Genomic DNA, 111323 nt, shown 5'->3' with positions numbered 1-111323 from the left:
ACCACGTCCTGGCCTTGCAGACGGTCGAGCAGGTCGCCGGTGCTGCCGATGATCAGTTGCAGGCTGCCCGCTGGCAGCAGGCCCGATTCGTCCATCAGGCGCACCACGGCCTCAGTCAGGTAACTGGTGGCGCTGGCCGGTTTGACGATGCACGGCATGCCGGCGAGGAAGCTCGGGGCAAACTTTTCCAGCATGCCCCAGATCGGGAAGTTGAACGCGTTGATGTGCACCGCCAGGCCGCCGCGAGGCACCAGGATGTGCGTACCGGCGAAGGTGCCCATTTTGCTCAGCTGCATGGCCGGGCCTTCGTGGACGATGTTGCCCGACGGCAACTCGCGGGAGCCGAGGCTGGCGTAGGTGAACAGCGTGCTGTTACCGCCTTCGATATCGATCCAGCCGTCGGCACGGGTCGCGCCGCTGTGATGGGAAATCGCGTAGAGCTGTTCCTTGCGCTCGCTCAGGTACAGGGCCAAAGCCTTGAGACGCTGGGCGCGCTGCTGGAAGTCCAGCGCCATCAAGCCGCTGATGCCCTGGCGACGGCCGTGTTCGATGGCCTCGGCAAAGTCCGGGCGTTCTTCATGAGTGTGCGCAATCTCGCGTCCGTCGATGGCGCTGCGCAGCACTTGTGCGCCCTGTTGGCCGATCCAGCGACCGGCGATGAAACTCTGCAGGGTAGGGGCATGCAGGGTAGGGGCGTGAGACATCACGATTGCTCCTGGTTATGAAGGGTTTTGGCGCGGTCGCGACCGCGCCTTTTCGGAATTACCAAAGCGCCAGGGTGTAACCGACGATCAGCCGGTTCTCATCGACGGCGGTAGTCAAGCCATTGCCGGAACGGAAGGTCACGTTGCGCCAGCGCAGGCTGACGTTCTTCAACACACCGCTCTGGATGACGTAGCTGATATCGGTGTCGCGCTCCCATTCGCTGCCGTTGCCGACGCTGCCGGCCTTGACATGGCTGCCGTCGGTGTAGCGGGTCATGAAGGTCAGGCCGGGAATGCCTTGCGCCGCGAAGTCATAGTCGTAACGCAGCTGCCAGGAATCCTCGTCGGCGCGGGTAAAGGTGTTGAAAGTCACCAGGTTGACCACGTACGGATCGCCGCCGTTGAGGAACGGAAAGGCGCTGTCGCCGGACAATTGCTGGTAGGCGGCACTGACCTTGTGGGCACCGTGGGACACCGTGAACATGCCGTTGAGGTTGCGGTTGTCGATGCGCCCGGCCCGTTCGGCGCCGTCGCCCCGGCTGTCGAAATAACGCAGGTCGCTGCGCAGGTTGAAGCCGTTGCCCAGCGGTTGCGTATGCACCAGTCCGGCGAATTGCTGGCGATAGATCTGGTCGAGCTTGCCGTAGTAGTAGCTCAGGTTCAGTTGCGGACTGAACGCGTAGCTGCCGCCACCGAAGTCGAAGTTATCGCTGCTGGCAGCGCCGAAGCCGATGTCATCGTTGCTGGAAGAGTCCCGCAGGTTAGCCTTGGTCAGGCGACCGGCATTCACCGTCAGGCCGTCGACTTCCTGGCTGGTCAGCAAGCCACCTTCAAAGGTCGAGCCCAGCAGGCGTGTGTCGTTGTAGGTCGCCACTGGCAACAAGGGTTGCAGGGTGCCGAGTTTCAACACGCTCTTGGAGACCCGCAATTTGCCGGTCAGGCCCAGTTCGCTGTAATCGTCGTCGGGCTCATGGCTCTGCGGGCCAAACGGCAGCAGCCCGGTGCCACGGCGGTCGGGACTGGAGTCGAGCTTGAGCCCCAACTCGCCCAGTGCGTCGAGACCGAAACCGAAGGTGCCGTCGGTGAACCCGGACTCGATGCGCGCAGTGAACCCCTGGGCCCATTCTTCGGCCTTGGATTGCGGCGCGTTGTCCTGACGGAAGTCGCGGTTGATGTAGTGGTTGCGCATATCAATACGGGCCTTGCTGTCGCCGATGAAGTCGGCCATGGCGCTGGGGGCGATCATGGGCAGACTCAATGCGGCGGCCATCGAAAACAGTGATGGGTAAGACGTGGTACGTGCGGGTGTCATTATTTTTATTCCCTGCCAACTGTTCGGTCGTCGTTTAGTGTTTGCTGGCGCCGGTGGCACCGATGCCGGTCATCGAGCGGATGAACTGCGCCAGATAACGGCCACGCTCAAGGGCTGCACGGGGCGAGGTGTCGGTGACGGAAAACAGCCATGCACTAAAGAACGCCAGGCTCATGGAAAACAGCGCCGGGTTGGAGTAAGGGAACAGCGCTTTGTCGTGATGCATCACGTTGACCCACACCGCCGGGCTCAGCACCAGCAACACAATCGCCGAGACCAGTCCGGACAGACTGCCGAGGACAGCGCCGCGGGTGGTCAGGCCTTTCCAGTACATCGAGAGGAACAGCACCGGGAAATTCACCGACGCCGCGATGGCCAGCACCAGGCCCGAGAGGAAGGCAATGTTCTGCGATTCGAACAGCAGGCCAAGGATGATCGCCAGCACACCGATGCACAGGGTGGCGATTCGCGACACGCGCATCTCTTGCTGTTCGCTGGCCTGGCCCTTGCGCATCACGCAGGCATACAGGTCATGGGACACCGCCGAGGCGCCGGACAGTGCCAGCCCGGCAACCACCGCCAGGATGGTGGCGAAGGCGACCGCCGAGATGAAGCCGAGGAACAGGTTGCCGCCTACTGCGTGGGCCAGGTGTACGGCGACCATGTTGCCGCCACCGATGATCGCGCCGCTGGCGTCGCGGAACGCCGGATCGGTGCCGACCATGACGATGGCGCCGAAGCCGACGATGATCAGCAGCAAGTAGAAGTAGCCGATGAAACCGGTGGCGTAGAACACGCTTTTACGCGCTTCCCTGGCATCGCTGACGGTGAAGAAGCGCATCAGAATGTGCGGCAGGCCGGCGGTGCCGAACATCATGCCCAGCCCCAGGGAAATCGCATCGATCGGGTTGGACAGCAAGCCGCCGGGGGCCATGATCGCGTTGCCCTTGGCATGCACGGCGGTGGCACCGGCAAACATCGCCTCAGTGCTGAAGCCGAAGTGCTTGAGCACCATGAACGCCATGAAGCTGGTGCCGAACAACAGCATCACCGCCTTGATGATCTGCACCCAGGTGGTGGCGAGCATGCCGCCGAAGGTCACGTAGAACACCATCAACACGCCGACCAGCATCACCGCGTAGAGGTAGTCGATGCCGAACAACAGTTCGATCAGCTTGCCGGCGCCGACCATCTGCGCCACCAGGTACATCAGGGCCACGGTCAGGGTGCCGAAGGCCGAGGTCAGGCGTACCGGGGTCTGTTCCAGGCGATAGGACACCACGTCGGCAAAGGTGTACTTGCCCAGGTTACGCAGGCGTTCGGCAATCAGGAACAGGATGATCGGCCAGCCGGCCAGCACGCCCAGGGCGTAGAGCAAACCGTCGTAGCCATTGAGGAACATCATCGCCGAGATGCCGAGGAACGAGGCTGCCGAGATCATGTCGCCGGCAATCGCCAGACCGTTCTGGAAACCGGTCATGCCGCCGCCAGCGGTGTAAAAGTCGCTGGTGGAGCGGGTGCGAAGTGCCGCCCAGCGTGTCACGCCAAGGGTGAACAGCACGAACACCAGGAACATGCCGATGGCGTTCCAGTTCAATGGGCGGGCTGTGCCGTCAGCAGCCATCGCAACATCAGTGACAGCCGCCAGCGGCAGCAGGAACAGCGCAAGAAGGCGGCTCATCGGGCGCACTCCTGCTTGAGTTTTTCATTCAGCGGGTCGATCACGTTGTTGGCGCGATAGACATAGAAACCGGTCAGCGCAAAGGCCAGCCCGACGATGATGACACCCACCAGCATGCCCACGGTGGTCACGCCGCCGCTCAGGGATTGGCCGAGGGTAGAAGGGGAGAAAGCCACCAGCAGCACGAAGCCGTAGTAAATCACCAGCATGGCCAGGCTCAGTGACCAGTACAGCTTCTGTTTACGGCGAACCAGCTGGATGAAATCCGGGTGCTGGCGAATGAGTTCTACTTCCTGGGGTGTCATGACGCGCGCTCCTTTGTTGTTTTTGTTTTGGGTGAAACGGTGTATTCGGGTCGATCACCGGATCCCTGTGGGAGCGAGCCTGCTCGCGAAGACTGCGAATCAGGCGCCATCAATGTCGGATCTGATGGCCTCTTCGCGAGCAGGCTCGCTCCCACAGGATTTGGTGTGAATCGGATATCAGAGCTGATCGAAATCCAGCACCACCTTGTCGCTGATCGGGAAGGCCTGGCACGACAGCACGTAGCCGGCGGCCACTTCGTAGTCTTCCAGGGCGTGGTTGCTGTCCATTTCCACTTCGCCTTCGATGACCTTGCACTTGCAGGTCGAGCACACCCCGGCCTTGCACGAGTAGGGCAGTTCCGCACCTTGCTCGTTACCCGCTTCGAGGATGCTCTGGCTGTTGCGCGGCAGGTCGAACGCCAGGGCGCGGCCGTCGCTGATCACGGTGATCTGGCTGACCGCCGCATCCACCTGACGGGCGGCTTCGCGAGCGGCGCGTTTTTGCTCGCTGCCGGCGGCGGCGAACAATTCGAAATGGATGCGCTCAGGTTGCATGCCCTTGGCCTTGAGGCTGTCGCGCACGGTCTCGGTCATCTCCTGCGGGCCGCAGATGAAGGCGGCGTCGAGGGCCTTGACGTCGAGCCAGCGGCTGAACAGTTGCTCGCACTTCTCGGCGTTGATCCGGCCGTTGTACAGGTCGACATCCTGCTGCTCGCGGCTGAACACGAAGATCAGGTTCAGGCGTTGCAGGTAGCGGTTTTTCAGGTCTTCGAGCTGCTCGCGGAACAGCGCGCCGGAGCTGGAGCGGTTGCCGTACAGCAGGGTGACGCGGCTGTGGGGCTCGGTTTGCAGGGTGGTCTTGATGATCGACAGGATCGGCGTGATGCCGCTGCCTGCGGCCACAGCGAGGTAATTGCCATGGCGCGCCGGATCGAGCTCAACGCAGAAGTGCCCGGCGGGCGGCATCACTTCCAGGGTGTGCCCGGCTTTCAGCTGTTCGTTGGCAAACGCCGAGAAGCGTCCGCCCGCCACACGCTTGACGGCGATGCGCAGTTCACCGTCGTTGACCCCGGTGCAGATCGAGTAGGAGCGGCGTACTTCTTCGCCGTCCAGTTGGGTGCGCATCACCAGGTGCTGGCCCTGGGTGTAGTGAAAGCTGTCTTGCAGTTCCTGCGGAATCTCGAAGGCGATGGACACCGCGTCACGGGTCTCGGCGCGCACGTCCTTGATGGTCAGGCTGTGAAATTTGCTCATTGTTGTTCTCCAGCTGGGACGGCCGATTCGCCGCTCAGATGCACTTGAAATAGTCGAACGGTTCCCGGCAATCGACGCAGCGGTACAGCGCCTTGCAGGCGGTGGAGCCGAACTGGCTGAGGACCTCGGTGTGGGCGCTGCCGCATTGCGGGCACACAACCTGCGGGCTTTCGCCGAGCAGGCTGCGCTTGCTGGTGCTGCCCTCGGGCGGTGCGATGCCGTAGGCGCGCAGGCGTTCGCGGCCGCTGTCGCTGATCCAGTCGGTGGTCCAGGCCGGGGTCAACTTGCGCTCCAATTGCGGCGCCTTGAATCCGGCGAGTTCCAGGGCCTCGCGGATATCGCTCTCGATCACTTCGGTGGCCGGGCAGCCGGAGTAGGTCGGCGTGACCACCACGTGAAGGTGGCCGGCCTGCCAGTCCAGATCGCGGACGATGCCCAGGTCAACCACGCTGACCACCGGCACTTCCGGGTCCATTACCTCTGCCAGAATCGCCCACGCGGCAGCCAGGTCGGTCGGTTGAGCCGGCCGGGCGCCGAGGTCGCTGGCGATCAGCTCACCAGGTTGCATCGGGATACGCTCGTGGCAGGAACTGCATTTCGGCCAGCAGGATGCCCAGGTGTTCGGTGTGCAGGCCCTTGCGTGCATTCAGGTAGAAGTAGCTCGGCTTGGCCGGCACGGGCAGGGTGGCGCTGGTGAAAATCTGCTCGACCTTGGCTTGCCACTGGGCGGCCACGCTGGCGATGTCCGGGGCGATGCCGGCTTCACACACACGCTGCTCGCTGTCATCGGCGGCGATCAGTTCCACGGTGAAGCGCCAGACTTCGGGGATGGCCGCGAGCAAGCGCTTGTGGCTTTCCTCGGTGCCGTCACCCATACGCTCGATCCATTCGCCGGAGCGGCGCAGGTGATAGGTCACTTCCTTCACCGCTTTGGCGGCAATCCCGGCAATGCGTTCGTCGCTGGACTGGCTCAGGCCCTGCAGTACCGGCAAATGCCAGGCGTCATAAAGGAACTGCTTGAGCATGGTCACCGCGAAGTCGCCGTTGGGTTGTTCCACCAGCAGCAGGTTGCGATAGGCGCGCTCGTCGCGACGGAACGCCAGGTGATCGGCATCGCGGCCGTCGTCCAGCAGTTCGGCGGCGTACTCCAGCCAGTTGCGTGCCTGGCCCACCAGGTCGAGGCCGACGTTCATCAGCGCCAGCTCTTCTTCCAGCGCCGGGGCCTTGCCGCACCACTGGCACAGGCGCTGGCCCTGGATCAGGGCGCTGTCGCCGAGGCGCAGCAGGTATTCGATCAGATCAGTCTTGTTGTCCATGGTCGACCTCACATGTGCCCGACTTCGGCCGGCAGCTCGTAGAAGCTGGCGTGGCGGTAGACCTTGTCGTCCGACGGATCGAACAGCGGGTCTTTTTCATCTGGCGACGAGGCGGTGATCAATGCCGAAGGCACCACCCACAGGCTCACGCCTTCGCTGCGACGGGTGTAGAGCTCGCGGGCGTTCTCGATGGCCATGGTGGTATCGGCGGCATGCACGCTGCCGACGTGCTTGTGGTTGAGGCCGTGCTTGCTGCGCACGAAGACTTCGAAGAGGGTCCACTCGGACATTTCAGTTACTCCACATCAGGTGGCCGGATCAGGCGGCGTGCTTGTTTTGTTTTTTGCGGGCGTGGGCGACGGCGGCTTCACGGACCCAGGCACCGTCTTCCATCGCCTTGCGGCGGGTGGCGACGCGTTCCTGGTTGCACGGGCCGTTGCCCTTGAGCACTTCGTAGAATTCGTTCCACTGGATTTCGCCGAAGTCGTAGTGGCCGCGTTCGGCGTTCCACTTCAGGTCCGGATCGGGGCAGGTGCAGCCCAGCAGTTCAAGCTGCGGGATGGTCTGGTCGATGAAGCGCTGGCGCAGTTCGTCGTTGCTCTGGCGCTTGATTTTCCACGCCATGGACTGGGCGCTGTTCGGCGAGTGTTCGTCGCTCGGGCCAAACATCATCAGCGACGGCCACCACAGGCGGTTGATCGCGTCCTGGACCATGTCTTTTTGCGCCTGATTGCCGTGGCGCATCATGGTCAGGAGGATTTCGTAGCCTTGGCGCTGGTGGAAGCTCTCTTCCTTGCAGATGCGGATCATCGCCCGGGAATACGGGCCGTAGGAGGTGCGCTGCAGCACCACCTGGTTGACGATCGCCGCACCATCGACCAGCCAGCCCACCGCGCCCATGTCGGCCCAGTTCAGCGTCGGGTAATTGAAGATGCTCGAGTACTTGGCCTTGCCGCTGTGCAGCTTGGCGACTTCTTCATCACGGTCGGCACCGAGGGTTTCCATGGCGCTGTACAGGTACAGGCCGTGGCCGGCTTCGTCCTGGATCTTGGCCATCAGTTGCAGTTTGCGTTTGAGCGACGGCGCGCGGGTGACCCAGTTGCCTTCGGGCAGCATGCCGACGATTTCGGAGTGGGCGTGTTGGGAGATCTGCCGGATCAGGGTCTGTCGGTAGGCATCTGGCATCCAGTTCTTGGCTTCGATCTTGATTTCTGAATCGATTTTTTCCTGGAATGCGCGTTCCTGGTCGGACATTTCCGAGAGGGCTTTGATGCGCTTTACGCCTGTTTCTACTAGCTGTGCGTACATTTTTGAGTTCCCGCCTTGAATCTGTTCTGGGGCATGGGGAACTTTATAAGCGATACAGGATTTAATATCAAACAAAAAATGACGTGTCATATTTGTTTTTGTATCGCTTTGGATGAGTGGTCGCTTTTTTGGGGTGGTGTACATATCTGTTTTTTTGGTAACGGCCACTTATGGTTTCGCCCTTACGGCCAGCCCTTTCAAGGTCTTCGTTTAGAATCCCCTAAAAACCAGTCAGGGTGACGAAAACGATGTGGGCAGAAGTTCTAGCGCGGTTTGAAAAAAAGACACCGGCCAGTGTCATGACGAAATTGATACTGGAGCAGGCTGTTCCTGCCGAATGGGTTGATCAGGTGTTTGAAGAACACCGTCAACGCCAGTACCCGCGTGAGCTTTTGTTTTCGACCATCGTTGAGCTGATGTCCCTTGTTTCATTAGGTTTGCGCCCTTCTTTGCATGCCGCTGCCCGGCAAATGGAGGGGCTGCCGGTTACGTTGGCGGCGCTCTATGACAAGGTCAGCCGCACAGAGCCCGCGTTGCTGCGGGCGTTGGTTACAGGAAGCGCCGAGCGCCTGGCTCCGACGATAAAAGAGTTGGGCTGCTCAGCCATTTTGCCCGGCTGGCAGCTGCGCATTGTCGACGGCAACCACCTGCCTTCTACTGAAAAACGCTTGGGGGCTTTGCGGCGTGAGCGAGGTGCGGCGCGACCAGGGTTTTCAGTAGTGGTCTACGACCCGGACCTCGATCAGATCGTCGACTTGCAGCCATGCGAGGATGCCTACGCCAGTGAGCGCGTCAGCGTGCTGCCGCTGTTGGCCCACGCCACTAAGGGCCAGCTATGGATGGCCGATCGGCTGTACTGCACGCTGCCCGTCATGCAAGCCTGCGAGGAAGCGGGGGCTTCGTTCATTATTCGCCAGCAAAGCAAACATCCACGGTTGATTGAGGAAGGCGGCTGGCAAGAATCTGTGGCCATCGAATCCGCAACGGTGCGCGAGCAAATCATCGAACTCAAAGGTGGTCACCGCTGGCGTCGAGTTGAACTGAACCTACAGACACCTACTGACTCAGGCGACACTGTGATGTGGTTCTGGAGCAACTTGCCAGACACCGTCAGCGCCGGGCAGATCGCCGAGTTATACCGTCGTCGCTGGAGTATCGAAGGGATGTTCCAGCGCCTGGAATCGGTGCTGGACAGTGAAATCGAAAGCCTTGGCGCTCCGCGGGCGGCGTTGCTGGGTTTTGCCTCGGCGATCCTGGCCTACAACGTCCTGGCAGTGCTCAAGCGCAGCGTGGAACAGGCTCATCGCGAGACATTGCCCGAAGGCTGGGAAGCTTCGATCTTCCACCTGACGGTACAAGTGCGTAGCGGATACGAGGGCATGCAGATCGCACTGCCCTCAGATTACCTGACACTTCAAACGACCTTAGAAACGCTGGCAACGCGACTGTTGGCGCTCGCCAGGAATATCAAGCCCAAGCAAGTGGCCAAAAGCATACGTGGTCCCAAAATCGCCAAACCCAAGGAGTGGCTGGACGGCAAAGCTGCGCACGCTCATGTGTCGACGGATCGGGTGCTTAAGGCCCATAAAGGGAAAACACCTTGAAAGGGCTGGCCCTTACGGCGACTTACTTTTTTTACAAGCGCCTAAAAAAAGTAAGCAAAAAAACGCTCGCCCCGAACGTACGGCCCCTCGCCTGGGCTCGGGGTTCCTTCGCTCCGGCATTCATCCGGGGGCATCGCCTCCGGTCGGCTTCGCTCGACCTCCTCTCGATGTGTTCGGCTGCGCCGAACGGCGCTGCGCGCCTACCCCCGGATGAACGCCTCCGCTCAGCCTTCCGAGGGGGCGGGTGGATCAAGATCAAGAGCTGCAGGCGAGCTAACGCTCGGCCTGATGAGTGGTGAAGAGCGACGCGGTGGTGTGGGCTGCTCTGCCTTTGCTCTTCTGTAGGAGCGACGGTGCGGCGATCCGACCTGCTCGCGAAGGCGGCCTGCCAGCCGACCAGTGTCTTTCAGATGTACTGAGTACCTGTGGGAGCGAGCTTGCTCGCGATGACGGCCTGCCAGCCGACTCAATTCTCACAGGCGAACGAACCCCGCGATCAGGCCGGCCGGCAGGCCGCCTCGCTTTTGCTTTGGCTTTAGCTCTTGATCTTCTTGCCCCCTCGTGAGGCCGAGAGGAGGTTCTGCGCAGTGGGCAACCCGGCATGGATGCCGGGTTAGCCGCCGCCGGCCCAGAGTGTGTAAAAACTAGTTCAAACATCGTCGGCGCGTAGCGCCGACGATGTTTGGCTGGCTAATTACACCTAAAGCGTTCTTCGTAGCTCCAGCCGGCTTTTAATGCCGCTAGTAACGCTTCTCAGCTCGTCCATCGGGCAAAAAAGGAGGCTTTTCAGGCCGCCAGCGCTTTCATCAGATTCTGCGCACCGAGGATTTTCATCACTCGCTTCAAGTTGTAGGCGAGCACATTCAAGCTCATTTCGGTGCTCACCCCGGCAAGCCGTCGGGTCAAAAAATGTGTCGCACCCATCCATTGTTTGAGCGTCCCGAAGGGATGTTCGACGGTCCGCTTGCGGATGCTCATCATCTGCGGCGCATTGTCTAAGCGGACCTGCATTTCCTCCAGCACCGCCTCATGTGCCCAGCGACGAACCTTTCGCTCTCTGGCCGGTGTGCATTGTGCTTTTATCGAGCAGGCCCGGCAGTTGGAGCTCCAGTAACTGTTCAGCGTCTTGCCATTGTCGACGTAAGAGTTTCGCCAGATCAGCACTTCCTTGACGGGGCAGACGTACACATCTTTGTCCGCGTCGTAAACAAACTCGTCATTGTTGAAGCGGCCATCGAATTTGGCGCGCGAGCTCAGCGTCTTCGGCACATAAGCGCTAATTCCGGCCTCGTAACAGGCAAGGATTTCCCCGCTTTTGAAGTACCCTCGGTCAGCCACCACCGACAAAGATTCGAGTTTCATCGCCTCACGGGCCTGCAGCGCCATCGAGCTGAGCTGATCACGGTCGTGACCCACATTGGTCACTTCGTGCGCGACAATCAGATGGTGCTTGGTATCGACCGCGGTCTGTACGTTGTAACCCACGATTCCTTTGCCGCTCGTCATCATCGAGCGGGCGTCCGGGTCGGTCAGTGAAACCTGCTTATCAGGCGATTCCTCAAGCTGAACTTCAATCGCCTGAAGCGCTTTCATTTGCTCCTTTAGTTTGGCGATTTTCTCTTCAAGGCCGCCACTTTTGGGACCCGAGGGCATGGGCTCTTCCCGATCAGCCGCATCCAGCGCCTTTAGATAACGGCCAATGCTCGATTCGATTTCTTCCATCCGCCGCTTCAGCTTGGCGCTGGTGAAATTGCGGTCGCGGTGGTTCACCGCCTTGAATTTGCTGCCGTCGATAGCAACCAGGTTTTCCGCGAAAAGCCCCAACTGCTGGCACAGCACAACAAACTGGCGGCAGACGCCTCGAATGGCTTTGCTGTTGTCTTTGCGGAAGTTGGCGATGGTCTTGAAGTCCGGCATCAAGCGACCGGTCAGCCACATCAGTTCGACGTTGCGCTGCGCCTCGCGTTCAAGGCGTCGGCTCGACTGGATGCGGTTTAGATAGCCGTAGATGTAGATCTTCAGCAGGACTGCCGGGTGGTAAGCCGGTCGGCCGGTTTCAGCGGGGACAGCGCTTTCAAAACCCAAGGTGATCAGATCGAGTTCATCAACGAAGACATCCACAACGCGCACCGGATTGGTGTCGCTGACGTAATCGTCCAGGCTCTCGGGGAGCAAGGTACTTTGACCTCGGTGTTCACCTTGAATAAAGCGTTTCATGGGCAACCCTTGCGATGAAATCCTGGGGAATCATAGCAAGGGTTGGCTTGGATGTTTTGACACACTCTGGGCCATGGATGGCCGATGGCGGCGGGCCCACGGAGCAGGACCGGAGCAGGACCGGAGCGAGGGCATGCCGAGCCTTGGCGAGGCACCGAACGTCAGGGGCAAGAGCCCTTGGTTACTTGGGGCTTTTCCAAGTAACCCGCTGTAAGAGCCAGCCCTTTCAAGGTCTTCGTTTAGAATCCCCTAAAAACCAGTCAGGGTGACGAAAACGATGTGGGCAGAAGTTCTAGCGCGGTTTGAAAAAAAGACACCGGCCAGTGTCATGACGAAATTGATACTGGAGCAGGCTGTTCCTGCCGAATGGGTTGATCAGGTGTTTGAAGAACACCGTCAACGCCAGTACCCGCGTGAGCTTTTGTTTTCGACCATCGTTGAGCTGATGTCCCTTGTTTCATTAGGTTTGCGCCCTTCTTTGCATGCCGCTGCCCGGCAAATGGAGGGGCTGCCGGTTACGTTGGCGGCGCTCTATGACAAGGTCAGCCGCACAGAGCCCGCGTTGCTGCGGGCGTTGGTTACAGGAAGCGCCGAGCGCCTGGCTCCGACGATAAAAGAGTTGGGCTGCTCAGCCATTTTGCCCGGCTGGCAGCTGCGCATTGTCGACGGCAACCACCTGCCTTCTACTGAAAAACGCTTGGGGGCTTTGCGGCGTGAGCGAGGTGCGGCGCGACCAGGGTTTTCAGTAGTGGTCTACGACCCGGACCTCGATCAGATCGTCGACTTGCAGCCATGCGAGGATGCCTACGCCAGTGAGCGCGTCAGCGTGCTGCCGCTGTTGGCCCACGCCACTAAGGGCCAGCTATGGATGGCCGATCGGCTGTACTGCACGCTGCCCGTCATGCAAGCCTGCGAGGAAGCGGGGGCTTCGTTCATTATTCGCCAGCAAAGCAAACATCCACGGTTGATTGAGGAAGGCGGCTGGCAAGAATCTGTGGCCATCGAATCCGCAACGGTGCGCGAGCAAATCATCGAACTCAAAGGTGGTCACCGCTGGCGTCGAGTTGAACTGAACCTACAGACACCTACTGACTCAGGCGACACTGTGATGTGGTTCTGGAGCAACTTGCCAGACACCGTCAGCGCCGGGCAGATCGCCGAGTTATACCGTCGTCGCTGGAGTATCGAAGGGATGTTCCAGCGCCTGGAATCGGTGCTGGACAGTGAAATCGAAAGCCTTGGCGCTCCGCGGGCGGCGTTGCTGGGTTTTACCTCGGCGATCCTGGCCTACAACGTCCTGGCAGTGCTCAAACGCAGCGTGGAACAGGCTCATCGCGAGACATTGCCCGAAGGCTGGGAAGCTTCGATCTTCCACCTGACGGTACAAGTGCGTAGCGGATACGAGGGCATGCAGATCGCACTGCCCTCAGATTACCTGACACTTCAAACGACCTTAGAAACGCTGGCAACGCGACTGTTGGCGCTCGCCAGGAATATCAAGCCCAAGCAAGTGGCCAAAAGCATACGTGGTCCCAAAATCGCCAAACCCAAGGAGTGGCTGGACGGCAAAGCTGCGCACGCTCATGTGTCGACGGATCGGGTGCTTAAGGCCCATAAAGGGAAAACACCTTGAAAGGGCTGGCTGTAAGAGCGGAACCATAAGTCGCCATAACCCGAGAAATGGATAAACACACAGAACCCGAAGCCAAAAAAAACCCCGCAAAAAGCGGGGCCAAAAAGGGTGCAGCAGTCATGCTTTAGGACGTTTATCCAACACGTGGCAAGCCTTGCCCTCAGAACGCTTGATCGAATGGAAAGGCTGCAAAACAATCCGCGAACTGATCCCGATATATGTCTTGATGTGTTTACTCAGCTCCCCGCAAACAGCCTTCTGCTGTTCATCGCTCAGGTGCTGGTGCTCAGCCTTGAGTTCGACATGCACATCAACGCTGTCCAGGTTGCCATTGCGATACAGATGGATCTCATAACACTCGGCAAGTTGTTTGACTTTCAGAACCTGCTCCTCGATCTGCGTCGGAAACACGTTGACCCCGCGGATGATCAGCATGTCATCGCTGCGCCCGGTGATCTTGTCGATACGCCGCATCGGCCGTGCGGTGCCCGGCAGCAGGCGCGTCAGGTCGCGGGTGCGGTAGCGGATCATCGGCAGGGCTTCTTTGCTCAGGGAAGTGAACACCAGTTCGCCCATCTGCCCGTCAGGCAGCACTTCGCCAGTGACCGGGTCGATGATTTCCGGGTAGAAATGGTCTTCCCAGATGGTCGGGCCGTCCTTGGTTTCGGCGCATTCCATGGCGACACCTGGCCCCATGATTTCCGAGAGGCCGTAGATGTCCAGTGCGGTGATGCCCAGGCGTTGCTCGATGGCGCTGCGCAGTTCGGCGGTCCACGGCTCGGCGCCGAAGATGCCCAGGCGCAGGGCCAGTTTGTGCGGGTCGATGCCCTGGCGCTCGATTTCGTCGGCGATGTTGAGCATGTAGGACGGCGTGACCATGATGATGTCCGGCTGGAAATCCTTGATCAGTTGCACCTGTTTTTCGGTCTGGCCACCGGACATCGGGATCACCGTGCAGCCCAGGCGTTCGGCGCCGTAGTGCGCGCCGAGGCCGCCGGTGAACAGGCCGTAGCCATAGGAAATGTGCACCTTGTCGCCACGGCGGCCACCGCCAGCGCGGATCGAGCGCGCCACCACGTTGGCCCAGGTGTCGATGTCGTTCTGGGTGTAGCCGACCACGGTCGGTTTGCCGGTGGTGCCGCTGGAGGCGTGCAGGCGCACGATGTCGTGCATCGGCACGGCAAACATGCCGTAGGGGTAGTTGTCCCGCAGGTCGGACTTGGTGGTGAAAGGGAATTTCGCCAGATCGTCCAGGGATTTGATGTCGTCCGGGTGCACGCCCAGCGCATCGAAACGCTGACGGTACAGCGGCACGTTGTTGTAGGCGTGGTTCAGGCTCCAGCGCAGGCGCTCCAGCTGATGCTGGCGCAGCTCGTCGATGCTGGCGGTTTCCAGCGGGTCAAGCACAGGATCCAGCACGGCTTTGGCTATTGGCATGTTCATGTGTTCACTCGAATTGTTTTTGTGTTCCAGCCCTTTTGCACAAGGGCTTTGAGTGCATGCCCCAAGGATACCTCTCGGCTCCTTGGGAATCGCGATTCTTTAGTGGGATAGACGCTCGATGATCAGCGCGATCCCCTGGCCGACACCGATGCACATGGTGCACAGGGCGTAGCGGCCATTCCGTTCCTCAAGCTCATGCAGGGCGGTGGTGACCAGACGGGCGCCGCTCATGCCCAGTGGATGACCCAGGGCGATGGCGCCGCCGTTGGGGTTGACCCGTGGATCGGTGTCGCTCAGGCCCAGTTCGCGCAGCACCGCCAGGCCTTGTGCGGCGAAGGCTTCGTTGAGTTCGATCACGTCCATATCGGCCAGGCTCAGGTTGGCCACCTCCAGCACCTTGCGCGTGGCCGGCACCGGGCCGATGCCCATGATCCGGGGTTCAACGCCAGCGGTGGCCATGGCCACGACCCGGCCACGGGCGGTCAGGCCGTGGCGTTTGGCGACTTCCGGGCTGGCCAGCAACAGCGCGCAGGCCCCGTCGTTGACCCCGGAGGCGTTGCCGGCGGTGATGCTGCCGCCTTCGCGGAACGGCGTCCCAAGTTTGGCTAGTTGCTCAAGGGTGGTGTCGCCGCGCGGGTGTTCGTCGTGCTCGACCACTTTGGCCGGGCCTTTGCGCTGGGGAATTTCCACCGCGACGATTTCCCTGGCCAGACGTCCGTTGGCCTGGGCGGCAGCGGCGCGTTGCTGGCTGCGCAGGGCGAAGGCGTCCTGGTCGGCCCGGGAGATGTTGAACTGTTCGGCGACGTTCTCCGCCGTTTCCGGCATGGAATCGATGCCATAGGCCTTTTTCATCAGTGGATTGACGAAGCGCCAGCCGATGGTGGTATCGAAGATCTCGGCCGACCGAGAAAACGCCTGCTCGGCCTTGCCCATCACCAGTGGCGCACGGGACATGGATTCAACGCCACCGACCAGCATCAGCCCGGTTTCGCCGCTGCGAATGGCCCGGGCGGCGGTGCCGATGGCATCCAGCCCGGAACCGCACAGGCGATTGAGGGTGGTGCCCGGCACGCTGACCGGCAACCCGGCCAGCAACGCCGACATGCGCGCGACGTTGCGATTGTCTTCGCCGGCCTGGTTGGCGCAGCCGTAGATCACGTCGTCGACGCTGTTCCAGTCCACTTGCGGGTGACGGCGCAGCAGTTCGCGCAACGGTACCGCGCCGAGGTCGTCGGCGCGCACGCTGCTCAGGACGCCGGCGTAACGGCCAATCGGGGTCCGGACTGCGTCGATGATCAGGGCGTCATTCATTGGGAGTCTCCTGCGCCAGCACCGGGCCGCGCACTTTGTAGGATTTACCATGGAACAGGGCGATCAACTGGCCCTGCTGGTTTTCGATGCGCACGTCGTAGTTGCCGGTGCGACCCGAACGGCTCTGCTCGATGCAGTCGGCGTTCAGCGTGTCGCCCAGGCGCGCCGGGGCGATGTAGTCGATGCTGCAGCCGATGGCCACGGTGGCTTCGTTGTAGCTGTTGCAGGCAAAGGCGAATGCCGAATCGGCCAGCGCGAACAGGTAGCCGCCGTGGCACGTGCCGTGGCTCTGGAGCATGTCGGCGCGCACGGTCATGCCGACCCGGGAGCAACCGGGGCCGGCCGAGAGCAGGCGCATGCCCAAGGCCTGGCTGGCGGCGTCGCGCTGGAACAGCGATTGCGCGCATTCACTGGCCAGGGTCATGGCTTCGTGGTTAGTCATGGAATGTTCTCCCTTCGGCGACGCGACGGCGCAGCAGTAGCGACGGCCGGTAGCGTTCTTCGCCATAACTGGCTTGCAGGTTTTCCAGCGTTTCAAGAATGTGCGCCAGGCCAATGGCATCGGCCCAGGCCAGCGGCCCTTGCGGATAATTGACCCCTGCGCGCATGGCCAGATCGATGTCGGCGGCCGAGGCCACGCCTTGCAGCAGGGCGTCGGCGGCTTCGTTGGCGAGCATCGCCACGGTGCGCAAGACGGCGAGGGCCGGGCTGTCGCTGAGCAGGCTGACCTTGAGGCCGGCCCGTTGCAGCAGGGCAACACCTTGTTCGAGCGCCAGCGGATCAATACCTGCCGCATGGCTGATAGCGATGCGTTTGGCATGACCGTAATCGAACGCCAGGTCCAGCAGGATCAGGTTGCGCAGCCCGTCTTCGCGAGCCCGGTGACAGGCCATGCGCCCGTCGCTCAAGGCCAGCACGGCATCACCAACCCGCAGCAAGCCTTGACCATCGCGCTGGATGATCTCGACGCCTTGTTCGCGTAAACGTGGAATCAAACCTTGGGCAATACCGAGGTCGCCTTCGACAGCGCACACCTCAACCTTCGCATCGCTGCTGATTTCAGTGGCGTGCGGGCGTTCCGCATCTTGGGCGTAGCTATAGAAACCCCGACCGCTCTTGCGTCCCAGGCGCCCGCCGTCCACCAGTTCTTTCTGGATCAGTGACGGCAGGAAGCGCGTGTCCTGGTAATAAGCGTCAAACACCGAACAGGTCACGGCGTAGTTGACGTCATGGCCGATCAGGTCGGTCAGCTCTAACGCGCCCATGGCAAAACCACCGGCTTCGCGCATCAACGCATCCAGGGTTGGGCAGTCGGCCGCGCCTTCCTGCAGCATCCGCAGGCTTTCGGCATAGAACGGCCGGGCCACGCGGTTGACGATAAAACCCGGTGTGGAGCGGGTGTGCACCGGTTTTTTGCCCCAGGCCTTGGCGGTGTCGTACAGGCACTCGGCGAGTGCCGGATCACTGGCCAGGCCGGAGACGACTTCCACCAGCGCCATCACTGGTGCCGGGTTGAAGAAGTGCAGGCCGAGCAAGCGTTCTGGGTGATCAAGCTGCGCGGCGATGCTGGTGATCGACAGCGATGAGGTATTGCTGGCGAGAATGCAATGCTCGCCGCAGATGCCTTCGAGCTGACGGAACAGCGCGCGCTTGACCTCGAGGTTTTCGACGATGGCTTCGATGATCAGATCGCAGTCGGCCAAGGCTTCGATGGCTTCCACCGCTTGCAGGCGGGCGACGGTAGCGCTGCGCGATTCGGCCGACAGCTTGCCGTTCTCGACTCGCTTGCCCAGTTGGCGGTCGATGCCTTCAATCGCTTGAGCGGCAGCGCCGGGACGATTGTCCAGCAGCAATACCGGATGGCCGGCCTGGGCCGCGACCTGGGCGATACCGGCACCCATAGCCCCGGCGCCGATCACGGCGATGCGTGCGTTGGTGTTCAGTGCGGTCATGGCTCAGCGTCCCTTGAAGCTTGGTGTGCGTTTTTCCATGAAAGCCCCGACGCCTTCGCGGTAGTCCTCGCTGCGCCCGGCCAGGCGCTGCAGGTCTTTTTCCAGCTCAAGCTGTTCGTCGAAGCTGTTGCTCAGGCTGGCGTTGAGGCTGCGCTTGATCAGCGCCAGACCGTAGGTCGGCTGGGTCGCCAGGTGGCGGGCCAGTTTCAGCGCTTCGTCGCGCAAATCGGCGTCGTCCACACACTGATAGATCAAGCCCCATTGCTCAGCCTGTTCGGCGCTCAGGCGGTTGCCCAGTAGTGCCAAAGCCTTGGCCCGAGCCATGCCCACAAGACGCGGCAGGGTCCAGGTGCCGCCGGAATCAGGGATCAGGCCAATCTTGCAGAACGCCTGGATGAAATTGGCCGAGCGCGCCGCCAGTACCAGGTCGCAGGCCAGCGGAATGTTGGCGCCAGCCCCGGCCGCCACACCGTTGACCGCGCAGATAACCGGCAAGGGCAGGTCGCGCAACTGGCGGATCAGCGGGTTGTAGAACTTCTCGATGGACTCGCCCAGGTCCGGCACGGCGCTGCCCGGCGCGACATTGCGGTCGCTCAGGTCCTGCCCGGCGCAGAAGCCGCGACCTTCACCGGTCAACAGTAAAACGCGCACGTCCGGGTTCTGCCGCACTTGCTTGAGCGCTTCCTTCACTTCGCCATGCATCTGGGTGTTGAAGCTGTTGAGCTGGTCCGGCCGATTGAGGCTGAGCAGGGCGACGCCGGCGTCGATGGAAAACAGGATGTGTTCGAAGTTCATGGTCTTGGCGTTCTCTTGGCAGTCGTTCGAATTCGGATGTCAGTGGCCGCTTTATTGCCCGGTGAAAGTCGGGCTGCGCTTTTCCTGGAAGGCTGCAATGCCTTCATCGCGGTCGCGGGTGCCGGCCAGCACGGTGAAGGCGTGGCGCTCGAAACGCAGGCCGCTGGCCAGGTCGGTGTCCATGGCCTTGAGCAGCGACTCTTTGGCCAGGCGCACCGCCAGCGGTGCCTTGGCCGCAATGCTGCGGGCGATGTGCAGGGCGCGCTCGACGGTGAATTCCGGCTGGGTCACTTCGCTGACCAGCCCGGCGCGCTGGGCCTGGCGGGCGTCGATCGGCTCGCCGGTCAGCACCATTTGCATGGCCATGGATTTGCCGACGGCGCGTAGCAGGCGTTGGGTGCCACCGGCACCAGGCATGATCCCGAGGTTGATTTCCGGCTGGCCGAAACGGGCGTCAAGGCCTGCAATGATGATGTCGGCGTGCATCGCCAGTTCGCAGCCACCGCCGAGGGCGAAGCCGTTGACGGCGGCGATCAGCGGTTTGCTGAAGCGGGTGATGGCTTGCCACGAGGCCTGGCGCGGGTCGTCGAGGATGCCGACCAGATTGCGATCGGCCATTTCCTTGATGTCGGCGCCAGCGGCGAAGGCCTTGCGACTGCCGGTGAGCACCACGGCCCGGGTGTCGGGGTCGGCTTGCGCAGTGTTCAGTTCAGCGGCCAGTTCGCCCAGCAACTCGGTGGTCAAGGCGTTCAGGGCTTGCGGGCGCTGCAGGGTAATCAGGCGGACGCCAGGCTCGATCAATTCGACGGCAAGGGTCAGAGGCATGGCGGATGCTCTCACGGTGCACGCTCGGCGTGGTGCCGGCTGGTTATTGGATCGGCCGCAGGGGCCGGTTTTGCCCAAGTATAGCTATAACGTGATACGTAAATGCAATACGAAAATAGATTTAATGTGTCTTATTGGTGTTGGTTTCGATTTTTTGGCTTTCTGATTAAGGGGCGCTGATAACGGATTTTTCCCAGAAAACATTGGGTTTTATGGCGATTTAAGAGGCGCGTTGACATTCGTCGGAAAGGTGTATTTCAAGTGATACGGTTTTTAGTCTTTGTGCTGTTAAAAGTGATGTGATACAAAATGAGTCATTATTTGCATCGCTTTGTGAAGGAAGCTTCCATGACCTGCTACAGCCTTGATGGCCTGACTCCGGTGGTTGACCCGAGCGCTTATGTGCATCCGTCCGCCGTATTGATCGGTGACGTGATCATCGGCCCGCATTGTTATGTCGGTCCGCTGGCCAGCCTGCGCGGCGATTTCGGGCGGATCGTGCTGGAGGAGGGCGCCAACCTGCAGGACACCTGCGTGATGCACGGTTTCCCCGACAGCGACACGGTGGTCGAGCGCAACGGCCACATCGGTCACGGCGCGGTGCTGCACGGTTGCCGGATCGGCGCCGATGCGCTGGTGGGCATGAATGCGGTGGTGATGGACAACGCCCGGATCGGCCCGCGTTCATTCGTGTCGGCGGCGGCGTTCGTCAAGGCCGGCTTCGAATGCCCGGAACAGTCGCTGGTCATGGGCGCACCGGCCAGCGTCAAGCGCAGCCTCAGCGATCAGGAAGTGGCGTGGAAACAGGCCGGCACCCGGGAATATCAGCAACTGGCCCAGCGTTGCCTTACGCAAATGCAGGTCTGCGAACCGCTGAGCGAACCAGAGCCGGATCGCCCGCGTATCAGTGACAGTGGGTTGCGGCCCAAGGGCAACAACCTGTGAACACCGAACCCCTGTAGGAGCCAGCTTGCTGGCGAAGGTGTGTCAGCTACCTTGGTGTCGACTGACACACCATCGCCAGCAAGCTGGCTCCTACAAGGGATTGGGCTTAACCAGTTGGCTTTCGGTATATTCCTTTTCTTTTTTCGCACGGAACGCCCATGTCGTCCCTGACTCCCTTGAACCATCTGATTACCCGCTTCCAGGAGCAGACGCCGATCCGCGCCAGTTCCTTGATCATCACGTTGTACGGGGATGCCATCGAACCCCATGGCGGCACCGTATGGCTGGGCAGCCTGATTCAGTTGCTCGAGCCCATCGGCATCAACGAACGGCTGATCCGCACTTCGATTTTTCGCCTGACCAAGGAAGGCTGGCTGACCGCCGAGAAGGTCGGTCGTCGCAGCTACTACAGCCTGACCGGCACCGGTCGCCGCCGTTTCGACAAGGCCTTCAAGCGGGTCTACAGCACCACGATGCCGGCCTGGGATGGTTCCTGGTGCCTGGTGATGCTCTCGCAACTGACCCAGGACAAACGCAAACAGGTGCGCGAAGAGCTGGAGTGGCAAGGCTTCGGCGCGATTTCGCCGGTCGTGCTGGCCTGTCCGCGCAGCGACCGTTCCGACGTCAACGCGACCCTGCTCGATCTCGGCGTCCAGGAAGACACCATCGTCTTCGAAACCACCGCCCAAGACGTACTGGCCTCCAAGGCGCTGCGCCTGCAAGTGCGCGAGAGCTGGAACATCGAGGAACTGGCCGCGCACTACAGCGAGTTCATCCAGCTGTTCCGGCCGCTGTGGCAAGCCCTGCGCGAGCAGGAAAACCTACAGCCGGCCGACTGCTTCCTGGCGCGGGTGCTGTTGATTCACGAGTACCGCAAGCTGCTGCTGCGCGACCCGCAACTGCCGGACGAGTTGCTGCCCGGCGATTGGGAAGGCCGCGCCGCCCGCCAGTTGTGCCGCAACATTTACCGTTTGATCTACGCCAAGGCCGAAGAATGGCTGAACGCCGCACTGGAAACGGCCGACGGCCCGTTGCCGGATGTGGGTGAAAGCTTCTATCGGCGTTTTGGCGGACTGAAATAGCACGTCATTGTTCAGGGAATGGTGCGGTTCAGGAGATTCGAAGCATCCGATGTCGTGTGGATTGACGTAGACAATAAAAATAAGCCTGCGTGAGGCCTGACATGATTTCTACAACAGCACAGCGCCATGATGGGTTCGACCAGTGGATCCATCAGATCAACCAGATCTGTGGCGCCTTCAACGCACAACCCCTGGGCAGCGAATTTGCCGGGCGTATCCGCGAATACCGGAGCGATGCGCTCAAGCTCAGCTTCGTCGACGCGTGCCAGGCGCGTTTGTACCGTACGCCCCAGGAAGTCGCGGCGGGCGAGGGCGGCAAGTATTTTGCGGTGTTCCAGCTCGACGGCACGGCGGGCATGGCCCAGGGCGACGACAAGGTCTTGCTGTCCCCCGGCGACATCACGCTGATCGATGCTGCGCGGCCCAGCGACTTCACCTACGGCGAAAGCTCCCGGCAGTTGTCGCTGATCCTGCCGTATCAACTGGTCGAGCAAACCCTGCGCTTCAATCAGGTCAAGTGCGGCCACCGGATTGCCGCGACCTCGCCCATTGCGATGCTCTCGCACCGGCTGATCCTCGATGCCACCCGCCAGCAGCACCTGACCCACCAGGAAAGCGAAGCGACCCTGGAGGCGATTGTCAGCCTGCTGCGCCCGGCGATCAGCCAGGCCAACGACAGCAGCGATGCCCACGAGCGGTTCTTCCGCAAGACGCTCGCCTGCATCGACGACAACATTCGCTCCGAAGACCTGTGCCCGGAATGGCTGGCGCGGGAAGTCGGCATGTCCACCCGCGGCCTGTACCGCATGTTTGCCAAGAAGGGGTTGGTGGTGGCGCGCTACATCAAGAACCGTCGCCTGGACCTGTGCGCCGAATCCCTGCGCCGCTCAGGCAAGGAGCAGAAGTTGTCGGTGCTGGGTTACTCGTGGGGGTTTTCCGATTCGAGCTACTTCTCCACCGCGTTCAAGTCGCGCTTTGGCATTGCGCCGGGGGAGTATCGCAAGCGGCATGCCTGAGGTTTTTTTGCTCTTGCTTCGGTGAAAAAATGCTACGGCTTGAGTAACTGGCTGAACGCCTCCAGCTCACTTTTCTCCAGATCGGACACCAGCACAAAGCGCATGTGGTTTTCTTGCCAGGACACCACATTGAAACCTCGGATCGTCAGGCTTTGCCGTGGCTTGTCCGTCTCAGGCGTGGGCAAGATAAAAACATTGATGATGTGCTTGGCCCGGCGGTAACTCAGGGCCGCCGTGGTCTGATGCTGCAGATAATCCAGCCGCCCGCCCAGCAGGGGAAATCCTTGCGCCGAGTAATCGAAGACCGGCGGCGAGAAGTCGAGTTTGCCGGTGAACCAGGGCTTCACGGTGTGGCGGTCGGACGACACCACATCGTTCAAATGCTCGCCCATCAGCGAACGCACATGGCTGGAGACCGCCTCGTCCATCAATGGCTGTTCGCTGCCTGGCGTCGCCACATACAGCACCACAGCCAAGGCCAGCGCCGTCGCTGAAAAAACCGGTGCGAACCATTTGCGCCAACGCTCGACGACGCCAACCGATGGGGGTTCAGGGGCGAACACCCGGGAAGTCAATGACGCCGGCGCTGCGTAATACGGCGCTCGTTGCTTCACACCGGCCATCAGCAGCTTCGTCTGATCATGCAATCGCGCGCACGCGACGCACTCGGCCAGATGCCCGGACACATTCGCAGCCGTCGCCGAATCGAGTTCCTTGTCCAGATAGCCATGTATCAGCGTCTGGCAAACCGTGCAGTCGAGTTCATTCATGATCGTGCAACTTCAGTAGTTCGAGCGTGAGCATGGCGCGAGCCCTGGCCAGCCTCGACATGACGGTACCGATGGGGATGTCGACCACCAGGGCGATGTCCTTGTAGGGCATGTCTTCGAGTTCCTTGAGCACGATCACCTCGCGAAACGCCGGCGGCAGGGCGCACAGGGCTTGCTGGATCAGCGCCGCATTTTCGCTGTGGATGGCCAGCAGTTCCGGGGTCTGGCTGTGGCTGAGCGCCTTGTCGTCTTCGGCGAGTTCATCGCCGATGGCGACCCAATGGCGTCCGGCTGAGGCCTTGAGCCAGGTGTAGCTTTCGTTGCGCACGATGGTCAGGAACCAGGCCTTGGCGTTGCCGTCGGTGAAGCGCTGCGAAAATCTGAACGCCCGCAGGGCGCTTTCCTGCACGACATCGCGCGCGGCGCTGTCGTTGCCGGTGAGCCAGCGCGCGAGGTTGTAGGCGGCGTCCAGGTGGGGCGCAAACAGTTCCTCAAATCGCGTCATAGTGGTTTCCGCACTGTCCCATCCCTATAACTGTGAAGCGTTGCGTTTTATTCCCGAGGAAAAAATATATTTTCGACAGGGAATAAAGACCTGTCCCGCCAGGTTTTTACCTCGTGCCAGCTACATCACTGTAGTTCTCCAGCGAGGGATTACCGATGGACATTCATTCAAAACACCAACGACGTACCGACGGCCCGTTGAACCCTGACCGCCGAACGCTGCTCAAGTGCTCTGCATGGGCCGGGGCTGGCGTGATCTGGGCCTTGAGTGGCGGTATTCCCCGGGCCTTCGCCCTGGATGAGACGGGTAACGTCGCCGACCCCAAGGCACTCGCCAGCACGTTCCAGTTTGTGCAGATTAGCGACTCGCACATCGGTTTCAACAAGGAGGCCAACCCGGAACCGCTGAAGACCTTGCAAGTGGCGATCGACAAGGTCATTGCGCTGCCAAAACGGCCCTCGCTGATCCTGCACACCGGCGATATCACCCACCTGTCCAAAGCCGACGAGTTCGACACCGCGGCCCAGTTGCTCAAAGGCTTGCCGTCCCCCGTGCACTACGTGCCGGGCGAGCACGACACCCTCGACGAAGGCGGCGGCAAGCTCTATCTGGAACGTTACGGCAAAGGCACCAAAGGCAATGGCTGGTACAGCTTCGATGACCACGGCGTGCATTTCATTGCGCTGGTGAATGTCTTCAACTTCCAGGCCGGCCATGAAGCAACCCTTGGTGCCGATCAACTGGCGTGGCTGGCCGATGACTTGCGAGCCGTGAGCAGCAGCACGCCCATCGTGGTGTTTACCCATATTCCGTTGTGGACGGTTTACCAGCCGTGGGGCTGGGGTACCGAGGATGGCGATCAGGCGATTGCCATGCTGCGCAAGTACGGTTCGGTAACGGTGTTGAACGGGCACATCCATCAGGTCATCCAGAAAGTCGAAGGCAATATCACCTTCCACACTGCTCGCGGCACGGCTTATCCACAACCCGCACCGGGCGCGGCGCCGACGCCGGGGCCGATGACCGTGGCGGCTGATCAACTGCGCAATTATTTAGGGATCACCGAAGTGCGAGCGACCCAGGGTGATCATCCGCTGGCGCTGATCGATTCGACACTGGTTTAACGGAGGGGACTTGGATGAAAGCGCGATTATTGGCCGCTGTCTGCCTGATGTTGTCGATGCCTGTATGGGCTAATGAGGTGAAAATCGATATCAAGGAATTCATGTTCGGGCCCAAGGATCTGACCGTGGCCGTGGGCACCAAAGTCACGTGGGTAAACGATGACGAGATCCCGCACACAGTGGCGCAAACCCACAAGATGTTTCGCTCCGGGGCGCTGGATACCGGAGACAGTTATTCCTGGGTGTTCAACACGCCGGGGGAGTTTGAGTATTTTTGTGCGCTGCATCCACAGATGATCGGGAAGATTGTGGTCAGCCAGTAAGCGATTGCGCAAAACACACGCAGCTCCCCTGTAGGAGCGAGCTTGCTCGCGATGGTCGTCAACGATAACGCGCGAATCCTGAAGAAACGCGGTGTCCTTGAGTTCTTCGCGAGCAAGCTCGCTCCTACAGGTATTGCATACGACGTTTTTATTTGGGGGCGCTGAGGTTCAGCGTCGGTGTTTCATCGAAGAAGTTCCACGGCTTCAACAGCACATGCACCCACTCGGTCGGCATGATCGGCCATTCCTCGGCGCGGGCGATGTGGGTGGTGCCGGTGGTTAGCCAGACCACATCGTCGGTGTTCTCGATGGAGTGGTTGTCCTGGGTGAACTGCCCCAGGCCCGAGTCCTTGTCCGAGCGGTTCGGGTACTTGCCTTCCGGGTATTTTTCTTCCGGGTTGTATTGCGTCACCCACAGCTGCTTGTCCATGAAGCTGAGGCGGTGGTAGAGCCATTCGTCCTTGCCGAAGTTGGCGCCCTTGGCCACCGGGTGCGTGCCGCCGGCATAAGGAATCAGCTGATAGGAAACCGGGTTGCCGACCTTGTTCTCCTTGCTGGAGTTGGTCAGCAGGCGCACGGAGGAGGGGTCGAATTTCTGCGCGGCCTGTTGCTCGGTGCCGACCACCCTGGTTTCGGTCTGCATGGTGCTGGTGCGCGGGCCGCCACGGTCGTTCGGCAGCACCACCGGGTTCACTTCCACCAGTGAGTTCTGCTCGCCGTCCACGTCCATGTCGAGGCGGAAGTTGTAGATGTGCTGGTGCGTGGTGCCGACGATGTTGTGGTCCAGCAGGGTGCCGTAGCGCGTGTCTTCCTTGGCGGTGTCTTCGTGCATGGTTTTCGATTTCACGCCCTTGACCGCTTCGATACCGGTGGCGCCGGCGTCGATGCCGATGGTGCCGTTCTGCTGGAAGACCCAGTCGAAGATGTAGTCGTAGTTGCCCACGGTGCTGATCCAGCGCACCACCAGTTCGCGGCGCTCGGTGCTGAGGTTGGGCTGGCCCATTTCCTGGTGTTTGTATTCCGGGCCGGCGTAGCGCTCGAACACCGCCATGGCGCGCGGGATAGCGGTGGGTGCGCCGGTGTAGTCGGCGATGGTGGCGTCCAGCAGCACGGCGTTTTGCGGGGCGTCTTTGCCGCGGGCAATCGGTGACGTCAGGGTGCCCATGCCGTAGTCGCCGGAGTCGAGGTAGGCCTTGAAGTACCAGCCGACATCGGGGTCGCCGTAGGGCACGATCATGCCGCCCAGCGAGCCTTCGTACATGATCTTGCGCTTCTTGCCCTTGTCGTCGTAGGTGACGGTGGACAGGATCGGCCCGACCCGCGAATCGAGGCGAACGTGGAAGTCCCAGTTCTGCCAGTGAATGCTGTTGCCGCTGATGGTGTAGTTCTTGCCCTCGGGCTCGATGATTTCCAGCGGCTTGACTGCCACGCCCTGGCGCCCGCGCCCGTCATACGGCGTCGGTTTCATCGGCACCGGAATGAGCGCTTCGTCTTCGATCTTGATCAGCTTCTTCTGTTCCAGGTCGACAATCGCCACCAGGCCCTCGATCGGGTGCGCCCAGTAGTTGCCGTCACCGGTGTTGAGGTAGCTGACGATTTTCAGCAGGCGCTTGTCCTGCGCCAGGCCATCCTTGCCGTCGAAGTAACCGACGGTCAGCGGCGTGGCCACGACCTTCTTCACGTCGTTGATGCCGCGCTTGGCCAGGGCCTGGGCGTATTCCGGGCTGGTTTCCACCGCCGTCTGCACCGTGGCGAAATCGTCCAGCAGGACCATGCCGTGGGCGCCTTCGATCGGCTTCCAGGACTTGAGTGCTTTGGTGTCGAGGTCGACCAGGGCTTCGATCACGTGCTTGCCGTCGAGCACCACGATCGAGGCCTCACGCGGCTGAGCGACGTTCTGCCCGGTGAAGACGAAGTTCCACACCTGATCCTTCGGCGGCTCCTTGACCGAGACTTCGGTGAAGCGGAAACCGGGCTTGTAGTTTTCCGATTTCTTGACGATGTCCACGGCCGTGGTGATTTCAGCCGCGCTCAGGGGGTTGAGCGGGTTAGGGCGGGTCTCGACGACGAAAGTCTTGTCCAGCCCGGACTGGAACACCTGGTTGATAAAGTCCTTGGGCATGAACGCCGTGTGGTCCTTGAACACCACCGGCACCGTCAGCTCGATACGCTTGCCGTTGAGCATCGCCACTTTGCTGTCGGGCTTGACCTTGAGGTAGACCCCGTCCTTGGCAATGGTGAACAGATTGGCGTAATCGTCCCATTTCACCGTGGCGCCAAATTCCTCAAGACCCGCTTGCAGCGGCACCATGTCGGCTTGACCGCCGTGGGCCTGGGCAGTGCTCGCCCAGAAAGGCAGGCCGAGGGTGCTCAAGGTGATGGCCAGGGCGAGGCGGGCAAGCGGTGTTCTCTTGGGCGATGCTTTGGGGCTGAACATGTGTGAATTCCTGGGGAAAAGCCGGGTACGGGCACTCCTGCACTTTGTTACAACCAGCCAATGGCTGCATTTGAATGCCTGCCAGATTTCTTTGGTTCCGTGCCGCGATTGAGCTTTCCTGACGAAATGCACAATGGCAAGCGGACAAAGTGCCCGGCCAGAGGGGCGCAAACCATTGCTTCCAGTTAATACGAAGCATTACTATTCACGCCCCGTCTCCACAGCACACCGCAATGACCCTCAAGCTGCCCCGCAGACACGGTTTTTTCGAGCATTACGAAGAGTTGGTTGGCACCTGGACCCGTCGCCTGAGAAATCGTCAGCAGGCCGAGGACCTGGCCCACGACACCTTCGTGCGGGTGCTTGAGTCCGATTCGGCACAGGTGCAACAGCCCCGGGCGTATTTGCACCAGACCGCGCGCAACATTGCCGTGGATGGTTATCGGCGTGAGGACCGGCGGGGCGCCATGGAGTCGGAGGCGATCGATCTCAGTGAGTCGCCGACCGGCGACCCGGAGCATTTCATGCACGCGATCCAGCTGGCGGATTCCATCGAACGGGCGCTCACCGAGTTGCCGGTCAACTGCCGCAAGGTGTTTGTCTGGCAGAAAATCGAGGGCCTGACCCAGGCCGAAATCGCCGAGCGCCTGGGGCTGTCCAGGAACATGGTGGAAAAGTATATGATCCGCACGCTTCGGCATCTGCGCGATCGCCTGGACGGGTTGCAGTCATGACCGGCCGCGCCTTCTCCTCCCCAGCCCAACAGGAACTTCCATGATGGATACTCGTGATTGCGCGTGCGGGCAGACAGCGGTTCGCGATGACGCGGCGCAGTGGTTTGTGCGTTTGCAGGAGCCTGTTGCGGATGTCGAAGTGCGGCGCCAGTTTCAGCTCTGGCTGGACGAACACCCTCAACACCGAAACGAATTCGAAATGCTTCAGGGCTTGTGGAGCGCCGCCGACCTGGTGCCGGCGGCGCGCTTGCGTGCCTTGTGCGAAACCCCGCCGGTGCTGAAAAAACGCCGTCCGGTACTGCGTTACGCGGTGGCCGCCAGCGTGCTGGCCGTGGCGCTCGGCCTGGGCTTGTTCAGCGGCCTGAATCATCCGGCGCCTTACACCGCCGAGTTTTCAACAGCCCTGAATGAGCGTCGTCATGTGGCGTTGCCGGATGGATCGGTGGTGGATCTGGACAGCCGCAGCCGGATCCAGGTGCGCTTTGAAAAGGATCAACGCAACGTTGAGCTGAGCGAAGGCGAAGCGATGTTCAGTGTCGAGCACGACACCCGTCGGCCATTCGTGGTCAAGGCGGGCAGCGGCAAGGTCACGGTCACCGGCACCCGTTTCGATGTACGCCATGGCATCAGCGAAACCCGGGTGGTGGTGGAGCAGGGCACCGTCAAGGTTCAAGGGCGCGATGCCGCCGATAACGATTTCATCAATCTCACGGCAGGCCTTGGCACCCACGTCGATGCCCAGGGCAAGGTTGCCGCCGCCTATGCCGTCAACCCGGCGGAAATGACCGCCTGGCGCAGCGGCAAACTGGTGTTCAACAACGCCAGCCTGGCCGATGTTGCCGAGCAGGTCTCGCGCTATCGGGAGAAGCCGCTCAAGGTCGCCAGCGCAGCGGTGGGCGATCTGCGCCTGACCAGCGTGTTCAAGTCCGACAACACCGACGCGCTGCTCAAAGCCTTGCCGAGCATCCTGCCGGTGGCCGTACGCACCCTTGGCGACGGCAGCCAGGAAATAATTTCAAAATAAAATTCAGGTTTTTTTCGAGCTCATCGTCTTCCTGTTCAACTGCAACTGGTTTGCATTAACAAGCGCACACTCTTGCGATCCACAGGATTACGTTCGACGTGAAAAACTCCACCGCTAAAAACAACAAACTCCCCTGGTTGCCGCTGGCCCTTGCGCTGGCGGTCAATATTGCGCTGCCCCAGGCCTTTGCCGCCGACGGCATCCGCATCCCGGCGCAACCTTTGGGACAAGCCCTGAGTCAATTGGGCCAGCAAACCTCGCTTCAGGTGTTCTTCAGCCCTGAGTTGGTTGCTGGCAAGCAGGCTCCGGCGGTGGATGGCAACCTTTCCCCGGAAGACGCGCTACGCCAGTTGCTGCAAGGCAGCGGCCTGCAATACCAGATCGATGAAGGTTCGGTGACGTTGATGCCGGCGCCGACTTCGGCGGCCAACGGTCCATTGGAACTGGGCGTGACGGACATCAAGGTCGTTGGCGATTGGCTCGATGATGCCGATGCCGCCATGGTGCAGAACCACCCCGGCGCACGAACGGTGGTCCGCCGTGAAGCCATGGTCGAGCAGGGCGCGATGAACGTCGGCGAGGTGTTGAAACGCGTCCCGGGCGTGCAAGTGCAGGACGCCAATGGCACCGGTGGCAGCGACATTTCCCTCAACGTCGGCGTGCGCGGCCTGACTTCGCGCCTGTCGCCTCGCTCCACGGTGCTGATCGACGGCATCCCGGCGGCGTTCGCGCCTTACGGTCAGCCACAACTGTCCATGGCGCCGATTTCCTCCGGCAACCTCGACAGCATCGACGTGGTACGCGGCGCCGGCTCCGTGCGCTACGGACCACAAAACGTCGGCGGTGTGATCAACTTCGTGACCCGCGCGATCCCGGAAAAAGCCTCGGCGGAAATCGGCACCACCCTGGAAACCTCCCAGCACGGTGGCTGGAAGCACATCGACACCGCGTTCATGGGCGGCACCGCCGACAACGGCATGGGCGTGGCGTTGTTGTACTCCGGGGTGAACGGCAACGGTTACCGTGAAAGCAACAACGGCAACGACATCGACGACGTGATCCTCAAGACCCATTGGGCGCCGACCGATGTCGACGATTTCAGCCTCAATTTCCACTACTACGATGCCAAGGCCGACATGCCCGGCGGCCTGACCCAGGCGCAGTACGACGCCGACCCGTTCCAGTCGGTGCGCGACTTCGACAACTTCAGCGGCCGCCGCAAGGATGTGTCTTTCAAGTGGGCGCGGCAGATCGACGATCGCACCCAGACCGAAGTGCTGACCTACTACACCGACAGTTTCCGTGGCAGCACCATCGCCTCGCGGGACCTGAGCACACTCAACTCCTATCCGCGCAGCTACTACACCTTCGGTATCGAACCACGGGTGTCCCACGTCTTCGATGTCGGCCCGACTACCCAGGAAGTCAGCGTCGGTTATCGCTACCTCAAAGAAGCCATGCACGAAGAGGCCAGCCGAGTGGCGCTGGTCAACAACCAGCCAGTCGTGCGTCCCGGGGCGGACGGCCATGTCTATCAGGACCGCACCGGTGGCACCGAGGCCAATTCGGTCTACGTCGACAACAAGGTCGACGTCGGCAACTGGACCGTCACTCCAGGTATTCGCTTCGAGCACATCAGCACTGATTGGCACGACCGCCCGGTACTTGATAACGCCGGTAAACGGGTGCCGGAAAAAAAACGCAGCATCGAGAGCAACGAGCCGCTGCCGGCCCTGAGCGTGATGTATCACATGTCCGATGCCTGGAAACTGTTCGCCAACTACGAAACCTCGTTCGGCGCGCTGCAGTACTTCCAGCTGGGGCAGGGTGGTATTGGCGACAACACCGCCAACGGCCTGGAGCCGGAAAAGGCCAAGACCTACGAGATCGGTACGCGCTACAACGATGACGTGTGGGGCGGCGAAGTGACGCTGTTCTACATCGACTTCGACGACGAACTGCAATACATCAGCAACGATGTGGGCTGGACCAACCTCGGCGCGACCAAACACCAGGGCATCGAAACCTCGGTGCACTACGATCTGGCTGCGCTGGACCCACGCCTTGACGGCCTGACCGCCAACGCCGGCTTCACCTACACCCGTGCCACCAACGAAGGTGAGATCCCGGGCTTCAAGGGCCGTGACCTGCCGTTCTATTCCCGTCAGGTAGCCACCGCCGGCTTGCGTTACGACATCAACCGCTGGACCTGGAACCTCGATGCGTTCGCCCAGTCCAAACAGCGCTCGCCGGGCACCGGCGTGAACGCCGATGGCAGCTTCAACGGCAACTACATCACCGAAGGCACCGCCGACGGCCAGTTCGGTGATATTCCCGGTTACGTGACCTGGAACGTGCGTGGCGGCTATGACTTCGGTCCGCAGGTGTCGAACCTGAAACTGGGGGCGGGGGTGAAGAACATCTTCGACAAGCAGTACTTCACCCGTTCCAGCGACAACAACTCGGGCATGTACGTCGGTGCGCCGCGCACGTTCTTTGTACAGGCCAGTGTCGGGTTCTAACCCACCTGTGGCGAGGGGGCGGTTCGGCGGTCCGACAAGCCCCCTCGCCACAATTCAGACCTTCAACACCTTCCCGCCAACGGCCACCGCCACCAGCAACACCGCCATCAAGGCAAAGGCAAAACTCAAGCTGCTGCCATGGGCGACGAAGCCGATGACGGCGGGGCCTGCCAGGATGCCCGCATAACCCAGGGTGGTAATGGCCGGCACGGCGATGCTTTCGGGCATGACCGTCTGTTTGCCGACCGCGGTGTACAGCACCGGCACAATGTTCGAGCAACCGGCCCCCAGCAGCGCATAACCCACCAGCGCCGCCTCCCAGCTCGGTGCGAACGTCGCCAGAAACAAGCCTGCGGCGGCTGTCAGCCCGCCGAACACAATCACCCGCGTCGCACCCAGGCGTCGCACGATTTTGTCACCGGTCAAACGCCCGGCCGTCATGGTCAGGGCAAACGCCGCATAACCGAGCCCCGCATACGCCGTGTCGATGCCACGCTCCTGCGTCAGGAACACCGCGCTCCAGTCCAGCGCCGCGCCTTCGGCGAGGAACACGATGAAGCACATGCCACCGATGAACAGGACGATGCCATGGGGCACCGCGAACGCCGGTCCCGAACGCTCGCTGCCGTAGGGCAACAGATGCGGCACGGCCTTGGCCAGTGCGATCAGCAGCAACACGATCACCACCAGCGTGGCCCCCAGGGGCGAAATCCCCAGGCCAAGCAACCCGCTGACGCCCGCCGCACCGACAATCCCGCCCAGGCTGAACAGGCCATGGAAACCGGACATCATGTTTTTGCCGCTGGCGCGCTCGACGATCACCGCTTGCAGGTTGACCGTCGAGTCCACGGTGCCGAGCCCCGCGCCGAACATGAACAACGCGGCGATCAGCGCCGGAATCGACGACACCGTCGCCAGCAGCGGCAGGGCGGCACAGATCAGCAGGGTCCCGCCGGCCGTCACCCGCCGGCAGCCGAAACGTGTGGACAGGATCCCGGCCAACGGCATCGCCAGGATCGAACCGACCCCCAGGCACAGCAGCAGCAAACCCAGGGTGCCTTCATCCAGTCCGGCCCGGGCCTTGGCATAGGGCACCAGCGGTGCCCACGCGGCGATGCCGAACCCGGCGATGAAAAAGGCGATGCGCGTGGACATCTGTTCCAGGCGGCCGGGAACGAAGGTGGTTTGGCTGTTGAGGCTGGTCATAACAATCCTTGGCAATAAACGTCACGTCCCCAACGGACAGTGATCGGCCTATGAGGGTTCGATCAGTGCCCGGAAAGTTTTACGGTCAAACAGGGCGACATCCTTGCACAGTGCCGCTGGTTTTCGCGATATGTTGAGCCATTCCAATGACACGCGGAGGGCGCCATGGCGCAGCGGTACGATGCTCGGGGCAATATTTACATCGTGGTAGCGCCCGAAGAACTGCGCCGCCAGGGCATCGACCTGCCCGGTCAGGCCAGCCAGGCAGCGCAAACCCTCGAAGCCTGGGCGATAGCCGCGATCGAAGTTTGCTGCAGTTGGGCCCCAGGCACTCAACCGTCCGGCAGCAAGGATCATCGTAGCGACGGTTTGCTGGTCGGACCGTTTCAGTCGTCGCCGCCCTTTGATCTGTTGATCGTCAACACCGACGGTACCCTGGCCGAGCGCAGTGGCAACGGGCTGACTATTTTTTCCCAGGCCCTCAGCGATCAAGGGTTGTTGCCGCAGAAAGAAGCCTGTCTGCTCAGGGTTCACCACGACAAGGCTGATACGCCGTCACCGGGGCAGACTTCAGTGAAAGCCGCAGAGGTCGATGGCGTGAAGGGTTTCTGGCTCGATCTGGGGCAGCCGGGATTCGGGCCGGCGGCAGTCAGCGCTCACGGGGTTGAAGCAGCAGTGTTCAACGGTCGTGAACTCAGCCACGTTGAACAATTGGCGGCACTCAATAGCGCATGGTCGCGCAGTCAGTTCGCGCGGGTTGGCAATCCCCATTGCGTGACGCTGGTGGAAAGTGCCGAGGATCTGCCGAGCAACGAGCAGATGCGTGAGCCGGCGCTGGGTGAGGGGCTGACGCGGATTGCCTATGCCATGCCGGTTGGTGCAGGCAAACCTTGTCCGGCGGGGATCAATCTGCAATGGGCAATGCGCTTGTCCGAAGGACACATCGCCGCGCGGGTATTCGAGCGGGGTGAGGGGCCGACGGCGTCGTCGGGGACCAGCGCCAGCGCGGTGGCCTGTGCGGCCTGGCGGGCAGGTTGGGTCAGCGCCGGGGAGGTGAAGGTGACGATGCCGGGTGGCACGGCGCCGATCTTGCTGGAAGAGGAGCACGGGGAATTGAGTCGGGTCAGCCTGTTTGGTACGGCTCGAATGATCGATTGAAGTTGATATCGCCATCGCGAGCAGGCTCGCTCCCACAGTGGTTTTATGTCGTTCACAAAACCTGTAGGAGCGAGCCTGCTCCGGGCGGCGATCCGACGATGGGGGCAGCCCCGTCAACACCAGACTCAGCTCAGCCCACTGAACTCCACCACCGGCATCGTCCGCTTCATCAACACCTTGCCATCGCGCACCGAGTACAGCGGCAAGCCCTGGCTGCGGATCACCTCGTAATCACTCTCTGCCGACAGAATCAGCAGGTTCGCCGGCCGCCCACGCTCCAGGCCATAGCGATCGCCGAGGTTCATGGCTTTGGCGCTATTGTCCGTCACCAGGTCCAGCGCACTTTGCAGGTTGCGATAACCGAGCATGTGGCAGATGTGCAGGCCGGCTTCGAGCACCCGCAAAATGTTGCCGTTGCCCAGCGGATACCACGGATCGACAATGGAATCCTGACCGAAGCACACGTTCATGCCCGCTTCCAGCAACTCGTTGACCCGGGTCACGCCCCGGCGTTTCGGGAAACTGTCGAAGCGACCTTGCAGGTGGATGCTTTCAGTGGGGCAGGAGACAAAGCTGATCCCCGAATGCCCGAGCAAGCGAAACAGTTTGGCGCAGTAGGCGTTGTCGTAGGAGCCCATGGCCGTGGTGTGGCTGGCCGTGACCCGCGAACCCATGTCGCGGCTGCGGGCCTCTTCGGCGAGCACTTCGAGAAAGCGTGAATGCGGGTCGTCGGTTTCGTCGCAATGCACATCCACCAGGCAACCACTGCGTTCGGCCAGGTCCATCAGGAACTTCACCGAGCTGACGCCCTGATCGCGGGTGTATTCGAAATGCGGAATGCCGCCCACCACGTCCGCGCCCATGCGGATGGCTTCTTCCATCAATTCGCGACCATTGCGGTAGGACTCGATGCCTTCCTGGGGAAAGGCGACGATTTGCAGGTCGACCAGGTGCCGACTTTCCTCGCGCACTTCGAGCATGGCCTTGAGTGCGGTCAGTTGCGGGTCGGTGACATCGACGTGGGTGCGCACATGCTGGATGCCGTGGGCGGCGAGGGTCTGGATGGTTTTCTTGGCCCGGGCCTTGGTGTCTTCCTGGGTGATGGTCGCCTTGCGTTCGCCCCAGCATTCGATGCCTTCGAACAGCGTGCCGCTCATGTTCCAGCGCGGCTCGCCGGCGGTCAGGGTGGCGTCGAGGTGGATGTGCGGCTCGACAAAGGGCGGCACCACCAGATTGCCACCGGCGTCCAGATCGTCAGGGCCCAGGGTTGGGGCTTCGATCTGGCGGCCGATGCTGCTGATCAGGCCGTTTTCCAGGTTCAACTCATGCAGGCCTTCCTGGTTGCGCAGACGGGCGTTGATGATGTGCATCGGGCAGATCCTTTTGGCGAATCGTTTAGGCGATATCCTTACGTTAGCTCGGTGGCGGCGATTCCCGCCAGTTCAAAATGTGGGAGCGGGTTTGTTCAGGTAGATAGTTGCAGGGGTAAAAATCGCATAAGAGCGGCGACTACCGCTTCAGGCGCATCTTCCTGAACCAGATGGCCGGCGTTGGGTATCGGATAAAACTGCGAACCGGGAATCATCTGCTGCAAGGCCCGCCCGCGTTCGATGGGAATCCACTGGTCGTCTTCACCCCAGAGAATCTGCACCGGGCAGCGAATCGTCGGGTACAGGCCCTCGGCCTCGCGGGTATAGCGCTCGTCCATCTGCGCGATCTGCCGGTAGAACGCCGCTTGTCCCGGCTCCCCCAGCCACGGCTTTACATACGGCGCGAGTTCGTGGTCCGGGATTTCCCGCTTGATCGCCCCGCGGATGTAAGCCGGCACAATCGCTTGCTGGATGTAATCGGGCAGTCCGCTGAAGGCCGCTTCATGCTGGCGCACATGCTGCACGAACGGCGAACCCCAGGGCGTCAGCGCCACCGGGTCGATCAGCGTCAGGCTGCGGTAATCCTTGCCATTGAGCAGGTGCGCGCGCAGCGCCGTGGCACCGCCAAAGTCATGGGCCACCACGTCGGGACGGTCCAGGCCCCAATGCTCGAGCAACTGCGCCAACAACCGGTTTTGCACACCGAGCGAGACATCGTCGTCGGGTTGTGCCGACTGCCCATAGCCCAGCAGATCGAAGTAGTAGACGTGGTGAGTCGCCGTGAAATACGGCGCGATCCGGTGCCACACGTAAGAAGAAAACGGCGTGCCATGCACGAACACCAGCGGCGGGCCGTCGCCGCGCACGGCATAGCGCACCTGATGTCCGTTGAAGTCGAAGACCTGATCCAGCGGCCAGTCAGTCATGGGCTTGTCCTCTTGGCGGGGGAAGAGGCAAAAAGCATAGGCATAAAAAAACAGCCGATGAAGGCTGTTCTTTATTTCTCTGACAAACTGTAGGAGCGAGCTTGCTCCGGGCGGCGTTCCGACGAAGAACGTCAACGATAACGCCTGGTATCTGGCAGCCCGCGGTGCTCTGGCGTCCATCGCGAGCAAGCTCGCTCCTACAGGGGGGCGGTGTCTTTATTCGCCGCGATAGATGCAACCGCTGGTGCAGGTCTCGTGGATACGGATCGCACTTAGCTCCGGCAGCAATGGCTTCATTTCCAGCCAGATAAACTTGGCCAGCACTTCGCTGGTCGGGTTTTCCAGGCCAGGAATGTCGTTCAGGTAGTTGTGGTCCAGGCGCTCGTACAGCGGCTTGAAAATCGCCTTGATTTCCGAGAAGTCGCGGATCCAGCCGGTATGCGGGTCGAGGTCGCCGCTCAGGTGGATGGCCACTTTGAACGAGTGACCGTGCAGGCGCCCGCACTTGTGGCCGTCCGGTACGTGGGGCAGGCGGTGGGCGGATTCGAAAGTAAATTCTTTGAAGATTTCCACAGTTTTTCAGCTCTGTTCAGGTGGCGTTCGCCGCAGCGATTCGGGCAGGCGGCGAGTTTACCAGTTTGTCCTGACTAAAGGGTCAGCAAGCGCTCGCCGAGGCGACCGTTGGCGGCCAGTTCGAGGAATTCGTCGCCCAGGCGGCGGCTTTCATCCATGGTCGTGCGCCAGTATTTCTGCCGGCTCGGGGCATCGCCCATGAAGCGCTTGAAGTCGTTACGGTCCGGCAGTTTGCCGTAGGGCAGGCGCGCCAGGTATTCCTTCGACGGTGCCAGCAACAGCACGTTCTGCAAGCGAGCCGGGCAGGCGCGGCGCCACGGCAGGGTCTTGTCGAACCAGCCGGGAATCACCCGGTCGGTGAAGTGCGGGTAAAGCACGATGTCATTGCCGCTGTAGGGCAGGTCCAGGTGGTAATCCAGCAGACCGCCGTCGCGGAAGGTGCCGGCGCCGGCGCCCGGCAGGTCGCGCACGCCTTCCATCACCATCGGGATCGAGCCCGATGCCAGCAGGGCCTGGCGCAAATTGCCGGCATTGAGGGCGACGAAGCGCGACGGGAAGTCGTTCAAGGCGTCGACCGGCGGCGCCAGGCGTGGGTCGTGGATGATCAGGCGTTCGAAGTGCCGTGCCAGCCGCGCCCGGCCGCGCAGGTTGTCGGCGATGACCGATGACAGGCCCAGCCCCAGGCGGCCGCGATGATCGTCGGCCAGCAGGCCGTGGCTTTTGACCACCATGATGTTCAGGCGGTAATCGTTGTTGCCGAGGATCGAGGCATCGCGACCGTCGAGCAGGTCATTGAGCATGCGCTGTGAACTCTGGCTGATCTGCGCCATGGTCACGCCCTTGGCAAAGTGTTGCTCGGTGTACAGCTGCCCGAGACGCCGGATGCCCTCGGCGGCGTCCGGCAGGCAGGCGCAGGCGAAGCGCCAGGAACCCACCGATGCACCAATCAGCGAGCGTTCCCGCGGTGCCGCCGGCAGCCACTCGCCGAACAGAGCCAGGTCCAGCCCCTGAATCCCCAGTGCCTTCGGACCGCCAGCCGCGCCAGGCAGGGTGCCGACGTCAGCGGCGTTCAAGCCGTTGTCCCGGATGTGCGCAAAGGCACGTGGACCGGCCTTGAGGGTCAGGGAAGGGAACTTGATGTGGATGGCGGTCATTGCGGTCTCGAAGTGTGGCAAGCGGAGGAATTATACGCACCCCTGTAGGGGCTGGCCGTGATGGCAATTCAGTTTCAATTAAGTTCAGCGGGTTAAGGTGGCCCGCCTGTACCCCCGATGCAACGCTGGTACCATTGTGGCTTTCGCTCTGGAATTAGACCCGGTCAGCGGGCAGTGACTCAAGGATCATCAGGATTGGTAATGAAGGTGTTTCTACTCAATCGATGTTTCGCACACAGGATGGCGCTGCTGCTTCTGGCATTTTGCTCGGCAGTGATGGCCCGTGATCTGGATCAGGATGAAGCCCTGCGCCTGCGTCAACAGGGCGTGATCCTGCCGCTGGAGCAACTGCTGCAGCAGGCGATGGATCGCTACCCCGGTGCGAAACTGCTGGAAGCCGAGCTCGAAGAAAAACACGACGTCTACATGTATGAAGTCGAGCTGCTGACCCCGGAAGGCGTGGTCCGCGAACTGGGCATCGACGCCACCACCGGCCGTTTACTCAAAGACAAGGAAGACTGATCCATGCGTTTGCTGCTGGTGGAAGACCATGTGCCCCTGGCCGACGAACTGCTGGCCGGTCTGAACCGCCAGGGGTATGCGGTGGACTGGCTGGCCGATGGTCGCGACGCGGTGTGTCAGGGCAGTACTGAACCTTATGACCTGATCATCCTCGACCTCGGTTTGCCGGGCGTGCCGGGGCTAGAGGTGCTGGCGCAATGGCGCGCGGCGGGTCTGGCCACGCCGGTGCTGATCCTGACGGCCCGGGATTCCTGGGCCGAACGCATCGAAGGCCTCAAGGCCGGCGCCGACGATTACCTGACCAAGCCATTCCATCCCGAAGAGCTGTTTTTGCGCATCCAGGCGTTGCTGCGCCGCTCCCATGGCCAGGTCAACCAGCCAACGCTCAAGGCCGCCGGGCTGCATCTGGACGAAGGTCGCCAGTGCGTTGTGCGCGACGGTGCGGACATTCAGCTGACCGCCGCGGAGTTTCGCCTGTTGCGTTATTTCATGCTGCACCCCGAACAGATCCTCTCCAAAGGCCACCTCGCCGAACACCTCTACGACGGTGAAACCGAGCGCGATTCCAATGTGCTGGAAGTCCACGTCAACCACTTGCGCCGCAAGCTCGGCAAAAGTGTGATTGAAACCCGTCGCGGCCAGGGTTATCTGTTCGGCGGGCAAGCCCGGTGAGATCGATCCAGCGCCGCTTGAGCCTGGGCCTGATCAGCGTGATGGTGGTCGTTGGCCTGGTGCTGGCGCAAACCAGCCTGTGGCTGTTTGAAATGGGGTTGCAGCGCTACCTCGAAGCCGGGTTGCGCAATGACAGCGAGAACCTGTTGGCGGCACTGGTGCGCGGGCCGCAAGGCTTGCAACTGGATGAGCGACGTCTGTCACCGGCCTATCAGCGGCCGTTCTCCGGGCATTATTTCCGCATTGATCTCGCCGACGGCCACTGGCGTTCCCGTTCTTTATGGGATCAGGAAATGCCGGTGCTCGATCACCCCGGCCTGCACGGCAACCTGCAACTGGGGCCGGAAGGGCAACAGTTGCTGGTGCTGCGCACGGATTATCGACGTTCAGGATTGCCGATCTCCATCAGTGTCGCCGAGGATTACACGCCAATTCGCGAAAGCTTCCGGCGCATGCAACAGCTCGGGTTTGGCCTCGGATTGACAGCGCTGCTGCTGATTCTGCTGCTGCAACGGATTACCGTGCGCCGGGCCTTGCGTCCGCTGGAGCAGGCTCGCGAGCAGATCGCGCAGTTGCAACAGGGCCAGCGCTCGCAACTCGATGATCAGGTGCCGGTGGAACTGGAGCCACTGGTGGCGCAGATCAACCATTTGCTGGCCCACACCGAGGACAGCCTCAAGCGCTCACGCAATGCCCTGGGCAACCTCGGCCACGCCTTGAAAACCCCGTTGGCGGTGCTGTTGAGCCTGGCTTCAAGCGAGCAACTCGACGCACACCCGCAACTGCGCAAGACCCTCAAGGAACAACTGCAACAGGTCGAGCAGCGGCTCAATCGGGAACTCAATCGTGCGCGGTTGTCCGGCGATGCGTTGCCGGGCGCACTGTTTGATTGCGATGCTGAACTCCCCGGGTTGCTGGCAACCCTGAACATGATCCATGGCGACCACCTGGCGCTGAGCTACCGCGCACCGGCCGGCCTGCAATTGCCCTGGGATCGTGAAGACCTGCTGGAACTGTTGGGCAACCTGCTGGATAACGCCTGTAAATGGGCGGATGCCGAGGTTCGCCTGAGTGTGGCCGAGACTGCTGAGGGCTTTGAACTCAGCGTAGAAGATGACGGGCCGGGCATTCCCGAAGAGCGTCGCGATCAGGTGTTTGGTCGAGGTACGCGGCTGGATGAGCAAACCCATGGGCATGGTTTGGGGTTGGGTATCGTGCGCGACATCGTCGATAGCTGGGGCGGCAAACTGTCGTTGCTGGAAAGCGAGTGGGGCGGGTTGAAGGTCGTCATCGAGTTGCCTAAACACACCTGAAGTCTACCGGTCAGGACTCCGAACCTGTGGGATCGCCGCACCGCCGCTCCCACAGGGATAGTGGGGTGTCAGATTCAAGTGTGACGAATCTCCCGATCCTTGGTTTCCGGCATGAAGAAAATACCCAGCACCGCCGTCATCACCGCGATGACAATCGGATACCACAGCCCGTAATAGATATCCCCCGTGGCCGCCACCATGGCAAACGCCACCGTCGGCAGGAAGCCACCGAACCAGCCGTTGCCGATGTGGTAGGGCAGTGACATCGAGGTGTAGCGGATGCGCGCCGGGAACAGTTCCACCAGCCAGGCGGCAATCGGCCCGTAGACCATGGTCACGTAGATCACCAGGATCGTCAGCAGTAGCAACACCATCGGGTAGTTGGTCTTGGTCGGGTCGGCCTTCTCGGGGTAGCCGGCGTCCTTGAGGGCGGTGGCGAGGTTGGCGGTAAAGGCGTCGTTTTTGGCCTTGAAGTCGGCGGCCGGCATGCCGGTGCCCTCGAAGCTCTCGATCACTTTCTCGCCAATGCGCACCTGCGCAACGGCGCCCGGCTCGGCGTTCACGTTCTTGTAGGGGATGGCCTTTTTGGCCAGCACGGTCTTGGCCAGGTCACAGGAGCTGGTGAATTTGGCCTTGCCCACCGGGTCGAACTGGAACGAGCACTGGCCGGGATTGGCGACTACCGTGACCGGATTCTTCTCCTGCGCAATGAACACGTCGGGGTTACCGTATTGGGTCAACGCATGGAAGATCGGGAAGTAAGTCAGTGCCGCGATGATGCAGCCGGCCATGATGATGCCCTTGCGGCCGATGCGGTCGGACAGGCTGCCAAAAATGACGAAGAACGGCGTGCCGATCAGCAGCGAGCCGGCGATCAGCAAATTGGCGGTCTGCGGGTCGATCTTCAGCGTCTGCAGCAGGAAGAACAGCGCATAGAATTGCCCGGTGTACCAGACCACCGCCTGACCGGCGGTACCGCCGAGCAGGGCCATGATCACGATCTTGAGGTTGTCCCAGCGGGCGAAGGATTCGGTCAACGGTGCCTTGGAGGACTTGCCTTCGGCTTTCATTTTCATGAACACCGGTGACTCGCTCAGTTGCAGGCGGATGTATACCGAGATAATCAACAGCAGGATCGACAGCAGGAATGGAATCCGCCAGCCCCAGGCTTCGAAGGCTTCAGTGCCCAGAACGGTACGGCAGGCGAGGATCACCAGCAGTGAAAGAAACAGGCCGAGGGTGGCTGTCGTCTGAATCCACGAGGTGAAGTAGCCGCGTTTGCCCTTGGGTGCATGTTCGGCCACGTAGGTCGCTGCGCCACCGTACTCACCGCCCAGCGCCAGGCCTTGTAGCAGGCGCAGGCTGATCAGGATGACCGGCGCGGCGACGCCGATGGTTGCGTAGCCGGGCAGCAAACCCACCACGGCCGTGGAAATACCCATGATCACGATGGTGATGAGGAACGTGTGTTTGCGCCCGATCATGTCGCCCAGCCGACCGAACACGATGGCGCCGAAGGGCCGCACGGCGAAGCCGGCGGCGAAGGCGAGCAGGGCGAAGATGAAGGAAGTCGTTTCGTTGACACCGGCAAAGAAGTGCTTGGCGATAATCGCCGCGAGGGAGCCGTACAGGTAGAAGTCATACCATTCGAACACGGTGCCCAGGGACGAGGCGAAGATGACCTTGCGCTCCTCCCTGGTGATTCCGCGGTTGGGCGTGCTGCCCGTGGCTGTAGTGTCGATTGCTGCCATGAGTATTCTCCGTCTTGCTCTTGTTGTAGGCCGGAGTTCCCACCATCACTTACCGTACCCAGGCCCTGGGGCTGATGTCATCGGATTACGTGGCTTGCATTCAGGTTGACGCCAGAAAATGCTGCAAGGTTCCATGAAGCATAATCACCTTATGGCAGATATCCACTCGCCATCCTTGATTGAGCCGCGCGCAGAAAAAATGTGGGAGCGCAATCCGTTGCACACTCAGAGTCCCCACGAGCTTTGACACCGCGCCCACTCTGCGGCAAAGTGCGCGCCCTCTAATAAAACCCATTCCTTTTATCCGCTGGCGGCTCTCGCAGACTGCCGGCCGGACTCTTTTCGCTTGCCCAGAGGTATGACAATGAATGCAGTAATTGCCGCGGTCGGCATCATGCTGATCCTCAGCCTGTCCCGCGTGCATGTGGTGATCGCCCTGATCGTCGGTGCGCTGGTCGGTGGCTTGACCGGGGGCCTGGGTATCGAGGCGACGCTCAAGGCTTTCAACAGCGGCCTCGGCGGCGGGGCGACGGTGGCGTTGTCCTACGCCTTGCTCGGCGCTTTCGCCGTGGCCATTGCCAAGTCCGGCATGGCCCATGCGCTGGCCGACAAGGCCCTGGCGATGGTCGATCGCCAGCACGCCAGCGGCGGTGGCCAGGTCAAATGGCTGCTGATCGGCCTGCTCTGGGTCGTGGCCATCGCCTCGCAGAACATCCTGCCGATCCATATCGCGTTCATTCCGTTGCTGGTGCCGCCGCTTCTTTATGTGCTGACCAAGCTGCAACTGGACCGTCGCCTGATCGCCTGCGTCATGACCTTCGGCTTGATCACGCCCTACATGTTCCTGCCGGTGGGCTTCGGCAACATCTTCCTCAATGAAATCCTGCTGGCCAACGTCGCCCGCAGCGGTGTGGACATCAGCGGCATCAATGTGACCCACGCCATGGGCATTCCGGCCCTGGGCATGGTGGCGGGCCTGCTGATCGCGTTTGTCAGCTACCGCAAGAAGCGTGTCTACGACCTGGCGAAGATCGAACAGGTCGAGCAAGTGGCGGTGCAATACAACCCGCTGAGCCTGATGGTGGCCGGTGTGGCCATCGCGGCGGCGTTCATCATCCAGTTGTTGCTCGATTCGATGATCATCGGTGCACTGGCCGGCTTCCTGATTTTCTCGGTGTCGGGCATCGTCAAATGGCGCGACACCGATGACCTGTTCACCGAAGGCATGAAAATGATGGCGATGATCGGCTTCATCATGATCGCAGCCTCCGGGTTTGCCGAAGTGATGAAGGCCACCGGCGAGGTGCAGACGCTGGTCGAGTCGTCGGCGTCGTACATCGATCACAGCAAGGGCGTTGGCGCGTTGCTGATGTTGCTGGTGGGGTTGCTGGTGACCATGGGCATCGGTTCGTCGTTCTCCACCGTGCCGATTCTGGCGGCGATCTTCGTGCCGCTGTGCGTGCAACTGGGCTTCAGCCCGTTGGCCATCGTGTGCATCGTCGGCACGGCCGGTGCCCTGGGTGACGCCGGTTCGCCGGCTTCGGACTCGACCCTGGGCCCGACCTCCGGCCTGAACATCGATGGCCAGCATCATCACATCTGGGACACCGTGGTCCCGACCTTCCTGCACTACAACCTGCCGTTGCTGGCGTTTGGCTGGGTGGCCGCGATGGTCTTGTAATCCCGATGGCCCTGTAGGAGCGAGCCTGCTCGCGATTTCGGTCTGTCAGCCAAGTAAATGTTGACTGTGCCACCGCTATCGTCGGATCGCCGCCCGGAGCAGGCTCGCTCCTACAAGGGATCTTCAATGGTCCCTCTAATCGCGTTCAACTTTTGATTTGGCATGCCGTTAAAGCTTTTAACCACGCCAACAAAATCAAAAGAGTGAACGTCATGCGCATGAGCCTCAAGGCCAAAGTCCTGTCCCTTGCCGTCCTCCCGGTGTTGCTGTTTGCGCTGGTCATCAGCCTGACCACGCTGTTCATTCTGCAGGATCAGGCGCGCAAGGAAGTCGAGCAGACCCGCGAGCGCTTGCTCAGCGATGCCAAGGCGACCCTGCAAAGCTACGTGGCCGTGGCCATGACCACGATCAAACCGCTCTACGACGCGGCCGCCCCCGGCGATGGGGCGGCGCGGGCCCAGGTGATCAAGCTGCTGTCGAGCATCACCTATGGCAAGGACGGCTACTTCTTCGGCTACGACTCCAACACCGTGCGCCTGTTCAAGGCCAACAGCCCCGAAGGCGTGGGCCAGAGCTTCAAGGACAACCGCGACCCGAACGGTGTCTACGTCAACCGCGACCTGGTGAAAGTCGCCAAGGACGGTACGCACTACCTGCAATACAGCTCGCCATTGCCCGGTAACACCCAGGTGCTGGTGCCCAAGCTCGGCTACACCGAATACCTGCCGAAGTGGGACATGGCGGTCGGCACCTCGGTCAACCTCGACGGCATCGAAGCACAAGTGGCCGTGGTCGAAGCCAAGGTCCAGGAGCGCATGCAAGGCATGGTGCTGAGCATCGTCGGCGTGGCGGTGGTGGTGCTGCTGGTGATCGCTGCTGCCGGGATGCTGCTGGCCAACACCATTCTGCGTCCGCTGCACTTGATGAAAGCCAACCTCGACGACATCGCGGCAGGCGAGGGCGATCTGACCCGCCGCCTGACCATCACCAGCCAGGACGAACTCGGTGAACTGGCCGGCTCGTTCAACCGGTTCGTCGACAAGATCCACGGCCTGGTGCGGCAGATCACCGAAATGACCTCGCAACTGACCGGGCTGGTGAATCAGGTGTCCGATCAGGCCAATCGCTCGGACCAGGCCATGGAGCGTCAGCGTCATGAGACCGATCAGGTGGCCACGGCAATCAATGAAATGTCGGCCGCCGCCCAGGAAGTGGCCAAGAGCGCGCAAAACGCCGCGGTCGCCGCCCAGCAGACCGACGAAGAAGGGCAGGCAGCCAAGCGCGTGGTGGCCGGCAGCATCGAGAAGATCCATGCCCTGGTGGACGACATCCGCAGCAGCGGCGTGTCCCTGGACAGCCTGCAAAAAGACGTGTCGTCGATTGTCAGCGTGCTCGGGGTGATCCGCTCGATTGCCGAGCAGACCAACCTGCTGGCGCTCAACGCGGCCATCGAAGCGGCCCGCGCCGGTGAGGCCGGGCGCGGCTTTGCGGTGGTGGCCGATGAAGTGCGGGCGCTGGCCAGCCGCACGCAAATCAGCACCCAGGAAATCCAGGGCATGATCGACCGCTTGCAGGCCGGCACCCGCTCGGCGGTGGAGGCGATGCGTCGCTCCAGCGAGGCCGGCGACGGCACCTCGGCCCAGGCCAACGAGGCGGGGGCTTCGCTGGACGCCATGGCCCAGCTGATCGCGACCATCAATTCGATGAACGCACAGATCGCCAGTGCCGCCGAAGAACAGACCGCCGTGGCCGAAGAGATCAACCGCAGCGTGCATCAGATTGCCGTGGCGGTGGACAGCGTCGCCGACGAAACCCAACTCGGCGCGCAAACTTCCCGCAGCCTGGCCGACCTCGGTCAGCGCCTGGGCAGTCTGGTGGGACAGTTCCGGATCTGATTAAAACATCTGTGTCGAGCGAGCTTGCTCGCGCCGGGCTGCGCAGCGGCCCAAAAAACTTGTGAGCGCTGCGCACTCAAACGGGAGCAAGCTCCCTCGCCACAAAAGATCGCAGCCTGCGGCAGCTCCTACACTTACGGTGTGCATCTGAGCATTGGCGACCACACAAGAGGAGTCAGACCCATGATTGACCGCGAAAGTATCTGCGATTGCCCGAAATGTTCCTGCAAACTCGGTGAACATCCGATTGCCCGTCACGGCAAGCATTACTGCTGTGAAGCCTGCGCCAAACACCATGAGCACGGCGAGGAGTGCGTTTCCCAAAGCTGCAAGTGTGCCCACTGAAAACCACGGCACACGCAAAAGTGGAGCCTAGTCCGGCTCCACTTCCAGCCTGAGGCTGTCATCCTCCAGGCGTTCGCTGTGGCGGACGGTGCCTTGCAAGCGCCGCCCTTCGACCCGCACCACCAAGGTCTTCGCTTGCTCAAGATCCTCCGGCAGTGGCGCCTCGACGCGTATGGCGAAGCAAAATGGGTCATTTTCGACCTGTTCCAGACCGATCCGGCACTCGGCGCTTTTAGTGATACGTCCGATTGGCGTGTCCAGACCGTAGTCCAGCTGCGCAGGGCTGTTGACGGGTGTTGTGCTCATATCCCTTCCCCCGAACCTGATGGTTACCGGATATTAGTTCGCCGGCCGCCACTTGACGTTTTCCACGCCGAATTTTTCAGCCATCGGCTTGCTGGTCTTTTGCACCTTCTCGCGTCCAAACCGGGGGATTCGCCCCACCCCCGCGTCACAGCTCGCCCAATGCCAGGCCTCTGCGTTATCCATTTTTTCCAGTCGGATGATGAATGACTTCGGAGCGCCATGGAGGGTGTACTCAATGACGAATAATTTTGCACTGTTCATAAAGCTCCGGTTCCTCCCTGTTGTACATAGAAGGATCGCGCGCCATCAGGAAAATTCACTCGGTTTGTCGGAAGGCGGCGGTTGCTGGCGACAAGTTCGGTGCCTCGTTACCATGGGGCCTTCCCGATCCCAATGAACATAGACCATGGCCCTCGCCGCCCCGCCTGACCTGAGTGACACCGATGTACCTGTGCAGCCGCTGGCGCGCACCTATCCGCGCGGGTTGTACATCGAGCCCCATGAGCACGTGTGGGGCCAGTTGCTGTATGCGATGAGCGGGGTGATGTGGGTCGAGACGCCGCACGAAGCACTGGTGGTGCCACCGCAACGGGCGGTGTGGTTGCCGCCCGGCGTGCCTCATGGAATTCGCGTGGTGTCCGACCTGCAAATGCGCAACATCTACTTGCGGCCGTCCCTGGCTGCGACCCTGGATGACAGCGTGCAAGTCATTGAGGTCGGCGGCTTGCTGCGCGAACTGATCGTCGGTCTGGTGGAGCAGGGCAACGACGGGGCGCCCGAGTATTACGACGCGCTGGTGGGCCTGGCGCTGCTGGAGCTCAAGCGGGCCAGGCGTTCGTTGCTGAAAATCCCGTTGCCGGACGATTCCGACCGACGGCTGATGAACCTGTGTCAGGCGGTCATGTCCGCGCCCTCGCTGGAGATTCCGTTCGAACAGCACGCGGAATCTGCCGGTGCCAGCGTGCGGACCCTGGCGCGGCTGTTCAAGGACGGTCTGGGCATGGGCTTCGCCGAGTGGCGGCGTCAGGTGCAATTGGCCACGGCGGTGGCCGAGTTGATCCAGGGCGTACCGGTCAGCGCGATTGCCCGGGAGCTGGGCTATTCGCCGAGCAGCTTCAGTGACATGTTTCGGCGTGAACTGGGGGTTGCCCCTTCGCAGTTTCCTGCGGCGCAACGCCAGGACTGAGTTCGCCGACGCCATGCTTTGGCCGAAATTCAGAAGCACTTGGCCGATGCTCACCAGCGTCGCCCTCTAGACTCAGCGCATACCTCAATTGCCCTGGAGTCTGCCATGAACTACCTCGTGTCACTGGCCATCGGTCTGGGCGTCGGTCTGCTCTACGGCGCCCTGGATTTTCGTTCCCCTGCACCCCCGGCCATCGCGCTGGTGGGCCTGCTCGGCATGCTCGCCGGCGAAAAGCTCTGGCCGATGGGCCGAGAGCTGGTGACTGGCTGGATCTCCTGAACCCCTTTTGACTCGATGGATACGCCCATGAAAGCTCTGCAGTTCGATAAAACCGGTGATCTCTCGGCCCTGCGCTATGTCGAGGTGCCTGATCCCGTGCCCGGCGCCGATGAAGTGCTGGTCGAGATCAAGGCCGCCGGCCTCAACCCCAGCGATGTAAAGAACGTGCTGGGGCGTTTTCCCTACACCACCTTGCCGCGGATTCCCGGTCGTGACTTTGCCGGTGTTGTCGTGGCCGGCCCGCAGGCGCTGATCGGTCAGGAAGTCTGGGGCACGGGCAAGGAACTGGGCTTTTTCGCCGACGGTTCCCACGCGCAGTTCGTCAAGCTGCCGGCCAATGGCGTGGCGCTCAAACCCACGCATTTGAGCTTCGCCCAGGCCGCCAGCCTCGGCGTGCCGTACACCACGGCGTGGGATGCACTGGAGCGCAGCCTGGTGACGGCCGAAACCCGATTGCTGGTTATCGGTGGCGGAGCGGTCGGCAGTGCCGCGCTGGCCTTGGCCAAGGTGCGCGGTGCCCGGCTGTTGGCGGCCGCGCGGCGTCCGGAACAGGTCAAGGATTTGCAGGACCAGGGCTACCAGACCCTGCAACTGGATAAACCCGAAGACCTCGGGGCTCAGGTCAACGCGGTCTATGCTGGCGGCGCCGACGTGATTTTCGACACCACCGGTTTCTGGCTGCCGGCCTCGGTGCCTGCCCTGGCCGCGTTTGGCCGCATCGCGATCATCGCGGCCCCCGTGGACGGTCACGTGCAGTTGCCGGCCCTGGCGTTGTATCGCAAGGGTGGCTCGGTGGTGGGAATCAACTCGCTGCTGTACGGGGCGCAGGCGTGTGCGGCGATGCTCGATCAGTTCGGCAAGTTTTTCGATCAGGATTTGTTGCCCCTGCCACAAGGCTTGTTCGAGTCGCCATTGGCCGAAGGGCTGGAGCGTTATGCCGAGGTGAATCAGGGCAGTGGTGAGAAGGTGATTCTGCTGCCTTGATTCCGCCCCCCCGGGGAGATGTTGCCTGCGGCATCTCCTACAAAGAAAAAGGCGCATTTGCTGTAGGATTAGTTACCTAGACTCCAAGAGGTAACCCCATGAGCGAGCCGATTCGCCTGACCCAATACAGCCACGGCGCCGGTTGCGGTTGCAAGATTTCCCCCCAAGTGCTGGAAGTGATCCTGGCCGGCAGCGGGGCGCAGAACCTCGACCCGAAGCTTTGGGTCGGCAATGCCTCGCGCGATGACGCGGCGGTGTATGCCATCGATGAGGAACGCGGCGTGGTCTCGACCACCGACTTTTTCATGCCGATCGTCGACGATCCCTTCGATTTCGGCCGAATTGCCGCCACCAACGCCATAAGCGACATCTACGCCATGGGCGGCGATCCGTTGATGGCGATTGCGATTCTGGGCTGGCCGGTGAACGTGCTGGCGCCGGAAGTTGCCCGGGAAGTGATCCGCGGCGGCCGTGCGGTGTGCGACGCGGCGGGTATTCCGCTGGCAGGCGGGCACTCCATCGACGCACCAGAACCGATCTTTGGCCTGGCTGTCACCGGCCTGGTGGAAAAGCGCCACATGAAGCGCAACGACACCGCCACCGCCGGTTGCCTGCTCTACCTCACCAAGCCCCTGGGCATCGGCATCCTGACCACTGCCGAGAAAAAGGGCAAATTGCGCAACGCCGACATCGGCCTGGCCCGGGACTGGATGTGCACCCTGAACAAACCCGGCAGCCGTTTCGGCAAGCTCGACGGCGTAACCGCGATGACCGACGTCACCGGTTTCGGCCTGCTCGGGCACCTGGTGGAAATGGCCGACGGCAGCCAGCTCACGGCGCGCATTGAATACGACCGCGTACCGCGCTTGCCGGGGGTGGAGTACTACCTGGAACAGGGCTGCGTACCCGGCGGGACACTGCGCAATTTCGACAGCTACGCCAGCAAGCTCGGACGCCTTCAGGAGCTGCACAAACGCGTGCTCTGCGATCCGCAGACCAGCGGTGGCCTGCTGATTGCCGTGACGCCGCAAGGCAACGAGCAATTCCTTTCGGTGGCCGCCGAACTGGGCCTGAGCCTGGAACCGATCGGTGAACTGGTCGAGCGACAGAGCAACGCAGTCGAGGTGTTTTGATGTTCGTCGACTGCACTGATTACCGCGACATCTTCCTCAACGATCGGTCAATGATGGACGCCCGCGCGCCGGTCGAATTCAACAAGGGCGCGTTTCCCGGCGTGATCAACCTGCCGTTGATGAATGACCATGAACGCCAGCGGGTCGGTACCTGCTACAAGCAGCACGGCCAACAAGCGGCCATCGTGCTGGGGCATCAACTGGTGTCGGGCACGGTCAAGGCCGAACGCATCCAGGCTTGGGCCGATTTTGCCCGGGCGCATCCGGATGGCCTTCTGTATTGCTTTCGCGGCGGCCTGCGCTCGCAGATAGTCCAGCAATGGCTCAAGGAGGAGGCCGGCATCGACTATCCACGGGTGGGCGGCGGCTACAAGGCCATGCGCACCTTCCTGCTGGACACCCTCGATCAAGCCGTGACCCAGTGCGATTTCGTCCTGTTGGGCGGGATGACCGGCACCGGCAAAACCGAGGTGCTCACGCAACTGGGCAACGCCGTGGATCTTGAAGGTCATGCCAACCATCGCGGCTCCAGTTTCGGCAAACGCGCCACGGGCCAACCCTCGAATATCGACTTCGAAAACCGCTTGGCCATAGACGTGCTGAAAAAACGCGCCCTGGGCATCGAGCAGTTCGTACTGGAAGACGAAAGCCGTGCGGTGGGCAGTTGTGCGTTGCCATTACCGCTGTACCAGGGTATGCAGCAGTTTCCGATGGTGTGGCTGGAAGACAGCCTGGAAGGTCGGGTCGAGCGGATCCTGCGCGATTATGTGGTGGATCTGTGCGCCGAATTCATTGCCGTGCATGGCGAAGACGGCTTTGCGTTGTTTTCCGAACGCTTGCTGGAAAGCCTGAACAATGTGCAGAAGCGCCTGGGCGGCGAACGTCATCGGCGCATGCTGATTTTGATGGAGGATGCGTTGGCCGAGCAGGCCCGCAGTGGCGCGGTGGATCTGCACCGGGGCTGGATCGAAGGGCTGCTGTGCGAGTACTACGATCCAATGTATGCGTTTCAGCGGGAGAAGAAAGACGCACGGATCGAGTTTGCCGGGGAGCGAGGGGCGGTTCTCGAGTATCTGCGCGAGCGGGGCAGTCAGAAAGGTTGAGGGTGTTTTTGCCGGCCCCATCGCGAGCAGGCCCGATCAAGCAATGCACAACCTCAGGTCGGGCAAGTTACCGAGCCATTGTTCAGCCCTTGTTGATACACGTGGCTCTGCAAACTGGCCTTGCCGTTGTGCCAGGTCAGGGTCAGTACATACAGCGAGTCGTAGTCGCCGGACTCCCAGTCGTCGATGATCTTCGCATCCTTGCCGGTGGCTTCGCCGGCCACCGTGTTGATCAGCTCCGGCAGGTAGCCGTGTGACCAGGCCGTGTAGATGACCGAGTTGTGATACTTGTCCTGGAGCAGTTCATCGGCCAGGTCACTGGTGTCATTGGCGGAAAAATTGATGTTCACCGGCAGGCCCAGCTTGATGGCGCTGGGGCTGATGGTCATCAGGGGGCGGATGTAGCTGTAGGAATTATCGAACTCGCCTTCCTCGACGTTACGGGTCGGGTTGGCCGCGAACACATAGTTGGCCTTGCCGAACTTTTCCGGCAGCAGCGTGGCCAGGTCGATGGCGCGGTTGAGCCCCTGGCAATTGAGCTGGCCCAGGCCTGCGGCGGGTTTTTCCCCGTGGCGCAGGAAGACCAGCGTCTGGGTGCCATCCATCGGTTGGGCGCGACTTGCGCCGGGCTCCAGGGACAGGAACAACGCGCTGACCACCAAGAGGGCGGGCAACAAAAGGTAAGCGCGATGTTTAGAGCGTTTGGCAAAATTGAATAGGTTCATGAGTAAAAGGATCTTCAGCGCAATTCGGTTAAGGCTGACAAAGCTTTACACCACGATTGTCCAGCGTCGGGTGATTTCCATGTCATTGAAGCCGGTCCGTTTCAAAGGAGTGGTGCTCAGAGTCCCCTGAACCCGTTTGGTTCGATTTCGGTCGAGTGCCGGTAACCTTCATGGGTTTGCAGCGAAGGCTATCGACAGGATGTTGCACAAATGTGGACACAATACACCGGATGGTGTTGAAAAAGTGGTGATCTCTTTTGATCTTGCCTATCAGCGAGATTCATGGCTTCAACGGATCGCTGAGCGGATATCTACATTATGATCGTCACTCTCAATGTCTTCGTGGATCCCGCCCATGACCGATTTGTCCGCATTCCCCATCACCCGCAAATGGCCTGCCCAGTATCCCGAGTGGATTCAGCTGTACTCCTTGCCGACCCCCAACGGCGTCAAGGTCTCGATCATGCTCGAAGAGATCGGCCTGCCGTATGAACCTCACCGGGTAGGCTTCGACACCAACGACCAGATGTCCCCGGAATTTCTTTCCCTCAACCCCAACAACAAGATCCCGGCGATCCTCGACCCCCACGGTCCGGACGACCAGCCGTTGGCGCTGTTCGAGTCGGGGGCGATTCTGATCTACCTGGCCGACAAGAGCGGGCAACTGCTGGCCCAGGAATCGGCAGCGCGCTACGAAACGATTCAGTGGCTGATGTTCCAGATGGGCGGGATCGGTCCGATGTTCGGCCAGCTCGGTTTTTTCAACAAATTCGCCGGCAAGGACTACGAAGACAAGCGTCCCCGTGACCGCTACGTCGAGGAAAGCAGACGCCTGCTCAAGGTGCTCGACGGCCGGCTGCAAGGGCGCGACTGGATCATGGGCGAGCGCTACACCATCGCCGACATCGCCACTTTCCCGTGGGTGCGCAACCTGATCGGTTTCTATGAAGCCGGCGATCTGGTGGGCATTCAGAACTTCCCTAACGTGACGCGGGTGCTGGAACGCTTCCTGGCGCGGCCGGCGGTGGTGCGCGGGTTGGAAATCCCGAAACCAATCTCGAATTAAACCTCCTACATCTCGTCCTCTGAAATTCAGGAATACCCATGTCCAGTCAGTTCCCCGAAGCACGCCCCCGCCGTCTGCGCCGCAATGCGAGCCTGCGCAGCCTGTTCCAGGAGACCGAGTTCAGTCTGAACGACCTGGTGCTGCCGATTTTTGTCGAAGAAGAAATCGACGACTTCGTGCCGATCAAAAGCATGCCGGGCGTGATGCGCATTCCCGAGTCGAAACTGGCCGGCGAGATCGAGCGCTACGCCCGTGCCGGGATCAAGTCGGTGATGACCTTCGGCGTATCCCATCACCTGGACAGCAGCGGCAGCGACACCTGGCGCGATGACGGCCTGGTCTCGCGCATGTCGCGCATCGCCAAGGACGCAGTGCCGGAAATGATCGTGATGTCCGACACCTGTTTTTGCGAGTACACCGACCATGGCCATTGCGGCGTGCTGCACAACCATGAAGTGGACAACGACCAGACCCTGATCAACCTCGGCCGGCAAGCCGTCGCGGCGGCCCGTGCCGGTGCCGACGTGATTGCCCCCTCGGCGGCGATGGACGGGCAGGTCCAGGCGATTCGCCGGGCGCTCGATGACGCCGGGTTTACCCAGACGGCGATCATGGCCTATTCGACAAAATTCGCCTCGGCGCTCTATGGCCCGTTCCGCGAGGCGGGTGGCAGTGCGCTCAAGGGCGACCGTAAAAGCTACCAGATGAACCCGATGAACCGCCGCGAAGCGGTGCGCGAATCGTTGCTCGACGAGCAGGAAGGCGCCGATGCGCTGATGGTCAAGCCAGCCGGTGCGTACCTGGACATCATCCGCGACATCCGCGAAGCCTCGCGCCTGCCGCTGTCGGCCTATCAGGTGAGCGGTGAGTACGCGATGATCAAGTTTGCCGCCCAGGCCGGGGCCATCGATGAGGACCGAGTGGTGCGCGAGAGCCTGGGGGCGATCAAACGTGCCGGGGCAGACCTGATCTTTACGTACTTTGCGATGGATCTGGCCTTGGCCGGGATCTGAAAACACCACATTCCCCTGTGGGAGCGAGCAGGCTCGCTCCCACAGGGGAATGTGGTGTTTTCAGGAAGCGCCAAAAAACGGCCGGATCCTGTGATCACGGAAGTACCGTTCGATCACTTTCGGGTCCGAGCAGGTTTCGGCAATCGCCACATAGGTATCGGGCCGCAGCAGATAAAAGCCGTTGCGCCCCAGGCCCGCCGCTTCGAACGCCGGTCGCCAGTCGAACACATGCAGCGGCAAATGGTGCTCGTGGCACCAGGCGATCATCTCGTCGCTGGTGTCGCCATAGACATGCACCTGCCAGGTCAGGCACTTGAGCGACTCGAAATTATCCCCCTCACCGTCATGGGCCCAGGGCAGGCGATCGCCGCCATGCACGTGCCCGGCAACGCCCGTGCTCAACGGCATGCCACGATAATTCAGGGTGATCTGCGACACCGTGCGAAACAGGAACTGGCGGGAGGCTTCGAACGAGGTCATTTTCGGTAACAAGAACGGGGCCAGGCGTGTACGCAGCAAATCGGCAATCGGTCCGTCGGCGGTGACGAAAGTGAAGACCCGGTCGGTGGTCGCCACCAGTTTGCGCGCAAACGCGATGCGCTCGGTTTCATAGGTGTCGAGCAGCCTGGCCTCTGCGCCGCCGCTCAGCACGGCCGCGAGTTTCCAGGCCAGGTTGATGGCATCGCCAATCCCGGTGTTCATGCCCTGGCCGCCCGCCGGGCTGTGCACATGGGCAGCATCACCCAGCAAAAATGCCCGGCCGTTACGGAAGTGATCGGCGACTCGGTGATGCACGCGGTAGGTCGAAAACCAGTTCAGTTGCTCGATCTTCACCTTCATGTGCTCGATGGCCCGGCTGCTGACGTCCTCGAAGCGCAGGGTCTCGGCGTGTTCGGCGCGCTCGTCGCGCACCGTGCCGATCAAGCGCGCGCGACCACTGTCTCCCAGTGGGAACACGGCGAGGAAGTCCGCTTCGTCGAGATCCACATGCAGTTCGCCGTTGAATGTCGGGCCGGTGGCCTGCACGTCGGCGACGTAGAAAATCTGTTGGTAAGTGCCGCCGGGAAACCCGGTATCCAGGGTCTTGCGCACAATCGACCGGGCACCGTCGCACCCGGCCAGGTAACAGGCCTGGCAGGTTTCCTGCTGGCCGTCGGGCAGGTCCAGAGTGGCCGTAATGCCGTCTGCGGTTTGCTCGAACCCTGCCAGTTCAGTGTTGCGTTCCACCGTGATACCGAAGGCTTCCAGGCGCTCGATCAGCAGCCGTTCGTGTTCGTCCTGCGGGAAAATCTCGAGAAACGAATAGGGCGTCAGGCCTTCACCGATTTGAGACAGGGGCAGGCGCGCCACGGGCTCACCCTTGACCCAGAAGTTGCCGGCCTTTACTTGATGGCCGTGTTGCACCACGGCGTCGTCCAGTCCGAGCTGGCGATACAACTCCAGCGTCCGTGCCTGGACGGCCAGCGCCCGGGAGGTGGTGCCGGGGGCCGAGGTTTTGTCGACGATCCGCACGCGAACCCCCAGTTTGCTCAGCCACAACGCCAGGACCAGCCCGGTCGGGCCGGCGCCGATGATCAACACATCGCTGCGGTGCATGAGCCTGTCCTCCTCGCTGTGTGAATCAAGTATGGTCCAGTCGGGGAGGGCGGCAACCGTCGGACTGCCACGGACGTAGCCGCTGACCTGCCATTGGTCGTATGGTTGGCCCGGACAAACGGATTAGATGGAACGACATGCAAATCAGATTGATCACAAGCGTCGCCGTGTTGCTGGTATTGGCCGGTTGCGGCAGCCAACGGACCCAGGAACCGGTGGCGCGCAGTCCGGCCGAAGTGAAGGCCGAGATTGTACGTTTGCTGCCGGCCAAGGCTGCCGATCCCCAGGGTTGGGCCACGGATATCCAGGTGGCGTTTACCGCGCAAGACATCTCGCCGACCACGCAAAACCTGTGCTCGGTGCTGGCCGTGACCGAACAGGAGTCGACCTTTCAGGTCGATCCGGGCGTACCGGGCCTGGGCAAGATCGCCCGCGACGAGATCGACCGTCGCGCCGCCAAGGCACACATTCCCGGCCTGCTGGTGAGCGGTGCGTTAATGCTCGATTCGCCCAACGGTAAAAGCTATAGCGACCGCCTGAGTGCCGCGCGCAGTGAAAAGGAACTGAGCGCCATTTTCGACGACTTCATCGACATGGTACCGATGGGAAAAAAACTGTTCGGCGGCTTCAATCCGGTGCATACCGGCGGGCCGATGCAGGTCGGCATTGATTTTGCCGAACAGCAGGCCAAGGGCTATCCGTACCCGGTGCAGGGCTCGATTCGTCATGAAGTGTTTACCCGGCGCGGCGGCATGTATTTCGGCATCGCGCATCTGCTTGGGTACCCGGTGAGCTACCCGCAGCCGCTGTATCGTTTTGCGGACTTCAACGCGGGTTGGTACGCCAGCCGTAACGCCGCGTTTCAGAACGCGGTGAGCCGGGCTTCCGGTATCCCGTTGGCGCTGGATGGCGACCTGGTGCGCTACGGTTCGATCATGCCCGGCACCACGGAACTGGCCGTGCGCACCCTCGGCAAGCAACTGGACATGCGCAATCCGACGATCCGGGAGCAACTGGAGGAGGGGAAAACCCTGGCGTTCGAAGACAGCAAACTCTATCGGCGGGTTTTCGAACTGGCCGAACGGGCCGAGGGCCGGCCGTTGCCCCGTGAAGTGTTGCCCGGGATCGTGCTGCAAAGCCCGAAAATCACCCGCAAACTCACCACCGCGTGGTTCGCCAAACGGGTCGATGAGCGTTACCAGCGCTGCATGGTGCGGGCCGGGAAGTAATCGCGGCGCAAAAAAAGCATAAAAAACCCGGCGGGTGAGGCCAGGTTTTCATTGAGTCCTGCGGTAAAGCACTGCATTCAGACGGCGCGGCTTTCGATCAGACGGTCCGAGCCGCCTTCAGCGACGCGGTTTTGCAGGAGCTTGTCGGAGCCGCCTTCAGCGACGCGGTTTTGCAGCAGTTTGTCGGAGCCACCTTCGGCAACACGTTTTTCCAGCAGGCGATCGGAACCACCCTCGGCCACACGGCTTTCAATCAGACGATCCGAGCCGCCTTCAGCGACCACAGGTTGAGCAGAGGTGGCGGCAAAAGCGTTAACTGCGAAAACCGAGAAAGCGATGCTGAGGAGGGTCTGGCGTTTCATGATGGTGTGCTCCGGGGTGCTTATGGGTTGGTATGGAGCAGATGTTACGCCGGGGATTTTTTATGAGAACTTCATTGAGGAGATAGTGAACATCGACGGTAATGATAGGACCCGCGCAGTGCCCCTTGTGGGCGTGATGGTGCGATCGTCGGATGGCCGCTGTGTGGCGGGCAGTGGCTTCTACACTGGATAGCTGGCGCGTTCCTCTGCCGGGACGATTGATGAGGCACTGCAGAGATCGCGGTGTGAAAGGAGACGTTTATGTACCAGCTCTACGGTTATCAGAACTCCGGGGCGGCGGCCATCGAAGCTGCCCTTGAACTCTGTGATATTCCTTATCGCTTCATCGATGTCGAGGCATCCGCGGAGGCGGCCCAGGCGCTGGAGAAACTCAATCCGCTCAAACAGATTCCGACCTTGCAGCTACCCGATGGCGGCGTCCTGACCGAGAGTGCGGCGATCCTGATTCACCTCGGTCTGTCCTTTCCCGCATCGGGATTGTTGCCGCAGGATCCGGCCGAGCGGGCCCAGGCCATTCGCGGCATGGCGTACATCGTCAGCAATTGTTATGCGGCCATCGGCATCATTGATTACCCCGAACGCTGGCTGGCCGAGGCGGATGAGTCGTCCAGGCAGAACCTCATGGAGGGCGCCCGCCGGCGCCTGCACTGGAGCTGGGAGGTGTTTGCCGATCAGTTCTCGGGCGAGTTGTATCTGGGCAGCGAGAAGCCAGGGGCCCTGGATGTGCTGGCGGCGGTGATCTCGCGATGGGCGGGCAGTCGGGAACATTTGCGCAATGCCCGGCCAGGTTTTTTCGCCTGGCTGGAACGCATCGACCGCCACCCGGCGCTGGCGCCGGTGTTCGCCCGGCATTGGCCAGCCTGAAAACCCTGAAAGCCAAATGTGGGAGCGAGCCTGCTCCCACAGGAGGAAAGCAAGGTGTCCGGATTTATTCCCCGCGAATGTACTGTTCCAGCTGCTTGATCAGTTCCGCCTGTTCGGCAATCGCTTCCTTGACCAGGTCACCGATCGACAGCAGGCCGATCAGTTTGCCGCCTTCGACCACCGGCAAGTGACGCAGACGTCTATCGGACATGATGCCCAGGCAGGTCTCCACGGTTTGATGGGTGTCGACGGTAATCACCGGTGACACCATGATGTCGCGCACCGGCGTGCCTACCGAAGAGCGGCCGTGCAGCACCAGTTTTCGCGCGTAGTCCCGTTCGCTGATGATGCCCAGCACTTCATCATTCTCCACCACCAGCAAGGCGCCGACGTTTTTCTCGGCCATCTTCATCAGTGCTTCGAGCACCATGTGGTCGGGTTTGATCTGGTGCACTTCCTGATTTTTCTGATCTTTGAGCTTGAGCAGTTGGGCGACGGTTTTCATGGTGGTTACTCGGGTGTTGTCGTTGTTCTTGAAGAATCGTAGACGCGAGCGTTCAGGGCAAGGGCGAATGCGGCAGATAACACGCAAAAAACGTCATTCAGCGGTTTTTCTTCGGCAAACCCCTCATTTAAGGCCAGCAAGCTACCTGTGTCTGCCTGACAGGCCTGCGGCAAACGCGCTATCGCGACTGATGACGGGTAGAATCACCCTCTGAATCAGTTTCGAGGTTTGCAGTGGTGGATCTACAGCAGGGCTTCGTCCTGACCCGGCATTGGCGCGACACCCCGGCCGGTACGGAAGTCGAATTCTGGCTGGCGACCGACAGCGGTCCCCGGCGTATCCGCCTGCCTCATCAACCGTCGGTGGCGTTCATCCCCGCTGCGCAGCGTCAGCCCGCCGAAAGTATTTTGCATGACGAGAAGAACGTCGAGCTCAAGCCCCTGGCCCTGCAGGATTTCGAACATCGTCCGGTCCTCGGTCTCTATTGCCAGCAACACGGCCAGTTGATGCGCCTGGAAACCGCGCTGCGCCGGGCCGGTGTCGAGGTGTTCGAAGCCGACGTGCGCCCGCCGGAACGCTACATGATGGAACGCTTCATCACCGCGCCGGTGCGCTTCAGTGGCACGTCGAATACCGAGGGCCTGCTGCTCGACGCCCAGATGAAACCCGATCCGGACTACCGGCCGAGCCTCAAACTGGTGTCCCTGGACATCGAGACCACCGCCCAGGGCGAGTTGTATTCCATCGCCCTGGAAGGCTGCGGCGAGCGTCAGGTGTACATGCTCGGTCCGCCCAATGGCGACGCCAGCCAGGTGGATTTCCAGCTCGAATACTGCGATTCGCGGACCCTGTTGCTGAAAAAGCTCAACGACTGGTTTGCCCGGTTCGACCCCGACGCGATCATCGGCTGGAACGTCGTGCAGTTCGACTTGCGGGTGCTCCACGAACACGCCCGACGCCTGGCCGTACCGTTGAAGCTGGGGCGTGGCGGCGAGGAAATGCAGTGGCGTGAACACGGCAGCGGCAACCATTACTTCGCTTCAGCCGCTGGCCGCTTGATCATCGACGGTATCGAGGCCCTGCGTTCGGCGACCTGGAGTTTCCCCTCGTTCAGCCTGGAAAACGTCGCGCAAACCTTGCTCGGCGAGGGCAAGTCCATCGACAACCCGTACCAGCGCATGGACGAAATCAATCGCATGTTCGCCGAGGACAAACCGGCGCTGGCCAAATACAACCTCAAGGATTGCGAACTGGTCACGCGGATTTTCGCCAGGACCGAGCTGCTCACCTTCCTGCTGGAGCGAGCCAGCGTCACCGGTTTGCCAGCCGATCGTATGGGCGGTTCGGTGGCGGCGTTCACGCACCTGTACATGCCGCTGATGCACCGTCAGGGTTTCGTTGCGCCGAACCTCGGTGGCAAGCCACCCGAAGCCAGCCCCGGCGGTTTTGTCATGGATTCGCAACCGGGACTGTACGAATCGGTGCTGGTGCTCGACTACAAAAGCCTCTACCCGTCGATCATCCGCACCTTCCTGATTGATCCAGTGGGGCTGATTGAAGGGCTCAAGCACCCGGACGATAGCGAGTCGGTGCCGGGTTTTCGTGGCGCGCGCTTTTCCCGCACCCGGCATTGCCTGCCATCCATCGTCGCCCGGGTGGCCGAAGGCCGGGAAACCGCCAAGCGCGAACACAACGCACCGCTGTCCCAGGCGCTGAAGATCATCATGAACGCCTTCTACGGTGTGCTCGGCTCCAGCGGTTGTCGCTTCTTCGACACGCGCCTGGCGTCGTCCATCACCTTGCGCGGGCACGAAATCATGCTGCGCACCCGCCAGTTGATCGAGGCCCAGGGGCACGCGGTGATTTACGGCGACACCGACTCGACCTTCGTCTGGCTGCGTCGCGCCCATGGCCAGCAGGAGGCGGCGCAGATCGGCCATGCGCTGGTGGCGCACGTCAATCAGTGGTGGCGCGAGCACGTGCAGCAGGAGTACGGCTTGCAAAGCGTTCTCGAATTGCAGTTCGAAACCCACTACAAGCGCTTTTTGATGCCGACCATTCGCGGCGCCGAAGAAGGCAGTAAAAAGCGCTACGCCGGGCTGGTCACCCGGGACGACGGCAGCGACGAAATGGTCTACAAAGGCCTGGAAACCGTGCGCACCGACTGGTCGCTGCTGGCCCGGCAATTCCAGCAAGAGCTGTATTCGCGGATCTTCCTGCGCAAGCCCTATCAGGATTATGTGCGTGACTACGTGCGCAAGACCCTGGCCGGCGAATTCGATGACCGGCTGATCTACCGCAAACGCCTGCGCCGCACCCTCGATGACTATCAGCGCAACGTACCGCCCCATGTGCGCGCGGCGCGCCTGGCCGACGAGTACAACGACCGGCAGGGGCGCCCGCGCCAGTACCAGAACGGCGGCTGGATCAGCTACGTGATCACCGTCGCCGGCCCTGAGCCGCTGGAAGTGCGCAGCGCGCCCATCGATTACGACCACTACATCACCCGGCAGCTGCAACCGGTGGCGGACGCGATACTGCCGTTTGTCGACGACGACTTCTCAACCCTGATTGGGGGGCAACTGGGCCTGTTTTGAGTCCATCAGCGACAAGGTCCAGTCATCCAGGATGCCGTGGAAGTATTGGTTCAGGGCTTGCTGGAAAAGACTGTCGGCGTCGGCGACCTGGGCAAACAGAGTCATCGAGGAATGAAACTTCAGGTCATCGGGATGGCCGAAAATCCCCGCTACCGAGCTCTCCCGGATATTCAGTACCTCCTGGGTGCAGGTGCGCAGCCGGGCGCCCAGCAACGGATGCTCAAGGTAGGCCAGGGCTTCCTCCCGCGAGCGGATGGCAAAGCGGCGCGACATCTCGCTGCCGCCGAGCCCGGCAAACTGGGGAAAAATGAACCACATCCAGTGACTGCGCTTGTGTCCGTTGTTCAGCTCGTTTTGAACCCGGTCGAATACCGGTTCCTGAGCCTGGAGAAAGCGTTGCAGATTGAACGGGTCCAGGTGGTCGGTGCTTCTCATGGCGAAGCTCTCTGACTGCGGTGGTTCAGACCATGGCCAGCCGCTGTTTGCGTTGTGGCGCGTTAAACGCTTGGTCCAGCGCCTCCAGATCCCCAGGCTCGAGCTGCAACGTGGCGGCTTGGGCATTGAGGTGTACATGTTCGAGTCGGACCGCCTTGGGGATGGCGATCACTCCCTCCTGGCGCAGTATCCAGGCCAGCGCCACCTGTGCCGTCGTGGCGCTGTGCCGGGCGGCCACCTGCTTGAGCGTGGCGTCGAAGAGCATTTTACCGCCCTGGCCAATCGGGCAGTAAGCCATGACCGGCAACCGCCGTTGCTGGCTCCAGGGCAGTAAATCAAATTCTATGCCCCGTTGTTCGAGGTTGTAGAGCACCTGATTGGTGGCGCAGGCCGGGGCGTCCAGTTCCAGCAGGTCGTCGAGGTCGAAGTTGGATACGCCCCAACGGCCGATCTTGCCGGCTTCGCGCAGGCGCTCGAAGGCGTCGACGGTTTCTTCCAGGGGATACTGGCCGCGCCAGTGCAGCAGATACAGATCGATGTAATCGGTGCCAAGCCTGCGCAGGCTTCGCTCGCAAGCCAGGGGAATGCCCTGGCGACTGGCGTTGTGCGGGTACACCTTGCTGACCAGAAAGACGCTGTCGCGCTGGCCGGCGATGGCATCGCGGACCACTTCCTCGGCGCCGCCTTCGGCGTACATTTCAGCGGTGTCGATCAGGCTCATGCCCAGTTCGATGCCCAGGCGCAGTGCCGCGACTTCCTCCGTGTGCCGTGAACGGTCTTCGCCCATCTGCCAGGTCCCCTGGCCGATAACCGGGACCCTGGCGCCAGCCAGTTCAAGCGTACGCATGCAAACCTCCTCGAAGAATGCCGATGGCTAATTCAGTGGGCAGCAGAATAGTCCATTGGTTTCCCCGCAGGGGGTACGGCAGGCTGCGAACTCTTGAGTTGCACCTTGCCGGTGATCGATTGCTCTGTGCCGATACTGCACTTTTTCGAAATGTCCGGCTCTATCCATGGCAGCCTGCGGCGATCCCCACCGTCGGCCCATGCCCAAGTTCAAGAACCCATGGCTCGAGTTTCACCCGCGATCAGCACAAAAATCCGCCGTCATTGCCTGCTGCTGGCAGGTCTTTCGATGTTCTTCGTTACCGGTTGCAGCCAGCAGCAGGGCGGCGACACCATCACCCAGATGCGCGAAGGCAAACCCCAGGAGTTCCTGCAAACCAGCGTCGACCGCATGGCAACCCTGACCATGCGCGACAACCTCAACAGTCTTTACCTGTTGATGAGCAAGCTCTACCTGCGTAACCCCTATGAGCTGAAAAAGTCCGGTTTCCTCGATGCCCGCACCGCCGGCAAGCAAGTGCGCATGGCCATCGAGCAGCAGCAACCGCTGCCCACCCTCGGCGGCAAAAAGGACCTCGCGGCCCTGCGTTTTGCCATGAGCCCTGAATTTCTCGGCGATCGGGTCGGGGCGTTCATCTATGCCATCGGCAGCATGCTGGTGACCGCCCATGGCAATCGCCTCGAGTTCTACATGACCGATACGATCAACCCTATCTTCGTCAGCAATGCCGCGCGCAACATCGAGATCGCCACCTGGATGCTCAGCCAGCGACAGAACAAAGAGGGCCAGCCCTTGCTGTTCTCCAATGAAATCTCGGAGGAGGGTAGCAACCTGACCTTTGCCGTCGAGTTCGGCAAGATCGTCGCCCGGCTGGACCTGCTGACCCAGATGCTCGACGAGCGCTACCGGCGCATCGGCCTGAACTATGCCCAGAGCCTGCTGTTCCTGAATTTCCTGCCGGTGCAGTGAATCCTGTAGGAGCGAGCTTGCTCGCGATGACTGACTTTCAATCACATCAATACCGGATGTGCTGACGCTTTCGCGAGCAAGCTCGCTCCTACAGGCATAAAGATAGATCGCATCGATATAACTGGTTATAAGAAATATCGCTATGCTGCGGGCCAGATTTCCCTTGCGATCTTTGTGGACGTATTCATGGATTTAGTGAACATCGGGTTGGTCGTTGCCGGGCTGGTTGTCGGCTTCATCGTCGGCATGACTGGCGTGGGTGGCGGGTCGCTCATGACGCCGATCCTGCTAGGGTTCGGCATCAACCCGGCGACGGCGGTCGGTACCGATCTGTTGTACGCCGCCATCACCAAATCCAGCGGTGTACTGGTTCACCGCAAGAACAACAACATCGACTGGGCGATTACCGGCTGGTTGACCTTAGGCAGCGTGCCTGCGGTGGCGTTGACGCTGTGGTTTCTCAGCACCCTGCACAGCGCCCCCGAGGCGATGAACGCGATCATCAAGCAGGCCCTCGGTTTTGTACTGTTTGCCACAGCACTGGCGATCCTGTTCAAGAAGCGCCTGCTCGACTTCGCCCACAAACGTGCGGGCGGCAACTACAACCCCAGCGGAGTGCGCCTGAACGTGATGACGGTCATCACCGGGCTGGTCCTTGGCACCATGGTCGCGCTGACGTCCATCGGCGCCGGTGCACTGGGCACCGTGGCACTGTTCATTCTCTATCCGATGCTGCCGACCCGCCGCCTGGTGGGGACTGAAATCGCCCATGCCGTGCCACTGACCCTGGTCGCGGGCCTTGGCCATGCCAGCATGGGCAACATGGATTGGCACGTCCTGGGTTACTTGCTGGTGGGCTCGTTGCCGGGGATTTACCTGGGCAGCCACCTGACCGGGCGCATCTCCGACGAACTGCTGCGCCCTTGCCTGGCGACCATGCTGTTGTTGATCGGCTACAAACTGGCGTTCTGATTCAAGCCGCCACGCCAGCTTCATTCGCGGGTGAATATTTCCAGCAGATGCCCGTCCGGGTCATCGAAATACACCCGCCGTCCTCCCGCGTAATCATTGATCTCCCTCAGTCGCTGCTTGCCCGGGTCGGCCCACCACGGCTGACCGTTGGCTTGCAGGCGTGCGAAGGCCGCATCGAAATCCTCGTCGCCCAGCAAAAATGCGTAGTGCTGAGACGCTATCGGCGGGTCGTTGTCGTAGAAATCCAGTGACACGCCGTTATCCAGTTTGACGATCAGCATGGGCCCGAAGGGCTGCGGGGCGGGCAGGCCAAGGAGGCTGGCCAGGAAATTCGCCGAAACCTGCTTGTCCCGGCACCAGACGATGGTGTGATTCAACTGAGTGCTCATGGGCAAGTCCTCACGACGGATCAGGCGGGTTGTCATGAGTCTTCAGATTAGCCCAGCCTGTTGCGCAATGACCGCCCTGACCTAAGCTTGGGACAAGGCGAAAAATATTTGCGGTACGTCGATCGCCGCGATGCGCAATCATTAGAGCGTGGATATCACAAAAGGAGATGCGCATGCTCATCAGGTCACTGACCCTGGCTACCTTGCTGGCGATTGCCGGCACCTCGTTCGCCGCCGATGGCGACTCACCGTTGGACATGGACAAGGGCAGGGCTCGGCCACTGATTGTCATCGCTCCGAGCACGGTTGATCCGATCTGGGTCAGCCTGAAAAAGTCCCTGGATGAGCCGGCCAATCGCAAGGGTTTCACCGACCGCAACATGGTGCTCTACACCGTACTCAATCTGATGGGCCAGCGCGACGGCAAAGACATCGGGCCACAAGACACGGCGGCGCTGATCCGCTCGCTCAAGCTGGGTGCCGGCGCCAAGACCAAGGTGATTCTGGTCGGCAAGGACGGCGAAAAGAAACTTGAACAATCGGACGCCATCAAGCTGGACGAGATTTTCAGCGCTGTCGATCAGTTGCCGGCGGCCGAGAAAGAATTTACAGCGACCGTGGCTGCTCCCGTCGCTGAAGCCGAGCCGGCGGCTAAAGGCACCAAAGGTACAAAACCTGGCAAACCGGCCAAGCCCACCAAACCGCCAGAAATGCCGGATGATTGATTCTTGTTGCAGCGAGCACAGCCTGTGTTCGCTGCGCAGCAGCGTTACCCGTACCTGAAGAACCGCTGACTCTAGCTCAAGGTTGAGCCAGAAATTGATGGATGACATTGACCAGCACGGGTGAAAAAGGCTGAAGGCATTGAGCCGCATCGGGAACCTTCAGATCCTCCAAAAGCAGGCTTAGGAGTTCTTCGTCTTCAAATTGCAGGTCTTCGGGAGGTACGCTCAGGCTATAAATGAGTGCATCAACCATCGCTTTTCGTTTGCCAACAAGTCCTTTGTTACTTTGCTCGGTATGACCCAGATTCAATGTCTGAATTGTTACCTTGGCCCGCTCGGTCTTTCCCGCGACCAGGCCGGACAAGTAGAACTTCAATTCGGACTCGCATTCGGCCATCAAGGGTGTAAGCGGCAACACTCGTGTTCCTCGACCATGACCGCATTGATGAGGGCGCTGACAACTGGCGACGATGTTGGAAAAGTCCAGCGTTCGATTCGGAGCATGGTCCTGGGCTTCAAGATGTTCGTTATGGGCATCATCAATCGTAATCGACTGGCAGCAATACGCGCATAAACCGTACTGTTCCGAGATGCACGAAACTCGAATGAGTCGTCTCTCATCCGGTGGTAAATCCTGATAACGCGAGGTCTTGTTTGAGTGTTTGAAGCGCGTCAACGATGGCGGCTCCATGCCTTTATCGATCTTACGCACGGCGCAACTCCAACTTGCGTATCAACAAAGCCGCCTTCGCCAGTTCCAGATGTCCCTCTGGCAGCTCTAGCGAGAGCTCGGAATACAGTTTTTTCGCACCGTCCAGATCACCATCCTGCAAATGCTTGAGCAATAGATTCAGACGTTGTTGCACTTCGCTGTTACGCACATCAGTGTCCATGACTTCCAGAAGCACCTGGTTGGCATCCAATCCATACAGGCCATTGTGTTCTTGCAGTTCCCCGTCATTGAGCACGTAGCACAGCACATCTTTCGCGTCGCTGATGACCAATGGCGAGTGAGTGGTCAGGACAAACTGGCAATTGGGGAAGGTTTCGCTCAACTGCCGAATCAAACTGCGCTGCCATTTGGGGTGCAGGTGCAAATCGACCTCGTCGATCAGGACGATGCCGTCACCCTCCAATGGGTTGTCCAGAGACTGGTTCATCATCGCCAACCGGCGCGCGATGTCGCCGACCAACGCCATCATCGACTTTTCGCCCTGTGAGAGCTGGGATACGTTGAGCGTGGTTCCATTTTTATCGATGGCCATGTGCAAGCGTGGCTTACGTTTTACTCTCAGATTACTGAAGCCAGGCATGAATGCTGCGATAGCAGAGCGAACAGCCGTCAACTGGCGATCGCGGGATGAGGCTTTTAATTGGGAAAGAGTTTTCCAGATGTCACTGTTCTTGCCGAATTTTTCGGAAATTTCGGCCAACGCGGTGGCGGACACGCCAGATTCGTTTTCGCTGTCTTCGCGCTCGCGAAACCATTCAAAGAAACGTCGGAAATCAACAGCTCGATTTAGCGAGTTGTCATAGCCGTCTATTTGATCAAAGGAGTGTTTAGTTCGGATTCTTAGCGGCATTTCCAGAACGGAGCGCTCTACCGGGTAGTAGGCGATCAATGGGAGTGAGGCTTTGTCATCTTCTGTCAGTTGGCTGCGGTAATGATCCGCAAGGAGACTGACACCTCCTAACGAGCTATGAATGTGAGCCTTTCGCCCTTGTCGGCCGCGGGCAATCCCCCATGTAAACAGTGCATCTTCAGGGTTAGCATCGGGATTGTTTGAGCGTGCATGTGACTCGTCTACTACGGCAATCAGTATTAATGCAGACGAAGCGCCGTTTCTAATGTCCTCTTCTGAAAGATGATTGCCATTGCCTTTCTCGTTGCGAATTCTGGCGACCAACCAGCTCAATGAGGTGGCCAGAGATCTTAAAAGGGTCGTTTTCCCGGCACCATTGTTCCCCACCAGCACCGTCACGTTCGAGAAGTGGTTGGGGGTGGGGGCCAACGGGATTTCGAGATCGGTGAATCGACCGACATCCTTGAGCTTGAGTTTGGTGATTTCCATTACAACGCCCTTCGAGGGTCAGTCGGTTTGAATACTTGAGCGCGCATTATGTCATTCCCGGCCACGGATTGATCCGATGCCGTTCGCAGGCTTGGGAGGTCCATTAGATACAACTGTTTCACCTGCATCACAACGGTCATGAGTAAAAAGGTGTTTGTAATTAGATGCTCATAAAAGTGAGTGTGGGCAAAGGCCTTCACATGCGTCGGAAGTTTCCTTCAAAACGTGGCGTATCCCATGAACTGGTGCCCATTGGGCCGTATCGATAATCTTCGTCAGCCGCTGCAAATCAGCGGTCGGATGTGGAAGTCCGTTGGTTCAAGCCATCTACCAATGCCCCCAGAGCGCAAGTCGACATTTTTTATGTCAACATTGCCGCGTTTTGGCGGCTGTGCGCGGGAGCACTTTCGAGTGCACCGGGTTTTGGTGGATTGACCTGGACTTCCACACCTGCGTACAGCTGCCACCCTCATGTGGAAGTGAGATGGGTAGTTTTCTCGACAATCCCCAATGGTACTTCTTCATGAAAAAGCTAAGTCCGAATCCCCCGGAATACCCATCCGACTCAGATTTACCACTCTCCGACATCACCGAATCCGCCGTCAGCGCTCGCTTGCGCAACCCCAAGCACGCCGACCCGGTCAGTCACATCTTCACCATCCTCCCCAAAGTCGATACCCCAACGCTGCTGTGCCACGCCTGTGAAACCCTCGCATCCCTGAACGTGCTGATCACGGATCTGGCCTGCAAGCTGGAAAGCTCCAACCGCAATGTGGCGCTGTCGATTCAGCAACTGGCAGTGGTGGGCGAATTGTTGGTGAACCGCGCGCTGGACAATATCGACCCGCCCGAAGGTGTGCCGATAAAGTAAAAAAGCGACCTCTAGAGGTCGTCCTTATCTATGGAGAAGGCGGCAAGGCTTATTGAGTCAGGGCGCTCAGAATCTGATGGGCAATCTTGACCCGTTCTGCATTGGGATAATTCTTGTTGGCCAGCATCACAATGCCAATGTCCTTCGATGGCACGTATGCCACGTAAGCACCAAAGCCCCCGGTTGAACCTGTCTTGTTGACCAGCACGTTCTGCGGCTGCGCTTTCGGCGGGTTCAGCCATTGGACCTTGTGCGCCTCCATGGCCATTGGCGTGGAGTTGCCATCCAGCAAACGATCCAGTGTGATCGGGTAGTGATACATCTCCCAGCCCAGGCCCTGGGTCATATCGCCAACGGTGTAGTAACGGCTATGGGTCAAGGCGATGGCTTGCTGCAATGGCTTTTCCAGGGACGCCGGTTTCATGTTCGCGCCGACATAGCCCAGCAAATCCGCGGAGCTGGTTTTTACCCCGTACGCCTCGGAGTCCAGCGCACCCGGAGTGACCCGTACCGGTTTGCCGTCCTTGTTGTAGCCCTGGGCGTACAGCGCCATCTGATCCTGCGGCACATGCACATAGGTGTGCTTGAGGCCCAGTTTCGGCAGCAGGGTTTTCTCCATCAGCTCATCAAACGGCTGGCCCATGCTTTGCGCAGCGAGGTAGCCGAACAGGCCGAGGCTGGGGTTCGAATACAGTCGGTGGCTGCCGGGGGCGTAGAGCGGTTTCCATTGTTTGTAGTAGCCGAGCATTTTGTCGGCTGAATCCGATTCAGCAGGGAATTGCAGCGGTAAACCGCCAGCGCTGTAGGTGCCCAGTTGCAGCACGCTGATGTGGTCGAACGCACTGCCGCGCAAGGCCGGCAGGACCTGACTGGCCTTGTCCGACAGCGACAGCTTGCCCGTGGCCTGGGCGTAGGCGGCGAGGGTGGCGGTGAAGGTTTTGCTGACGGAGCCGATTTCGAACAGGGTGTCTTGCGTGACGGGGTTGCCGGTTTCTGTCGAAGCGACGCCATAGTTGAAGTAATGCGCCTGGCCGTTGACGGTGACTGCCACGGCCATGCCGTTGATACCCTCGGCTTGCATCACCGGTTGTACAGCGGCGTTCACCACTGTCTCGATTTGATCCTGCGCAACGCATTGGCCCGCGGCGAACATCGCCATGCAAGCGGCGATGGTTTTCAGCCTGTCCATGTTGGTTTCATCCGTCGTTGATTCAGTTGCGCGTCATTTTAGGGGCATAAGCGCCATGCTCCGAGCGCTTTTTAAAATCGGCCGCCAACAGGCGGCCATGCGCAACCGTCAACTCAACGCACCAGGCACGGCCGCTTGTTATCGAACTTCCAGCCGGGAATCAGGAACTGCATTGCCACGCTGTCATCCCGCGCCCCCAGGCCCATGCCTTTGTACAGTTCATGAGCTTTGGCGACCTGATCCATGTCCAGCTCCACCCCTAGCCCCGGTTTCTGTGGCACCTGCACGCAGCCATCGACGATTTGCAGCGGGGCCTTGGTCAGGCGTTGGCCGTCCTGCCAGATCCAGTGGGTGTCGATGGCGGTGATCTCGCCCGGCGCGGCCGCCGCGACATGGGTGAACATTGCCAGGGAAATGTCGAAGTGGTTGTTGGAGTGCGAACCCCAGGTCAGACCCCATTCGTGGCACATCTGCGCCACCCGCACCGAGCCTTGCATGGTCCAGAAATGCGGGTCGGCCAAGGGAATGTCGACCGACTGCAACTGGATCGCGTGGCCCATCTCCCGCCAGTCGGTGGCGATCATGTTGGTCGCGGTTTTCAGGCCCGTGGCGCGACGGAATTCGGCCATGACTTCTCGACCCGAGTAACCGTTCTCCGCCCCGCACGGGTCTTCGGCGTAGGCCAGAACATTATGCTGGTCCCGGCACAAGCGAATCGCTTCTTTCAATGACCAGGCGCCATTCGGGTCGAGGGTGATGCGCGCATCGGGGAAGCGTTCGGCGAGGGCCGTGACCGCTTCGATTTCGGCGTCGCCGCTGAGCACACCGCCCTTGAGCTTGAAGTCCTTGAAGCCATAACGAGCGTGGGCCGCCTCGGCCAAGCGGACCACCGCGTCGGCGGTCATGGCTTTCTCGTGCCGCACGCGGAACCAGTCGTTGTCGGCGTCCGGTTCGCTTCGGTAGGCGAGGTCGGTTTCGTTGCGATCACCGACATAAAACAGATAGCCGAGCATCTTCACTTCATCGCGCTGCTGGCCTTCGCCGAGCAGGGCTGCCACCGGCACGTCCAGGTGCTGGCCGAGCAAGTCGAGCAATGCGGCCTCCAGGCCGGTGACGGCGTGAATGGTGATGCGCAGGTCGAAGGTCTGCAAGCCGCGGCCACCGGCATCGCGGTCGGCGAAGGTCTGGCGCACCTGATTGAGGATCTTCTGCCAGGTGCCAATCGGGCTGCCGACCACCAGGCTTCGCGCGTCTTCCAGGGTCTGGCGAATGCGCTCGCCCCCCGGCACTTCACCGACGCCGGTGTGGCCGGCGTTGTCCGTGAGGATCACGATGTTGCGAGTGAAAAACGGGCCGTGGGCGCCGCTCAGGTTGAGCAGCATGCCATCGTGGCCGGCAACCGGAATCACTTGCATGCTGGTGATGACCGGGGCTTTTGCGGTGTCTTGTGGGTTCATTTTCCAATCCTTAAAAAGCACAATTCAGGCGTGGTCGGGAGCAGGTTTGCCCAGTGCCTCGGCAGGTGCGGGTTTCGGTGTATTGCGGGCGGCAAACACGATGATGGCGGCGATGATCGAGGTCGCGGCCAGGCCGTACAGCCCGCCCTGAATGGAACCGGTGCGTTCTTCGAGCAGGCCGAAAGTGGTCGGCGCAACGAAACCGCCGAGGTTGCCCACCGAGTTGATCAACGCGATGACGCCAGCGGCAATGCGCGCATCCAGGTAGGCCTGGGGAATCGGCCAGAACAGCGACGAGGCCGATTTGAAGCCCAGTGCTGCAAAACAGATGGCGACAAAGGCGAAGACTGGCCCGCCGGTGGTGGACATGAACATCCCGGCTGCGGCGATCAGCAGGGCGGTGGCGACCCAGGCTTGCTGGTGTTTCCATTTGGCCGAAAACGAAGCGAAGGCGTACATGCCGACAATCGACAGTAACCACGGAATCGAGTTGAACAGCCCGACCTGGACATCGCTCAGGTCGCCCATCTTCTTGATGATGCTCGGCAGCCAGAAGGTCGCGGCGTAGATGGTCAACTGGATAAAGAAGTAGATCAGGCAGAACAGGATGATCTGGCGATCCTTGAGCAATTTGCCCAGCGACGGCTTGATGGGCGTGGCGGCTTCCCGGGCCAGTTGTTCGTCGTCGATGGCCTTGACCAGCGCGTCCTGCTCTTCGCGGCTCAGCCATTTGGCGTCGTGGGGTCTGGAGTCCAGCCAGAACCAGACGAACACGCACAACCCCACCGAGAACATGCCCTCGATGAAGTACATCCATTGCCAGCCGTGCAGGCCCAGCCCTTCGATTTGCAGGAGCAACCCGGACAGGGGGCCTGAGATCAGCGACGCGAACGCCGAGCCACTGAGGAAGATGGCAATTGCCTTGCCACGCTCCACGCCGGGCAACCAGCGGGTGAAGTAGTAGATCACCCCGGGAAAGAACCCGGCTTCGGCCACGCCCAGCAGAAAACGCAGGATGTAGAAGTGGGTTTCGTTCTGGATGAACGCCATGCCCGCGGCGACCAGGCCCCAGGTCAGCATGATCCGGGTCAGCCAGATGCGTGCGCCGACTTTCTGCAGAAGGATGTTGGAGGGCACTTCGAACAGTGCATAACCGATGAAGAACAGACCGGCACCCAGGCCATAGGCGGCCGCGCCAATGCCCAGGTCGTGTTCCATGTGGGCGCGGACGAAACCGATGTTCACGCGATCAATGTAATTGACGATGAACATGATGACGAACAGCGGCAAGACGTGACGTTTGACTTTGGCGATGGCGGACTTCAGCGCTGAATTGGCGTCGTCGTGCATCCCGGAGATGGATGTATTCACTGCGTTTTCTCCCACTCGTTATTTTTATGCGGGGTGAAGCTGGTTGCTGCGTTGTTGATAGACATCATACAACTAGGTTTTTTGAACTTGCAACCACGTTTACCTAATGAAATGGCGCGTTACCAGAAAGTTATTATTCTATTGGTGGTGGCTGGTGGCCTTTCAAATGAATCAATATGGGCTAGTTGTTGAGTGTTGTCATACAAGTTGAGCGAGATTTTTCAGGATTCCCGCCCGGCGCGGTGCTACGATTCGATAGCCCTGATTTCCGGACACCCCGATGCAAGAAGACCTCGAAGTACCCACCCGCAAGCGCAGCCGCAACCTGGCCCATGACCTGGTGGAAAAACTGACCCAGCGCATCCTGCTCGGCCAGATGTTGCCCGGCGACAAGCTGCCGTCGGAAAACACCATCGTTCAGGAACATGGGGTCAGTCGCACGGTGGTGCGCGAGGCGATCTCGAAGTTGCAGGCCTCGGGGCTGGTGGAGACCCGGCACGGCATCGGCACGTTCGTGATCGAGCGCGCACCGGAGCAGGGGCTGCGGCTGAATGTCGATACCGCGTTGGGGGTGCGCAGCATTCTGGAGTTGCGCATGGGCCTGGAAACCCAGGCGGCAGCGCTGGCGGCAACGCGCCGCACCGATCTGCAACTGGCGCAGATGCGTGAAGCACTGGACGACTATCAAAGCCTGCTGGCCAACAACGACAGCTGTGTCGAAGCGGACCGGCGTTTTCATCTGCTGATCGCCGAAGCCACCGGCAACGTATGCTTCACCGAAATCATGCAGCACCTGGGCAGTGCCATGATCCCACGCACCCGGGTCAATGCCGCCGAGCGTGGCGCGGTGGATTTGAGCAAGCTCGGTCAGTTGGCCAACCTGGAGCACGAGGCGATTCTCAACGCCATCAAACGCCAGGACCCGGACGCGGCGCGGGCGGCCATGTGGTTGCACCTGACTAACAGTCGCGACCGGTTTTCGGCTAGCTGATGCTCACCTGGTGGCTTTTTTTCAGTTACACAGAGTCATCGTTCTTCGCGGGCTTGCTCACGAAGACGTCAGTCCAGGCAACAAAACGCATGGATCAGACCCGGGCAACCTGAGCAATCACAACCCGCCGCTCCAGATTCAACGCCAGCACACTCGCCAACACCACCAGCCCGCCGACCACAATCATCAATGTCGGCCGTTCGCCAAGCGCATAAGACGCAATGACCATCGCCGTCGGCGGCGTCAAATACAGCGTCATCGTCGCCCGGCTCAAATCGACATGCGCCAGCACATAGGCCCAGGCCAGGTACGCCAGGGCACTGGGGAATATCCCCAGGGCAATCACCGCAAACTGCACGCGCATTGGCGCCAGGGCGACTTGGTCCGCCAGGCCGGGCAAGAAAACCAGCAACAGCACCGTCCCGGACCACACCGTGTAACACACCAGCGTCAGCCCGTCGTAACGCCCGGTGTGATGCTTTTGCAGGGCAAAGTAGAGGCTCCAGGACACCGCCGCCAGCAGGATCAGCAAGCCGTGGGCATCGAGGCTGCCCAGGCCATGATCACCCGCCACCACAATCACCACGCCAAACAACCCGAGCAGCACGCAACCCCAGCGCCACAGGCTCACCTGATCCTTGAACACGAAGCGCGCGATCAATGTGCTGAACAGCGGCGTGGTTTGGGCCAGGACGCTCGAAGCACCAGCGCTGACACCTTGCTGCCCGAAGTTGATCGCCACGTGGTGCAGGCTTACCGCAAAGAAGCCCAGGCTGAACATCAGCGGCAGATCGCGCAGGCTCGGCAGGCGAATGCCTTTGAACATCGCAACCACCGCCATGAACACGGAAGCCAGCAGGAAGCGCAGCAGTGCCAGGTGCACCGGGTCGTAGGCCTGCAAGCCGATATGGATGCCGGTCGGGGAATAGCCCCAGCACGCCACGACAAACGCCATGGCCAGGATGATTTTCCAGGGTGAAACGGGGGAGGGTGTGAGCGGCGTCATGGTCGTGCACCTGTGGGTGGATGCACCGAGTATCAGAAAGCGGATCGTTCGCCACAACTGACTTATACTGCGCCAATCGTTCACTATGGGTGATGTATGGAGCTGGCACAGATTCGCATGTTCAAGACCGTGGCCGATGTCGGCAGCATCGCCCGCGCGGCCGAGCTGTTGCATTGCGTGCCGTCGAACATCACGGCCCGGATCAAGGCCCTGGAGGCCGAACTGGGTGTTGCGCTGTTTCTGCGCGAGGGGAGAGGGTTGCGCATAAGCCCGTCGGGGCAAACCTTTCTGGCCTACGCCTCGAAAATTCTCGCCCTCACCGCCGAAGCCAAGCGTGCGGTCGACCCTTCGGCCGAACCCTCGGGGCCGCTGCGCATCGGGGCCATTGAGTCATCGGCCACCGGGCGATTGCCGCGCCTGCTGGCGAAATTCCACAAGCGCTTCCCGCAGGTCGCACTGGAGTTGACCACCGGCTCCTGGGGGCAGTTGCTCGATGACACGCTCAACCACAAGCTCGACGGCGCCATCGTCGCGGTGGATGTCGAGCGTTCGCACCTCAAGCGCACGCCGATGTACCGCGAAGAGCTGCTGCTGATCGCCTCGACCTCCCTGGGGCCGCTGCGGGACGTCAGCGATTTGCAGGACCAGACCGTGTTCATGTGGCCCCAGGGCTGTCCGTACCGGGCGGCGCTGGAGCATTGGCTGTTGCGAAAGGGGCAGGCGCTGCCGATTGTCAGCCTGGCCAGTTATGGCGCGATTGTCGGTTGCGTCAGCGCCGGGGCCGGCGTGGCGCTGGTGCCCAAAGGCGTGTTCGATCAATACGCCAAAGGCGCCGGATGTGTGGGGTTTGAATTCCCCGAACTGACCGCCGTCGACAACCTGTTTTACTGGCACGAAAACGCCGGGGTGCACCCGGCGCGTGAGGCGTTTGTGGCGATGCTCCGCGAGGAGTTTGCGTAATTGGCTGAGATTGGCGGCTTTTGTGGCGAGGGAGCTTGCTCCCGCTCGGCTGCGCAGCAGTCGTAAAGGCAGAGGGTGAAATTTATCTGATGGATTGTAGACGCTGCATTAAGGGGCGCTTTGCACCCCAGCGGGAGCAAGCTCCCTCGCCACAGTAGTGTGTCTATCAGGGTTTTCAGGTCGCCCCCACATCCCGCATCAACAACCCAAACTCCAGATCCACCGCATCCGGTATCGGCAAATACACCGTGTGCCCATCCCCCGGTGCAACCTCGATCGCTTCACCCTTGGCGTTTTGCAACTGATGCAGATCGAAGTGGAAGTTGCCCTTGGGCGTCATCAGCTCCATGTGATCGCCCAGGCCGAAGCGGTTCTTCACCTTGACCTCGGCCAGTCGATCCCGCCGCTGGCCGGTCAACTCTCCGACAAACTGCTGGCGTTCCGAAACCGAGCTGCCGTTCTGGTAGTTCTGGTATTCGTCATGCACATGCCGGCGCAGAAAGCCTTCGGTGTAGCCGCGCTGGGCGAGGGATTCCAGGTCGCTCATCAGGCCTCGGTCGAAGGCCCGGCCCGCCACCGCATCGTCGATGGCCCGGCGATAAACCTGGGTGGTGCGTGCGCAATAAAAGTGCGATTTGGTCCGGCCTTCGATTTTCAGGGAGTGCACGCCCATGTGCGTCAGGCGTTCGACGTGCTGCACGGCGCGCAGGTCCTTGGCGTTCATGATGTAAGTGCCGTGTTCGTCTTCAAAGGCCGGCATCTGTTCGCCGGGACGATTGGCTTCCTGCAACAGAAACACCTGCCCGGTGGGCGCGCCGATGCCTAGGGTGGGTTCCGGCTGATACTGCTGCACGATCTCGCCGAGCTGGTTTTCCGTGGCCGGTTGCGCTGAATATTTCCAGCGACAGGCATTGGTGCAACTGCCCTGATTGGCGTCACGCTTGTTCATGTAGCCCGATAGCAGACAGCGCCCGGAATAGGCCATGCACAACGCGCCGTGCACGAACACTTCCAGTTCCATGGCGGGCACTTGCTCGCGGATCTCGGCGATTTCTTCCAGCGACAGCTCCCGCGACAGGATGATCCGGCTCAAGCCTTGCTGCTGCCAGAACTCGACGCTCGCCCAGTTCACCGTATTGGCCTGCACCGAAAGGTGGATCGGCATCTGCGGGTAGTGCCGGCGCACCAGCATGATCAGGCCGGGGTCGGACATGATCAGCGCGTCCGGGGCCATGGCGATCACCGGTTCAAGGTCCTTGAGGAAGGTCTTGAGCTTGGCGTTGTGCGGCGCGATGTTCACTACCACGTAGAAGCGCTTGCCCTGAGCCTGGGCCTCGCGAATGCCGAGGGCCAGGTTGGCGTGGTCGAATTCGTTGTTGCGCACCCGCAGGCTGTAGCGCGGCTGGCCGGCGTACACGGCATCGGCGCCGTAGGCGAAGGCGTAACGCATGTTTTTCAGGGTGCCGGCGGGGGCGAGCAGTTCTGGCGCGGTGAGGTTCATGGCGGTGTCGGTCGCAAAAGCCGCGCAGGGTAAACGTTCGGTGGCGAGGGTTTATTGACCTGGATCTATGCTTGTTCAACAAACCGATGGCACTCGCGCGAGCCGTAGTGGACTAAACATCAGGGCGGAAGTTTTTCGTCCTCTCTGGCACGGATCGGACATGAACGAAGCGCCCCTACAAGACAAATCACTGACGGTTTTGCTGGTGCTGGTGAGCGCTGCGTTCATCTGGATCCTGCTGCCGTTTTACGGCGCGGTGTTCTGGGCGGTGATCCTTGGCATCGTCTTTGCGCCACTGCAGCGCCGGCTGCAAGAGAAGTTCGGCTGGCAACGCAACCTCACGTCGCTGTGCACATTGAGCATTTGCCTGGTGATTGCGATTCTGCCGGTGATCATCATCAGCGCCTTGCTGGTTCAAGAGGGTGCGTCGCTCTACAAAAGCGTCGAGAGCGGCGAACTCGATATTGCCGGGTACGTGTCGCAGTTCAAGCACAGCCTGCCGCCGTATTTCCAGCATCTTCTGGATCGCTTCGGCATGGGCGAGTTGAACGGGCTGCGAGAGAAAATCGTCAAAAGCGCGATGACCGGCGGTCAGGAGCTGGCGGCGCAGGCCTTCATTTTTGGTCAGGGCACCTTCGAGTTCGTCGTCAGTTTTTTCATCATGCTGTACCTGCTGTTTTTCTTCCTGCGCGACGGTGCGGAACTGGCGCGCAAGGTGCGTGCGGCGGTGCCGTTGCAGGAACAGCAGAAACGCCGTTTGCAGCTCAAGTTCAATCGTGTGGTGCGGGCCACGGTGAAGGGCAACCTGCTGGTGGCCATCACGCAAGGCGCACTGGGCGGTCTGATTTTCTGGTTTCTGGACATCCCCAGCGTATTGCTCTGGGCGGTGTTGATGGCGTTTCTGTCACTGCTGCCAGCGGTGGGGGCGGGAATAGTCTGGGCGCCGGTGGCGGTGTTTTTCCTGCTCACCGGGGCGATCTGGCAGGGCGTGGTGCTGGGATTGTTTGGGGTTTTCGTGATCGGCCTGGTGGATAACGTGCTTCGACCGATTCTGGTGGGCAAGGACACCAGGATGCCGGACTACATGATCCTGATCTCTACCCTCGGCGGCCTGGCGATTTTCGGACTGAACGGCTTCGTCATCGGCCCGCTGATCGCGGCCCTGTTCATGTCGAGCTGGGCCATTTTCATTGAAACCAAACCGCGGGTGCAGCTGCCTTAGGCGCTGAGCCTGCCGGACTGGCCGGTGCCGATGCGTTGCGACAGCTCCTTGGCGGCGGGTAGCGAAGTGAGCGGGCCGCTGATCTGCACGCCGTCTTGCACCAGATACCAGCAGGCGAGCATGCCCAGCTCTCTGAGCTGTGCTGGGACGGCGCTGCCGATAACGGACATGATCTGAACCTTGGACATGACAAGTACCTCCATCAATCTGTGGAGTTACTTTAAGGTCCGGGTGCCTTGAGGGGTAATCAACGCTTTCGATAGTGGTCATTGATGCCAGAGGGGGCAAACGACCGTTGGTCGGTCAGCTGACCACCTGATCGAGCATATGAACCACTTCCTGCTCATTGAGCAGGCCCTTGCGCACCAGGCTTTGGGTCAGCAGCGAGAGAAACTTGGCGCTGCGATGACCTTCCAGGTGCTTGAGTTCGGTCAGTGCGTTGTAGACCTTGCTGGAGGTGCACAGACCGACAATGCGGTGCGGGTTTTGCGTTGGCATGTGGTCGTCCTTGTTGTTATCAACTGTTATTGACGGACAGCACCGAGCTTGCGGAACTGTCATGACAAAAATATGACCGTTTTTTGCCGCACGGCAGAAAACGAGTCAGTCCATCTTGCCAATTTCCGCCACGCGCACTGTCCCGATAGCGACCTTGGCGAGATTTATCCAGACCTGCACCGACAAACGGGCATAAAAAAGCCCCGCTTTATCAGCGGGGCTGGATGAGTTCGTTACCAGCGGCCGTGATGGCCGTAGTAACCGCGTGGCGGGCCGTAGTAACCACCGGGTGGTCCGTAGTACACCGGGGCCGGGCGGTAGTAGATCGGTTGTTGCACGTAGACCGGGGCCGGCTGGTAGTAAACCGGAGGCGGTGGTGCGTAATAAGCAGGCGCGGGCTGGTAGTAGACCGGTTGCGGTGCGACATAAACCGGGCGGTTGGCGTTGATCAGAGCCGAGCCGACGATGGCAGTACCGACGATCGCGCCAAACACCGCCGGGCCCTGCCAGTAATTACCACCACCATGGGCTTGCGCCTGTCCTGCGATAGCGAGGGCGCCGATCAGCAAGGCTACTGTGGAGACTTTACGGATCATGATAGTTCCTCGGTTCTTCAGCCCGGCGCTTGTGTCTGCAATAGACCCAAGGATTGTCGCGGGGATACTTCTAAGACAGCGTTTTTCTGAAAAACAGCACGGCCGTTAGGTAAATTTTGTGTAAGGTCTGTACCGACTTTCTTACCGACCCGTGTAAGCCCGCGTTAACACACTTATATGATCGATCAGAACCCGATGGAGGGCTAATCCCGTCCATCCGAAAAGTGCATTTGAAGGAGCTTCCCCATGCAGATGAACCCCAACAAAGACACCCAGCTGTGCATGTCCCTTTCAGGACGCCCCGGGAACTTTGGTCTGCGTTTTCACAATCATCTGTATGAACAGCTGGGCCTGAATTTTTACTACAAGGCCTTTGCCAGCCAGGACCTGCCGGGTGCCGTTGCCGGCATTCGTGCCCTGCGGATTCGTGGCTGTGGCGTGTCGATGCCGTTCAAGGAAGCCTGCATTGCCTTGGTTGACGAACTCGACGCGTCGGCCGCCGCCATTCAATCGATCAACACCATCGTCAACACCGACGGTCATCTCAAGGCCTACAACACCGATTACATCGCCGTGGCCCAGTTGCTGGAAAAACACCAGGTGCCCAGGGACTCGACCTTTGCCCTGCGCGGCAGCGGCGGCATGGCCAAGGCCGTGGCGAGCGCCTTGCGCGATGGCGGCTATGAAAACGGCCTGATCGTGGCCCGCAACGAGCGCGCCGGGCAGGCGCTGGCGCAGTCGTTGGGGTATGAGTGGCAGGCCGAGCTGGGGCATCGTCGCCCGCAGATGCTGGTCAACGTCACCCCGATCGGCATGACGGGAGGGCCGGAGGCCGATCAACTGGCCTTTGAGGCGGACGTGATCGAAAAAGCGGAAACTGTGTTCGATGTAGTAGCGATTCCCTCGGAAACGCCGCTGATCGTGCGTGCTCGTGCCGAAGGCAAGCGGGTCATCACCGGCCTGGAAGTGATCGCGATCCAGGCACTGGAGCAATTTGTGCTCTACACCGGTGTACGGCCGACGGACGAGCAATTCCACAAGGCCGTGGCGTTTGCCCGCAGCTAGGAGGTGACCATGCATCCCCTCGAGGGTAATGCGTCGGGCTTTGTTGCCGTTGCCCGGCAAGCCGATGGGGTGGATTACTGGGACGACGAATAGGCGCAAACACCGCCAAACCTCTGTGGGAGCAAGCTCGCTCCCACAGGTTTTGTGTCAATCAAACATGCCCGTCAGTCCACGATCCACAGGTGTTGTGTCAGGCAAACATACGGGTTATTCGAGCCGAGCCAGCCTTTCTTCCAGCGCCGCAATCCGTGCTTCCAGCTCTTCGATGCGTTCAACCGAAACCCCGCTGCTGCCACGCTCGGCCGGGTTGTTCCTTGCCGCCATGATCGCTTCGATATCCGCCGGATCGCCCAGGGCGTGCGTGTAACGATCTTCGCGCTGGCCGGCCTGACGTGGAATCAGCACGGCCAGGCCCCGGGCAATCAGGCGTTCGAGCTGATGCACCACCTGTTCGGCATCTTCGAATTCATGCATGCGGCCGCTGCGGGTCAGCAGTTCATTGACGGTCTGCGGACCGCGCAGAAACATCAGCCCGGTCAGGATGACCTGCGCCGGCACCAGTTCCAGAGCCTTGTCGACCTTGTGTTCCCAGCGGTCGGCGCGGCTGCCCATCACCAGTCTGGCGAAACCGCGTCCTTCGAGGACGCGCAGGCTATGGCCGACCTGGCCTGGTGTGAGGTTCATCACCGGCTCGCGGCTGGTTTTCTGGTTGCAGGCAATCACCAGGGCATTGAGGGTCAGGGGATAGGTTTCCGGGCTGGTGGCCTGTTTCTCGATCAACGAGCCCAGAATGCGGATTTCCGTACTGTCGAGCCGCTGCTCGTCTAAAGTCGTCTCTTGCTCAGTGCTCATGGTTCTGCATCCTTACCCGATTCATGTTTTTCACTCGCGTGAGTGCACTTTAGATGGGCAAGCGCCAATGGCAACCGAATTCGTTGCGTCATCAAGTGAATGATGACAAAAAGTGTATGAAATATTAACGCCATTTTTACAATTGGCCGGGCACCGTATGCGGGGTCGCGCGCGAGTGCGTCCACAGGGCGGGATATTGTCGGCGTCATCGCCCTGAATAGCTGAACCCTGCATCGAGTCGGCCGGTGTACGACACCTTCATTCGCCTCTGATAAAAGAAATCCAATAAAGGCGAGAGTGACTCCATGAGCCAAGACATTTTTGTATCCGTACTGATTCCCGCCAAGAACGAAGCGAACAACCTCAAGCCGCTGCTTGAGGAAATCCGCGTGGCGCTGGCCGATGAGTCGTACGAAATCATCGTCGTCGACGATGGCAGCACCGATGCGACCCTGCAGGAATTGCGGCAGATCCGCCAGAACGGCCTGAACACCCTGCGCATCCTGCATCACGAACGTTCGCTGGGGCAGAGCACCTCGCTGTACCACGCCGCCCGTGAGGCCCGCGGGCAGTGGCTGGCGACCCTCGATGGCGACGGCCAGAACGACCCGGCGGACATCCCCGGCATGCTGGCGCTGGTGCGCGGCGAACCGGGCAAGGTTGACGTGCAACTGGTTGCCGGGCACCGGGTCAATCGCCGCGACACGGCGAGCAAACGCTACGCCTCGCGTTTCGCCAACAACCTGCGCCGCCGCTTGCTCAAGGACGCCACCCCGGACACCGGTTGCGGCCTGAAGCTGATCGAGCGCGCGGCGTTCTTGCGCCTTCCGTACTTCGACCACATGCATCGCTACATTCCGGCACTGATCCAGCGCCATAACGGCCGCATGATCGTGCATCCGGTCAACCACCGGCCGCGCACGGCCGGGGTGTCGAAATACGGCAACATCGACCGCGCACTGGTCGGCATTCTCGATTTGTTCGGTGTCTGGTGGCTGATCAAGCGCACGCGGTTGAACACCATTGCCCAGGAGATTGAAGGATGAATCTCACCCGCGAGGCCTTGTGGCTGATCGTCGGTTTTGTCGGCCAGATCGCCTTTACCGGGCGATTTGTCCTGCAGTGGTTGTACAGCGAGTACAAGAAACGCAGCGTGATCCCCGTAAGCTTCTGGTACCTGAGCATCGTCGGCAGCACCTTGCTGCTCGCCTATGCCATTTATCGTGAAGACCCGGTGTTCATCGCCGGTCAGGCGTTTGGCTCCATCGTCTACTTTCGCAACCTGCAATTGATCAAAAAAAGCAAACACCTGAAGGAGTAGGTTATGCGCGGATCGTTATCGACCCGAAATATTACGTTGCTCGTGGCTATCGCGATTGCGTTGCTGTTTTTCTGGGGGCTGGGCAGCGTGCCGTTCCTCAGTGTCAACGAGGCTCGCCGCGCCGTTACCGTGCGTGAAATGCGAGAGGCAGGCAGTTGGCTGCTGCCTTACATGAACGGCGACTTGTACTTGTCCAAGCCGCCGTTTTTCTATTGGGCCGGCCTGGTTTCGACGGCGGTGCTGGGCAGCTTGTCCGAGTGGAGCGTGCGTCTGCCTTCGGCGCTGGCCGCCGCCTTGTGCTGTGTTGGCACCTATTTGTACGGCGTTCGGCAGGCGGGGCGGCAGGTCGGTCTGTTCGCCGTGGTGTTCCTGGCCGCGAACGGTGCCTTCAGCCTGTTCGCACGGCGCTCGGAAATCGAGATGCTGTTGACCCTGCTATGCTTGGGCGCGCTGCTGGCGGCCTGGCAGTTCATCTTCCTGCAAGGCCGGGCCTTGTGGAGTCGGTTGAGCTACGTGCTGCTGGGTTGCGCGCTGCTGACCAAAGGACCGGTTTGCCTGTTGTGGGTGACGGCGCCGATCCTGGCCTATGCCTTGATCTACCGCGATGCCCGGGCCAAGGCTTACCTGTGCGACGGTTGGGGCTGGCTGATTGCCGTGGTGCTGGGCAGTTCCTGGTACCTGGCGGTGTCGGTGAATCAGGGCTGGGGCATCTGGGCCTCGATCATCAGCGAAGACATCGTGAAGAAGATCGACGGGCAGGGCGCCGAGGCCTGGTATGCGTACCTGTTGTACCTGGCCGGGGATTTCTTCCCGTTCTGGCTGATCGCATTCGTGCAGCCGCGCAAGTTCTGGGCAATGATTCGCTCGCGCCGCGAGGCGGGCATGTTGCTGATTTGCAGTCTGCTGCCGCTGCTGGTTTTTTCCTTGTTTACTGAAAAACACGGCAAATACCTGTTGCCGGTCTATCCGTCGATGGCGTTGCTGCTGGCGATGCACTGGTCGGCGCTGCTCGATGACCTGAAGGGGCGCTGGCGTACGGTCCTGGCCGTTGTGCCCTATGTGATGCTGGCCGGGTTTGTGGTGTTCTACATGTTCGTCGAGGCGCGGGTGTTGTCGCACCGGGTCGGTGGTCTTGAGCAGGTTGCCACGCTGGCCGATGGGCAGCCGGGGCAGAAGGCTTATACCCTCGGTGAGCCGGATATCCGTCTGGTCTATTACATGGGCCGGCCGGTGGCGCCGCTGACGGTGGCGCAGTTGCAGTCCGAGTCCCGTCCGGCGGGGCTGCTGTTCTTGCAAGAGCCACTCGCGCCTGAATTGCAGAACCTGGCGTCGTGCCAGGTCGGTGAAATCAATCCGTACCTCAAACCGCACCGTGCGGCGCTACTGGTGCGCATGGGCGGAGACTGCCGCTGATCGGCTTCCCGGCCGAACACGCTCGCCACCACATCACTCGTTTTGACTAGGCAGGGCTAACGATTCTGCCACGTCCGGGCGGCGCCAAACTTCATGCTCAAGGGGTGTTGCGCCACGCGCGCCCCGCCAAACGTCGCGCCGCTGGCGCCGTGGTCCGCAACTGGATCGCAAGGGCCGCTGGGCGGTCGGCGAGATGGGCGATGCCGTCGCACAGCTGATGACGCAAGCGGTTCCGGTGGCCAAAGTTTACGGCAGCTGAAAAAGACCGGTCTCGGGAGGGCGGCGCGCGGCTATAATCGGCCCCTGATGCCGATCACCTGTAGGAGCAAGCTTGCTCGCGATGAACTCCAGCGCAACGCGTTTATTCAGACAGAACGCGTTATCGTTCACGTCCATCGCGAGCAAGCTCGCTCCTACAAATGACCCACGTTCCCTCCAGACGAGACTTGCCATGACCATTTCCCTGTACGACGCTTGCGTGCCTGTTTTCCAGCAAATGCTCAACGCCCTCAGTGACGTGCTGAAAAAAGCCGAAGCTCACGCCACCGAAAAAAACATCGACCCTAACGCCTTCCTGCAAGCGCGCCTGTTCCCGGACATGTTCCCGCTGGTGCGTCAGGTGCAGATCGCCGTTGATTTCAGCAAGGGTGTTACCGGTCGCCTGGCCGAAGTCGAATTGCCGAAGTACGACGACAGCGAAACCACCTTCGCCGAACTGCAAGCCTTGATCGCCAAGGCACTGGCCTTCATCGGCAGCATCCAGCCGGAGCAGATCAACGGCAAGGAAGGCATCGAGATCGTCACCCGCCCGGGCACGCCTAAAGAAAAACGCTTCAGCGGCCAGTCCTACCTGCTGACCTACGGCCTGCCGCAGTTCTTCTTCCACGTCACCACCACTTACGCACTGCTGCGCCACAACGGCGTGGAAGTGGGCAAGCGCGACTACATGGGCGCGTTCTAAACCGTACGGGTACAAAAAAGCCCGCCAAGGTTTGCGCCTTGGCGGGCTTTTTTGTAGGAGCGAGCTTGCTCCGGGCGGCGTTCCGACGATGAACCCGAGTACAACGCGTTTATCCAGAAAGTACGCGTTATCCTTGACGTCCATCGCGAGCAAGCTCGCTCCCACAAGGGATTGGGGTCAGGCCAATCGCGCTGATTTATCCTCTTCACCCAGGCAAGCCGCCGCAGTGAACAGCACATCGGTGGAGGAGTTCAGCGCGGTTTCCGCCGAGTCCTGCAACACGCCGATGATGAAACCGACCGCCACCACCTGCATGGCGATTTCGCTCGGAATGCCGAACAGGCTGCACGCCAGTGGAATCAGCAACAGTGAACCACCGGCCACACCCGAAGCACCGCAGGCGCAGATGGCTGCGACGACGCTCAGCAGGATCGCGGTAGGAATGTCCACGGCGATGCCCAGCGTGTGCACGGCCGCCAGGGTCAGCACGGTGATGGTGATCGCCGCGCCGGCCATGTTGATGGTCGCGCCCAGCGGGATCGATACCGAGTAGGTGTCTTCGTGCAGGCCCAGACGCTTGCTCAACTCCAGGTTGACCGGAATGTTCGCCGCCGAACTACGGGTGAAGAACGCCGTGATGCCGCTTTCGCGCAGGCAGGTCAGCACCAGCGGGTACGGGTTGCGGCGCAGTTTCCAGAACACGATGAGCGGGTTCATCACCAGTGCCACGAACAGCATGCAGCCCAGCAGCACGGCCAGCAGGTGCGCGTAGCCGATCAAGGCGCCGAAGCCGGAGGTGGCCAGGGTCGAGGCCACCAAACCGAAGATGCCCAGCGGGGCGAAGCTGATCACCAGGCGCACGATCACCGTCACGCCGTTGGACAGGTCGCCCAGCACTTCACGGGTGGTGTCGCCGGCGTGGCGAATAGCGATGCCCATACCGATGGCCCACGCCAGGATGCCGATGAAATTGGCATTCATCAGCGCGCTGACCGGATTATCGACCACGCTCAGCAACAGGCTTTGCAACACTTCGCCAATCCCGCCTGGCGCTGTGACCGCGACGTCCTGGGTCGACAGCACCAGGCTCGACGGGAACGTCATGCTGGCAACCACCGCGACCACGGCGGCGGCGAAAGTGCCCAGCAGATACAGGAACAGAATCGGCCGGATGTGGGTTTCCTGACCGTGCTTGTGGTTGGCAATCGACGCCATAACCAGTACGAACACCAGAATCGGCGCGACCGCTTTCAGTGCCGAGACAAACACTTTGCCGATGAACGCCGTGGACTTCGCCATGTCGGGGGCAAACAGCGCCAGGGCAATACCGGCGATCAGGCCGATCACGATCTGTGTGACCAGGCTCAAGCGTTTAAGGCGTTGCAATAGAGAAGGGGATGAAGCAGTCATAAAACGGCATCTCTGATTTTTTATAAGTGCAAGGTTTCACCGCGCGTGCAGCCCGCAGGAAACCGAAGAGGATCGCGACATCGACGCCAAAAATGGCCGATGAACACAGGGTGTACGTTTTTCAGGGCGCGGACTTTATCACAGCGCAGGAGCGATCTTTCAGACCTGTGACGAACTGACACCCTGGCATTCAACGCGAATTGCAGGTTCGTGCAACCGCATCCGAAAACACTCTGTTAAGATTCGCCATCCTCATTTTCATCTCTGCCAGTGGGCCTTCGGGCTATCGCTGGTGTCGTCGTTTTCTGGAGTTCTGCATGCTGTTGCCCATTCTTCTGTTGTCTGCCGCCGGTTTCACGGTGCTGACCACGGAATTCATCATCGTTGGCCTGTTGCCGGCTATCGCCCGGGATCTGGAAGTCAGCATCCCGCAGGCCGGTTTGCTGGTGACCCTGTTCGCCTTCACCGTGGCCGCGTTCGGGCCGTTCCTGACGGCGTACTTCGCCCGCTTCGAGCGCCGCAAGCTGTTCATCTCGGTGCTGATCATGTTTGGCCTGGCCAACACGCTCGCGGCGCTGGCGCCGAACATCTGGGTGATGGCCTTCGCGCGGTTGATCCCGGCGCTGGGGCTGCCGGTGTTCTGGGCCTTGGCCAGCGAAACGGCGGTGGACATCGTCGGGCCGGATTACGCCGGTCGCGCCATCGCCAAGATCGGCTTCGGCATCGTTTGCGCCACGGTGTTCGGCATTCCCGTGGGCACGCTGATTTCCGATGCGTTCGGCTGGCGCAGTGCCTTCGCGATTCTGGCGGTCATCGCCTTTGCCAAGGCGTTGCTGCTGTTTATCTATCTGCCGAAGACCAACTTGCACCAGCATCAGGTGAGCTTCCGGTCGCAGTTCAAGATCCTGCACAGCCCGCTGATGCTCGGTCACGTGCTGCTGTCAGTGATTGTGTTCAGCGGCATGTTCACCGCCTATACCTATCTGGCGGACATTCTTGAGCGACTGGCCGGCTTCAACGGCACCGTGGTCGGCTGGTGCCTGATGGGCTTTGGCGCGGTCGGGCTGATCGGCAACTCCCTGGGAGGCCGGGCGGTGGATCGTCATCCGCTGATGGCGTCGATGATGTTCTGCGCGTTCATGATTGCCGGCCTGGTGGCGCTGGTGCCGAATATCCACTCGCCGCTCGGTCTGGCGGCGGCGATGGGCATTTGGGGCGTGACCCAGGCCGCGTTGTTCCTGGTCAGCCATGTGCGCCTGATGAAGGCCGCGCCCGAAGCGCCGGCCTTCGCTGCGTCGCTGAACATCGCCGGGGCCAACCTCGGTATCGGTCTGGGCGCGATGATCGGTGGCCGGGTGATCGACAGCGTCGGCCTGCAAGGCCTTGGCTTTGCCGCCGCTGCTTTCATTCTGGCGTCGATCCTGCTGGCCATCGCCCTGATGACTTTCAAGCCGCGCGAAGAGGTCACAGCGCTGTAAACAGCTCGCGTCGGGCACCTTCGGTAATGGCGACAATGCCGGGGTGCTTGACCTTGCGTTCCACTGAGATGGCATAGAACGACTCGCTTACCGCGTCGGTCTGGCCAATCACCTCCACGCCATATTGGCGTTGCACTTCATCGGCAATCACGCTCGGGCCAATGAAGATTCCGCTGCCGGATTGGCCGAAGGCCTGCATCAGGGCGCTGTCGTCGAACTCACCGACAATTTTTGGCTGGATCTGCTGCTCGGCGAACCAGCGTTGCAAGCGGCTGCGCACCACGGTTTCCGGGCCGGGAATCAGCAGCGGCGCACCGTGCAGATTGCGCGGGAAGTCGTGTCCATAATGTGCCGCCAGCTCAGGGGTGGCGAAGAAGCTGATCCCGCACTCACCGAGTTTCTGGCTGTAGCCCTTGATGTCCAGGTGCGATGGCATCGGGCTGTCGGAGATCACCAGGTCCAGACGCTGGATCGCCAGGTCGGCCAGCAGGCGTTCCAGCTTGTCTTCGCGGCAAGTGATGCGCAGCGGTTCGCTCAGCTCCATGGTCGGTGCGATCAGGCGATAGACGATGGACTTGGGCACCACGTCAGCCACACCGACGCGAAACAGGATCTGCTGCTCATTGGGTTGTGCCCGCAGCATCAGTTCCAGCTCGCCACCCAGCTGAAACATTTGTTCGGCGTAGGGCAGTGCCTGGCGGCCGGCCTCGGTCAGTTCGAGTTGCCGTCCGACACGCCGAAACAACTCGATACCAAACGTCTGTTCCAGCAATGAAATCTGCCCGCTGATGGTTTGTGGCGTGAGATTGAGCTGCTCGCAGGCGCGCACGATGCTGCCGGTCTTGGCTACCACCCAGAAGTAATGCAATTGCCGATAGTTGAGCATGGCGTCTAACACTTCGTAAAAATCGAAGTATAACCGCTGAAAATACGAATTTTCCTGAAGTATTCACTTCCCTAGAATGCATCGCTATCAACGGGCCATCGTTTAGGTCCCGTTTGTTCTATCGAGGAAAGCATCATGAAGCTTAAAGCCACGGCACTGCTGATCACGTCTTTACTGGTACTGGCCGGTTGCGACCAGGCCGAGAAAAGCGCGCAACAATTGATGGGCAAGGCTGCCGAAAGCGCCAAACAGGCGATTGACGATACCCACAAGGCCGCCGAGCAAGCACTCAGTGACGCCACCAGCGGGTTGATCAGCAAAAAAGAATCATCGGAAAAAGAATCGGAAAAAACCGAATCTTCCTCCCAGGAAATCTAAACCGTATTACAACGAGTCAGGACTGACCCATGGACTACCTTTTACAACTTGCCGCCAGCCCCACCGCCTGGGTCGCCCTCGCCACCCTGATAGTGATGGAAATCGTGCTCGGCATCGATAACCTGATCTTCATCTCGATCCTGACCAACAAGCTGCCCTTGCACAATCGACAGAGGGCTCGGCGCATTGGTATCGGCATGGCGTTGATCCTGCGCCTGGGCTTGCTGAGCACCATCGCGTTCATCGTGCAGTTGACCGCTCCGGTGATCGAGATTCTCGGCCACGCGTTCTCCTGGAAAGACATGATCCTGATTGCCGGTGGCCTGTTCCTGTTGTGGAAGGCAACCACCGAGATCCATCACAGCATGGACCCGGCACCGGAAGATCCGAAGTCGGCGACCTCGACCGTGACCCTGGGCTTCGCGGCGGCGATCGGTCAGATCCTGATGCTGGACATGGTGTTCTCCATCGACAGCATCATTACTGCTGTCGGCATGACCGAGCATTTGCCGATCATGGTCATCGCGGTGGTGGTGTCGGTCCTGGTGATGTTGCTGGCGGCGGATCCGCTGGCCAAGTTCATCAACGACAACCCGACGGTGGTGATGTTGGCCCTGGGCTTCCTGATCATGATCGGCATGACGCTGATCGCCGAAGGCTTCGGCGCCCATGTACCGAAAGGCTACGTCTATGCGGCCATGGCATTCTCGGCTTCGATCGAGGCGTTGAACATGATGTCCCGCCGGGCCAGGCAGAAGCGGGTAGCCACTGAGGCTTAACCCACGCTAAAAGAAACGGCCGCCTGAACTCCATGGAGTGCAGGCGGCCGTTTTTGTTGGTATCGGGTAAAGGTGGTGTCAGTGAGCGTTGGCGTGTTGGTTCGGCGTCTTGTCCGCTTCTGGCGCAGGGGCTGGCTGGACAGGGTGATGGTGACGGCGGGTAATGCGCAGCACGCCCCACAGCATGGCGGCGGCTACCGCCAGCCAACCGCAAACCAACATCACAATGATCATGGTCAGGCTCATCTGTGCCTCCTCTTTGCCCTTCTGCGGGCACACACGCTTCGCTGTCGTCTCTTCAGGGAACAGTCTAGCCGTTGCTGTATTTCAGGCTATTGACCGAAAGTCGGCAGCCACCAACCAGTTCGCTCTATCGAATGCACGCGACTACCGTTTAGAGCTATACCGTAGAGGCGCGGCGACCTATGATCGACGACCAAGCCGGGAATGGGATTGCCTGGCGTCTGAACCTGAACAAGAGAGAGATGATGGTGCGGGTATTTTCTCGAATTTTGTTGGCGATGCTCATAGCCGGTTGCGTGGCAAGCCTGGCGGGCTGTGCCGGGAGCGTTGCGCCCGAGATCAAGCGTTTGCCGGAGCGTGTCGAGCTCAGCGGCCGGTTCTACCGGGGCGATGCGTATCAAAGCGGACCGCAGGTGCTGGCCAGCATGCTGTCCCAGCAAGGCATCGTGATTACCCCGGGGCTGCTCGACAAACCATTGCATTTGCCGGGGGCCGAAGCCCAGTTGCAACAGAACATGCAGAACCTGGCCCGCGAGTACGGGATGGTGGTTTATCCCCTCGACAGCAACCTGCCGGCCTTGTTGACGCAAGTCGCTGCCGGTTATCCGGTGATGGTGCGCTTTACGGAAGGCTCGGCCATGTGGGCCGAACCGCGATACGCCATTCTGGCCGGCTACAACCGCCAGAAGCAGACGGTCCTGCTGCGGGCCGGGATGAATCACCGTGAACTGATGAGCTTCAGCTCCTTCGAGTCGGCGTTCAAGGACGCCGGTGGTTGGGCTGTGCTGATCCAGAATCCGACGCAAATCCCGGCCCAGGTCGATCAGCAGCGTTGGCTCAAGGCCGCGAGCGATCTGGCTCAGGCCGGTCAGGAGCAGGCCGCCGCCAGGGCGAAAAAAGCCTTGGCCAGCCAGTAAGTCCGTTGGTCACCCGCCGGGCACCTTCACCCATCGCCAGCCTCTGATCGTTAAGGGCCCGGAACATTATTCCGGGCCGAGATCAGGAGGTGCCCATGGCTCATTCAACAACGCCCGTCGGTCCGCACTCGTCTGAGCATTCGTCTGGCAATGAGCTGGGTTTCGATCCCGATTCTCCGGACCTTACCGATCCTCAGGTCGACCCGATCGGGCCCGCCAAGGCACCGAGGGACGTGAAACCGGGTGACAACCCCAAGGCTCCGGCCAAGCCCTATGATCCGCTGGGTAATCTGAAGCCTTAGGTCCAATGGAGGTGCGTATGTCTACCGATTCCAGTTTCGACGACAAACGTCCTGAAACTGTCCCCTCAACCCCCGAGCAAAGCACCGATCCAGTGATGGATCCCGACAGCCCGTTGAGGGACCCTCTGGCGCGGCCAACGGTGATGCCCACTGAAAAGCCGAAGGGTTGGAGAGATCCAAGTACCGGCGACGGCATCCCGGATGACGACCAGATGCCGTTGCCCAACGACTGAATGTCGGGCGAAAAAAAGCCCCGAATGACCGGGGCTTTTCGTGCGTTGCCGTTTTGTTACTGCGAGGCTTCAACCACGCCGCTTTGGCGTTGCTTGAGGTTTTTATCCGATTTGTACTGCAGGGCCACCGAGGGCACGTCAGCACCGTGCCCGGTTTCGACCCAGTTGCGAATCCGCGTGGCGTCGGCAAAGTGGGTGTACTTGCCATAGGCGTCGAGGATCACCAGGGTAACCGGGCGATTCGCCATATGTGTCACCAGCACGAGGCAGTGGCCGGCCTCGTTGGTGAAACCGGTTTTGGTCAGCTCGATGTTCCAGTTCGCTTTGTTGACCAGATGGTCGGTGTTGCGGAAGCCCAGGCTGTAGTTGGGTTTGCGGAACGACACGGTTTTTTCCTTGGTCGTGCTCAGCTCGGTCAGCAATGGGTACTTGTGTGCAGCGACCAACAGTTTGCTCAGGTCGCGGGCGGTGGATACGTTGCGCGGCGACAGGCCGGTTGGCTCGACGAAGTGGGTGTTGGTCATGCCCAGCGCCTTGGCCTTGGCGTTCATCGCGGCAATGAATGCGGCATAGCCACCCGGATAGTGGTGCGCCAGGCTGGCGGCGGCGCGGTTTTCCGAAGACATCAATGCGATCAGCAGCATTTCCCGGCGCGGCATTTCGCTGTTGAGCTTGACCCGGGAGTACACACCTTTCATTTCTGGCGTGTCGCTGATGTTGATATTGATGTATTCGTCCATGTTCTGGCGGGCTTCAACCACCACCAGGCCCGTCATCAGCTTGCTGACCGAAGCGATGGGGACGACCACGTCGGGGTTGCTGGCGTAGATGACTTTATTGGTCTGCAGATCCATGAGCAGGGCGCTGCCGGAAGCGATCTTGAGATGTGAAGTATCTCGCGGGGCAGCGGTGATTTCGCCAGCGCTGGCGATTGGCGTGATGAAAGTCCCTGTAACTGCAAAAAATAGGCTCAGGATGGAAAGACGGATTTTCACGCTGGCAGACTCATAAAGTGTTGATAAGCCGTTTTGTAACGGGCTATTTCGTAAAAAGCGCGACATTCTGGAGTATGGCTGAATAACTGTCGATGGTTGATCAAGTAACAGGTGAAAGTCCTGAGAAACATGAAAAAAAAGTCATTTTCCGGCGGGCGGTCGGTGCTTTTCGCGGGCAAAAAAAACCCCGCCAGGGCGGGGTTCCTTGTCACGCTGACAGCGTGCGCGTTGAAACTCAGCTGTGCAGGGTTTCAGCGGCGTACAGGGTGTTTTCCAACAGGCAGGCACGGGTCATCGGGCCTACGCCGCCCGGTACCGGAGTAATCCAGCCGGCGCGGGGCAGGGCGGTTTCGTAGATCACGTCACCGACCAGCTTGCCGTCGTCCTGACGGTTGATGCCGACATCGATCACGATCGCGCCTTCCTTGATCCATTCGCCCTTGACCAGGCCCGGCTTGCCGGCGGCGACGACGACCAGGTCAGCACGGCCGACATGGCCGGCCAGGTCCTTGGTAAAGCGGTGGGTGACCGTCACGGTGCAACCGGCCAGCAACAGTTCCATGGCCATCGGGCGGCCAACGATATTGGACGCGCCGACGACCACGGCATTCATCCCGTAAAGGTCGACACCGGTGCTTTCCAGCAAAGTCATGATGCCTTTAGGGGTGCATGGGCGCAGCAAGGGGATACGCTGGGCCAGGCGACCGACGTTATAAGGATGGAAGCCGTCGACGTCTTTATCCGGACGAATGCGCTCCAGCAGTCTGGAGGCGTCCAGGTGTTCGGGAAGCGGAAGCTGAAGCAGAACGCCGTCGATTGCAGGATCGTCGTTCAGGCGATCGATCAGTTCGGTCAGCGCTTCTTGAGTGGTTTCGGAAGGCAGGTCATAGGCTTGGGATAGAAAGCCGACCTCTTCACAGTCTTTACGCTTGTGCGAGACATAAACCTGAGAGGCAGGATCGCTGCCGACCAGGATCACCGCGAGGCCGGGCGTGCGCAGGCCTTGCTGGCGACGCTCGGTGACACGTTGGGCGATCTGCTGGCGCAGGCTGGCGGCGATCGATTTGCCGTCGATTAGTTGTGCAGTCATTGCGCGTGATTAACCATCGAGAGGGGAAAAAAAGAGAACGCATTCTCGCATGTCATGCGGTGAGGGCAAAGGCGCTTGGTCTGCAAATTCCCCTAACTCCTTTAATTAAATGAATTTTTTTTAAAAAGGATTTGACGACCTTCGGGTGGCTCTATACTATTCGTCGCACTTGTCGGGCACAGCCTAGCACTGGTTAGGAAGGTTGAGCGGGATTACGGTTCTGCGAGACTGGAAAGCACTTAGTTTGTAGTCCTCCAAGGTTACAGCTAACAAGGCGCCCGTAGCTCAGCTGGATAGAGCATCCGCCTTCTAAGCGGATGGTCGCAGGTTCGAGTCCTGCCGGGTGCGCCATTAGGCAGCTTTGGCACAAGTAGCGCGATATGGTGGGCGTAGCTCAGTTGGTAGAGCACGGGATTGTGACTCCCGTTGTCGTGGGTTCGATCCCCATCGTCCACCCCATATTTCGAAAGGCGCCAGATTAACAGTCTGGCGCCTTTGCTTTAAAGGCTTCACCCGCGGATGTGGTGGAATTGGTAGACACACTGGATTTAGGTTCCAGCGCCGCGAGGCGTAAGAGTTCGAGTCTCTTCATCCGCACCAATTAAAGCTTCACTCAGGTCTTTGGCCTGGCTGGAGCTTGATAAAGAAGTTGTTTGGCTTCTTTAACAGGCAATATGGTGGGCGTAGCTCAGTTGGTAGAGCACGGGATTGTGACTCCCGTTGTCGTGGGTTCGATCCCCATCGTCCACCCCATATTTCGAAAGGCGCCAGATTGAAAAGTCTGGCGCCTTTTTTGTTTCAGCGGCCGCGGGTTCCGGGTCGCAAGGGCAGGGCGTTTCGTCGTATTTATGTTTCTCGATGATGCTGTTCTGTCCGCCGGCCTTGCTTGCGAGATCGGCTGTCAGGGAGATGATTGGCGACCTCCTCTATATAGAAAGGTTGGCGCAGAGCCCTGGCGTGATTGGCTGTATTTGCCATCGGGGCGAGGTGCATTCGTGCATTCGCACCTTTAAATTGCCTGCTGCGTTTTTACCCGTTTTCAGTAGGGTGACTTCTTGAGTTTGACCCACTAGAATGCATGCCCTTGATTCTGGGGTCGGAAACGGCCGGCTAACGTCTGTGCAACGAGGAATATCCATGCAAGTTTCTGTTGAAAATACTACTGCTCTTGAGCGCCGCATGAGCGTCACCGTGCCGGCTGAGCGCATCGAGAGCCAGGTCAACAAGCGTCTGCAGCAGACCGCCCAAAAGGCCAAGATTGCTGGCTTCCGTCCAGGCAAAGTGCCAATGAGCGAAATCAAGCGCCGTTTCGGTGCCGACGCTCGCCAGGAAGCTGTAGGCGACGTGATCCAGTCTTCCTTCTACGAAGCTGTGGTTGAGCAGAAGCTGAACCCGGCTGGCCAGCCTTCGATCGAGCCAAAATCCCTGGAAGCGGGCAAGGACCTGGAATACGTAGCCGTATTCGAAGTGTTCCCTGAGTTCACCGTTGCCGGTTTCGAAGGTATCACCGTAGAGCGCCTGAGCGCTGACGTGTCTGATGCCGATCTGGACAAGATGCTGGACATCCTGCGCAAGCAGAACACCCGTTTCGAAGTGGCCGATCGCGCCGCTCAAAACGAAGACCAGCTGAACATTGACTTCGTTGGCAAGGTCGACGGTGAAGTGTTCGCTGGCGGTTCCGCCAAGGGTACTCAGCTGGTTCTGGGTTCCGGCCGCATGATCCCTGGTTTCGAAGATGGCCTGGTTGGCGCAAAAGCCGGTGAAGAACGCGTTCTGAGCCTGACTTTCCCAGAGGACTATCAGAACCTGGACCTGGCTGGCAAGGCCGCCGAGTTCACAGTGACCGTCAACACCGTTTCCGAGCCAAAGCTGCCAGAACTGACCGAAGAGTTCTTCGCTCAATTCGGCATCAAGGAAACCGGTCTGGAAGGCTTCCGCGCCGAGGTTCGCAAGAACATGGAGCGCGAGCTGCGTCAGGCGATCAAATCCAAGGTCAAGAATCAGGTAATGGACGGTCTGCTGGCCACCAACCCGATCGAAGTGCCAAAGGCTCTGCTGTCCAACGAAGTTGACCGTCTGCGCGTGCAGGCTGTCCAGCAGTTCGGCGGCAACATCAAACCTGACCAACTGCCGGCCGAGCTGTTCGAAGAGCAAGCCAAGCGCCGTGTAGTGCTGGGCCTGATCGTGGCTGAAGTGGTCAAGCAATTCGACCTCAAGCCTGACGAAGCCCGCGTTCGCGAGATGATTCAGGAAATGGCTTCGGCCTACCAGGAGCCTGAGCAAGTTGTGTCCTGGTACTACAAGAACGACCAGCAACTGAACGAAGTTCGCTCGGTTGTGCTGGAAGAGCAAGTTGTGGATACTGTTCTGCAGAAAGCTAGCGTGACCGACAAATCGGTCTCTTACGAAGAAGCGGTCAAGCCGGTAGAAGCTCCACAAGCCGACTGATTGTTTTTGCGGTAAGAAGCAAACACCATAAGCCAGCCTTCGAGCTGGCTTATGCGTATTCAAGACATAACTATTTGGGAGTGACTGCAGAGCATGTTCCGTAATTCGTATATTCAGCAGAACTCTGATATCCAGGCCGCAGGCGGCCTGGTCCCGATGGTTGTCGAGCAGTCCGCTCGTGGCGAGCGCGCCTACGACATCTACTCGCGTCTCCTTAAGGAGCGGGTGATCTTTCTGGTTGGTCCGGTAGAGGACTACATGGCCAACCTGATCTGTGCGCAATTGCTGTTCCTTGAAGCGGAAAACCCGGACAAGGACATCCATCTCTACATCAACTCCCCGGGCGGTTCGGTGACGGCGGGCATGTCGATCTACGACACCATGCAGTTCATCAAACCCAACGTGGCGACCACCTGTATCGGTCAGGCGTGCAGCATGGGTGCGTTCCTGCTGACGGCCGGTGCCCCTGGCAAGCGTTACTGCCTGCCGAACTCGCGTGTGATGATTCACCAGCCACTGGGCGGTTTCCAGGGCCAGGCGTCGGATATCGAAATCCATGCCAAGGAAATCCTCTTTATTCGTGAGCGTCTCAACACGCTGATGGCCCAGCACAGCGGGCGCACTCTTGAAGAAATCGAGCGCGATACCAATCGCGACAATTTCATGAGTGCAGAAGCCGCGCGTGAGTACGGGTTGATCGACGAAGTGATCAGCCAGCGCCCTGCTTAAATTAAGCAGCTCAAAATAAGGTTGGTCGGCGGGTCCGATCACCAGCGGGCTTGAAAAAGCCCGCAATAGCCTTCATCTTGTGTTGCAAGCCTATCGGATTTGGATCGAACGAATGACTGACACCCGCAACGGCGAGGACAACGGCAAGCTGCTCTATTGCTCCTTCTGTGGCAAAAGCCAGCATGAAGTACGCAAATTGATTGCCGGCCCCTCGGTCTTTATCTGCGACGAGTGCGTCGACCTGTGCAATGACATCATCCGCGAGGAGGTTCAGGAAGCACAGGCCGAAAGCAGCGCGCATAAATTGCCTTCGCCTAAAGAAATCAGCGGCATCCTTGATCAGTATGTGATTGGTCAGGAGCGTGCGAAAAAGGTTCTGGCCGTAGCGGTGTACAACCACTACAAGCGCCTGAATCAGCGTGACAAAAAGAATGACGACGTCGAACTCGGCAAGAGCAACATCCTGCTGATCGGCCCGACAGGCTCGGGTAAGACCCTGCTTGCCGAAACACTGGCCCGCTTGTTGAACGTTCCGTTCACCATCGCTGACGCAACCACCCTCACCGAGGCGGGTTACGTGGGTGAAGATGTCGAGAACATCATTCAGAAGCTGCTGCAGAAATGCGATTACGACGTGGAAAAAGCCCAGATGGGCATTGTCTACATCGATGAAATCGACAAGATTTCGCGCAAGTCTGACAACCCGTCGATCACCCGGGACGTTTCCGGTGAAGGCGTGCAGCAGGCCTTGCTCAAGTTGATCGAAGGCACGGTCGCTTCCGTTCCACCACAAGGTGGTCGCAAGCATCCGCAGCAGGAATTCCTGCAGGTCGACACCCGTAACATCCTGTTCATCTGCGGTGGTGCGTTCTCTGGTCTTGAGAAAGTCATTCAAAACCGTTCCACCAAGGGTGGCATCGGTTTCAACGCAGAAGTGCGCAGCAAGGAAGAAGGCAAGAAAGTCGGTGAATCCCTGCGTGAAGTCGAGCCTGACGATCTGGTCAAGTTCGGTCTGATCCCGGAATTCGTCGGTCGTCTGCCAGTACTTGCCACGCTGGACGAGCTTGACGAGGCTGCGCTGATGCAGATCCTCACCGAGCCGAAAAATGCCCTGACCAAGCAGTATGCCAAGCTGTTCGAGATGGAAGGCGTTGATCTGGAATTCCGTTCCGATGCGCTGAAATCGGTCGCCAAACGTGCCCTGGAGCGTAAAACCGGTGCCCGTGGCCTGCGTTCGATTCTCGAAGGTGTGTTGCTCGACACTATGTATGAAATCCCCTCGCAATCCGAGGTGAGCAAAGTAGTGATCGATGAAAGCGTGATAGAAGGCAAGTCCAAGCCACTGTATATCTACGAGAACAGTGAGCCGACCGCCAAGGCCGCGCCAGACGCTTAAGCGTCACGCAGCTTGAATAAAGAAGGGGCCTTCGGGCCCCTTTGCTTTTTGCAGGTTTTAACACTGTCTTTGCGCTTGTTTTTTTTGAAGGCAGCCCCCATCTTGGTTTCAAGCTTACTTCCATCTGTTTCCGGCCTTACGGCCGCCGTAGAGGCGAAATCATGAAGACAACCATCGAATTGCCTCTCCTGCCATTGCGTGATGTCGTGGTTTATCCGCACATGGTTATCCCGCTGTTCGTGGGGCGCGAGAAATCCATCGAAGCCCTCGAGGCTGCGATGACGGGTGACAAGCAGATTCTTCTGCTGGCCCAGAGAAACCCGGCTGACGACGATCCCGGTGAAGATGCCCTGTATCGCGTTGGTACAATTGCCACCGTTCTGCAGCTGCTGAAGCTGCCTGACGGAACGGTCAAGGTTCTGGTCGAAGGCGAGCAGCGGGGCGCTGTCGAGCGCTTCAGCGAAGTGGACGGCCACTGCCGTGCCGAAGTCTCCCTGATCGACGAAGTTGAAGCGCCAGAGCGCGAGTCGGAAGTGTTCGTTCGCAGCCTGCTGTCTCAGTTCGAGCAATATGTGCAGTTGGGCAAGAAAGTCCCGGCTGAAGTCCTGTCGTCGCTCAACAGCATCGATGAGCCAGGCCGCCTGGTGGACACCATGGCTGCGCACATGGCGCTGAAGATCGAACAGAAGCAGGAAATCCTCGAAATCATCGATTTGTCGGCCCGGGTCGAGCACGTTCTGGCGTTGCTGGATGCCGAGATCGATCTGCTGCAAGTCGAAAAACGCATTCGCGGCCGCGTCAAAAAACAAATGGAGCGCAGTCAGCGCGAGTACTACCTGAATGAGCAGATGAAGGCCATTCAGAAAGAGCTCGGCGACAGCGACGAAGGTCACAACGAAGTCGAAGAGCTGAAAAAGCGTATCGATGCCGCCGGCCTGCCGAAAGACGCGCTGGCCAAGGCGACGGCCGAGCTGAACAAGCTCAAGCAGATGTCGCCGATGTCCGCGGAAGCGACCGTGGTGCGTTCGTACATCGACTGGCTGGTTCAAGTGCCGTGGAAGGCCCAGAGCAAGGTGCGCCTGGACCTGGCACGTGCAGAAGACATTCTGGATGCCGACCACTATGGCCTCGAAGAGGTCAAGGAACGCATCCTCGAATACCTCGCCGTGCAAAAGCGTGTGAAAAAAATTCGTGGTCCGGTGTTGTGCCTGGTCGGTCCTCCCGGGGTGGGTAAAACGTCCCTGGCGGAGTCGATTGCTCACGCTACCAACCGCAAATTCGTGCGCATGGCCCTCGGCGGTGTTCGTGATGAAGCGGAAATTCGTGGCCATCGCCGTACTTACATCGGTTCGATGCCAGGAAGATTGATTCAAAAGATGACAAAAGTGGGTGTCCGCAACCCGCTGTTCCTGCTCGATGAAATCGACAAGATGGGCAGCGACATGCGTGGCGATCCGGCATCGGCGTTGCTGGAAGTGCTCGATCCCGAGCAGAACCACAACTTCAATGATCACTATCTGGAAGTCGATTACGACCTGTCCGATGTGATGTTCCTGTGCACCTCGAACTCGATGAACATCCCGCCGGCATTGCTGGACCGGATGGAAGTGATCCGTCTGCCGGGCTACACCGAAGACGAGAAGATCAACATCGCCGTCAAATACCTTTCGCCAAAACAGATCACGGCCAACGGCCTGAAGAAAGGCGAGCTGGAGTTTGACGCAGAAGCGATCCGCGACATCATCCGCTACTACACCCGTGAAGCCGGTGTGCGCGGGCTGGAGCGCCAGATTGCCAAGGTTTGCCGCAAGGCCGTCAAGGAGCATGCGCTGGAAAAACGCTTCTCGGTGAAGGTCTCCGCAGACATGCTGGAGCACTTCCTGGGCGTGCGCAAATTCCGCTACGGCCTGGCCGAGCAGCAGGATCAGATCGGCCAGGTGACCGGGCTGGCGTGGACTCAGGTAGGCGGCGAACTGCTGACCATCGAAGCGGCCGTCGTACCGGGCAAGGGCCAGTTGATCAAGACCGGTTCTTTGGGTGACGTGATGGTCGAATCGATCACCGCGGCCTTGACCGTTGTCCGTAGCCGGGCGAAGAGCCTGGGCATTCCCCTGGACTTCCATGAGAAGCGCGACACGCACATCCATATGCCGGAAGGGGCGACTCCCAAGGACGGTCCTAGCGCCGGCGTGGGCATGTGCACGGCCCTGGTGTCGGCATTGACTGGCATTCCGGTACGCGCGGATGTCGCCATGACCGGCGAAATCACTTTGCGTGGCCAGGTACTGGCCATTGGCGGCTTGAAAGAAAAACTGCTGGCGGCCCATCGTGGTGGAATCAAGACCGTGATCATTCCTGAAGAAAATGTGCGCGATCTCAAAGAGATTCCGGACAATATCAAGCAGGATCTACAGATTAAACCGGTTAAATGGATTGACGAGGTCCTGCAAATTGCGTTGCAATACGCGCCGGAGCCCTTGCCGGACGTGGCTCCGGAGATAGTCGCGAAGGATGAGAAACGCGACGCAGATTCTAAGGAAAGAATTAGCACGCATTAGTACGTATTTGCCTGGGGGGCTTTCTTGACAGCTTTTTAGAGCCCTTGTTATAAAGCGGCTCTTAAGTGTCTGTAGGCCATTCAGCACTCGTTTTTGCTTTCACCAAAAAAACTTAGAATCATACTCAAATAGATATAAGGGGACTTAGAGTGAACAAGTCGGAACTGATTGATGCTATCGCTGCATCCGCTGATATCCCGAAAGCTGCTGCTGGCCGTGCGCTGGACGCTGTAATCGAATCCGTCACTGGCGCTCTCAAGGCTGGCGACTCTGTTGTTCTGGTTGGTTTCGGTACTTTCTCCGTAACTGATCGTCCGGCTCGCATTGGTCGTAACCCACAGACCGGTAAGACGCTGGAAATCGCAGCAGCCAAAAAACCAGGTTTCAAAGCCGGTAAAGCACTGAAAGAAGCTGTCAACTAAGTTCGATTCAGGTTTTTACCCATCCGGGTCGGGGTCATGCCTGACTTGGCAGCGGAGCGGCAGTCCTGACTGCAGGTCGCCGGTTCAAGACACCGAGGGTCGCCAGTTCGAGCCCTCGATCCGCTCCGCCAGTTACGAGAAGGCGCATCCTCGGATGCGCCTTTCTTCTATCCGGATTCTACCCACGCTCCACGGTTGCCTAATTTTGAAGTTCAACCGTTTCTGGGGGACGCATGCTGCAGAATATCAGGGACAATTCACAAGGCTGGATTGCCAAGACTATTATCGGGGTCATCGTTGTACTGATGGCTTTGACCGGTTTCGATGCCATCTTCAAGGCCACGTCGCACAGTAATGATGCGGCCAAGGTCAATGGCGATGAAATCAGCCAGAACGAGCTGAGCCAGGCGGTTGATATGCAACGCCGCCAGCTCATGCAACAGCTGGGCAAGGATTTCGATGCTTCCTTGCTCGATGAAAAAATGTTGCGCGAATCGGCTCTCAAGGGCCTGATCGATCGCAAGCTGCTGCTGCAAGGCGCAGAACAATCGAAATTCGCTTTTTCCGAAGCGGCGCTTGATCAGGTCATCCTGCAAACACCAGAGTTTCAGGTTGATGGCAAGTTCAGCTCCGAGCGTTTCGACCAGGTGGTTCGCCAACTCGGCTATAGCCGCATGCAATTCCGCCAGATGTTGGCTCAGGAAATGCTGATCGGTCAGCTGCGTGCCGGTCTGGCCGGTAGCGGTTTCGTGACCGATGCACAGGTGCTGGCGTTTGCCCGTCTGGAAAAGCAGACCCGCGATTTCGCCTCCCTGAACATCAAGGCTGACCCGGCGGCGGTGAAGCTGACCGACGATGAGGTCAAGGCCTATTACGACGAGCACGCCAAGGAATTCATGACGCCGGATCAGGTGGTCATCGATTACCTCGAGCTGAAGAAGGCTTCCTTCTTCGATCAGGTCAGCGTCAATGATGAAGACCTGCAAGCGGCCTATCAGAAAGAAATCGCGAACCTGTCCGAGCAACGCCGGGCTGCGCACATTCTGATTGAAGTCAACGACAAGACCACCGAGGCGCAAGCCAAGGCGAAGATCGAAGAGATCCAGGCCCGTCTGGCCAAGGGCGAGAAATTCGAGGCGCTGGCCAAGGAATTCTCCCAGGATCCGGGTTCGGCGAACAACGGCGGTGACCTGGGTTATGCCGGTCCTGGCGTCTACGACCCGGCGTTCGAAAAAGCCCTGTATTCGTTGACCATGGACCAGGTCTCGGGGCCGGTTCGCACCGACTTCGGTTTTCACCTGATCAAGCTGTTGGGTGTGGAAGCGCCAGAAGTCCCAACGTTCGCCAGCCTGAAAGACAAGCTGACCCGCGGTCTGAAAACCCAGCAGGTCGAGCAGCGTTTCGTTGAGGCGAGCAAGCAACTGGAAGACGCCTCGTTCGAAGCGTCCGATCTGGCTCAGCCAGCGCAGGACCTGAAACTGACCGTCCACACGTCCAAGCCGTTCGGCCGTGAAGGCGGTGAGGGTATTGCGGCCAACCGTGCCGTAATCACTGCCGCGTTCAGCCCGGAAGTCCTGGATGAGGGCGCGAACAGCACCGCCATCGAGCTCGATCCGGAAACCGTGGTCGTGTTGCGTGCCAAGGAGCACCTGAAGCCTTCGCAATTGCCGCTGGAAAGCGTCTCTGCCGCGATCCGTGTGCAATTGGCCAAGGAGCACGCCAGTGCCGATGCCAAGACCAAGGCTGAAGCCCTGATTGCCAGCCTGCGCGATGGTAAGACCCCGCTGGATCAGGCGGTCGACGGCCAGGCCTGGAAAGTCACTGAAGCGGCGACTCGCGGTCAGGAAGGGATCGACCCAGCGGTGCTGCAAGCGCTGTTCCGCATGGCGAAGCCAGCGGCCAAGGACAAGCCGACCTTCACCAGCGTGACGCTGGCTGATGGCAGCCTGATGATCGTGCGCCTCAATGGCGTGAACGAAGCCGCGGCGCCGACCGAAGAAGAGAAAGCGCAGTATCGTCGCTACCTCGCTTCGCGCATCGGCCAGCAAGATTTTGCCGCTTATCGCAAGCAGTTGGAAAGCCAGGCAGACATCAAGCGTTACTGATACCTGACCAGGTTTGATGGTGCACAGGAGACCCCGGCCGAAAGGCCGGGGTCTTTTTGTTTGGCCGTACGTCATTTACCGCGGTGACTTTTGCGCAAAATCGGGGTCAATCAGCCTGTAACCGTTTTAAGACACGATCGATACTCCGCTAAGCATCGATCTGTTGCACAATATGCCCCGAACCGTTTTCCTCAGGATGTTCAATGTTTAAATCACTTCCCATGCGGGTTGTCGGGCTGGCAGCCATGCTCGCCACTGCGGCCGGTTGTTCATCGAACAAGGCCGCCATCTATGAGCATGAGAATTTCGACGACTCCGGAACCTTTTCCCGAAACTATCCGGTCACCGATACCCAGAGCTGTGAAGCCGCCCGTCGCGCCTTGCTCAGCCAGGGTTACATCATCACCAGCAACGACTCGAAGCTGGTCAGCGGCCACAAGAGCTTCCAGCAGACCGGCGAGAATCACATGGAGATCAGCTTCAGTGTGGTCTGTACCGATGACGGCAGCGAAGGGCATCACGCGACCGTATTCGCCAACGCCCTGCAGGATCGTTATGCGCTGAAGAAGACCAACAACTCCGCCAGTCTCGGTGTGGGTGTGTTGGGCTCGGTGTCGATGCCAATCGGCTCCTCTGATGACTCGATGGTCAAGGTCGCCAGCGAAACCGTATCGTCTGCCAAGTTCTACGAGCGTTTTTTCGCACTGGTCGAGCTGTTCCTGCCGCCGGAAGCGAAAAAGGCTGCGCACATCCCCGAAAAGCCGAAAACGGACCTGGGCATGCCTGAAGCCAAGGTCGCGCCGGCTCCTCTGGCGCCAACCCCGACCGCGGCACCGGCCGCAGAGCCAACCTCGGCGGCCCCGGCACCTGCTCCAGTGGAACTGGCTCCAGCGGCCTCTGAACCGGTTGCTCCACCGCCTGAAGCGGCACCGATTACCCCGGTTCAGAACACAGCGCCGGCACCATTGGCAGAAACCATTACGCCACCGACGAACCCGACAGACATGCCGCCGCCTAGCGAGCCGATTCCGGCGATTCCTGTCTCTGGCCAGTGATCGATCGCGTTACGGGATCGGCCAACGAGTAACGATCCCGTAGCGGGCGCAAAGATTGACCCGCATCAAGCAAGTCCGTTGTTCTACGGCCTCCCGCGAAAAAACCAATGATAAATTCCTGACCAGCTGCTACGTTTTATTCAGCAGCGACAGAGTGTCGTGTCCGCGTCATTTTTCCTTCACGCGGGCACTTTATGCTCAAGGGATTGGTCATTTATTCAGACGTTTTTCAATAAGGGTTGGGAGATTCAAAAATGGACGATTATCAAGAAGAGCTGCTCGAGTACCAGGCATTCGAACTGGACCCGCTGGAGCCAGCAGAAGACGCTACTGAGCTTTAAGGCTTCAACTTGTCGCTTGCAGCTAGAGGCTTTGGGCTGTTTTTCTATGGCTGCGGCGAAATTCGCCGGGTGTCTGCCCGTTCCAGCGTTTGAATGCGCGTTGAAACGCTTCGGCTGAGGCAAATCCCAGCAGGTAGGCGATCTCTCCGAACGCCAGTTCGGTGTCGCGTATGTAAGTCATGGCCAGGTCGCGGCGAGTGTCGTTGAGAATCGCACGAAATTGTGTGCCTTCATCGGCGAGCTTGCGGCGCAAGGTCCAGGTGGGCAGCTTCAGGCGTGTCGCCACCTCTTGCAGGTCGGGCTCGCGGCCACCATTGAGCAAGGGTCCCAGCAGCGCGATGATGCGTTCACGCAGGCTGCGGGTGCGTGTCAGTTGTTCCAGCTCCCGCTCACACAGTTGCAGCAAATGCCGCCAGGTGCTCGGGCAATGCTCGGGGTTGCGCTGGGCGAGACTTGCCAGGCTCAAGCGCAGTTGATTGCGCTCGCCGCCAAACTGAATCGGACAGTCACCCAAAACGTCATAGGCCGCGCGGTAACCGGGCTCTTCGAATTCGATTTCGATGCGTTCGGCGCGCAGCGGGGCAGGGCTGACACTGGATAATTGCTGCAGCCAGCCGGCGATGATCGAATCCACCACGAAGCGGTTGTAGGCGTTGTAGGGGCTGATCGAATAGAAGCGCAGCCAGGCGCCTTGGGCGTCTTCGTGAAAGCTTGATTGACCCCGATAATTCGAACCGTACAAGGCTTCGAATCGAATCAGGCAGCGCGCGGCTTCTCGTACTGTCGGCGCTTGGGCGGCAGTGACGCCAGCGAGGCCGGCCTGGCTCAGGCGACTGAGCTGACCCATGCGCAAACCAAGGGCCGGGTCGTCGGTCAGTTGAATGGCGCCGTGGCCCAGGCGCATGTAGCGCGGAATCGACAGCCGGGCACCGGCTTCGCTCAGGCGCGCGGCATCAAGGCCGTATTGATCGAGCAGTGGCTGCGGATCGACGCCATGACTGCGCACGGCATCGGCCAGGCTATGAACAAAACCCACCGACAGATCGCCGAGGCGCATCGGCTGCGGTTTCATGGCTTACAACCAGAGGTTCAGCAAACGCGCACCCTGGGCGTTGCCGTCGGCAAAGTGCTGGCCGTTGCTGCTGAGGAAGCTCTGCCCGGCGCTGGCCTGATCCCAGAACTGACCCCGCAGGAACACACTCATGCCAGCGACGGCTTGACTGGCCGGACTCCGGCTGGTGAGAGTCAGGCGCTGCCAGGCCTGGCCTTCACTGACTTCTCCAGGCTTCAAGTTGACCGATGCCGGCGCCGAAGAACTCCTGTAGCCGCGCCACGGTTGATCCCAGGTGCCACGACCGGCAACAAAGGCCGGTACCGCAACCAGCTGTACGCTCTGGTCGTTGAGCTTGAGGTAGTTGTCCGGGTACCAGCTGTCGTGGCCGATCAATACGCCCAGCCTTCCTGCGGGGGTATCAACGACGTTGAGCGAGTGCTCGCCGTTCGCCTTGATCCCGTTCTGTTCTGCGAAGAACGGGTGCATCTGGCGCTGGGGCTGGCCGATCGGCAGGCCTTCGCTGTTGAACACCACGCTGCTGTTGTACAGCGCGCCGCGGCCGATTTTCAAGGTGCCGTCGATGATGCTCGGTTCGGGCAGCACGATGGAGCCCGCCACCAGCGTCACGTGGAATTCTTTGGCCAGCCCTCCGAACAATGCCTGGTAGTCCCTGGCCATCGCCTTGGCTTTCATGCGCAGGTGGGCATCGTCCAGACGGTTGCCGCCCTCGGCGTTGATCAACGCCTTGGCGAACTTCAGGGGATTGCTCACCGCCAGCCAGTTCATGGCCTCCTTGAGGGTGCTGGCCTGATACAACTCATCCTTCTCGCCGCTGACCATCAGCCAGGTACCGACATGCTCCGGCAACACGACGACGGTCTTGCCGTTCAACAAACCCTGGTCCCGGGCTGCTTGCAGATAGGCCGCGAGCTTGCGGTGCAAACGCTCGGGGCTTTGATAATCGGTAGGAAACAGTTCGGGCTGGATGCCCAACAGATTGCCACGGTCCGCAGGCGTGCCCAGGTCGACAGCCAGGTTGATCCGCAGGTCCGAAAGGTAATGACCCACCGGCCGGTCCGCGGCCCACATTGCGTAGGTCGTGAGGGCGGCGAGCAACGCCATGGAAAATGTCAGGTACAAAAGTTTGCGCATGGGGAAGCAGTTTACAGCCTGGAGCCGGGCGTGGCTTTTGATTTGGAACTGGGAGCATAAAGGGAATCAAGGGCTTAGTGGGCCAATTTTGGCGGTGACTGTTTATTTCTCTGGCGGTTGCCTTTCTGCGCCGAGACGCGGCAATGAATGGCAGGGTGGGGATCATGGGGGGAGGGAGCGCCGGTCAGCCATCTTTTGCTTCGACCGGCCGGCAGGTGAACGTTATTTGGTGACCAGCAGTTCCGGGCCGAGGTAGTCGTTGATCTGGTTGATATCGTCGTCGCCCAGGCTGCCCACCGAAGAGGCCAGGCGCAGGCGCGACATCAAATAGCGCAATTTGGCATCGAACAGGTCGTGGCGCGCAACGAAGAGCAGCTCTTCGGCATTGAGGACGTCCGAGTTGGTGCTGGTGCCGCCCTCTTTGAAGCCCTTGCGTGACGATGCCAGTGAACGTTCGTTGGACTCCACTGCCTTCTCCAGCGCGCGAATGCGTTTGGCGCCGCTCAGGATGCCTTGATATTCACGGGTGGTTTCGGTGATGACTTCCTGTCGCGCGGCGTCGAGCTCGTCCATGGCCTTATCGCTATTGGCACTGGCCTGGCGTGTCAACGCGCTGACGCCGCCACCGCTGTACAGTGGGATATTGACTTCCAGCCCGATCGAGCCGTAGTGGTTGCGTTGATTCAACTCGGAGAGTGACTGGCTCTCACCCGCGGTGTAACCGGCAATGAAATCCAGTGTTGGCCAGTGGCCGGCGCTGGCACGCTTCACTTCTTCTGCTGCGAGGTCGCTGCTATAACGGCGCGCATGGATCAACGGGCTATCGGTCTGGGCTTTGACCAACCAGTCCTGCAGGTTGCTCGGTAGCAGCGGCGGTGTATCGAAGCTCGGGCGTAAGGTGGTCAGTGACTCGGGGGTTTCACCGATATATTCCTCAAGCTTGCGGCGCGCGTTGATCAGGTTGTCTTGCGCTTCGATCAGCTCGGCGTCGGCGAGGTCGCGGCGAGCGGTCGATTCGTCGATGTCGGTGACGGTGCCGGCCCCCAGTTCCATGCGCCGTTTCGCCGAGGCGAGTTGTTCTTCGAAGGCGTTCAGCTTGGACTTGGCCAGGACGATGGTTTCGCTGGCCAGGAGCACGTCGAAATAGCTTTCGGCCAGGCGCACCGCGGCGTCCTGAGTCTTGGCATCGAATACCGCGTTGCTGTAGTCGGCACGCTGCTGACCCTGGCGGTATTCGGCCATCTTCTGTTTGTTGAACAGCGGCTGGCGCAGGCGCACGTTGGCGCCCTTGGAGTCGTAATGGAGATCTCTGTCGATGCCGCTCTGGCTTTGGGAGCCATTGACCTTGTTGTGGTAGCCCGAGGCATTGATCTGCGGTAGCAGGCCAGCCTTGCCAATGGCGCGGTTTTCCTGGCCGGCCTCTTTTTCATGCACGGAGGCCTGGTAGATAGGGCCCTGGAATTGCAACAGATCCCAGGCTTGTTTGAGGTCCATGGCACCAGCCGGCAGGGACAGCCCCAGCAGGCAGAAGAACAGGCAACGACGTTCCATCTCATTGTTCCTTGAAGGAGCTGTCCACACGTTCGAGCATCGGTTTAAGAAGATAGCTGATCATGTTGCGCTCGCCAGTCTTGATGGTGACGCTGGCGGGCATACCGGGGCGAATGTGATTGCTCCCAAGCAGGCTCATGCCGTCGGGCGTGACTTCCACCTGAGCCAGATAGAACGGTTGCTTGCTTTCCTCATCCATCAGGCGGTCGGCGGAGATGGTCTTCACGCGGCCGGGGATGTTGGGCGTCCTGGCATGGTTGAAAGCCGGGAAGGAAATGTCCACAGGCAGGCCGGGGATCATCTTGTCGATGGCCTGCACGGGAATCATCGCGTCGACCTGCAACGGTTCGTTGACCGGAACGATTTCCATGATCTTGAAGCCCGGTTGAATGACACCGCCGACGGTGGCAATGCTCAGGCCCTGGACCATGCCATCGATCGGCGAACGAATTACCGTGTGGGTCACTTCATAGTCCAGCGAGCGCAAGCGGTCGGCCAGGGTGGTGTTTTCCTTGGCAGTGTCGGTCAGCTGCGATTCGACTTCCTTCAGGTAATCGTGCTGGCGCTGCAGGATGCGCAGCTTGATTTCGGTGGTTTGGCTACGCACGCGGGCGATGTTGTTGAGGTTCTCGGCCTGCCCGGCGGAGAGCTCGGCATTGTTGCGTTCCAGCTCAAGCAGGCGGTTGCGCGGCACATAGCCTTCGGCCGTCAGCACGCGGGTGCCTTGCAGTTCCTGGTTGAGGAAGCTGATCTGCGAGGCGCGGGCGCTATAGACCTGCTGCAGGCCCTTGAGCTGCACCGCCGACGCTGCCAGGTTCTCCTGCAGGATGCTGATTTCGCCAGCGAGTCCAGCACGGCGGGTGTCCAGCAGGCGCTGTTGCAGGTCCATGGCGGCCTCCAGGCGGTGATCACCCTTGAAGCGCGTGAGCAACTCGGGATCGAAGTTCACCACATTGCGACCGTCACGTTCCGCTTCCAGGCGGTTCTCCACCGTCTTGCTGACGATGTACTGGGCGCTGACCGCACCCTCTTCGGCAGCGGCCCGCAACGAGTCGAGGCGGACCACCTCCTGACCTTTTGTCACTAGATCGCCTTCGCGAACGAGAATGGCCTCCACGGTACCGCCGCTCAGATGCTGCACGGCTTTGCGATTGTTGGTGACCTTGACCGTGCCTGTCGCGACCACGCCGGCATCCAGCGGCGCCAGCCAGGACCACAGGAGGAAGCCGCCGAAGCCGGCGAGCACCAGCCACACGCCCCATCGCGCGGGTTTACCGACATCCAGATCTACCACGCTCTTGGGGTCGGCTTTAATCATCTCAGTGTGTTGGCTCATTTGCATGATCGGTCACTCCCGTGCTTTGACGGAGGCCAGCGGAGTCGACGCGCCTGCAGGCATCACACTGGCCTTGCGCAGCGCTGCGAATACTTCATCGCGCGTGCCGAGCATCTGCACGCCGCCGTCGCGCAGCATCAACACCTTATCGACGGCGCAAAGTACGTTGGGACGGTGGGAAATCAGAATGACCGTGGCGCCACGGCCCTTGAGTTCGGCCAGCGCATCGACCAGGGCCTTTTCGCCGACATCGTCGAGGTTGGCGTTCGGCTCATCCAGCACGATCAGATTGGGCTCGCCATACAATGCGCGGGCCAGGGCGATGCGTTGCTTCTGGCCACCGGAAAGCGGGCTGCCATCGGTGCCCAGACGGGTGTCATATCCCTGCGGAAAACGCAGGATCATCTCGTGCACTCCAGTGATCTTGGCGGCGCGGATGACCGCTTCGCTGTCCACCTCGCCAAAGCGCGCGATGTTGTCGGCGATGTTGCCCTCGAACAGCTCCACGTCCTGTGGCAGGTAGCCGATCCAGGGGCCAAGCTCGCCCTTGTTCCAGGTGAATATGTCTGCGCCGTCCAGGCGCACCTTGCCGGCCTGCGCCGGCCAGACGCCAACCAGCAGGCGGGCGAGGGTGGATTTGCCCGAGGCGGATGGGCCGATAATGCCAAGGCTTTCGCCGGGGACAAGGCTGAAGCCCACCCCGCGCAGAATCGTGTTGTTGGTACCGGGGGCACCGGCATACACATTCTCCACCGCCAGCATGCCCTGCGGCCGCTGCAGCGACATGCTCGGTGGCCGGCGTGGATAATCATGCAGCATCTCGTTGAGCCGGCCCCAGGCCGAACGGCAGCCGAGCAGTTGCTTCCACGACGCGATGACCTGTTCCACCGGGCCCAGTGCGCGGCCGGTGAGGATCGAGCAGGCGATCATCATCCCCGGGGTGATCTTGCCTTCGATCGCCAGCAGCGCGCCGGCGCCGAGGATCAGCGACTGCAAAGTGATCCGCACGAAGCGCCCGGTGCTGCTGATCAAGGCGGCGCGGTCGGAAGCCATGGTCTGCATTTCCAGAATGCGCAAATGGCTTTGGTACCAGCGCTTGCTGATC

The 111323-nt window shown here is 60.4% G+C and carries 107 protein-coding genes, 4 tRNA genes and 2 pseudogenes (2 of these 113 only partly in view); 58 read left to right on the top strand and 55 right to left on the bottom strand.

All coding sequences use genetic code 11. The annotated features are described in order from the left end of the window. The 9 genes from paaZ to paaA all read right to left on the bottom strand — a co-directional run. A protein-coding gene (gene paaZ, locus AC3ITY_RS23250) for a phenylacetic acid degradation bifunctional protein PaaZ (RefSeq protein ID WP_489305217.1) crosses the window boundary here: on the bottom strand, positions 1-704 show its 5' portion. The gene continues 1366 nt to the left of window position 1, outside the view; only the first 704 of its 2070 coding nucleotides appear in the window; its start codon is at positions 702-704; its stop codon lies off the left edge, out of view. 58 nt (positions 705-762) lie between these two features. Continuing rightward, positions 763-2016, bottom strand: coding sequence for an OprD family porin (locus AC3ITY_RS23245; protein ID WP_489305215.1), 1254 nt, complete (start codon positions 2014-2016; stop codon positions 763-765). A gap of 34 nt (positions 2017-2050) precedes the next feature. Beyond that, positions 2051-3697, bottom strand: coding sequence for a cation acetate symporter (locus AC3ITY_RS23240; protein ID WP_489305214.1), 1647 nt, complete (start codon positions 3695-3697; stop codon positions 2051-2053). Further along, positions 3694-4002, bottom strand: coding sequence for a DUF485 domain-containing protein (locus tag AC3ITY_RS23235; protein ID WP_489305212.1), 309 nt, complete (start codon positions 4000-4002; stop codon positions 3694-3696). The genes AC3ITY_RS23240 and AC3ITY_RS23235 overlap by 4 nt, the downstream gene beginning before the upstream one ends. 177 nt (positions 4003-4179) lie before the next feature. After that, positions 4180-5256 (bottom strand): 1,2-phenylacetyl-CoA epoxidase subunit PaaE, encoded by a 1077-nt coding sequence (paaE, locus tag AC3ITY_RS23230; RefSeq protein ID WP_489305211.1) that lies wholly within the window; start codon positions 5254-5256, stop codon positions 4180-4182. 34 nt (positions 5257-5290) lie between these two features. After that, positions 5291-5824, bottom strand: coding sequence for a 1,2-phenylacetyl-CoA epoxidase subunit PaaD (paaD, locus tag AC3ITY_RS23225; RefSeq protein WP_223460096.1), 534 nt, complete (start codon positions 5822-5824; stop codon positions 5291-5293). Then, positions 5811-6572, bottom strand: coding sequence for a 1,2-phenylacetyl-CoA epoxidase subunit PaaC (gene paaC / locus AC3ITY_RS23220; protein WP_489305210.1), 762 nt, complete (start codon positions 6570-6572; stop codon positions 5811-5813). The genes paaD and paaC overlap by 14 nt, the downstream gene beginning before the upstream one ends. Positions 6573-6580: 8 nt before the next feature. After that, the gene (paaB, locus tag AC3ITY_RS23215) at positions 6581-6862 is read right to left on the bottom strand and encodes a 1,2-phenylacetyl-CoA epoxidase subunit PaaB (RefSeq protein ID WP_007943393.1); all 282 of its coding nucleotides are present in this window, start codon (positions 6860-6862) and stop codon (positions 6581-6583) included. 28 nt (positions 6863-6890) lie between these two features. Further along, positions 6891-7880, bottom strand: coding sequence for a 1,2-phenylacetyl-CoA epoxidase subunit PaaA (gene paaA / locus AC3ITY_RS23210; RefSeq protein ID WP_489305209.1), 990 nt, complete (start codon positions 7878-7880; stop codon positions 6891-6893). A 299-nt stretch (positions 7881-8179) separates the two neighbouring features. Here paaA and AC3ITY_RS23205 point away from each other — a divergent pair, with 299 nt between their 5' ends. Beyond that, positions 8180-9484 (top strand): IS4 family transposase, encoded by a 1305-nt coding sequence (locus tag AC3ITY_RS23205; RefSeq protein ID WP_489305208.1) that lies wholly within the window; start codon positions 8180-8182, stop codon positions 9482-9484. 786 nt (positions 9485-10270) lie between these two features. Here AC3ITY_RS23205 and AC3ITY_RS23200 read toward each other — a convergent pair. After that, the gene (locus AC3ITY_RS23200; protein WP_489304679.1) at positions 10271-11701 is read right to left on the bottom strand and encodes an IS1182 family transposase; all 1431 of its coding nucleotides are present in this window, start codon (positions 11699-11701) and stop codon (positions 10271-10273) included. A gap of 328 nt (positions 11702-12029) precedes the next feature. On the opposite strand from AC3ITY_RS23200, the gene AC3ITY_RS23195 reads away from it, so the two are divergent. After that, a complete protein-coding gene (locus tag AC3ITY_RS23195; RefSeq protein ID WP_489304645.1) occupies positions 12030-13334 on the top strand; it encodes an IS4 family transposase in 1305 nt (434 codons plus the stop codon). Positions 13335-13451: 117 nt separating this feature from the next. Here AC3ITY_RS23195 and paaK read toward each other — a convergent pair whose 3' ends face one another. The 6 genes from paaK to paaF form a co-directional block, all read right to left on the bottom strand. Beyond that, the gene (gene paaK, locus AC3ITY_RS23190) at positions 13452-14777 is read right to left on the bottom strand and encodes a phenylacetate--CoA ligase PaaK (RefSeq protein ID WP_489305206.1); all 1326 of its coding nucleotides are present in this window, start codon (positions 14775-14777) and stop codon (positions 13452-13454) included. A gap of 99 nt (positions 14778-14876) precedes the next feature. Continuing rightward, positions 14877-16088 (bottom strand): 3-oxoadipyl-CoA thiolase, encoded by a 1212-nt coding sequence (pcaF, locus tag AC3ITY_RS23185; protein WP_489305204.1) that lies wholly within the window; start codon positions 16086-16088, stop codon positions 14877-14879. After that, positions 16081-16530, bottom strand: coding sequence for a hydroxyphenylacetyl-CoA thioesterase PaaI (gene paaI / locus AC3ITY_RS23180; RefSeq protein ID WP_489305203.1), 450 nt, complete (start codon positions 16528-16530; stop codon positions 16081-16083). The genes pcaF and paaI overlap by 8 nt, the downstream gene beginning before the upstream one ends. Continuing rightward, positions 16523-18040, bottom strand: coding sequence for a 3-hydroxyacyl-CoA dehydrogenase PaaH (paaH, locus tag AC3ITY_RS23175; RefSeq protein WP_489305202.1), 1518 nt, complete (start codon positions 18038-18040; stop codon positions 16523-16525). Before paaH ends, paaI begins: the two co-directional genes overlap by 8 nt. Before the next feature lie 3 nt (positions 18041-18043). Further along, positions 18044-18835 (bottom strand): 2-(1,2-epoxy-1,2-dihydrophenyl)acetyl-CoA isomerase PaaG, encoded by a 792-nt coding sequence (gene paaG, locus AC3ITY_RS23170; protein ID WP_489305201.1) that lies wholly within the window; start codon positions 18833-18835, stop codon positions 18044-18046. Positions 18836-18886: 51 nt separating this feature from the next. Then, a complete protein-coding gene (gene paaF, locus AC3ITY_RS23165) occupies positions 18887-19660 on the bottom strand; it encodes a 2,3-dehydroadipyl-CoA hydratase PaaF (protein WP_489305199.1) in 774 nt (257 codons plus the stop codon). 348 nt (positions 19661-20008) lie between these two features. Between paaF and paaY the strand changes: the two genes are divergently transcribed. The 3 genes from paaY to feaR all read left to right on the top strand — a co-directional run bounded on the left by paaY (position 20009) and on the right by feaR (position 22703). Next, on the top strand, positions 20009-20605 hold the full coding sequence (gene paaY, locus AC3ITY_RS23160; protein WP_489305198.1) for a phenylacetic acid degradation protein PaaY: 597 nt from the start codon (positions 20009-20011) through the stop codon (positions 20603-20605). Positions 20606-20763: 158 nt separating this feature from the next. Then, positions 20764-21687: a phenylacetic acid degradation operon negative regulatory protein PaaX gene (paaX, locus tag AC3ITY_RS23155; protein ID WP_008003007.1), complete on the top strand. Its 924-nt coding sequence runs from the start codon at positions 20764-20766 to the stop codon at positions 21685-21687. A 101-nt stretch (positions 21688-21788) separates the two neighbouring features. Further along, positions 21789-22703: a transcriptional regulator FeaR gene (gene feaR, locus AC3ITY_RS23150; RefSeq protein WP_489305197.1), complete on the top strand. Its 915-nt coding sequence runs from the start codon at positions 21789-21791 to the stop codon at positions 22701-22703. A gap of 32 nt (positions 22704-22735) precedes the next feature. Here the strand turns inward: feaR and AC3ITY_RS23145 are convergent, their stop codons facing one another. Together AC3ITY_RS23145 and AC3ITY_RS23140 are read right to left on the bottom strand one after the other, a co-directional pair. Beyond that, complete coding sequence (locus tag AC3ITY_RS23145; protein WP_489305196.1) at positions 22736-23473, bottom strand: anti-sigma factor family protein; 738 nt, start codon at positions 23471-23473, stop codon at positions 22736-22738. Beyond that, positions 23466-23978, bottom strand: a complete 513-nt coding sequence (locus AC3ITY_RS23140) for a sigma-70 family RNA polymerase sigma factor (RefSeq protein ID WP_489305195.1) — start codon at positions 23976-23978, stop codon at positions 23466-23468. The genes AC3ITY_RS23145 and AC3ITY_RS23140 overlap by 8 nt, the downstream gene beginning before the upstream one ends. Before the next feature lie 155 nt (positions 23979-24133). Between AC3ITY_RS23140 and AC3ITY_RS23135 the strand changes: the two genes are divergently transcribed. Continuing rightward, complete coding sequence (locus tag AC3ITY_RS23135; RefSeq protein ID WP_489305194.1) at positions 24134-25102, top strand: metallophosphoesterase family protein; 969 nt, start codon at positions 24134-24136, stop codon at positions 25100-25102. Between the two features lie 14 nt (positions 25103-25116). Then, the gene (locus tag AC3ITY_RS23130) at positions 25117-25425 is read left to right on the top strand and encodes a cupredoxin domain-containing protein (RefSeq protein WP_489305192.1); all 309 of its coding nucleotides are present in this window, start codon (positions 25117-25119) and stop codon (positions 25423-25425) included. A 148-nt stretch (positions 25426-25573) separates the two neighbouring features. Here the strand turns inward: AC3ITY_RS23130 and tynA are convergent, their stop codons facing one another. After that, complete coding sequence (gene tynA, locus AC3ITY_RS23125) at positions 25574-27862, bottom strand: primary-amine oxidase (protein WP_489305190.1); 2289 nt, start codon at positions 27860-27862, stop codon at positions 25574-25576. Between the two features lie 233 nt (positions 27863-28095). On the opposite strand from tynA, the gene AC3ITY_RS23120 reads away from it, so the two are divergent. From AC3ITY_RS23120 to AC3ITY_RS23110, 3 genes are all read left to right on the top strand, one after another. Further along, entirely contained in the window at positions 28096-28596 is a 501-nt protein-coding gene (locus AC3ITY_RS23120) for a sigma-70 family RNA polymerase sigma factor (RefSeq protein ID WP_489305189.1), read from the top strand. A gap of 40 nt (positions 28597-28636) precedes the next feature. After that, positions 28637-29620 carry a FecR family protein gene (locus AC3ITY_RS23115; protein ID WP_489305188.1) on the top strand — a complete coding sequence of 328 codons (984 nt, stop codon included), beginning with the start codon at positions 28637-28639 and terminating at the stop codon, positions 29618-29620. A gap of 98 nt (positions 29621-29718) precedes the next feature. Then, positions 29719-32142: a TonB-dependent siderophore receptor gene (locus AC3ITY_RS23110; RefSeq protein ID WP_489305186.1), complete on the top strand. Its 2424-nt coding sequence runs from the start codon at positions 29719-29721 to the stop codon at positions 32140-32142. 54 nt (positions 32143-32196) lie between these two features. On the opposite strand, the gene AC3ITY_RS23105 is transcribed toward AC3ITY_RS23110, so the two are convergent. Beyond that, on the bottom strand, positions 32197-33348 hold the full coding sequence (locus AC3ITY_RS23105) for an MFS transporter (RefSeq protein WP_489305185.1): 1152 nt from the start codon (positions 33346-33348) through the stop codon (positions 32197-32199). A 165-nt stretch (positions 33349-33513) separates the two neighbouring features. Here AC3ITY_RS23105 and AC3ITY_RS23100 point away from each other — a divergent pair, with 165 nt between their 5' ends. Next, positions 33514-34506 carry a diaminopimelate epimerase gene (locus AC3ITY_RS23100; RefSeq protein ID WP_489305184.1) on the top strand — a complete coding sequence of 331 codons (993 nt, stop codon included), beginning with the start codon at positions 33514-33516 and terminating at the stop codon, positions 34504-34506. A gap of 125 nt (positions 34507-34631) precedes the next feature. Here the strand turns inward: AC3ITY_RS23100 and codA are convergent, their stop codons facing one another. The 4 genes from codA to AC3ITY_RS23080 all read right to left on the bottom strand — a co-directional run bounded on the left by codA (position 34632) and on the right by AC3ITY_RS23080 (position 38529). After that, positions 34632-35876, bottom strand: coding sequence for a cytosine deaminase (gene codA / locus AC3ITY_RS23095; RefSeq protein ID WP_489305183.1), 1245 nt, complete (start codon positions 35874-35876; stop codon positions 34632-34634). Between the two features lie 95 nt (positions 35877-35971). Beyond that, positions 35972-36802, bottom strand: coding sequence for an alpha/beta fold hydrolase (locus AC3ITY_RS23090; RefSeq protein WP_489305181.1), 831 nt, complete (start codon positions 36800-36802; stop codon positions 35972-35974). A gap of 216 nt (positions 36803-37018) precedes the next feature. Then, positions 37019-37375: a 6-carboxytetrahydropterin synthase QueD gene (gene queD / locus AC3ITY_RS23085; RefSeq protein ID WP_489305180.1), complete on the bottom strand. Its 357-nt coding sequence runs from the start codon at positions 37373-37375 to the stop codon at positions 37019-37021. Positions 37376-37449: 74 nt separating this feature from the next. Then, the gene (locus AC3ITY_RS23080; RefSeq protein ID WP_489305179.1) at positions 37450-38529 is read right to left on the bottom strand and encodes a patatin-like phospholipase family protein; all 1080 of its coding nucleotides are present in this window, start codon (positions 38527-38529) and stop codon (positions 37450-37452) included. A 201-nt stretch (positions 38530-38730) separates the two neighbouring features. Here AC3ITY_RS23080 and AC3ITY_RS23075 point away from each other — a divergent pair, with 201 nt between their 5' ends. Genes AC3ITY_RS23075 through AC3ITY_RS23065 form a run of 3 tightly spaced genes read left to right on the top strand, consistent with a single transcriptional unit; the run spans position 38731 to position 41036 of the window. Further along, entirely contained in the window at positions 38731-39051 is a 321-nt protein-coding gene (locus tag AC3ITY_RS23075; protein ID WP_489305178.1) for a PepSY domain-containing protein, read from the top strand. A gap of 3 nt (positions 39052-39054) precedes the next feature. Beyond that, a complete protein-coding gene (locus tag AC3ITY_RS23070; RefSeq protein ID WP_489305176.1) occupies positions 39055-39723 on the top strand; it encodes a response regulator transcription factor in 669 nt (222 codons plus the stop codon). Then, positions 39720-41036 (top strand): sensor histidine kinase, encoded by a 1317-nt coding sequence (locus AC3ITY_RS23065; protein WP_489305174.1) that lies wholly within the window; start codon positions 39720-39722, stop codon positions 41034-41036. Before AC3ITY_RS23070 ends, AC3ITY_RS23065 begins: the two co-directional genes overlap by 4 nt. Before the next feature lie 74 nt (positions 41037-41110). On the opposite strand, the gene AC3ITY_RS23060 is transcribed toward AC3ITY_RS23065, so the two are convergent. After that, on the bottom strand, positions 41111-42787 hold the full coding sequence (locus tag AC3ITY_RS23060) for an MFS transporter (RefSeq protein ID WP_489305172.1): 1677 nt from the start codon (positions 42785-42787) through the stop codon (positions 41111-41113). Positions 42788-43151: 364 nt separating this feature from the next. Here AC3ITY_RS23060 and AC3ITY_RS23055 point away from each other — a divergent pair, with 364 nt between their 5' ends. The 4 genes and pseudogenes from AC3ITY_RS23055 (at position 43152) to AC3ITY_RS23040 (ending at position 46708) form a co-directional block, all read left to right on the top strand. Then, the gene (locus AC3ITY_RS23055) at positions 43152-44468 is read left to right on the top strand and encodes a Na+/H+ antiporter family protein (protein ID WP_223460800.1); all 1317 of its coding nucleotides are present in this window, start codon (positions 43152-43154) and stop codon (positions 44466-44468) included. Between the two features lie 212 nt (positions 44469-44680). Next, positions 44681-45505: pseudogene (locus AC3ITY_RS23050) on the top strand (cache domain-containing protein); the annotation flags it as partial. A 36-nt stretch (positions 45506-45541) separates the two neighbouring features. Next, the gene (locus AC3ITY_RS23045) at positions 45542-46363 is read left to right on the top strand and encodes a methyl-accepting chemotaxis protein (protein WP_489310978.1); all 822 of its coding nucleotides are present in this window, start codon (positions 45542-45544) and stop codon (positions 46361-46363) included. A gap of 183 nt (positions 46364-46546) precedes the next feature. Continuing rightward, positions 46547-46708: a metallothionein gene (locus tag AC3ITY_RS23040; RefSeq protein WP_489305170.1), complete on the top strand. Its 162-nt coding sequence runs from the start codon at positions 46547-46549 to the stop codon at positions 46706-46708. A 27-nt stretch (positions 46709-46735) separates the two neighbouring features. Here AC3ITY_RS23040 and AC3ITY_RS23035 read toward each other — a convergent pair whose 3' ends face one another. Together AC3ITY_RS23035 and AC3ITY_RS23030 are read right to left on the bottom strand one after the other, a co-directional pair. After that, on the bottom strand, positions 46736-47014 hold the full coding sequence (locus AC3ITY_RS23035) for a hypothetical protein (RefSeq protein WP_489305169.1): 279 nt from the start codon (positions 47012-47014) through the stop codon (positions 46736-46738). A gap of 33 nt (positions 47015-47047) precedes the next feature. Continuing rightward, on the bottom strand, positions 47048-47275 hold the full coding sequence (locus AC3ITY_RS23030) for a DUF6555 family protein (RefSeq protein ID WP_057714008.1): 228 nt from the start codon (positions 47273-47275) through the stop codon (positions 47048-47050). A gap of 145 nt (positions 47276-47420) precedes the next feature. Here AC3ITY_RS23030 and AC3ITY_RS23025 point away from each other — a divergent pair, with 145 nt between their 5' ends. The 5 genes from AC3ITY_RS23025 to mnmH all read left to right on the top strand — a co-directional run bounded on the left by AC3ITY_RS23025 (position 47421) and on the right by mnmH (position 51699). Continuing rightward, positions 47421-48200, top strand: coding sequence for an AraC family transcriptional regulator (locus tag AC3ITY_RS23025; protein WP_489305167.1), 780 nt, complete (start codon positions 47421-47423; stop codon positions 48198-48200). A 105-nt stretch (positions 48201-48305) separates the two neighbouring features. Beyond that, positions 48306-48479: a DUF1427 family protein gene (locus AC3ITY_RS23020; RefSeq protein WP_489305165.1), complete on the top strand. Its 174-nt coding sequence runs from the start codon at positions 48306-48308 to the stop codon at positions 48477-48479. Between the two features lie 27 nt (positions 48480-48506). After that, the gene (locus tag AC3ITY_RS23015; protein WP_489305163.1) at positions 48507-49463 is read left to right on the top strand and encodes a quinone oxidoreductase family protein; all 957 of its coding nucleotides are present in this window, start codon (positions 48507-48509) and stop codon (positions 49461-49463) included. A 98-nt stretch (positions 49464-49561) separates the two neighbouring features. Continuing rightward, positions 49562-50596, top strand: a complete 1035-nt coding sequence (gene selD, locus AC3ITY_RS23010; RefSeq protein WP_489305161.1) for a selenide, water dikinase SelD — start codon at positions 49562-49564, stop codon at positions 50594-50596. Then, the gene (mnmH, locus tag AC3ITY_RS23005) at positions 50596-51699 is read left to right on the top strand and encodes a tRNA 2-selenouridine(34) synthase MnmH (RefSeq protein ID WP_489305159.1); all 1104 of its coding nucleotides are present in this window, start codon (positions 50596-50598) and stop codon (positions 51697-51699) included. Before selD ends, mnmH begins: the two co-directional genes overlap by 1 nt. Positions 51700-51752: 53 nt before the next feature. Here mnmH and AC3ITY_RS23000 read toward each other — a convergent pair whose 3' ends face one another. Continuing rightward, positions 51753-52424: a histidine phosphatase family protein gene (locus AC3ITY_RS23000; RefSeq protein WP_489305157.1), complete on the bottom strand. Its 672-nt coding sequence runs from the start codon at positions 52422-52424 to the stop codon at positions 51753-51755. A 355-nt stretch (positions 52425-52779) separates the two neighbouring features. On the opposite strand from AC3ITY_RS23000, the gene AC3ITY_RS22995 reads away from it, so the two are divergent. Together AC3ITY_RS22995 and hemB are read left to right on the top strand one after the other, a co-directional pair. Further along, positions 52780-53490, top strand: coding sequence for a glutathione S-transferase family protein (locus AC3ITY_RS22995; protein WP_489305155.1), 711 nt, complete (start codon positions 52780-52782; stop codon positions 53488-53490). A gap of 38 nt (positions 53491-53528) precedes the next feature. Then, positions 53529-54503: a porphobilinogen synthase gene (hemB, locus tag AC3ITY_RS22990; RefSeq protein ID WP_008021700.1), complete on the top strand. Its 975-nt coding sequence runs from the start codon at positions 53529-53531 to the stop codon at positions 54501-54503. 60 nt (positions 54504-54563) lie between these two features. On the opposite strand, the gene AC3ITY_RS22985 is transcribed toward hemB, so the two are convergent. Then, positions 54564-56099 (bottom strand): FAD-dependent oxidoreductase, encoded by a 1536-nt coding sequence (locus AC3ITY_RS22985; RefSeq protein ID WP_489305154.1) that lies wholly within the window; start codon positions 56097-56099, stop codon positions 54564-54566. 137 nt (positions 56100-56236) lie between these two features. Between AC3ITY_RS22985 and AC3ITY_RS22980 the strand changes: the two genes are divergently transcribed. After that, positions 56237-57328 (top strand): DUF1615 domain-containing protein, encoded by a 1092-nt coding sequence (locus AC3ITY_RS22980; protein WP_489305153.1) that lies wholly within the window; start codon positions 56237-56239, stop codon positions 57326-57328. A 77-nt stretch (positions 57329-57405) separates the two neighbouring features. Here the strand turns inward: AC3ITY_RS22980 and AC3ITY_RS22975 are convergent, their stop codons facing one another. Beyond that, positions 57406-57690, bottom strand: a complete 285-nt coding sequence (locus tag AC3ITY_RS22975; protein WP_489305152.1) for a hypothetical protein — start codon at positions 57688-57690, stop codon at positions 57406-57408. Positions 57691-57951: 261 nt separating this feature from the next. Here AC3ITY_RS22975 and AC3ITY_RS22970 point away from each other — a divergent pair, with 261 nt between their 5' ends. After that, positions 57952-58575, top strand: a complete 624-nt coding sequence (locus AC3ITY_RS22970; RefSeq protein WP_489305151.1) for a glutathione S-transferase family protein — start codon at positions 57952-57954, stop codon at positions 58573-58575. A gap of 64 nt (positions 58576-58639) precedes the next feature. Here the strand turns inward: AC3ITY_RS22970 and AC3ITY_RS22965 are convergent, their stop codons facing one another. Further along, positions 58640-59080, bottom strand: a complete 441-nt coding sequence (locus AC3ITY_RS22965) for a CBS domain-containing protein (protein ID WP_007987990.1) — start codon at positions 59078-59080, stop codon at positions 58640-58642. Between the two features lie 236 nt (positions 59081-59316). Here AC3ITY_RS22965 and AC3ITY_RS22960 point away from each other — a divergent pair, with 236 nt between their 5' ends. Then, positions 59317-61677: a DNA polymerase II gene (locus AC3ITY_RS22960; protein ID WP_489305150.1), complete on the top strand. Its 2361-nt coding sequence runs from the start codon at positions 59317-59319 to the stop codon at positions 61675-61677. Here AC3ITY_RS22960 and AC3ITY_RS22955 read toward each other — a convergent pair. Next, positions 61642-62112: a DUF1810 domain-containing protein gene (locus tag AC3ITY_RS22955; protein ID WP_489305149.1), complete on the bottom strand. Its 471-nt coding sequence runs from the start codon at positions 62110-62112 to the stop codon at positions 61642-61644. The genes AC3ITY_RS22960 and AC3ITY_RS22955 overlap by 36 nt on opposite strands. A gap of 25 nt (positions 62113-62137) precedes the next feature. Beyond that, a complete protein-coding gene (locus AC3ITY_RS22950) occupies positions 62138-62959 on the bottom strand; it encodes an aldo/keto reductase (RefSeq protein WP_489305148.1) in 822 nt (273 codons plus the stop codon). A gap of 219 nt (positions 62960-63178) precedes the next feature. On the opposite strand from AC3ITY_RS22950, the gene AC3ITY_RS22945 reads away from it, so the two are divergent. Further along, positions 63179-63928, top strand: coding sequence for a hypothetical protein (locus tag AC3ITY_RS22945; protein WP_489305147.1), 750 nt, complete (start codon positions 63179-63181; stop codon positions 63926-63928). A gap of 186 nt (positions 63929-64114) precedes the next feature. Next, positions 64115-64900, top strand: a complete 786-nt coding sequence (locus AC3ITY_RS22940) for a sulfite exporter TauE/SafE family protein (protein WP_489305146.1) — start codon at positions 64115-64117, stop codon at positions 64898-64900. 20 nt (positions 64901-64920) lie between these two features. On the opposite strand, the gene AC3ITY_RS22935 is transcribed toward AC3ITY_RS22940, so the two are convergent. Next, a complete protein-coding gene (locus AC3ITY_RS22935; RefSeq protein ID WP_489305145.1) occupies positions 64921-65289 on the bottom strand; it encodes a VOC family protein in 369 nt (122 codons plus the stop codon). A 173-nt stretch (positions 65290-65462) separates the two neighbouring features. Between AC3ITY_RS22935 and AC3ITY_RS22930 the strand changes: the two genes are divergently transcribed. Then, positions 65463-66014: a DUF4174 domain-containing protein gene (locus AC3ITY_RS22930; RefSeq protein WP_489305144.1), complete on the top strand. Its 552-nt coding sequence runs from the start codon at positions 65463-65465 to the stop codon at positions 66012-66014. A gap of 76 nt (positions 66015-66090) precedes the next feature. On the opposite strand, the gene AC3ITY_RS22925 is transcribed toward AC3ITY_RS22930, so the two are convergent. After that, positions 66091-66726, bottom strand: coding sequence for a retron system putative HNH endonuclease (locus tag AC3ITY_RS22925; RefSeq protein ID WP_489305143.1), 636 nt, complete (start codon positions 66724-66726; stop codon positions 66091-66093). Continuing rightward, positions 66719-68086, bottom strand: a complete 1368-nt coding sequence (locus tag AC3ITY_RS22920; RefSeq protein WP_489305142.1) for an AAA family ATPase — start codon at positions 68084-68086, stop codon at positions 66719-66721. Before AC3ITY_RS22920 ends, AC3ITY_RS22925 begins: the two co-directional genes overlap by 8 nt. Before the next feature lie 523 nt (positions 68087-68609). On the opposite strand from AC3ITY_RS22920, the gene AC3ITY_RS22915 reads away from it, so the two are divergent. Beyond that, positions 68610-68957, top strand: a complete 348-nt coding sequence (locus tag AC3ITY_RS22915) for a DUF6124 family protein (RefSeq protein WP_489305141.1) — start codon at positions 68610-68612, stop codon at positions 68955-68957. A gap of 49 nt (positions 68958-69006) precedes the next feature. Here AC3ITY_RS22915 and ampC read toward each other — a convergent pair whose 3' ends face one another. The 3 genes from ampC to AC3ITY_RS22900 all read right to left on the bottom strand — a co-directional run bounded on the left by ampC (position 69007) and on the right by AC3ITY_RS22900 (position 72974). Next, on the bottom strand, positions 69007-70116 hold the full coding sequence (gene ampC, locus AC3ITY_RS22910; RefSeq protein WP_489310976.1) for a class C beta-lactamase: 1110 nt from the start codon (positions 70114-70116) through the stop codon (positions 69007-69009). Between the two features lie 143 nt (positions 70117-70259). Further along, positions 70260-71603, bottom strand: coding sequence for a glucarate dehydratase (gudD, locus tag AC3ITY_RS22905; RefSeq protein WP_489305140.1), 1344 nt, complete (start codon positions 71601-71603; stop codon positions 70260-70262). Between the two features lie 24 nt (positions 71604-71627). Next, positions 71628-72974 carry an MFS transporter gene (locus AC3ITY_RS22900; RefSeq protein ID WP_489305139.1) on the bottom strand — a complete coding sequence of 449 codons (1347 nt, stop codon included), beginning with the start codon at positions 72972-72974 and terminating at the stop codon, positions 71628-71630. Positions 72975-73254: 280 nt separating this feature from the next. Here AC3ITY_RS22900 and AC3ITY_RS22895 point away from each other — a divergent pair, with 280 nt between their 5' ends. After that, on the top strand, positions 73255-73965 hold the full coding sequence (locus AC3ITY_RS22895) for a FadR/GntR family transcriptional regulator (protein WP_489305138.1): 711 nt from the start codon (positions 73255-73257) through the stop codon (positions 73963-73965). Positions 73966-74059: 94 nt separating this feature from the next. Here the strand turns inward: AC3ITY_RS22895 and AC3ITY_RS22890 are convergent, their stop codons facing one another. Then, positions 74060-74971 (bottom strand): DMT family transporter, encoded by a 912-nt coding sequence (locus AC3ITY_RS22890; RefSeq protein ID WP_489305137.1) that lies wholly within the window; start codon positions 74969-74971, stop codon positions 74060-74062. A 96-nt stretch (positions 74972-75067) separates the two neighbouring features. Here AC3ITY_RS22890 and AC3ITY_RS22885 point away from each other — a divergent pair, with 96 nt between their 5' ends. Continuing rightward, on the top strand, positions 75068-75931 hold the full coding sequence (locus tag AC3ITY_RS22885) for a LysR family transcriptional regulator (RefSeq protein WP_489305136.1): 864 nt from the start codon (positions 75068-75070) through the stop codon (positions 75929-75931). 175 nt (positions 75932-76106) lie between these two features. Here the strand turns inward: AC3ITY_RS22885 and trhP are convergent, their stop codons facing one another. Beyond that, complete coding sequence (gene trhP, locus AC3ITY_RS22880) at positions 76107-77432, bottom strand: prephenate-dependent tRNA uridine(34) hydroxylase TrhP (RefSeq protein WP_489305134.1); 1326 nt, start codon at positions 77430-77432, stop codon at positions 76107-76109. A gap of 160 nt (positions 77433-77592) precedes the next feature. Here trhP and AC3ITY_RS22875 point away from each other — a divergent pair, with 160 nt between their 5' ends. Continuing rightward, positions 77593-78654, top strand: coding sequence for an AI-2E family transporter (locus AC3ITY_RS22875; protein ID WP_489305132.1), 1062 nt, complete (start codon positions 77593-77595; stop codon positions 78652-78654). On the opposite strand, the gene AC3ITY_RS22870 is transcribed toward AC3ITY_RS22875, so the two are convergent. From AC3ITY_RS22870 to AC3ITY_RS22860, 3 genes are all read right to left on the bottom strand, one after another. Beyond that, complete coding sequence (locus AC3ITY_RS22870; protein WP_056722448.1) at positions 78651-78842, bottom strand: hypothetical protein; 192 nt, start codon at positions 78840-78842, stop codon at positions 78651-78653. The genes AC3ITY_RS22875 and AC3ITY_RS22870 overlap by 4 nt on opposite strands. 115 nt (positions 78843-78957) lie before the next feature. Next, positions 78958-79152, bottom strand: a complete 195-nt coding sequence (locus AC3ITY_RS22865; protein WP_008052996.1) for a hypothetical protein — start codon at positions 79150-79152, stop codon at positions 78958-78960. Positions 79153-79385: 233 nt separating this feature from the next. Then, entirely contained in the window at positions 79386-79748 is a 363-nt protein-coding gene (locus AC3ITY_RS22860) for a hypothetical protein (RefSeq protein ID WP_489305130.1), read from the bottom strand. A 246-nt stretch (positions 79749-79994) separates the two neighbouring features. On the opposite strand from AC3ITY_RS22860, the gene AC3ITY_RS22855 reads away from it, so the two are divergent. Next, positions 79995-80813: a shikimate 5-dehydrogenase gene (locus tag AC3ITY_RS22855; protein WP_489305128.1), complete on the top strand. Its 819-nt coding sequence runs from the start codon at positions 79995-79997 to the stop codon at positions 80811-80813. Positions 80814-80834: 21 nt separating this feature from the next. Next, positions 80835-80906: pseudogene (locus AC3ITY_RS22850) on the top strand (cupin domain-containing protein); the annotation flags it as partial. Between the two features lie 114 nt (positions 80907-81020). On the opposite strand, the gene AC3ITY_RS22845 reads toward AC3ITY_RS22850, so the two are convergent. Beyond that, positions 81021-81665: a YceH family protein gene (locus AC3ITY_RS22845; RefSeq protein WP_489305126.1), complete on the bottom strand. Its 645-nt coding sequence runs from the start codon at positions 81663-81665 to the stop codon at positions 81021-81023. Between the two features lie 305 nt (positions 81666-81970). On the opposite strand from AC3ITY_RS22845, the gene AC3ITY_RS22840 reads away from it, so the two are divergent. From AC3ITY_RS22840 to AC3ITY_RS22825, 4 genes are all read left to right on the top strand, one after another. Beyond that, entirely contained in the window at positions 81971-82711 is a 741-nt protein-coding gene (locus AC3ITY_RS22840) for a glycosyltransferase family 2 protein (RefSeq protein WP_489305124.1), read from the top strand. Further along, positions 82708-82986 carry a lipid-A-disaccharide synthase N-terminal domain-containing protein gene (locus AC3ITY_RS22835; RefSeq protein ID WP_223457192.1) on the top strand — a complete coding sequence of 93 codons (279 nt, stop codon included), beginning with the start codon at positions 82708-82710 and terminating at the stop codon, positions 82984-82986. Before AC3ITY_RS22840 ends, AC3ITY_RS22835 begins: the two co-directional genes overlap by 4 nt. 3 nt (positions 82987-82989) lie before the next feature. Continuing rightward, complete coding sequence (locus tag AC3ITY_RS22830) at positions 82990-84399, top strand: ArnT family glycosyltransferase (RefSeq protein WP_489305123.1); 1410 nt, start codon at positions 82990-82992, stop codon at positions 84397-84399. Positions 84400-84850: 451 nt separating this feature from the next. Continuing rightward, positions 84851-85360: a DUF1993 domain-containing protein gene (locus AC3ITY_RS22825; protein ID WP_489305121.1), complete on the top strand. Its 510-nt coding sequence runs from the start codon at positions 84851-84853 to the stop codon at positions 85358-85360. A 177-nt stretch (positions 85361-85537) separates the two neighbouring features. Here the strand turns inward: AC3ITY_RS22825 and sstT are convergent, their stop codons facing one another. Then, positions 85538-86770 (bottom strand): serine/threonine transporter SstT, encoded by a 1233-nt coding sequence (gene sstT, locus AC3ITY_RS22820; protein WP_489305119.1) that lies wholly within the window; start codon positions 86768-86770, stop codon positions 85538-85540. Between the two features lie 317 nt (positions 86771-87087). Between sstT and AC3ITY_RS22815 the strand changes: the two genes are divergently transcribed. Further along, entirely contained in the window at positions 87088-88248 is a 1161-nt protein-coding gene (locus tag AC3ITY_RS22815; protein ID WP_489305117.1) for an MFS transporter, read from the top strand. Here the strand turns inward: AC3ITY_RS22815 and nhaR are convergent. After that, a complete protein-coding gene (nhaR, locus tag AC3ITY_RS22810) occupies positions 88235-89134 on the bottom strand; it encodes a transcriptional activator NhaR (protein ID WP_489305116.1) in 900 nt (299 codons plus the stop codon). The two genes, AC3ITY_RS22815 and nhaR, sit on opposite strands and share 14 nt — an antisense overlap. Positions 89135-89269: 135 nt before the next feature. Between nhaR and AC3ITY_RS22805 the strand changes: the two genes are divergently transcribed. After that, positions 89270-89512, top strand: coding sequence for a hypothetical protein (locus AC3ITY_RS22805; protein ID WP_008048837.1), 243 nt, complete (start codon positions 89270-89272; stop codon positions 89510-89512). A 29-nt stretch (positions 89513-89541) separates the two neighbouring features. Beyond that, entirely contained in the window at positions 89542-90291 is a 750-nt protein-coding gene (locus AC3ITY_RS22800) for a TerC family protein (RefSeq protein WP_477754836.1), read from the top strand. 78 nt (positions 90292-90369) lie between these two features. Here AC3ITY_RS22800 and AC3ITY_RS22795 read toward each other — a convergent pair whose 3' ends face one another. Beyond that, positions 90370-90537: a hypothetical protein gene (locus tag AC3ITY_RS22795; RefSeq protein ID WP_489305115.1), complete on the bottom strand. Its 168-nt coding sequence runs from the start codon at positions 90535-90537 to the stop codon at positions 90370-90372. Positions 90538-90716: 179 nt separating this feature from the next. On the opposite strand from AC3ITY_RS22795, the gene AC3ITY_RS22790 reads away from it, so the two are divergent. The 3 genes from AC3ITY_RS22790 (at position 90717) to AC3ITY_RS22780 (ending at position 91986) form a co-directional block, all read left to right on the top strand. Beyond that, positions 90717-91451, top strand: coding sequence for a C39 family peptidase (locus AC3ITY_RS22790; RefSeq protein WP_489305113.1), 735 nt, complete (start codon positions 90717-90719; stop codon positions 91449-91451). 95 nt (positions 91452-91546) lie between these two features. Beyond that, positions 91547-91753 carry a DUF6021 family protein gene (locus AC3ITY_RS22785; RefSeq protein ID WP_489305112.1) on the top strand — a complete coding sequence of 69 codons (207 nt, stop codon included), beginning with the start codon at positions 91547-91549 and terminating at the stop codon, positions 91751-91753. Between the two features lie 17 nt (positions 91754-91770). Then, positions 91771-91986, top strand: coding sequence for a hypothetical protein (locus tag AC3ITY_RS22780; RefSeq protein ID WP_489305110.1), 216 nt, complete (start codon positions 91771-91773; stop codon positions 91984-91986). 56 nt (positions 91987-92042) lie between these two features. Here AC3ITY_RS22780 and pbpG read toward each other — a convergent pair whose 3' ends face one another. Both pbpG and folD read right to left on the bottom strand, forming a co-directional pair. Then, positions 92043-92981 (bottom strand): D-alanyl-D-alanine endopeptidase, encoded by a 939-nt coding sequence (gene pbpG / locus AC3ITY_RS22775; protein ID WP_489305109.1) that lies wholly within the window; start codon positions 92979-92981, stop codon positions 92043-92045. A 235-nt stretch (positions 92982-93216) separates the two neighbouring features. Next, positions 93217-94071, bottom strand: coding sequence for a bifunctional methylenetetrahydrofolate dehydrogenase/methenyltetrahydrofolate cyclohydrolase FolD (gene folD / locus AC3ITY_RS22770; protein ID WP_008001570.1), 855 nt, complete (start codon positions 94069-94071; stop codon positions 93217-93219). Positions 94072-94345: 274 nt separating this feature from the next. Between folD and AC3ITY_RS22765 the strand changes: the two genes are divergently transcribed. The 11 genes from AC3ITY_RS22765 to AC3ITY_RS22715 all read left to right on the top strand — a co-directional run bounded on the left by AC3ITY_RS22765 (position 94346) and on the right by AC3ITY_RS22715 (position 104784). Then, positions 94346-94422, top strand: a tRNA-Arg gene (locus AC3ITY_RS22765). A 32-nt stretch (positions 94423-94454) separates the two neighbouring features. After that, positions 94455-94530 (top strand) — tRNA-His (locus AC3ITY_RS22760). A gap of 56 nt (positions 94531-94586) precedes the next feature. After that, a tRNA-Leu gene (locus AC3ITY_RS22755) sits at positions 94587-94671 on the top strand. Between the two features lie 77 nt (positions 94672-94748). Continuing rightward, positions 94749-94824: transfer RNA gene (locus AC3ITY_RS22750), tRNA-His, on the top strand. Positions 94825-95208: 384 nt separating this feature from the next. After that, positions 95209-96519 carry a trigger factor gene (gene tig / locus AC3ITY_RS22745; protein ID WP_489305106.1) on the top strand — a complete coding sequence of 437 codons (1311 nt, stop codon included), beginning with the start codon at positions 95209-95211 and terminating at the stop codon, positions 96517-96519. 93 nt (positions 96520-96612) lie between these two features. After that, on the top strand, positions 96613-97248 hold the full coding sequence (gene clpP / locus AC3ITY_RS22740) for an ATP-dependent Clp endopeptidase proteolytic subunit ClpP (protein ID WP_008048846.1): 636 nt from the start codon (positions 96613-96615) through the stop codon (positions 97246-97248). A 112-nt stretch (positions 97249-97360) separates the two neighbouring features. Then, positions 97361-98644: an ATP-dependent Clp protease ATP-binding subunit ClpX gene (gene clpX, locus AC3ITY_RS22735; protein WP_007982210.1), complete on the top strand. Its 1284-nt coding sequence runs from the start codon at positions 97361-97363 to the stop codon at positions 98642-98644. 161 nt (positions 98645-98805) lie between these two features. Next, positions 98806-101202 (top strand): endopeptidase La, encoded by a 2397-nt coding sequence (lon, locus tag AC3ITY_RS22730; protein ID WP_223458466.1) that lies wholly within the window; start codon positions 98806-98808, stop codon positions 101200-101202. Between the two features lie 149 nt (positions 101203-101351). Further along, positions 101352-101624: an HU family DNA-binding protein gene (locus AC3ITY_RS22725; RefSeq protein WP_002552737.1), complete on the top strand. Its 273-nt coding sequence runs from the start codon at positions 101352-101354 to the stop codon at positions 101622-101624. A gap of 233 nt (positions 101625-101857) precedes the next feature. After that, complete coding sequence (locus AC3ITY_RS22720; protein WP_489305104.1) at positions 101858-103729, top strand: SurA N-terminal domain-containing protein; 1872 nt, start codon at positions 101858-101860, stop codon at positions 103727-103729. Positions 103730-103932: 203 nt separating this feature from the next. Continuing rightward, positions 103933-104784, top strand: a complete 852-nt coding sequence (locus tag AC3ITY_RS22715) for a DUF2242 domain-containing protein (RefSeq protein WP_489305103.1) — start codon at positions 103933-103935, stop codon at positions 104782-104784. Positions 104785-105147: 363 nt separating this feature from the next. On the opposite strand, the gene AC3ITY_RS22710 is transcribed toward AC3ITY_RS22715, so the two are convergent. The 5 genes from AC3ITY_RS22710 to AC3ITY_RS22690 all read right to left on the bottom strand — a co-directional run. Then, a complete protein-coding gene (locus AC3ITY_RS22710) occupies positions 105148-106197 on the bottom strand; it encodes an AraC family transcriptional regulator (RefSeq protein WP_489305102.1) in 1050 nt (349 codons plus the stop codon). 3 nt (positions 106198-106200) lie between these two features. Further along, complete coding sequence (locus tag AC3ITY_RS22705) at positions 106201-107331, bottom strand: nitrilase-related carbon-nitrogen hydrolase (RefSeq protein ID WP_489305100.1); 1131 nt, start codon at positions 107329-107331, stop codon at positions 106201-106203. Between the two features lie 222 nt (positions 107332-107553). Then, the gene (locus AC3ITY_RS22700) at positions 107554-108882 is read right to left on the bottom strand and encodes a TolC family outer membrane protein (RefSeq protein WP_489305099.1); all 1329 of its coding nucleotides are present in this window, start codon (positions 108880-108882) and stop codon (positions 107554-107556) included. Between the two features lies 1 nt (position 108883). Next, on the bottom strand, positions 108884-110224 hold the full coding sequence (locus AC3ITY_RS22695) for an HlyD family type I secretion periplasmic adaptor subunit (RefSeq protein WP_489305097.1): 1341 nt from the start codon (positions 110222-110224) through the stop codon (positions 108884-108886). A gap of 6 nt (positions 110225-110230) precedes the next feature. Beyond that, positions 110231-111323: the 3' portion of a type I secretion system permease/ATPase gene (locus AC3ITY_RS22690; protein WP_489305096.1), read on the bottom strand. Its footprint extends 644 nt past the window's final position; 1093 of the gene's 1737 nt are visible here — the last part of the coding sequence; its start codon lies off the right edge, out of view; its stop codon occupies positions 110231-110233.

It is taken from the genome of Pseudomonas sp. GL_091, assembly GCF_057837725.1.
This window is presented reverse-complemented; position numbering and strand designations above follow the sequence as displayed.

What these genes read in the sequence shown, in the direction of transcription:
- AC3ITY_RS23245 (WP_489305215.1), bottom strand. Translation starts at nt 2,016, where the DNA reads ATGACACCCGCACGTACCACGTCTTACCCATCACTGTTTTCGATGGCC.
- AC3ITY_RS23240 (WP_489305214.1), bottom strand. Translation starts at nt 3,697, where the DNA reads ATGAGCCGCCTTCTTGCGCTGTTCCTGCTGCCGCTGGCGGCTGTCACT.
- AC3ITY_RS23235 (WP_489305212.1), bottom strand. Translation starts at nt 4,002, where the DNA reads ATGACACCCCAGGAAGTAGAACTCATTCGCCAGCACCCGGATTTCATC.
- paaE (WP_489305211.1), bottom strand. Translation starts at nt 5,256, where the DNA reads ATGAGCAAATTTCACAGCCTGACCATCAAGGACGTGCGCGCCGAGACC.
- paaD (WP_223460096.1), bottom strand. Translation starts at nt 5,824, where the DNA reads ATGCAACCTGGTGAGCTGATCGCCAGCGACCTCGGCGCCCGGCCGGCT.
- paaC (WP_489305210.1), bottom strand. Translation starts at nt 6,572, where the DNA reads ATGGACAACAAGACTGATCTGATCGAATACCTGCTGCGCCTCGGCGAC.
- paaB (WP_007943393.1), bottom strand. Translation starts at nt 6,862, where the DNA reads ATGTCCGAGTGGACCCTCTTCGAAGTCTTCGTGCGCAGCAAGCACGGC.
- paaA (WP_489305209.1), bottom strand. Translation starts at nt 7,880, where the DNA reads ATGTACGCACAGCTAGTAGAAACAGGCGTAAAGCGCATCAAAGCCCTC.
- AC3ITY_RS23205 (WP_489305208.1), top strand. Translation starts at nt 8,180, where the DNA reads ATGACGAAATTGATACTGGAGCAGGCTGTTCCTGCCGAATGGGTTGAT.
- AC3ITY_RS23200 (WP_489304679.1), bottom strand. Translation starts at nt 11,701, where the DNA reads ATGAAACGCTTTATTCAAGGTGAACACCGAGGTCAAAGTACCTTGCTC.
- AC3ITY_RS23195 (WP_489304645.1), top strand. Translation starts at nt 12,030, where the DNA reads ATGACGAAATTGATACTGGAGCAGGCTGTTCCTGCCGAATGGGTTGAT.
- paaK (WP_489305206.1), bottom strand. Translation starts at nt 14,777, where the DNA reads ATGAACATGCCAATAGCCAAAGCCGTGCTGGATCCTGTGCTTGACCCG.
- pcaF (WP_489305204.1), bottom strand. Translation starts at nt 16,088, where the DNA reads ATGAATGACGCCCTGATCATCGACGCAGTCCGGACCCCGATTGGCCGT.
- paaI (WP_489305203.1), bottom strand. Translation starts at nt 16,530, where the DNA reads ATGACTAACCACGAAGCCATGACCCTGGCCAGTGAATGCGCGCAATCG.
- paaH (WP_489305202.1), bottom strand. Translation starts at nt 18,040, where the DNA reads ATGACCGCACTGAACACCAACGCACGCATCGCCGTGATCGGCGCCGGG.
- paaG (WP_489305201.1), bottom strand. Translation starts at nt 18,835, where the DNA reads ATGAACTTCGAACACATCCTGTTTTCCATCGACGCCGGCGTCGCCCTG.
- paaF (WP_489305199.1), bottom strand. Translation starts at nt 19,660, where the DNA reads ATGCCTCTGACCCTTGCCGTCGAATTGATCGAGCCTGGCGTCCGCCTG.
- paaY (WP_489305198.1), top strand. Translation starts at nt 20,009, where the DNA reads ATGACCTGCTACAGCCTTGATGGCCTGACTCCGGTGGTTGACCCGAGC.
- paaX (WP_008003007.1), top strand. Translation starts at nt 20,764, where the DNA reads ATGTCGTCCCTGACTCCCTTGAACCATCTGATTACCCGCTTCCAGGAG.
- feaR (WP_489305197.1), top strand. Translation starts at nt 21,789, where the DNA reads ATGATTTCTACAACAGCACAGCGCCATGATGGGTTCGACCAGTGGATC.
- AC3ITY_RS23145 (WP_489305196.1), bottom strand. Translation starts at nt 23,473, where the DNA reads ATGAATGAACTCGACTGCACGGTTTGCCAGACGCTGATACATGGCTAT.
- AC3ITY_RS23140 (WP_489305195.1), bottom strand. Translation starts at nt 23,978, where the DNA reads ATGACGCGATTTGAGGAACTGTTTGCGCCCCACCTGGACGCCGCCTAC.
- AC3ITY_RS23135 (WP_489305194.1), top strand. Translation starts at nt 24,134, where the DNA reads ATGGACATTCATTCAAAACACCAACGACGTACCGACGGCCCGTTGAAC.
- AC3ITY_RS23130 (WP_489305192.1), top strand. Translation starts at nt 25,117, where the DNA reads ATGAAAGCGCGATTATTGGCCGCTGTCTGCCTGATGTTGTCGATGCCT.
- tynA (WP_489305190.1), bottom strand. Translation starts at nt 27,862, where the DNA reads ATGTTCAGCCCCAAAGCATCGCCCAAGAGAACACCGCTTGCCCGCCTC.
- AC3ITY_RS23120 (WP_489305189.1), top strand. Translation starts at nt 28,096, where the DNA reads ATGACCCTCAAGCTGCCCCGCAGACACGGTTTTTTCGAGCATTACGAA.
- AC3ITY_RS23115 (WP_489305188.1), top strand. Translation starts at nt 28,637, where the DNA reads ATGATGGATACTCGTGATTGCGCGTGCGGGCAGACAGCGGTTCGCGAT.
- AC3ITY_RS23105 (WP_489305185.1), bottom strand. Translation starts at nt 33,348, where the DNA reads ATGACCAGCCTCAACAGCCAAACCACCTTCGTTCCCGGCCGCCTGGAA.
- AC3ITY_RS23100 (WP_489305184.1), top strand. Translation starts at nt 33,514, where the DNA reads ATGGCGCAGCGGTACGATGCTCGGGGCAATATTTACATCGTGGTAGCG.
- codA (WP_489305183.1), bottom strand. Translation starts at nt 35,876, where the DNA reads ATGCACATCATCAACGCCCGTCTGCGCAACCAGGAAGGCCTGCATGAG.
- AC3ITY_RS23090 (WP_489305181.1), bottom strand. Translation starts at nt 36,802, where the DNA reads ATGACTGACTGGCCGCTGGATCAGGTCTTCGACTTCAACGGACATCAG.
- AC3ITY_RS23080 (WP_489305179.1), bottom strand. Translation starts at nt 38,529, where the DNA reads ATGACCGCCATCCACATCAAGTTCCCTTCCCTGACCCTCAAGGCCGGT.
- AC3ITY_RS23075 (WP_489305178.1), top strand. Translation starts at nt 38,731, where the DNA reads ATGAAGGTGTTTCTACTCAATCGATGTTTCGCACACAGGATGGCGCTG.
- AC3ITY_RS23070 (WP_489305176.1), top strand. Translation starts at nt 39,055, where the DNA reads ATGCGTTTGCTGCTGGTGGAAGACCATGTGCCCCTGGCCGACGAACTG.
- AC3ITY_RS23060 (WP_489305172.1), bottom strand. Translation starts at nt 42,787, where the DNA reads ATGGCAGCAATCGACACTACAGCCACGGGCAGCACGCCCAACCGCGGA.
- AC3ITY_RS23055 (WP_223460800.1), top strand. Translation starts at nt 43,152, where the DNA reads ATGAATGCAGTAATTGCCGCGGTCGGCATCATGCTGATCCTCAGCCTG.
- AC3ITY_RS23045 (WP_489310978.1), top strand. Translation starts at nt 45,542, where the DNA reads ATGACCTCGCAACTGACCGGGCTGGTGAATCAGGTGTCCGATCAGGCC.
- AC3ITY_RS23040 (WP_489305170.1), top strand. Translation starts at nt 46,547, where the DNA reads ATGATTGACCGCGAAAGTATCTGCGATTGCCCGAAATGTTCCTGCAAA.
- AC3ITY_RS23035 (WP_489305169.1), bottom strand. Translation starts at nt 47,014, where the DNA reads ATGAGCACAACACCCGTCAACAGCCCTGCGCAGCTGGACTACGGTCTG.
- AC3ITY_RS23030 (WP_057714008.1), bottom strand. Translation starts at nt 47,275, where the DNA reads ATGAACAGTGCAAAATTATTCGTCATTGAGTACACCCTCCATGGCGCT.
- AC3ITY_RS23025 (WP_489305167.1), top strand. Translation starts at nt 47,421, where the DNA reads ATGGCCCTCGCCGCCCCGCCTGACCTGAGTGACACCGATGTACCTGTG.
- AC3ITY_RS23020 (WP_489305165.1), top strand. Translation starts at nt 48,306, where the DNA reads ATGAACTACCTCGTGTCACTGGCCATCGGTCTGGGCGTCGGTCTGCTC.
- AC3ITY_RS23015 (WP_489305163.1), top strand. Translation starts at nt 48,507, where the DNA reads ATGAAAGCTCTGCAGTTCGATAAAACCGGTGATCTCTCGGCCCTGCGC.
- selD (WP_489305161.1), top strand. Translation starts at nt 49,562, where the DNA reads ATGAGCGAGCCGATTCGCCTGACCCAATACAGCCACGGCGCCGGTTGC.
- mnmH (WP_489305159.1), top strand. Translation starts at nt 50,596, where the DNA reads ATGTTCGTCGACTGCACTGATTACCGCGACATCTTCCTCAACGATCGG.
- AC3ITY_RS23000 (WP_489305157.1), bottom strand. Translation starts at nt 52,424, where the DNA reads ATGAACCTATTCAATTTTGCCAAACGCTCTAAACATCGCGCTTACCTT.
- AC3ITY_RS22995 (WP_489305155.1), top strand. Translation starts at nt 52,780, where the DNA reads ATGACCGATTTGTCCGCATTCCCCATCACCCGCAAATGGCCTGCCCAG.
- hemB (WP_008021700.1), top strand. Translation starts at nt 53,529, where the DNA reads ATGTCCAGTCAGTTCCCCGAAGCACGCCCCCGCCGTCTGCGCCGCAAT.
- AC3ITY_RS22985 (WP_489305154.1), bottom strand. Translation starts at nt 56,099, where the DNA reads ATGCACCGCAGCGATGTGTTGATCATCGGCGCCGGCCCGACCGGGCTG.
- AC3ITY_RS22980 (WP_489305153.1), top strand. Translation starts at nt 56,237, where the DNA reads ATGCAAATCAGATTGATCACAAGCGTCGCCGTGTTGCTGGTATTGGCC.
- AC3ITY_RS22975 (WP_489305152.1), bottom strand. Translation starts at nt 57,690, where the DNA reads ATGAAACGCCAGACCCTCCTCAGCATCGCTTTCTCGGTTTTCGCAGTT.
- AC3ITY_RS22970 (WP_489305151.1), top strand. Translation starts at nt 57,952, where the DNA reads ATGTACCAGCTCTACGGTTATCAGAACTCCGGGGCGGCGGCCATCGAA.
- AC3ITY_RS22965 (WP_007987990.1), bottom strand. Translation starts at nt 59,080, where the DNA reads ATGAAAACCGTCGCCCAACTGCTCAAGCTCAAAGATCAGAAAAATCAG.
- AC3ITY_RS22955 (WP_489305149.1), bottom strand. Translation starts at nt 62,112, where the DNA reads ATGAGAAGCACCGACCACCTGGACCCGTTCAATCTGCAACGCTTTCTC.
- AC3ITY_RS22950 (WP_489305148.1), bottom strand. Translation starts at nt 62,959, where the DNA reads ATGCGTACGCTTGAACTGGCTGGCGCCAGGGTCCCGGTTATCGGCCAG.
- AC3ITY_RS22945 (WP_489305147.1), top strand. Translation starts at nt 63,179, where the DNA reads ATGGCTCGAGTTTCACCCGCGATCAGCACAAAAATCCGCCGTCATTGC.
- AC3ITY_RS22940 (WP_489305146.1), top strand. Translation starts at nt 64,115, where the DNA reads ATGGATTTAGTGAACATCGGGTTGGTCGTTGCCGGGCTGGTTGTCGGC.
- AC3ITY_RS22935 (WP_489305145.1), bottom strand. Translation starts at nt 65,289, where the DNA reads ATGAGCACTCAGTTGAATCACACCATCGTCTGGTGCCGGGACAAGCAG.
- AC3ITY_RS22930 (WP_489305144.1), top strand. Translation starts at nt 65,463, where the DNA reads ATGCTCATCAGGTCACTGACCCTGGCTACCTTGCTGGCGATTGCCGGC.
- AC3ITY_RS22920 (WP_489305142.1), bottom strand. Translation starts at nt 68,086, where the DNA reads ATGGAAATCACCAAACTCAAGCTCAAGGATGTCGGTCGATTCACCGAT.
- AC3ITY_RS22915 (WP_489305141.1), top strand. Translation starts at nt 68,610, where the DNA reads ATGAAAAAGCTAAGTCCGAATCCCCCGGAATACCCATCCGACTCAGAT.
- ampC (WP_489310976.1), bottom strand. Translation starts at nt 70,116, where the DNA reads ATGGCGATGTTCGCCGCGGGCCAATGCGTTGCGCAGGATCAAATCGAG.
- gudD (WP_489305140.1), bottom strand. Translation starts at nt 71,603, where the DNA reads ATGAACCCACAAGACACCGCAAAAGCCCCGGTCATCACCAGCATGCAA.
- AC3ITY_RS22895 (WP_489305138.1), top strand. Translation starts at nt 73,255, where the DNA reads ATGCAAGAAGACCTCGAAGTACCCACCCGCAAGCGCAGCCGCAACCTG.
- AC3ITY_RS22890 (WP_489305137.1), bottom strand. Translation starts at nt 74,971, where the DNA reads ATGACGCCGCTCACACCCTCCCCCGTTTCACCCTGGAAAATCATCCTG.
- AC3ITY_RS22885 (WP_489305136.1), top strand. Translation starts at nt 75,068, where the DNA reads ATGGAGCTGGCACAGATTCGCATGTTCAAGACCGTGGCCGATGTCGGC.
- trhP (WP_489305134.1), bottom strand. Translation starts at nt 77,432, where the DNA reads ATGAACCTCACCGCGCCAGAACTGCTCGCCCCCGCCGGCACCCTGAAA.
- AC3ITY_RS22875 (WP_489305132.1), top strand. Translation starts at nt 77,593, where the DNA reads ATGAACGAAGCGCCCCTACAAGACAAATCACTGACGGTTTTGCTGGTG.
- AC3ITY_RS22870 (WP_056722448.1), bottom strand. Translation starts at nt 78,842, where the DNA reads ATGTCCAAGGTTCAGATCATGTCCGTTATCGGCAGCGCCGTCCCAGCA.
- AC3ITY_RS22865 (WP_008052996.1), bottom strand. Translation starts at nt 79,152, where the DNA reads ATGCCAACGCAAAACCCGCACCGCATTGTCGGTCTGTGCACCTCCAGC.
- AC3ITY_RS22860 (WP_489305130.1), bottom strand. Translation starts at nt 79,748, where the DNA reads ATGATCCGTAAAGTCTCCACAGTAGCCTTGCTGATCGGCGCCCTCGCT.
- AC3ITY_RS22855 (WP_489305128.1), top strand. Translation starts at nt 79,995, where the DNA reads ATGCAGATGAACCCCAACAAAGACACCCAGCTGTGCATGTCCCTTTCA.
- AC3ITY_RS22845 (WP_489305126.1), bottom strand. Translation starts at nt 81,665, where the DNA reads ATGAGCACTGAGCAAGAGACGACTTTAGACGAGCAGCGGCTCGACAGT.
- AC3ITY_RS22840 (WP_489305124.1), top strand. Translation starts at nt 81,971, where the DNA reads ATGAGCCAAGACATTTTTGTATCCGTACTGATTCCCGCCAAGAACGAA.
- AC3ITY_RS22835 (WP_223457192.1), top strand. Translation starts at nt 82,708, where the DNA reads ATGAATCTCACCCGCGAGGCCTTGTGGCTGATCGTCGGTTTTGTCGGC.
- AC3ITY_RS22830 (WP_489305123.1), top strand. Translation starts at nt 82,990, where the DNA reads ATGCGCGGATCGTTATCGACCCGAAATATTACGTTGCTCGTGGCTATC.
- AC3ITY_RS22825 (WP_489305121.1), top strand. Translation starts at nt 84,851, where the DNA reads ATGACCATTTCCCTGTACGACGCTTGCGTGCCTGTTTTCCAGCAAATG.
- sstT (WP_489305119.1), bottom strand. Translation starts at nt 86,770, where the DNA reads ATGACTGCTTCATCCCCTTCTCTATTGCAACGCCTTAAACGCTTGAGC.
- AC3ITY_RS22815 (WP_489305117.1), top strand. Translation starts at nt 87,088, where the DNA reads ATGCTGTTGCCCATTCTTCTGTTGTCTGCCGCCGGTTTCACGGTGCTG.
- nhaR (WP_489305116.1), bottom strand. Translation starts at nt 89,134, where the DNA reads ATGCTCAACTATCGGCAATTGCATTACTTCTGGGTGGTAGCCAAGACC.
- AC3ITY_RS22805 (WP_008048837.1), top strand. Translation starts at nt 89,270, where the DNA reads ATGAAGCTTAAAGCCACGGCACTGCTGATCACGTCTTTACTGGTACTG.
- AC3ITY_RS22800 (WP_477754836.1), top strand. Translation starts at nt 89,542, where the DNA reads ATGGACTACCTTTTACAACTTGCCGCCAGCCCCACCGCCTGGGTCGCC.
- AC3ITY_RS22795 (WP_489305115.1), bottom strand. Translation starts at nt 90,537, where the DNA reads ATGAGCCTGACCATGATCATTGTGATGTTGGTTTGCGGTTGGCTGGCG.
- AC3ITY_RS22790 (WP_489305113.1), top strand. Translation starts at nt 90,717, where the DNA reads ATGATCGACGACCAAGCCGGGAATGGGATTGCCTGGCGTCTGAACCTG.
- AC3ITY_RS22785 (WP_489305112.1), top strand. Translation starts at nt 91,547, where the DNA reads ATGGCTCATTCAACAACGCCCGTCGGTCCGCACTCGTCTGAGCATTCG.
- AC3ITY_RS22780 (WP_489305110.1), top strand. Translation starts at nt 91,771, where the DNA reads ATGTCTACCGATTCCAGTTTCGACGACAAACGTCCTGAAACTGTCCCC.
- folD (WP_008001570.1), bottom strand. Translation starts at nt 94,071, where the DNA reads ATGACTGCACAACTAATCGACGGCAAATCGATCGCCGCCAGCCTGCGC.
- tig (WP_489305106.1), top strand. Translation starts at nt 95,209, where the DNA reads ATGCAAGTTTCTGTTGAAAATACTACTGCTCTTGAGCGCCGCATGAGC.
- clpP (WP_008048846.1), top strand. Translation starts at nt 96,613, where the DNA reads ATGTTCCGTAATTCGTATATTCAGCAGAACTCTGATATCCAGGCCGCA.
- clpX (WP_007982210.1), top strand. Translation starts at nt 97,361, where the DNA reads ATGACTGACACCCGCAACGGCGAGGACAACGGCAAGCTGCTCTATTGC.
- lon (WP_223458466.1), top strand. Translation starts at nt 98,806, where the DNA reads ATGAAGACAACCATCGAATTGCCTCTCCTGCCATTGCGTGATGTCGTG.
- AC3ITY_RS22720 (WP_489305104.1), top strand. Translation starts at nt 101,858, where the DNA reads ATGCTGCAGAATATCAGGGACAATTCACAAGGCTGGATTGCCAAGACT.
- AC3ITY_RS22715 (WP_489305103.1), top strand. Translation starts at nt 103,933, where the DNA reads ATGTTTAAATCACTTCCCATGCGGGTTGTCGGGCTGGCAGCCATGCTC.
- AC3ITY_RS22710 (WP_489305102.1), bottom strand. Translation starts at nt 106,197, where the DNA reads ATGAAACCGCAGCCGATGCGCCTCGGCGATCTGTCGGTGGGTTTTGTT.
- AC3ITY_RS22705 (WP_489305100.1), bottom strand. Translation starts at nt 107,331, where the DNA reads ATGCGCAAACTTTTGTACCTGACATTTTCCATGGCGTTGCTCGCCGCC.
- AC3ITY_RS22700 (WP_489305099.1), bottom strand. Translation starts at nt 108,882, where the DNA reads ATGGAACGTCGTTGCCTGTTCTTCTGCCTGCTGGGGCTGTCCCTGCCG.
- AC3ITY_RS22695 (WP_489305097.1), bottom strand. Translation starts at nt 110,224, where the DNA reads ATGCAAATGAGCCAACACACTGAGATGATTAAAGCCGACCCCAAGAGC.